General features: G+C 58.7%; 102 protein-coding genes, 9 tRNA genes and 1 riboswitch. Of the genes, 37 read left to right on the top strand and 74 right to left on the bottom strand.

All coding sequences use genetic code 11. The features are described from left to right. The first annotated feature begins 80 nt into the window (after nt 1–80). Nucleotides 81–1,367 (top strand): ISNCY family transposase, encoded by a 1,287-nt coding sequence (locus AEYBE204_RS38325; RefSeq protein ID WP_031231555.1) that lies wholly within the window; start codon nt 81–83, stop codon nt 1,365–1,367. A 27-nt stretch (nt 1,368–1,394) separates the two neighbouring features. Here AEYBE204_RS38325 and AEYBE204_RS40485 read toward each other — a convergent pair whose 3' ends face one another. From AEYBE204_RS40485 to dusB, 11 genes are all read right to left on the bottom strand, one after another. Then, the gene (locus AEYBE204_RS40485; protein ID WP_155908499.1) at nt 1,395–1,739 is read right to left on the bottom strand and encodes a hypothetical protein; all 345 of its coding nucleotides are present in this window, start codon (nt 1,737–1,739) and stop codon (nt 1,395–1,397) included. Between the two features lie 286 nt (nt 1,740–2,025). Further along, nucleotides 2,026–2,382: a VOC family protein gene (locus AEYBE204_RS38315; RefSeq protein WP_023463961.1), complete on the bottom strand. Its 357-nt coding sequence runs from the start codon at nt 2,380–2,382 to the stop codon at nt 2,026–2,028. A gap of 70 nt (nt 2,383–2,452) precedes the next feature. Continuing rightward, on the bottom strand, nt 2,453–3,382 hold the full coding sequence (locus AEYBE204_RS38310) for a TraB/GumN family protein (protein WP_023463960.1): 930 nt from the start codon (nt 3,380–3,382) through the stop codon (nt 2,453–2,455). Between the two features lie 97 nt (nt 3,383–3,479). Further along, entirely contained in the window at nt 3,480–5,024 is a 1,545-nt protein-coding gene (locus AEYBE204_RS38305; RefSeq protein WP_023463959.1) for an MDR family MFS transporter, read from the bottom strand. Between the two features lie 2 nt (nt 5,025–5,026). Beyond that, on the bottom strand, nt 5,027–5,467 hold the full coding sequence (locus AEYBE204_RS38300) for a MarR family winged helix-turn-helix transcriptional regulator (RefSeq protein ID WP_023463958.1): 441 nt from the start codon (nt 5,465–5,467) through the stop codon (nt 5,027–5,029). A 73-nt stretch (nt 5,468–5,540) separates the two neighbouring features. Then, nucleotides 5,541–6,908 carry a GTPase HflX gene (gene hflX / locus AEYBE204_RS38295; protein WP_023463957.1) on the bottom strand — a complete coding sequence of 456 codons (1,368 nt, stop codon included), beginning with the start codon at nt 6,906–6,908 and terminating at the stop codon, nt 5,541–5,543. Between the two features lie 30 nt (nt 6,909–6,938). Then, nucleotides 6,939–7,187, bottom strand: a complete 249-nt coding sequence (hfq, locus tag AEYBE204_RS38290; protein ID WP_023463956.1) for an RNA chaperone Hfq — start codon at nt 7,185–7,187, stop codon at nt 6,939–6,941. Between the two features lie 164 nt (nt 7,188–7,351). Beyond that, entirely contained in the window at nt 7,352–8,218 is an 867-nt protein-coding gene (locus AEYBE204_RS38285; protein ID WP_023463955.1) for a D-amino-acid transaminase, read from the bottom strand. Between the two features lie 71 nt (nt 8,219–8,289). Then, a complete protein-coding gene (locus AEYBE204_RS38280; RefSeq protein ID WP_023463954.1) occupies nt 8,290–9,693 on the bottom strand; it encodes a sigma-54 dependent transcriptional regulator in 1,404 nt (467 codons plus the stop codon). Further along, nucleotides 9,693–11,954: a PAS domain-containing sensor histidine kinase gene (locus AEYBE204_RS38275; RefSeq protein ID WP_023463953.1), complete on the bottom strand. Its 2,262-nt coding sequence runs from the start codon at nt 11,952–11,954 to the stop codon at nt 9,693–9,695. Before AEYBE204_RS38275 ends, AEYBE204_RS38280 begins: the two co-directional genes overlap by 1 nt. 120 nt (nt 11,955–12,074) lie before the next feature. After that, a complete protein-coding gene (gene dusB / locus AEYBE204_RS38270; protein ID WP_023463952.1) occupies nt 12,075–13,061 on the bottom strand; it encodes a tRNA dihydrouridine synthase DusB in 987 nt (328 codons plus the stop codon). A gap of 62 nt (nt 13,062–13,123) precedes the next feature. Here dusB and AEYBE204_RS38265 point away from each other — a divergent pair, with 62 nt between their 5' ends. Beyond that, complete coding sequence (locus AEYBE204_RS38265; protein WP_023463951.1) at nt 13,124–14,263, top strand: bifunctional 2-C-methyl-D-erythritol 4-phosphate cytidylyltransferase/2-C-methyl-D-erythritol 2,4-cyclodiphosphate synthase; 1,140 nt, start codon at nt 13,124–13,126, stop codon at nt 14,261–14,263. Nucleotides 14,264–14,531: 268 nt separating this feature from the next. Here AEYBE204_RS38265 and AEYBE204_RS38260 read toward each other — a convergent pair whose 3' ends face one another. From AEYBE204_RS38260 to AEYBE204_RS38240, 5 genes are read right to left on the bottom strand one after another with little or no spacing between them, the layout of a single operon-like run. Continuing rightward, nucleotides 14,532–15,344 (bottom strand): MBL fold metallo-hydrolase, encoded by an 813-nt coding sequence (locus tag AEYBE204_RS38260; protein WP_023463950.1) that lies wholly within the window; start codon nt 15,342–15,344, stop codon nt 14,532–14,534. Then, nucleotides 15,341–16,120 (bottom strand): TatD family hydrolase, encoded by a 780-nt coding sequence (locus tag AEYBE204_RS38255; RefSeq protein ID WP_031231552.1) that lies wholly within the window; start codon nt 16,118–16,120, stop codon nt 15,341–15,343. Before AEYBE204_RS38255 ends, AEYBE204_RS38260 begins: the two co-directional genes overlap by 4 nt. A 21-nt stretch (nt 16,121–16,141) precedes the next feature. Then, nucleotides 16,142–17,149 (bottom strand): DNA polymerase III subunit delta', encoded by a 1,008-nt coding sequence (locus tag AEYBE204_RS38250; protein WP_023463948.1) that lies wholly within the window; start codon nt 17,147–17,149, stop codon nt 16,142–16,144. A gap of 1 nt (nt 17,150) precedes the next feature. Then, the gene (gene tmk / locus AEYBE204_RS38245; protein WP_023463947.1) at nt 17,151–17,789 is read right to left on the bottom strand and encodes a dTMP kinase; all 639 of its coding nucleotides are present in this window, start codon (nt 17,787–17,789) and stop codon (nt 17,151–17,153) included. A gap of 44 nt (nt 17,790–17,833) precedes the next feature. Then, nucleotides 17,834–18,553: an SPOR domain-containing protein gene (locus tag AEYBE204_RS38240; protein ID WP_235068273.1), complete on the bottom strand. Its 720-nt coding sequence runs from the start codon at nt 18,551–18,553 to the stop codon at nt 17,834–17,836. Between the two features lie 211 nt (nt 18,554–18,764). Here AEYBE204_RS38240 and AEYBE204_RS38235 point away from each other — a divergent pair. The 4 genes from AEYBE204_RS38235 to AEYBE204_RS38225 all read left to right on the top strand — a co-directional run bounded on the left by AEYBE204_RS38235 (nt 18,765) and on the right by AEYBE204_RS38225 (nt 19,539). Continuing rightward, nucleotides 18,765–18,854, top strand: a tRNA-Ser gene (locus AEYBE204_RS38235). A 92-nt stretch (nt 18,855–18,946) separates the two neighbouring features. After that, nucleotides 18,947–19,114, top strand: a complete 168-nt coding sequence (locus AEYBE204_RS40480) for a hypothetical protein (protein ID WP_023463945.1) — start codon at nt 18,947–18,949, stop codon at nt 19,112–19,114. 9 nt (nt 19,115–19,123) lie between these two features. Next, a complete protein-coding gene (locus AEYBE204_RS38230) occupies nt 19,124–19,369 on the top strand; it encodes a hypothetical protein (protein ID WP_023463944.1) in 246 nt (81 codons plus the stop codon). Further along, complete coding sequence (locus AEYBE204_RS38225; protein ID WP_023463943.1) at nt 19,354–19,539, top strand: hypothetical protein; 186 nt, start codon at nt 19,354–19,356, stop codon at nt 19,537–19,539. The genes AEYBE204_RS38230 and AEYBE204_RS38225 overlap by 16 nt, the downstream gene beginning before the upstream one ends. A 7-nt stretch (nt 19,540–19,546) precedes the next feature. Here AEYBE204_RS38225 and AEYBE204_RS38220 read toward each other — a convergent pair whose 3' ends face one another. Then, nucleotides 19,547–20,320: a hypothetical protein gene (locus tag AEYBE204_RS38220; RefSeq protein WP_235068270.1), complete on the bottom strand. Its 774-nt coding sequence runs from the start codon at nt 20,318–20,320 to the stop codon at nt 19,547–19,549. On the opposite strand from AEYBE204_RS38220, the gene AEYBE204_RS40125 reads away from it, so the two are divergent. Together AEYBE204_RS40125 and AEYBE204_RS38215 are read left to right on the top strand one after the other, a co-directional pair. Next, on the top strand, nt 20,292–20,534 hold the full coding sequence (locus AEYBE204_RS40125) for a sulfurtransferase TusA family protein (RefSeq protein WP_155908497.1): 243 nt from the start codon (nt 20,292–20,294) through the stop codon (nt 20,532–20,534). The two genes, AEYBE204_RS38220 and AEYBE204_RS40125, sit on opposite strands and share 29 nt — an antisense overlap. A 134-nt stretch (nt 20,535–20,668) precedes the next feature. Next, a complete protein-coding gene (locus AEYBE204_RS38215; RefSeq protein WP_023463941.1) occupies nt 20,669–21,994 on the top strand; it encodes a diguanylate cyclase domain-containing protein in 1,326 nt (441 codons plus the stop codon). Here the strand turns inward: AEYBE204_RS38215 and mfd are convergent. Next, nucleotides 21,991–25,497, bottom strand: coding sequence for a transcription-repair coupling factor (mfd, locus tag AEYBE204_RS38210; protein ID WP_031231547.1), 3,507 nt, complete (start codon nt 25,495–25,497; stop codon nt 21,991–21,993). The genes AEYBE204_RS38215 and mfd overlap by 4 nt on opposite strands. A gap of 6 nt (nt 25,498–25,503) precedes the next feature. After that, complete coding sequence (locus AEYBE204_RS38205) at nt 25,504–25,800, bottom strand: succinate dehydrogenase assembly factor 2 (protein WP_023463939.1); 297 nt, start codon at nt 25,798–25,800, stop codon at nt 25,504–25,506. 76 nt (nt 25,801–25,876) lie between these two features. Between AEYBE204_RS38205 and recG the strand changes: the two genes are divergently transcribed. Next, nucleotides 25,877–27,943 carry an ATP-dependent DNA helicase RecG gene (gene recG / locus AEYBE204_RS38200; RefSeq protein ID WP_023463938.1) on the top strand — a complete coding sequence of 689 codons (2,067 nt, stop codon included), beginning with the start codon at nt 25,877–25,879 and terminating at the stop codon, nt 27,941–27,943. A gap of 12 nt (nt 27,944–27,955) precedes the next feature. On the opposite strand, the gene AEYBE204_RS38195 is transcribed toward recG, so the two are convergent. From AEYBE204_RS38195 to AEYBE204_RS38185, 3 genes are all read right to left on the bottom strand, one after another. Next, a complete protein-coding gene (locus AEYBE204_RS38195; RefSeq protein ID WP_023463937.1) occupies nt 27,956–29,119 on the bottom strand; it encodes a DUF3089 domain-containing protein in 1,164 nt (387 codons plus the stop codon). Between the two features lie 108 nt (nt 29,120–29,227). Further along, a complete protein-coding gene (locus tag AEYBE204_RS38190) occupies nt 29,228–30,154 on the bottom strand; it encodes a lysophospholipid acyltransferase family protein (RefSeq protein WP_023463936.1) in 927 nt (308 codons plus the stop codon). Between the two features lie 11 nt (nt 30,155–30,165). Next, on the bottom strand, nt 30,166–30,942 hold the full coding sequence (locus AEYBE204_RS38185; RefSeq protein WP_023463935.1) for a glycosyltransferase family 2 protein: 777 nt from the start codon (nt 30,940–30,942) through the stop codon (nt 30,166–30,168). Between the two features lie 129 nt (nt 30,943–31,071). Here AEYBE204_RS38185 and AEYBE204_RS38180 point away from each other — a divergent pair, with 129 nt between their 5' ends. Together AEYBE204_RS38180 and AEYBE204_RS38175 are read left to right on the top strand one after the other, a co-directional pair. Continuing rightward, a complete protein-coding gene (locus tag AEYBE204_RS38180; RefSeq protein WP_023463934.1) occupies nt 31,072–32,526 on the top strand; it encodes a deoxyribodipyrimidine photo-lyase in 1,455 nt (484 codons plus the stop codon). Nucleotide 32,527: 1 nt separating this feature from the next. After that, entirely contained in the window at nt 32,528–33,358 is an 831-nt protein-coding gene (locus AEYBE204_RS38175) for a sulfurtransferase (RefSeq protein ID WP_023463933.1), read from the top strand. Here AEYBE204_RS38175 and AEYBE204_RS38170 read toward each other — a convergent pair. The 12 genes from AEYBE204_RS38170 to AEYBE204_RS38115 all read right to left on the bottom strand — a co-directional run bounded on the left by AEYBE204_RS38170 (nt 33,355) and on the right by AEYBE204_RS38115 (nt 41,082). Then, nucleotides 33,355–34,419 carry an amino acid ABC transporter substrate-binding protein gene (locus AEYBE204_RS38170; RefSeq protein WP_031231540.1) on the bottom strand — a complete coding sequence of 355 codons (1,065 nt, stop codon included), beginning with the start codon at nt 34,417–34,419 and terminating at the stop codon, nt 33,355–33,357. The genes AEYBE204_RS38175 and AEYBE204_RS38170 overlap by 4 nt on opposite strands. A gap of 136 nt (nt 34,420–34,555) precedes the next feature. After that, nucleotides 34,556–34,632: transfer RNA gene (locus AEYBE204_RS38165), tRNA-Arg, on the bottom strand. Between the two features lie 7 nt (nt 34,633–34,639). Then, nucleotides 34,640–34,945 carry an ETC complex I subunit gene (locus AEYBE204_RS38160; RefSeq protein ID WP_023463931.1) on the bottom strand — a complete coding sequence of 102 codons (306 nt, stop codon included), beginning with the start codon at nt 34,943–34,945 and terminating at the stop codon, nt 34,640–34,642. A gap of 180 nt (nt 34,946–35,125) precedes the next feature. Further along, nucleotides 35,126–35,202 (bottom strand) — tRNA-Pro (locus AEYBE204_RS38155). A gap of 82 nt (nt 35,203–35,284) precedes the next feature. After that, complete coding sequence (locus AEYBE204_RS38150; protein WP_023463930.1) at nt 35,285–35,746, bottom strand: DUF192 domain-containing protein; 462 nt, start codon at nt 35,744–35,746, stop codon at nt 35,285–35,287. 10 nt (nt 35,747–35,756) lie between these two features. Continuing rightward, a complete protein-coding gene (locus tag AEYBE204_RS38145) occupies nt 35,757–36,566 on the bottom strand; it encodes a glutaminyl-peptide cyclotransferase (protein WP_023463929.1) in 810 nt (269 codons plus the stop codon). Nucleotides 36,567–36,666: 100 nt separating this feature from the next. After that, nucleotides 36,667–37,227 (bottom strand): cold-shock protein, encoded by a 561-nt coding sequence (locus AEYBE204_RS38140; protein WP_031231534.1) that lies wholly within the window; start codon nt 37,225–37,227, stop codon nt 36,667–36,669. Nucleotides 37,228–37,480: 253 nt separating this feature from the next. After that, nucleotides 37,481–37,555, bottom strand: a tRNA-Glu gene (locus AEYBE204_RS38135). 25 nt (nt 37,556–37,580) lie between these two features. Continuing rightward, nucleotides 37,581–37,655 (bottom strand) — tRNA-Glu (locus tag AEYBE204_RS38130). A 104-nt stretch (nt 37,656–37,759) separates the two neighbouring features. Beyond that, the gene (gene recJ / locus AEYBE204_RS38125) at nt 37,760–39,637 is read right to left on the bottom strand and encodes a single-stranded-DNA-specific exonuclease RecJ (protein ID WP_023463927.1); all 1,878 of its coding nucleotides are present in this window, start codon (nt 39,635–39,637) and stop codon (nt 37,760–37,762) included. A 6-nt stretch (nt 39,638–39,643) separates the two neighbouring features. Then, a complete protein-coding gene (glpX, locus tag AEYBE204_RS38120; protein WP_023463926.1) occupies nt 39,644–40,612 on the bottom strand; it encodes a class II fructose-bisphosphatase in 969 nt (322 codons plus the stop codon). A gap of 62 nt (nt 40,613–40,674) precedes the next feature. Then, nucleotides 40,675–41,082: a hypothetical protein gene (locus tag AEYBE204_RS38115; RefSeq protein WP_023463925.1), complete on the bottom strand. Its 408-nt coding sequence runs from the start codon at nt 41,080–41,082 to the stop codon at nt 40,675–40,677. 228 nt (nt 41,083–41,310) lie between these two features. On the opposite strand from AEYBE204_RS38115, the gene phaC reads away from it, so the two are divergent. Further along, the gene (phaC, locus tag AEYBE204_RS38110; protein ID WP_023463924.1) at nt 41,311–43,299 is read left to right on the top strand and encodes a class I poly(R)-hydroxyalkanoic acid synthase; all 1,989 of its coding nucleotides are present in this window, start codon (nt 41,311–41,313) and stop codon (nt 43,297–43,299) included. 183 nt (nt 43,300–43,482) lie between these two features. Here the strand turns inward: phaC and AEYBE204_RS38105 are convergent, their stop codons facing one another. The 20 genes from AEYBE204_RS38105 to AEYBE204_RS38010 form a co-directional block, all read right to left on the bottom strand. Next, a complete protein-coding gene (locus AEYBE204_RS38105; RefSeq protein WP_023463923.1) occupies nt 43,483–45,150 on the bottom strand; it encodes a ribonuclease J in 1,668 nt (555 codons plus the stop codon). Beyond that, nucleotides 45,143–45,925, bottom strand: coding sequence for a type III pantothenate kinase (locus tag AEYBE204_RS38100; RefSeq protein ID WP_023463922.1), 783 nt, complete (start codon nt 45,923–45,925; stop codon nt 45,143–45,145). Before AEYBE204_RS38100 ends, AEYBE204_RS38105 begins: the two co-directional genes overlap by 8 nt. Continuing rightward, entirely contained in the window at nt 45,916–46,656 is a 741-nt protein-coding gene (locus AEYBE204_RS38095; protein ID WP_031231531.1) for a biotin--[acetyl-CoA-carboxylase] ligase, read from the bottom strand. The genes AEYBE204_RS38100 and AEYBE204_RS38095 overlap by 10 nt, the downstream gene beginning before the upstream one ends. 153 nt (nt 46,657–46,809) lie before the next feature. After that, complete coding sequence (gene nuoN / locus AEYBE204_RS38090) at nt 46,810–48,243, bottom strand: NADH-quinone oxidoreductase subunit NuoN (RefSeq protein ID WP_023463920.1); 1,434 nt, start codon at nt 48,241–48,243, stop codon at nt 46,810–46,812. A gap of 13 nt (nt 48,244–48,256) precedes the next feature. Beyond that, complete coding sequence (locus AEYBE204_RS38085) at nt 48,257–49,759, bottom strand: NADH-quinone oxidoreductase subunit M (protein ID WP_023463919.1); 1,503 nt, start codon at nt 49,757–49,759, stop codon at nt 48,257–48,259. 16 nt (nt 49,760–49,775) lie between these two features. Then, entirely contained in the window at nt 49,776–51,860 is a 2,085-nt protein-coding gene (nuoL, locus tag AEYBE204_RS38080) for an NADH-quinone oxidoreductase subunit L (RefSeq protein ID WP_023463918.1), read from the bottom strand. 7 nt (nt 51,861–51,867) lie between these two features. Then, a complete protein-coding gene (gene nuoK, locus AEYBE204_RS38075) occupies nt 51,868–52,176 on the bottom strand; it encodes an NADH-quinone oxidoreductase subunit NuoK (RefSeq protein WP_023463917.1) in 309 nt (102 codons plus the stop codon). Then, nucleotides 52,173–52,781, bottom strand: a complete 609-nt coding sequence (locus tag AEYBE204_RS38070; protein ID WP_031231529.1) for an NADH-quinone oxidoreductase subunit J — start codon at nt 52,779–52,781, stop codon at nt 52,173–52,175. Before AEYBE204_RS38070 ends, nuoK begins: the two co-directional genes overlap by 4 nt. Nucleotides 52,782–52,882: 101 nt before the next feature. Beyond that, nucleotides 52,883–53,374 (bottom strand): NADH-quinone oxidoreductase subunit NuoI, encoded by a 492-nt coding sequence (gene nuoI, locus AEYBE204_RS38065; protein WP_023463915.1) that lies wholly within the window; start codon nt 53,372–53,374, stop codon nt 52,883–52,885. Beyond that, nucleotides 53,371–54,456, bottom strand: coding sequence for an NADH-quinone oxidoreductase subunit NuoH (gene nuoH / locus AEYBE204_RS38060; protein WP_023463914.1), 1,086 nt, complete (start codon nt 54,454–54,456; stop codon nt 53,371–53,373). The genes nuoI and nuoH overlap by 4 nt, the downstream gene beginning before the upstream one ends. 6 nt (nt 54,457–54,462) lie before the next feature. After that, on the bottom strand, nt 54,463–56,526 hold the full coding sequence (gene nuoG / locus AEYBE204_RS38055) for an NADH-quinone oxidoreductase subunit NuoG (protein WP_023463913.1): 2,064 nt from the start codon (nt 56,524–56,526) through the stop codon (nt 54,463–54,465). 40 nt (nt 56,527–56,566) lie between these two features. Further along, complete coding sequence (locus tag AEYBE204_RS38050; protein WP_023463912.1) at nt 56,567–57,010, bottom strand: TM2 domain-containing protein; 444 nt, start codon at nt 57,008–57,010, stop codon at nt 56,567–56,569. An 11-nt stretch (nt 57,011–57,021) separates the two neighbouring features. Beyond that, nucleotides 57,022–58,335, bottom strand: coding sequence for an NADH-quinone oxidoreductase subunit NuoF (nuoF, locus tag AEYBE204_RS38045; RefSeq protein WP_023463911.1), 1,314 nt, complete (start codon nt 58,333–58,335; stop codon nt 57,022–57,024). Further along, entirely contained in the window at nt 58,335–58,997 is a 663-nt protein-coding gene (gene nuoE, locus AEYBE204_RS38040; protein WP_023463910.1) for an NADH-quinone oxidoreductase subunit NuoE, read from the bottom strand. The genes nuoF and nuoE overlap by 1 nt, the downstream gene beginning before the upstream one ends. 48 nt (nt 58,998–59,045) lie before the next feature. Then, complete coding sequence (locus AEYBE204_RS38035; protein ID WP_023463909.1) at nt 59,046–59,399, bottom strand: hypothetical protein; 354 nt, start codon at nt 59,397–59,399, stop codon at nt 59,046–59,048. Then, nucleotides 59,399–59,800: a hypothetical protein gene (locus tag AEYBE204_RS38030; protein ID WP_023463908.1), complete on the bottom strand. Its 402-nt coding sequence runs from the start codon at nt 59,798–59,800 to the stop codon at nt 59,399–59,401. The genes AEYBE204_RS38035 and AEYBE204_RS38030 overlap by 1 nt, the downstream gene beginning before the upstream one ends. Further along, the gene (locus AEYBE204_RS38025; protein WP_023463907.1) at nt 59,797–61,059 is read right to left on the bottom strand and encodes an NADH-quinone oxidoreductase subunit D; all 1,263 of its coding nucleotides are present in this window, start codon (nt 61,057–61,059) and stop codon (nt 59,797–59,799) included. The genes AEYBE204_RS38030 and AEYBE204_RS38025 overlap by 4 nt, the downstream gene beginning before the upstream one ends. A gap of 4 nt (nt 61,060–61,063) precedes the next feature. Continuing rightward, the gene (locus AEYBE204_RS38020) at nt 61,064–61,666 is read right to left on the bottom strand and encodes an NADH-quinone oxidoreductase subunit C (RefSeq protein ID WP_023463906.1); all 603 of its coding nucleotides are present in this window, start codon (nt 61,664–61,666) and stop codon (nt 61,064–61,066) included. Between the two features lie 12 nt (nt 61,667–61,678). Beyond that, the gene (locus AEYBE204_RS38015) at nt 61,679–62,260 is read right to left on the bottom strand and encodes an NADH-quinone oxidoreductase subunit B family protein (protein ID WP_023463905.1); all 582 of its coding nucleotides are present in this window, start codon (nt 62,258–62,260) and stop codon (nt 61,679–61,681) included. Continuing rightward, entirely contained in the window at nt 62,251–62,628 is a 378-nt protein-coding gene (locus AEYBE204_RS38010) for an NADH-quinone oxidoreductase subunit A (RefSeq protein WP_023463904.1), read from the bottom strand. The genes AEYBE204_RS38015 and AEYBE204_RS38010 overlap by 10 nt, the downstream gene beginning before the upstream one ends. 329 nt (nt 62,629–62,957) lie before the next feature. On the opposite strand from AEYBE204_RS38010, the gene AEYBE204_RS38005 reads away from it, so the two are divergent. From AEYBE204_RS38005 to AEYBE204_RS37990, 4 genes are all read left to right on the top strand, one after another. After that, nucleotides 62,958–63,034, top strand: a tRNA-Asp gene (locus AEYBE204_RS38005). Nucleotides 63,035–63,093: 59 nt separating this feature from the next. Then, a tRNA-Asp gene (locus AEYBE204_RS38000) sits at nt 63,094–63,170 on the top strand. Between the two features lie 341 nt (nt 63,171–63,511). Beyond that, the gene (locus tag AEYBE204_RS37995) at nt 63,512–66,724 is read left to right on the top strand and encodes an autotransporter outer membrane beta-barrel domain-containing protein (protein WP_023463903.1); all 3,213 of its coding nucleotides are present in this window, start codon (nt 63,512–63,514) and stop codon (nt 66,722–66,724) included. Nucleotides 66,725–66,868: 144 nt separating this feature from the next. Continuing rightward, nucleotides 66,869–67,111, top strand: coding sequence for a hypothetical protein (locus AEYBE204_RS37990; RefSeq protein ID WP_023463902.1), 243 nt, complete (start codon nt 66,869–66,871; stop codon nt 67,109–67,111). Nucleotides 67,112–67,228: 117 nt separating this feature from the next. On the opposite strand, the gene AEYBE204_RS37985 is transcribed toward AEYBE204_RS37990, so the two are convergent. The 3 genes from AEYBE204_RS37985 to lon all read right to left on the bottom strand — a co-directional run bounded on the left by AEYBE204_RS37985 (nt 67,229) and on the right by lon (nt 70,354). Beyond that, a tRNA-Val gene (locus AEYBE204_RS37985) sits at nt 67,229–67,304 on the bottom strand. A gap of 110 nt (nt 67,305–67,414) precedes the next feature. Further along, nucleotides 67,415–67,693 carry an HU family DNA-binding protein gene (locus tag AEYBE204_RS37980; RefSeq protein ID WP_023463901.1) on the bottom strand — a complete coding sequence of 93 codons (279 nt, stop codon included), beginning with the start codon at nt 67,691–67,693 and terminating at the stop codon, nt 67,415–67,417. 267 nt (nt 67,694–67,960) lie between these two features. After that, nucleotides 67,961–70,354, bottom strand: a complete 2,394-nt coding sequence (gene lon / locus AEYBE204_RS37975) for an endopeptidase La (protein ID WP_031231524.1) — start codon at nt 70,352–70,354, stop codon at nt 67,961–67,963. A gap of 295 nt (nt 70,355–70,649) precedes the next feature. Next, nucleotides 70,650–70,752, top strand: a riboswitch (SAM-I-IV-variant riboswitch). Between the two features lie 35 nt (nt 70,753–70,787). Between lon and AEYBE204_RS37970 the strand changes: the two genes are divergently transcribed. Beyond that, nucleotides 70,788–71,837 carry a low specificity L-threonine aldolase gene (locus AEYBE204_RS37970; RefSeq protein ID WP_023463899.1) on the top strand — a complete coding sequence of 350 codons (1,050 nt, stop codon included), beginning with the start codon at nt 70,788–70,790 and terminating at the stop codon, nt 71,835–71,837. Nucleotides 71,838–72,039: 202 nt separating this feature from the next. Here the strand turns inward: AEYBE204_RS37970 and clpX are convergent, their stop codons facing one another. Then, complete coding sequence (gene clpX / locus AEYBE204_RS37965; RefSeq protein ID WP_023463898.1) at nt 72,040–73,299, bottom strand: ATP-dependent Clp protease ATP-binding subunit ClpX; 1,260 nt, start codon at nt 73,297–73,299, stop codon at nt 72,040–72,042. A 273-nt stretch (nt 73,300–73,572) separates the two neighbouring features. Here clpX and AEYBE204_RS37960 point away from each other — a divergent pair, with 273 nt between their 5' ends. Then, entirely contained in the window at nt 73,573–74,178 is a 606-nt protein-coding gene (locus tag AEYBE204_RS37960) for an HAD-IB family hydrolase (protein WP_023463897.1), read from the top strand. Between the two features lie 54 nt (nt 74,179–74,232). On the opposite strand, the gene AEYBE204_RS37955 is transcribed toward AEYBE204_RS37960, so the two are convergent. Both AEYBE204_RS37955 and tig read right to left on the bottom strand, forming a co-directional pair. Next, a complete protein-coding gene (locus AEYBE204_RS37955; RefSeq protein ID WP_023463896.1) occupies nt 74,233–74,862 on the bottom strand; it encodes an ATP-dependent Clp protease proteolytic subunit in 630 nt (209 codons plus the stop codon). A gap of 235 nt (nt 74,863–75,097) precedes the next feature. Further along, nucleotides 75,098–76,438, bottom strand: coding sequence for a trigger factor (tig, locus tag AEYBE204_RS37950; protein ID WP_023463895.1), 1,341 nt, complete (start codon nt 76,436–76,438; stop codon nt 75,098–75,100). A gap of 232 nt (nt 76,439–76,670) precedes the next feature. Between tig and AEYBE204_RS39730 the strand changes: the two genes are divergently transcribed. Both AEYBE204_RS39730 and AEYBE204_RS37940 read left to right on the top strand, forming a co-directional pair. Next, entirely contained in the window at nt 76,671–77,705 is a 1,035-nt protein-coding gene (locus AEYBE204_RS39730) for a sterol desaturase family protein (RefSeq protein ID WP_023463894.1), read from the top strand. Between the two features lie 24 nt (nt 77,706–77,729). Continuing rightward, nucleotides 77,730–78,293, top strand: coding sequence for a hypothetical protein (locus AEYBE204_RS37940; RefSeq protein WP_023463893.1), 564 nt, complete (start codon nt 77,730–77,732; stop codon nt 78,291–78,293). Here AEYBE204_RS37940 and AEYBE204_RS37935 read toward each other — a convergent pair. Next, nucleotides 78,275–79,519, bottom strand: coding sequence for a dicarboxylate/amino acid:cation symporter (locus AEYBE204_RS37935; RefSeq protein WP_023463892.1), 1,245 nt, complete (start codon nt 79,517–79,519; stop codon nt 78,275–78,277). The two genes, AEYBE204_RS37940 and AEYBE204_RS37935, sit on opposite strands and share 19 nt — an antisense overlap. Before the next feature lie 103 nt (nt 79,520–79,622). Here AEYBE204_RS37935 and AEYBE204_RS39725 point away from each other — a divergent pair, with 103 nt between their 5' ends. Together AEYBE204_RS39725 and AEYBE204_RS37925 are read left to right on the top strand one after the other, a co-directional pair. Then, nucleotides 79,623–80,315, top strand: coding sequence for a bifunctional 2-polyprenyl-6-hydroxyphenol methylase/3-demethylubiquinol 3-O-methyltransferase UbiG (locus AEYBE204_RS39725; protein ID WP_023463891.1), 693 nt, complete (start codon nt 79,623–79,625; stop codon nt 80,313–80,315). Further along, nucleotides 80,312–81,604 carry an MBL fold metallo-hydrolase gene (locus AEYBE204_RS37925; protein WP_023463890.1) on the top strand — a complete coding sequence of 431 codons (1,293 nt, stop codon included), beginning with the start codon at nt 80,312–80,314 and terminating at the stop codon, nt 81,602–81,604. The genes AEYBE204_RS39725 and AEYBE204_RS37925 overlap by 4 nt, the downstream gene beginning before the upstream one ends. Nucleotides 81,605–81,658: 54 nt before the next feature. Here AEYBE204_RS37925 and AEYBE204_RS37920 read toward each other — a convergent pair whose 3' ends face one another. Further along, a complete protein-coding gene (locus AEYBE204_RS37920; RefSeq protein WP_023463889.1) occupies nt 81,659–82,195 on the bottom strand; it encodes a DUF1697 domain-containing protein in 537 nt (178 codons plus the stop codon). A gap of 95 nt (nt 82,196–82,290) precedes the next feature. After that, nucleotides 82,291–82,375 (bottom strand) — tRNA-Leu (locus AEYBE204_RS37915). 430 nt (nt 82,376–82,805) lie between these two features. Here AEYBE204_RS37915 and AEYBE204_RS37910 point away from each other — a divergent pair. The 10 genes from AEYBE204_RS37910 (at nt 82,806) to AEYBE204_RS37865 (ending at nt 94,760) form a co-directional block, all read left to right on the top strand. Next, nucleotides 82,806–83,144, top strand: a complete 339-nt coding sequence (locus tag AEYBE204_RS37910) for a P-II family nitrogen regulator (protein ID WP_023463888.1) — start codon at nt 82,806–82,808, stop codon at nt 83,142–83,144. 40 nt (nt 83,145–83,184) lie between these two features. Beyond that, the gene (gene glnA, locus AEYBE204_RS37905) at nt 83,185–84,591 is read left to right on the top strand and encodes a type I glutamate--ammonia ligase (protein WP_023463887.1); all 1,407 of its coding nucleotides are present in this window, start codon (nt 83,185–83,187) and stop codon (nt 84,589–84,591) included. Nucleotides 84,592–84,925: 334 nt separating this feature from the next. Further along, on the top strand, nt 84,926–86,359 hold the full coding sequence (locus AEYBE204_RS37900; RefSeq protein WP_023463886.1) for an ammonium transporter: 1,434 nt from the start codon (nt 84,926–84,928) through the stop codon (nt 86,357–86,359). Nucleotides 86,360–86,627: 268 nt separating this feature from the next. After that, nucleotides 86,628–87,281 (top strand): TorF family putative porin, encoded by a 654-nt coding sequence (locus tag AEYBE204_RS37895; protein ID WP_023463885.1) that lies wholly within the window; start codon nt 86,628–86,630, stop codon nt 87,279–87,281. A 384-nt stretch (nt 87,282–87,665) separates the two neighbouring features. Further along, nucleotides 87,666–88,331 carry a TorF family putative porin gene (locus AEYBE204_RS37890; RefSeq protein WP_023463884.1) on the top strand — a complete coding sequence of 222 codons (666 nt, stop codon included), beginning with the start codon at nt 87,666–87,668 and terminating at the stop codon, nt 88,329–88,331. Nucleotides 88,332–88,465: 134 nt separating this feature from the next. After that, complete coding sequence (gene parE, locus AEYBE204_RS37885; protein WP_023463883.1) at nt 88,466–90,535, top strand: DNA topoisomerase IV subunit B; 2,070 nt, start codon at nt 88,466–88,468, stop codon at nt 90,533–90,535. Nucleotides 90,536–90,702: 167 nt separating this feature from the next. After that, nucleotides 90,703–92,232, top strand: coding sequence for a DEAD/DEAH box helicase (locus AEYBE204_RS37880; protein ID WP_023463882.1), 1,530 nt, complete (start codon nt 90,703–90,705; stop codon nt 92,230–92,232). 97 nt (nt 92,233–92,329) lie between these two features. Continuing rightward, nucleotides 92,330–93,385 carry a GGDEF domain-containing protein gene (locus AEYBE204_RS37875; protein WP_023463881.1) on the top strand — a complete coding sequence of 352 codons (1,056 nt, stop codon included), beginning with the start codon at nt 92,330–92,332 and terminating at the stop codon, nt 93,383–93,385. Between the two features lie 95 nt (nt 93,386–93,480). Then, nucleotides 93,481–94,284: a 1-acyl-sn-glycerol-3-phosphate acyltransferase gene (locus AEYBE204_RS37870; protein WP_023463880.1), complete on the top strand. Its 804-nt coding sequence runs from the start codon at nt 93,481–93,483 to the stop codon at nt 94,282–94,284. An 80-nt stretch (nt 94,285–94,364) separates the two neighbouring features. Continuing rightward, nucleotides 94,365–94,760, top strand: coding sequence for a hypothetical protein (locus tag AEYBE204_RS37865; protein WP_023463879.1), 396 nt, complete (start codon nt 94,365–94,367; stop codon nt 94,758–94,760). On the opposite strand, the gene AEYBE204_RS37860 is transcribed toward AEYBE204_RS37865, so the two are convergent. The 9 genes from AEYBE204_RS37860 to AEYBE204_RS37820 all read right to left on the bottom strand — a co-directional run bounded on the left by AEYBE204_RS37860 (nt 94,757) and on the right by AEYBE204_RS37820 (nt 102,079). After that, the gene (locus AEYBE204_RS37860; RefSeq protein ID WP_023463878.1) at nt 94,757–95,149 is read right to left on the bottom strand and encodes an iron-sulfur cluster assembly accessory protein; all 393 of its coding nucleotides are present in this window, start codon (nt 95,147–95,149) and stop codon (nt 94,757–94,759) included. The two genes, AEYBE204_RS37865 and AEYBE204_RS37860, sit on opposite strands and share 4 nt — an antisense overlap. A 62-nt stretch (nt 95,150–95,211) precedes the next feature. Further along, nucleotides 95,212–95,619 (bottom strand): SUF system Fe-S cluster assembly protein, encoded by a 408-nt coding sequence (locus AEYBE204_RS37855; protein WP_023463877.1) that lies wholly within the window; start codon nt 95,617–95,619, stop codon nt 95,212–95,214. A 4-nt stretch (nt 95,620–95,623) separates the two neighbouring features. After that, a complete protein-coding gene (locus tag AEYBE204_RS37850; protein WP_023463876.1) occupies nt 95,624–96,841 on the bottom strand; it encodes an aminotransferase class V-fold PLP-dependent enzyme in 1,218 nt (405 codons plus the stop codon). Continuing rightward, on the bottom strand, nt 96,831–97,889 hold the full coding sequence (gene sufD / locus AEYBE204_RS37845; RefSeq protein WP_023463875.1) for a Fe-S cluster assembly protein SufD: 1,059 nt from the start codon (nt 97,887–97,889) through the stop codon (nt 96,831–96,833). Before sufD ends, AEYBE204_RS37850 begins: the two co-directional genes overlap by 11 nt. Next, nucleotides 97,889–98,638, bottom strand: a complete 750-nt coding sequence (gene sufC / locus AEYBE204_RS37840; protein WP_023463874.1) for a Fe-S cluster assembly ATPase SufC — start codon at nt 98,636–98,638, stop codon at nt 97,889–97,891. Before sufC ends, sufD begins: the two co-directional genes overlap by 1 nt. Before the next feature lie 18 nt (nt 98,639–98,656). After that, nucleotides 98,657–98,980, bottom strand: coding sequence for a hypothetical protein (locus tag AEYBE204_RS37835; protein WP_023463873.1), 324 nt, complete (start codon nt 98,978–98,980; stop codon nt 98,657–98,659). Beyond that, the gene (gene sufB / locus AEYBE204_RS37830) at nt 98,977–100,443 is read right to left on the bottom strand and encodes a Fe-S cluster assembly protein SufB (RefSeq protein ID WP_023463872.1); all 1,467 of its coding nucleotides are present in this window, start codon (nt 100,441–100,443) and stop codon (nt 98,977–98,979) included. The genes AEYBE204_RS37835 and sufB overlap by 4 nt, the downstream gene beginning before the upstream one ends. After that, the gene (locus tag AEYBE204_RS37825; RefSeq protein ID WP_023463871.1) at nt 100,443–101,561 is read right to left on the bottom strand and encodes a cysteine desulfurase family protein; all 1,119 of its coding nucleotides are present in this window, start codon (nt 101,559–101,561) and stop codon (nt 100,443–100,445) included. Before AEYBE204_RS37825 ends, sufB begins: the two co-directional genes overlap by 1 nt. Continuing rightward, nucleotides 101,558–102,079 (bottom strand): Rrf2 family transcriptional regulator, encoded by a 522-nt coding sequence (locus AEYBE204_RS37820; protein WP_031231521.1) that lies wholly within the window; start codon nt 102,077–102,079, stop codon nt 101,558–101,560. The genes AEYBE204_RS37825 and AEYBE204_RS37820 overlap by 4 nt, the downstream gene beginning before the upstream one ends. 164 nt (nt 102,080–102,243) lie before the next feature. Between AEYBE204_RS37820 and AEYBE204_RS37815 the strand changes: the two genes are divergently transcribed. Further along, nucleotides 102,244–102,894 carry an alpha/beta hydrolase gene (locus AEYBE204_RS37815; RefSeq protein WP_023463869.1) on the top strand — a complete coding sequence of 217 codons (651 nt, stop codon included), beginning with the start codon at nt 102,244–102,246 and terminating at the stop codon, nt 102,892–102,894. 13 nt (nt 102,895–102,907) lie between these two features. Then, nucleotides 102,908–103,441 (top strand): hypothetical protein, encoded by a 534-nt coding sequence (locus tag AEYBE204_RS37810; RefSeq protein WP_023463868.1) that lies wholly within the window; start codon nt 102,908–102,910, stop codon nt 103,439–103,441. Here AEYBE204_RS37810 and AEYBE204_RS37805 read toward each other — a convergent pair. Next, nucleotides 103,418–104,548: an anhydro-N-acetylmuramic acid kinase gene (locus tag AEYBE204_RS37805; protein ID WP_023463867.1), complete on the bottom strand. Its 1,131-nt coding sequence runs from the start codon at nt 104,546–104,548 to the stop codon at nt 103,418–103,420. The two genes, AEYBE204_RS37810 and AEYBE204_RS37805, sit on opposite strands and share 24 nt — an antisense overlap. Nucleotides 104,549–104,635: 87 nt before the next feature. Between AEYBE204_RS37805 and tyrS the strand changes: the two genes are divergently transcribed. Then, nucleotides 104,636–105,889: a tyrosine--tRNA ligase gene (gene tyrS, locus AEYBE204_RS37800; protein ID WP_023463866.1), complete on the top strand. Its 1,254-nt coding sequence runs from the start codon at nt 104,636–104,638 to the stop codon at nt 105,887–105,889. Nucleotides 105,890–106,006: 117 nt separating this feature from the next. Here tyrS and AEYBE204_RS37795 read toward each other — a convergent pair whose 3' ends face one another. Then, nucleotides 106,007–110,125 carry an AsmA-like C-terminal region-containing protein gene (locus AEYBE204_RS37795; RefSeq protein ID WP_023463865.1) on the bottom strand — a complete coding sequence of 1,373 codons (4,119 nt, stop codon included), beginning with the start codon at nt 110,123–110,125 and terminating at the stop codon, nt 106,007–106,009. A gap of 149 nt (nt 110,126–110,274) precedes the next feature. Between AEYBE204_RS37795 and AEYBE204_RS37790 the strand changes: the two genes are divergently transcribed. Together AEYBE204_RS37790 and AEYBE204_RS37785 are read left to right on the top strand one after the other, a co-directional pair. Next, complete coding sequence (locus AEYBE204_RS37790) at nt 110,275–110,772, top strand: peroxiredoxin (RefSeq protein ID WP_023463864.1); 498 nt, start codon at nt 110,275–110,277, stop codon at nt 110,770–110,772. A gap of 227 nt (nt 110,773–110,999) precedes the next feature. Beyond that, entirely contained in the window at nt 111,000–112,145 is a 1,146-nt protein-coding gene (locus AEYBE204_RS37785) for a peptidoglycan DD-metalloendopeptidase family protein (RefSeq protein ID WP_023463863.1), read from the top strand. The last annotated feature ends 136 nt before the right edge of the window (nt 112,146–112,281 follow it).

Raw genomic sequence — 112,281 nt, 5'->3', positions numbered from 1 at the left:
CAAAATGCAAATGTCAGTGCCACGCAAATTAGACGTGTCAGTCTCCTCCGGTCGGATTTGGCCATGTGGAGGCAGAAGCCATGCGGGTACTGACTATGAGCGATACAGAGCTGAACAAGCTGGAAGTCATACGTGACGTCGATCTTGAACGGATGCCGGCGCGTGCCGCGGCTGTCGTGCTTGGGATAAGCGAGCGACAGGTTTGGCGATTGTTGAAGCGCTACAGGCTACAAGGTGCCGGCGGTTTGATTTCACTGAAGCGCGGTCAGTCCAGCAATCGTAAGACGCCATACGACGTCCGGTTGGCTGTCATGGCTGTCGTCAGGGCCAACTATGCGGATTTTGGGCCGACGTTCGCAGCTGAGAAGTTACATGAACTGCATGATCTGAGCGTGTCGCGTGAGACGCTGCGGGCCTGGATGATCGAGGATGGTCTTTGGCAACCGCGTAAAAAGCGTCGCGGACGCGTGTATCAGCCGCGGTATCGGCGTGACTGCGTAGGCGAACTGATCCAGATCGACGGCTCGGATCACCGCTGGTTCGAGGGCCGCGGCCCTAAGTGCACCCTGCTCGTCTTTATCGACGATGCCACCAGCCGCTTGATGCATCTACAGTTCGTTCAGACGGAATCGACTTTCGCATATTACAAGGCGACCCGAATCTACCTTGAGACTCATGGCAAGCCGATCGCGTTTTACAGCGACAAGCACGCGGTATTCCGCGTCAACAAGCCTGGTGGTGCCAATACCGACGGCCTGACGCAATTCGGTCGAGCTTTGAGCGATCTGAACATCGAGATCATCTGCGCCAACTCCAGCCAGGCCAAGGGCCGTGTCGAGCGCGCCAACAAAACGCTGCAAGACCGTCTGGTCAAGGAACTGAGGCTCGCTGGCGTCAGTTCAATGGCCGATGGCAATGCGTTTCTTCCTGGTTTTATCGCTGACTATAACGCCCGCTTCGCCAAGCTTCCCGCCAACCCAAAGGACCTGCACCGAGCCATGACCGACCGTGACAATCTCGATGACACCTTCACCTGGCGTGTGGAGCGCACGCTATCTCAGGCGCTGACCCTGCAATATGAGAAAGTGCTCTTCATCCTGGAGCCTACCGAAGCGGCTCAGTCGGCCATCGGTAAACGCGTTACCGTCTACGACTATCCCGACGGTCGGCTGTTAATCCGCTACGAAGGTCAGGATCTCTTCGATAAAATACGTCAGGTCAAGCAGACATCGGTCGTTGAGAACAAGCGTCTGGGCAGTCTTCTCGACCTGATCAAACAGAGTCAGGAAGCGAACCCAACGACCTACCGAACCCACAAAGGCCCCAAGCGTCGAGACCAATCCGGGCATATGTTCGATGTTGGTTAGCCAGGCATCCGGTCACAACCAGTCGCGTTAAGATGACCAGCAGCCCAATGGCGAACCAAAAATACCGGGCGCGGAGAGATTGTCTATGCAGGTCCCCCAAAAGCATACAAACCTGTCATTCTTCGGCTGATAAATGAGCCAGTAGCCATTAGAATGAGCAACACATTCTCCAGAGACTACCTCTCCTACCTGGGCGTCGGGAAGTCCTGGCTCAGCGATTTTGGCGGTCACAGCGAACGGCTGACAAACTGCTTCGAGCAAGCTGCTTTCCAAGCCTGCTATATAGCTTTCGGCGTCCCAACCAGTGCCGATGTAGACATCACTAACATCATGGATTTGCGCTTTAAGGCGCTCTATCGGATCAACGGACATGTCATCGACTCCTGCCTGAACGTAATATTCATGGTGTTGGACCGTTCTGCAACGCGATCAAAGAGTTGACAGACAAGTTTGCTACCAAACATTTGAGGTGTTGAAATTATTGCCAGCGTCGCACCGCAAAAAAACAGAAGGGCGACGGGCGGAACGGCGCTGCGCTGGCTTGAAAGCTGCGCGCCTCCCCCGCCCGACTGACATTTCTATTTGGCACAAACCGCGACATTTCTAATCGGCCTAGACATTATCGAGCGATATTTACACGCCGGCTTTGTCGCCACTCTTACAAAGGTTGATAAAGCTCGACCTTGATCCCGGCTGGATCGACGAGCCACGCGAAACGTCCATAGGATTCATCCATCCGCCCTGTCGGTTCGACGCCCTGCGCCTTGGCCGCTTGCAGAACGCCGTCGATGTCGTCCACGATAAGATTGACCATGAAGCTGGCTGTCGACGGTTCGAAATAGGTCGTGTCGGCGGCGAATGGCGCCCAGGTCGTATGACCTATGCCCGGGTGCGCGAACATGGCGCCGCCCCATTCGGTGATCTCGAAACCCAGGACTTTGGCGTACCAGTCCTTTACCGCCGTCGGATCGGCTGCCTTGAAAAACACACCACCCAGTCCTACTACCTTCGCCATATGAGCACCTTCCATGAAAGTGTCAGGCTACGCTGAAACATAGGCGGCGGCAATGGTGCGCGCCGTGCCCTCAATCCAGTGGTGCAGACACACGATAACCCTTGGCGCGCAGGCGTTCCAGCACGCCGCTCTTGCGCAGCAGCAAGGCCAGCGGAAACACAGCTACGGTCTTGCCAGGTCTGGTCAGAGCGTCGCTGACGGCAGTGACGGAATCGGTGACGCTGCGATTCAGTGTCGCCGTTGCCGCCGGAGATCCCGACAGGCATTTCATCAGGGCCGAACCCTGATAGTGGGCGCGGACCGTAGCAATATCGCCGATCGCCCAGGCCTTGGCGGCCACCGGCGCGCGATCGATATCGAAATCGATGTCGTCCAGCGTATGGCTCAGACACGCCTCACCCGCCTCTTCGCTCATGGCATTGACCGCCTTGAACAGCGGACCCGCGTCGTAGCGCCCGGCGGCCTTGACGGGCACACCGGCGGATCGTGCCAGACCTTTGATGGTGGAAACGGGCTCGTTCTCGCTCAGACCGTACTTTTGCAGGACTTCACGGCGCAGACGCGCTCCGGCCCAAACCGGTTTGTCACGGGCAAAATCCCTGATCGGAATACCGGCCCGTTTTGCCGTCTTTTCGTAACGGTTATAAAGGTTTGCCGGCAGGCCATCCTTCAAGGTACTACGGTTCGGCAGCCCCTTTTGGGACATAAGAGACCACAGGTCGCCCGGACCGGTGCTGCTGTCGGCGGGCGTGATTAGGCGATTGGCACCGCGCAAGGCATTTTCCACCCGCTTCGTGGCCCATTTCTGCTTTTTCGGAAATACCGGCAGGACGCCAATAATGATCACCTGACTGTCACCATCCGTGACGCGCCACAAGGCAGGACCGACACCCGGCTTGCCGCGCACCACAACCTCGGTTTCCGTGGACGACCAATCCTCCTGAGCTTGCGCAGCAGGCGGTAAGGCGAAAAGGCACAGCAAGATCAGAACACGAATCATAAAAGCGACTTTGCCGCAGATTCACGACAGTTTTTTAGAGCGATACGCCGAAAAGTGTGACGCGGTGTCTGGCTTTAATATCGCGACACTCTGACGCTTAATGGTCCGCCGCTACCGTCGACGTTTCCGCCGCCCCGCTTTTGTTGATCCGAATAAGCAGCAGCAAGGGAATAGCCGCCAGAGTGAGGATAAACATCAACCAGAACCCGTCGACATAGGCGATCATTCCCGCCTGACGCGTCACCTCGGAATTAAGCGAGGCCAGAGCGCCTCCCCCGCCGCCATTGAGATAGGCGCTCAGGGCCGAATTATCCTGCGTCAGATGATCGGCGATATTGGCATGCGCTTCCTGACTGTTGCGCGCCCACAAGGCCTGAATGACCGCGATCCCGATGGAGGAACCGATATTGCGAACAAGGCTATAGATGGCCGTGCCGTCGGCGCGCAGATGTGGCGCCAAGGTCTGAAACGTCGCCGCCGACAGCGGCACGAAGACCAGCCCCAGACCGACGCCCTGAATGACACCTGGCCAGACGATGTCCTTTTCCGACAGGACCAGCGTATAGGAACACATCAGCCACAGCGAGAACGCCGTCAGACCAAAACCGACCGCTAGAATCAGCCGCAGATCGACCTTACCGACCAGTCGCCCGACGATGAACATGGCCAGCATGGTGCCAAGACCCGACGGTGCCGTAACCATTCCGGCCAACTCCGCCGGATAGTGCAGAAGGCCTTGCAAGAGTTGCGGTACCTGCGCCCGCGTCGCGAACAGGATCATACCGACCAGGAAGATGAACAGCAGCCCGGTCAGGAAATTCCGATTGGTGAGTAGACGGTAGTCAAGGAAGGTTTCGCCCGCCGGACGCGTCGCCGTATGGATAACGAAATAGGCCACCGCGATGGCGGCGATGATGGCTTCCAGCCAGATTTCAGCCGAGGAAAACCACTCCAACTGCTCGCCACGATCGAGCATCATCTGCAAGGCGCCGATGGCAATGCTCAGCGCCGCGAATCCGTACATGTCGAACTTTACCCGCCGCGCGCCGGGCTTGGACGGAATAAAGCGCCAGATGCCCCACAGGGCCAGCGCCCCCACCGGGAGATTGATGAAGAATACCCAGCGCCAGTCGTAATTGTCAGTCAGCCAACCGCCCACCGTCGGCCCCAGAATCGGCCCGATCATGACACCCATGCCCCACACGGCCATCGCCGACCCGTGCTTTTCGCGAGGATTGATGTCGAGCAGAGTCGCCTGTGACAGCGGCACAAGTGCAGCACCGAACGCACCCTGAAGCACGCGCGCCAGAACGATTTCGATCAAATTACCGGAAATGCCGCACAGCATCGACGCGACCGTAAAACCGCCGATCGACCACAGAAACACGGTCTTGATGCCGAAACGGTCGGACAGCCAACCGGTCAGCGGCGTCGCGATGGCGGTGGCCACGATGAACGAGGTCAGCACCCAGGTAATCTGATCGATTGAGGCGTTCAGACTGCCCTGCATGTGCGGCAGGGCGACGTTGGCAATGGTGCCATCGAGCGCCACGATGATGGTCGCCAGCATGATCGAGAAGGTGATCATCGTCCGTTCGCGCGGGGTTATAATCCCCTCGCCTGTTTCCGTCGACACACTCATCGTCAGGACTCGTTTATAAAATTTTGTAATTGTTCCATTATATCCGCCGCCACGGCCAATTTTTCCGGATCGAGACGCGAAACGGTCTCGGCACGGAAGGCGTCCGCCTCCTGCTTGACGCGGGCGAACACCTTGTGGCCGTCATCGGTCAGGACGATATGTTTGACGCGCCGGTCGGCCTCAGAACCCACCCGTTCGACAAGGCCCAGCTTCACCAGCCGGTCGATCATCGACACCATACTGGCACCTTCGACGGACAGGGCCTGCGCCAGGTCGCTTTGCGATGGCGGGGTTTCAGATTTGGCGATCAGCGCGATGGTCATCCAGCCGGATTCGGACACGCCCAGATCGCGCAGGCGTTTATCGAGCGCCCCGCGCCACAGTCGCGCGGTCGCATGGAGGGCTTTGGAAAAGCGTTCTTCGGGCGATATGGGGGAAGACATAGAAAGACACCTAATAATTAGATATCTAACTATTAGGTGTGCAATCGTTTTACAAGGGGTGGATCAAGTTATTTTACCACTGCTCCTGCGGCTTGATCGAACCGGTCATCTGCTCGTAGCGGCCAAGCGCCTGATCGGACAGCTTGACCTTCAGGTGGATATAGCCCTGCTCATCATCGAAACGGCCCAGTACGCGGCCCTGATTATAGAGGAAGGCCAGTAACTGCCCGTCCTGCGGCGCCAGTTCGACATCGATCTCGGTGCCGGCCTCGTCGACCTTTTGGGCGATATCGGTCAGCAGCCTCTCGATGCCCTCTCCCGTGATGGCCGAGACCATGTGCGGCTTGTTCACTGCCCGGTCGGTCACCGCGCGGGCATAGAGGATGTCCTTGGCCTCATCATCGAGCAGATCGACCTTGTTCCACACCTCCAGCATCCGCGACGTATCGAGTTCCGGATGGATGTGGTTGAGCACCTGCATGACGTCGTGGCCCTGCGCCTCGGCTTCGGGGTTCGACATGTCGCGCACATGCAGGATCAGGTCGGCCTCCAGCACTTCTTCCAGCGTGGCGCGGAAGGCCGCCACCAGTTCGTGCGGCAGGTCCGAGATGAAGCCCACCGTGTCCGAAATGATCGCCGCCCGCCCGTTCGGCAGTTTCAGCGTCCGCAGCGTCGTGTCGAGCGTCGCGAACAGCATGTCCTTGGCCAGCACCTCGGCGCGGGTCAGGTGGTTGAACAGGGTCGATTTGCCGGCATTGGTGTAGCCGACCAGCGCGACGATGGGATACGGCACCTTCTTGCGCGCGTTGCGATGCAGGTTGCGCGTGCGGCGGACCTCTTCGAGATCGCCTTTCAACACCTTGATCTTGTCGGCGATCATCCGGCGGTCGAGTTCGATCTGGGTTTCACCGGGGCCACCGGTCGTGCCGGTGGCGCGCTGACGCTCAAGGTGGGTCCAGGTGCGCACCAGACGCGACTTTTCGTATTCCAGTCGCGCCAGTTCGACCTGAAGCTTGCCTTCCTTGGTCCGCGCGCGGCGGCCAAAGATTTCAAGGATCAGACCGGTGCGGTCGACGACCTTCTTTTCCCAGGCCTTTTCGAGGTTACGCTGTTGAATAGGCGTCAAGGTGGTGTTGATGATCACCACATCGGCCTCGACCTCGTCGCACAGGTCGGCGATTTCCTCGACCTTGCCGGAGCCGAATAGGGTGGCGGGATTGGGTTTACGCACGCGGGCGGTATGGGTGGCGGCGATTTCAAGGTCGAGCGCGATAGCCAGACCCGCCGCTTCGTCGATGCGTGACTCTTCGTAACGACGCGCAACAGAAATGCCCTGCGGTTGCTTCACCGAAGGCTGCGCTCCCCCATGCGTGTTCATGTCAGGGTCGATAATGACCGCACGCTGGATGCCCGGTGTGCGGTCTATAAATTTCGTGGTCAATCTTAAGCCTTAAAAGCTGAACCGACGATATCAGTCGTCGGAATCTTCTTCCTGCTCGTACAACTGAACGGGTGCGGCCGGCATGATGGTCGAAATCGCGTGCTTGTAAACCAGTTGCGACTGACCGTCGCGACGCAGGAGCACACAGAAATTATCGAACCAGCTAACGATGCCCTGAAGCTTGACGCCGTTGATCAGGAAGATGGTGAGAGGGGTTTTGGTTTTGCGGACGCTGTTAAGGAACGTGTCCTGCAGGTTTTGTTTCTTTTCGTGGGACATTAGTCAGCCCTCTTGTTTGGATTTTCCGGAGGCAAAAGCACCTCCACACAGAAAAAGGTAAAAGTCGGAAATTTACAATACCGCATGAGTACATAAATCCGTGAAGTATCATAGGCGACAAACACCCTTAGTTACAACCGCCCTAGCGTAAAATATTATTACGTTCAGACACCTGCCGTGCGACGCGCCCGCTCTATATAGGTCTGCCGGAGTGTAAGTGCCACCTCTCCCGGTTTTCCGTCGCCGATAATATCGGTGTCGATCATGATCACCGGCATGACAAAGGTCGAGGCCGCCGACAGGAAAACCTCTTTTGCGGCCTTGGCCTCAGTGAGGGTGAACGCGCCTTCGGAAACGTCGAAGCCCGTCTCGCGCAGGATCTCCAGCAGGCCGATCCGCGTCACGCCGGGCAGGATATTGGCCTTGAGGCTGCGCGTGCGGACCTCGTTTTCGTGAGTCACGATATAGACATTGGCCGAGCCGCCTTCGGTCACCAAACCTTCGCCATCGACGAAGATTACATCGGACGCGCCCGAATCGCGCGCTGCCTGCTTGGCCAGCACGTTGGGCAACAGGCCGACGGTCTTGATATCGCAACGGCCCCAGCGGTTATCGGGTGCCGAAATCACCTTGATGCCCTTTTCGACCTTGGCCAGAGCGGCCTGACGATCGACGGATTTGGCCGTGATGACCAACGCAGGCTTTACGGGTGTCGTCGGGAAGAAATGATCGCGCGGGGCGACGCCGCGGCTGACCTGAAGATAGACAAGCCCCTCAACGATGCGGTTGCGGCGGATAACCTCGTTCAGCACCACGACCAGCGACGCCCGCGACATCGGCATGTCGATGCGCAGTTCGCGCAAGGAGCGCTCCAGTCGATTCAGATGTCCGCCCAGATCGGCCAGTTGCCCGCCGAAGACCGACCAGACTTCGTAAACCGCATCCGCGAACTGATAGCCGCGGTCTTCGATATGGACGGCAGCATCGGCGTGGCGCGTATAGGCGCCGTTGACATAGGCAATTCGGGACATGATTTATCTCAGATAAAGACTCAAGGGGCCTCAGGCCCCTTGAACCCCATAACCTATCCCAGCCGAAGTCTCTACAGGTCTTCGTCTTCCGGGCTGCGGATATGGGCCAGGCCGAGGCTTTTCAGCTTGCGGTGCAAAGCCGAGCGCTCCATGCCGATGAAGTTGGCCGTGCGCGAAATATTGCCGCCGAACCGCACGATCTGCGACGACAGATATTCGCGTTCGAACACTTCGCGGGCATCGCGCAGCGGCAAGGCGATGATGCGTTCCGGACGTATGGCACCGGCCACCGCCGATTCCACCACCTCCGCCGGCAGCATCTGCGCCGTGATCGGTTCGGACGGGTCGCCCGACGCCAGAATCAATAGACGTTCCATATTGTTGCGCAATTGCCGGACATTGCCCGGCCATTCGTGTACCTGAAGCGTCGCCATCGCATCTTCCGACAACCGTCGCTTCGGCAAACCCTGAGCGCTGGCGATACGCTCGATGAAATAGGTAACCAGTTCGGCGATGTCGCTGCGGCGCTCGCTTAATCCCGGCACGCGCACCGGCACCACGTTCAGACGATGGAACAGGTCTTCGCGGAAGCGACCGGCGGCGATTTCCTGCGACAGATCCTTCGAGGTCGAGGAAATGACCCGTACATCGACCTGCACGTCGTTGACGCCGCCGACGCGGACAAAGCGCTGTTCGACCAGCACCCGCAAGATACGCCCCTGGGACTCGAGCGGCATGTCGGCCACTTCGTCGAGGAACAATGTCCCGCCGTGCGCGCGCTCGAACACGCCGATCTTGCGCGGACGCCCGCCCTCGCCTTCTTCGCCGAAAAGCTCGACATCCAGACGCTCAGGTGTCACACCGGCTGAGGAAATCGGCACAAATTCGCACTTGGCGCGCGGGCTGGCGTCGTGGATCATTCGCGCCACCAGTTCCTTGCCGGACCCCGCGGGGCCGGAAATCATGATGCGCGAATTGGCCCCGGCGACCTTGGAAATGGTGGTACGCAGCAGTTGCGCCGCCGCCGAATTGCCCACCAGACCGTCCGGCACCACCGCCTGATTACGCAGGCGCTTGTTCTCGCGGCGCAGCGCCGCCACTTCGAGTGCCCTCTGAATAACCATGATCAAGCGTTCGGTTTTAAACGGCTTTTCGATAAAATCATATGCGCCGCGCTTGATGGCCGAGACGGCCGTTTCGATCGTACCATGACCGGAGATCATGACCGCCGGGATATCCGGATCGAGCTCGCGAATGACGTCGAGCAGTTCCAGCCCATCAAGCCCGCCACCCTGCATCCAGATATCGAGCACGACCAGCGACGGCTTGCGCGCCTTCACTGCCCGCAAGGCCGCGTTGGAATCGGCAGCCGTCCGCACGGCATAGCCTTCGTCCTCAAGAATACCCGCGATCAGCTCGCGGATATCGGCCTCATCGTCGACCACCAGAATATCAACGCCCGAAGAGACTTTCATCACACCCTCATCATTCTGGTCCCGTTATCCGGGGCCTCACTCGTTACCGGCTGGCTTTGGGTCTTGGGCAACCGCAGGATCGCCCTCGCCCCACTGAGATGGACGGCGTCCGCCAGATAGAATTCGCCGCCGTGGTCTTCCAAAATGCGCTTGACGATCGCCAGCCCCAGGCCCGTGCCTTTTTCGCGCGTGGTCACATAGGGTTCAGTCAGGCGATCGCGGTCCTTATCCGGCAACCCGATGCCGTCGTCCTCTATTTCGATGGTAAGGAAGCCTTCTTCCTGACGCATCTCGACGCGCATTTGCCCACCCTCGCCGCCCTCGCCCGTAGCCATATGACGCGAAGTGATCGCCTCGCCGCCGTTTTTCAGCACATTACCCAATGCCTGCGCCAACATCCGACCGTCGCAGACGACGCTGACTTCGGGCAGCGGCTCGGCGATCTCGATCTGCACGTCAGGCTTGGCGACGCGCTGGGCGAACACCGCATGACGGATAAGCTCGGCGGCGTCCTCTTCGGCAAAATTCGGCACCGGCATCCGGGCAAAGGCCGAAAACTCATCGACCATGCGCCCGATATCGCCGACCTGACGCACAATAGTGTCGGTCAGGCGGTCGAAGGTTTCCCCGTCGGTTTCAATCTGCACCCGGTATTTGCGTTTGAGGCGCTCCGCTGACAACTGGATCGGCGTCAGCGGGTTCTTGATTTCGTGCGCGATACGTCGCGCCACGTCTTTCCACGCGGCGTTACGCTGAGCGGCCACCAAACGCGTGATATCGTCGAACGTCAGAACCGCACCACCGGTTTCCAGCGACGAGGCGCGCACGCGGACGCGACGCGTTTCGCCCTTGCGCACCAGATCGACCTCGGCTTCCTCGACCTTGTAGGGCGTCACCTTATCGAGCAGTTCGGAAATTTCGGGTGCGAGATCGCGGATATGCCGCCCCAGCGCTGCATCGACGGCTTCAGACAGGAAATTGGCGGCGTGGCGGTTGATCGCCGAAATATTCTCGAATTCATCGAGGCCGACGATCCCGGCCGAGATTTCCGACAGCACGGTTTCGATAAAGCGCCGCCGCTCCTCGGCTTCCTGATTGGCGGATTTCAGCGCCGCCTGCTGGGTTTGCAGGTCGCTGGTCATGCGGTTGAAGGCGCGCGACAGGACGGCGATGTCTTGCGATTGCTTATCGGTCATCACGCGTGCGTTGAGATCCCCTGAGGCCACCTTGTCTGCGGCCTGCACGAGTCGGGCCACGGGGACCGCGATCGAATCCGCCGCCGAGGTCCCGACCCAGATCGCTCCGATGAGGACCAGCAGGACGGTTTCCATATAGGCCAGCGCGAAGACGCCTTGAACGCGGGCGGAATTCTCGGACGTTTCGCGCAGGTCGGCGATGGCGCTTTGGGCGCTGGCACCTTTGTCCATAATCCCGTCGGGCAAAACCTTTACGCCATAAAGCTTTGCGCCATTGTAGCCTTGCAGGGGGTAGATAAGCCGCACGGCGTCGGGTGCCGAAAAGACGCCCGCATTGATGTCGCCTTCCGAGGCCGTGTCGATGGCGTTCTGGGACGGCGTCAGATAGGGCGGCGCGCCGGGATTTTCCGCTCGCGCCAGCACCTGCCCGCTGTCGTCGATCAGATAGACCGCCGTCAGTTCCCCGCGTATCGAAATGAGATCACGCATGGCCAGCCCGAAGCTGAGCCGATTAGGGAAAAGTTGCTTCATATAGGGACGTTGCAGATCGCGCGCGACGTCGGTCAGGGTGTCAGTGGCTGTGTTGACCTGTGAATCGAAATAGGTCTTGGCGATGAAGGCGCCGTTTTCGACCGACGACTGCACGCGGTCGGAAAACCACGTCTCGACCCCGCGATTGACCAGGACGCCGAAAAAAAGGGCTACGACAAATGCTGGCGTCACGGCGGCCAAAGCGAACATGGTGACGAAGCGTACGTGCAGACGCGCCCCGGCGTCCGCGCCGCGCGTCCGCGCCAGATGGAAGACGCGCCGCAGGACGAAAAAGCTGAGGGTCAGCAATAGCGCCAGATTGAGGCAAACCAGAACAAACAGCACCGGGCTGGAGGGGCCCAAAGGTCCTGATCCCGGCGCGGCGATGATCATCCAGATAATGAAAGCGGTAATCAGGGCCGATAGCGCATAACCTAAGGCCAGCCCCATACGTCCGCGTTCGGTGCTTTTCAGCCCCCGCGACAGCCGCATGCGCCAGAACTCAAGGCGACGATTTACGCTTGTGCCCTTCAAGACCCACTTCCTTCAACGGCCTCAAGCCGCGTGACATTTGCGCACTACTGTGTCCAAATATCAACGCTAATGTTGCATGAAAGCGGCAAAATTTTAAGATTTTAGCAATATTTTATGCTTTTAGATCATCAGGATGCGCAGTTCGCGTTCCACGATGTGTACATCATCGAACCGGCACAACCGGGCCTTGTCCTGACGCCGAACGATGGGATCGGGATGATAATCGCTGGCCTCGATATACCAGCCCAAGTGCTTCTTGAACATTTTCAGCCCCAGCACACTGCCATAGAAGCTCAGGCTGTCGTGCAACTGCTCTACAACAATATCCAGTCGTTGGGCAGTTGTAGGAGCATCTGCACTCTCGCCATTAAGGCTGGCGTCGAGTTGCGCCGCCAGCCACGGACGCCCGTAGACACCGCGCCCTATCATCAGCCCGTCGGCCCCCGATTGCGCCAAAGCGTCCTTGGCGCGATCGCCATCGGTAATGTCGCCGTTGACGATGACGGGTATGCATACGGCGGCTTTGACCGTTTTCACAAAAGCCCAGTCCGCTTCGCCTTTGTAGAATTGCTGCCGCGTGCGACCGTGGACGGTCACCGCCTGAATACCAATAGCTTCGGCCCGCCGCGCCAGATCGGCGGCGTTGCGGCTATTATCGTCCCAGCCCATACGCATCTTGACCGTCACCGGGCGTTTCGTCGCCGTGACCGCAGCCTCCATCAGACGCGCCGCCGTATCAGGTTCGCGCATCAGGGCCGATCCGCACAGCACGCCGGTGACTTCCTTGGCCGGACAGCCGAAGTTGAGGTCGATGATATCCGCTCCCGCCGCCTCCGCCAAGGCCGCTCCGCGCGCTATAAAGGCTTCATCTCGGCCGATCAGTTGCACGATCTTGAGCCCGGCATGGTCGCCCAGTTGTGCCTTGCGCACGACATCGGGTCTTCCGCGCTCCAGTTCGGCACAAGCGACCATTTCAGTTGCCGCGTAGACGGCCCCCAGCTTCGAGGCCATCTTACGGAACGGCAGGTCCGACACGCCGGTCATCGGCGCAATAAGCGCCCGCCCGCCGATCTCGACATCTCCGATTTTCAAACCTTTATAGCTCATAGGGGCGAAATAGCCGTGAAAAGGGCTTTGCGCAATGGGCGCGGTGTCGCTATGGGTGACGCATGACATTCCACGCGATCATCGTCGCCGGCGGTTCGGGTCAGAGATCCGGCGGCAAGAAACAATGGATGCCGCTCGGCGGCAAGCCCGTCCTGCGCTGGTCCATCGATGCCTTTGCGGCGGCGGACGCTGGTGAAATCGTCGTTGTTGTCCCTGCCGAAGACCTCGACCAGGCGAGACTTGTCCTCACAGATATGCCCGTACGTCTCGCCACAGGCGGTACGTCGCGCGCGCAATCGGTGCAGAACGGGCTGGACGCCCTGAGGGACATTGCTGCGATGGCGGACATCGTGATGGTGCATGACGCGGCGCGGCCATTGCTCACCTTTGAATTAATTGAGGCCTTAAGACAGCGCCTGCAAACGGCGCCCGCTGCTATTCTGGCCCTACCCGTAACTGACTCGCTGAAAAAAGCCGACGGTGCGCTCATCGTTGATGCCCCGGCGCGCACAGATCTGTGGCGCGCCCAGACGCCTCAGGCGTTCCGGTTCGGCGATATTACCGACGCCTATGCCGCCTGGCCTGCGGACGAAGAGGCCACCGATGAGGCCATGGTCGCCGATCGCGCCGGTATCCGGGTCGAGATCGTCGAAGGCGCCGCCCGTTTGCAAAAACTGACCTACCCCGAAGATTTCAAAGTGCTGGAGGCCTTCATGTCCCCTACCCGGATGCGTATCGGTCAGGGTTTCGACGCGCACCGCTGGGGGCCGGGCGAAAGCGTCTGGCTTTGCGGGGTTGAAATCGTCCACGATCAAACCCTTATCGGCCATTCCGATGCGGATGCAGGCTTGCATGCGCTTACCGATGCGCTGCTCGGCGCCGCCGGTCTGGGCGACATCGGCGATCATTTCCCGCCCACCGATCCGCAATGGAAAGGCGCATCGTCCGATCTGTTCCTGAAACACGCCTGCGACCTGATCCGCAACAAGGGAGGTGAGATCGTCAATCTCGACGTCACCCTGATCTGCGAACGGCCCAAGATCAAACCCCACCGCGAAGCCATGTGTGAGCGTCTGGCCCAAATAACCGGCACGCGCCTCGATCAGGTGAGCGTCAAGGCAACAACGACCGAAAAGATGGGTTTTACCGGACGGGAAGAAGGTCTGGCGGCCCAGGCCGTGTGTCTGATCACATTGCCGTAACAATTGCGCCGCATTGCAGCATTTTTTAAAATGCTTAAAAAGCATTATTTTTCAACAAAGAAAAATTTTATACCGCCGTTGTGTGTGTCTTTTTTGCCAATCTTCACACCTTTACCCCGCGTAGCAGCAAATTGTCACGTGACAGGGGTTTTGTCCTGTGATTTTGTAGACGGGTTCGGGGTGGCCTGTTCATTAAAGTGTGTTTTAAATTTACTTTAAATTTTTTCTCTAAGCTTTTGCCTGTTTAACCACCCCGAACAGGCTTCTCTCACATTTCGATGTCGATGATCATCTGATCATAGGCGACTTCGACGCCATCGGGCAGTTGCGCCTTCAATTCCTCGTAATCCATATCCTGATGCAGATTGGTCAGAATCGTCCGTTCAGGGCGCACGCGTGCCGCCCACTCCAGCGCCAGTTCCAGATGCGCATGGGTCGGATGTGGCTGATATCTCAGAGCATCTACGATCCACACGCGAATGCCGTCCAAAATGCCAAAGCTGTCTTCCGGCAATCCGCTGATGTCGCTGGAATAGGCGACATCACCGATACGGTACCCTACCGACCGGATCGGCCCATGTGCCTGATCGAAAGTCTTTACCCCTACTTCGCCGCCCACCCCGCTCAGAAACCACGTTGCACCGAAATCCGGCACGCGGCGGGGGTCGCAAATCGGCGGATATCCCATCTTGCCCGTAAAGACGTAACTGAACCGCGACGTCAGCCCCTCATAGGTCGCCGCATCCATATAGCCGGGTACCTGCATTTTGTTGAGTAAGGCAAAAGCCCGCATGTCGTCGATGCCGTGCGTCTGGTCGGCGTGATCGTGCGTCCACAAGACCGCGTCGAGGTGCTTGATACCCGTCTGCATGATTTGAGTGCGAAAGTCGGGGGATGTATCGACGACGATATTGGTGGTCTGGGTCGGATTTGACGTATCGAATGCCTGAAACAGGGCCGAACAGCGGCTACGGCGGTTTTTGGGATTTTCCGGATCACACCGACCCCAATAGCCATCGGCACGCGGCACGCCGGTCGAGCATCCAGACCCCAGGATCGTCGTTTTCAGTATCCGGGTCATGGGCGCGGTATCCGATCAAATAGGTCGTAAAAGGCATTCGTCGTGCGGGTAATCGTCTCCTCGCGCGTCCAGCCCCGAATTTCCGCCAATTTATCGTAGACGTGGGTCACATAGGCCGGCTCATTGCGTCGCCCGCGCATCGGAATCGGCGCCAGATAAGGGCAGTCTGTCTCGACGATGATGCGATCGGCGGGCATTTCGGCGATGATATCGCGTACATCCTGCGCCGCCTTGAAGGTCGCTATTCCTGAAACCGAGAAATAAGCACCGATATGCGCCGCCTTACGCGCTAGGTCTGCACCCGACGTATAGCAGTGGAGCAGGAAGGTGAATGGTCCACGTTCATGTTCTTCGCTGAGAATGTCCCACATCACATCGTCGGCTTCACGCGTATGGACGACCAGCGGCAGACCGCTGTCGCGCGCGGCATTGACATGGGTGCGGAACACCGCCGCCTGAACATCGCGTGGGCTGAAGTCGTAATGGAAATCCAGCCCGCATTCGCCAATGCCCACGATCTTCGGGTGCTCGGCTAGCGCCAACAGATCCGCCACGGTCAAGTCCGGATTTTCGCGCGACTCGTGCGGATGCGTTCCCACCGTCGCCCAGATGTCGGCATTGTCCGCCGCCAGCGCATAGACCGCCTCGAAATTCGACACCCGATCGCTAATATTGACCATCAAGCCAACCCCGGCTACACGCGCGCGGTCGATTACCGCTTGACGATCCTCATCGTATTGCGGCGCGTGGAGGTTGACGTGACTATCGATAAGCAAAACAGAACCTCATAAAACAGTTTAATTAATCGCCCGTATCTCTTTGATGATAGACCAGAAATATTCACCGCGGTCGAGGTTGACGCCTTCCGTTTCAGGCAGAACGACGTTCAGTCGCGTCCATAGCTCAGACCACATCTTGCCCCGTGAGGGTACATCGGCGCTCAGAGCTTGATCGCGCACCCGTTCGCTCAGGGCATTGATAAACTGACTGAACTTCTTCGGCCCATCGATCTTGCTGTTATTGGTCTTGAAAAGGGTCATCAGCGGCAAAAGCTCGAACCGCGAAGGGGGCGTTTTCGACAGCAATTTCGCCGCAAGCTCATCCATCTCAAGCGCTCCGTCTTCCCATAGTCGCAGAGCGCGTCCCGGCGAGCCCTTGGCCATCACCACCAGCCGCTCAAGTGTTTCTTCGGGTAACTCCGTGCGGCTTTCGACAAAGCGATGCACCAAGGCATCGTCCCACGGCGAAAAACCCAGACGTCGGCAGCGCGACCGGATGGTCGGCAGCAATTTACCGGGCGAATGCGATATCAAAAACAGGATGCCGCGTTCAGGGGGCTCCTCAAGAATTTTCAACAAGGCATTGGCTGAGTTGATATTCAGGTCATCGACAGCATCGACGATGCAGACGCGATAGGCCGAGCGCGACGGCGCCTTGGAAAAGAACTCGCCGACTTCGCGCACGGCATCGACGGTGATATTCTTGCGAGTCTTGCCATCTTTTTCTTCGCGCTCCAGCACCAGCAGGTCGGGGTGAGACTGCGCCGTGATAAGGCGCGCATCGGCATCTTCCGGCGACATCCCCAGCATACCGTAACCCCGGTCGCGTTCATGTCCCATGAGGTAACGCGCCGCCCGATAGGCAAAGGTCGCCTTGCCGACCCCCTCAGCCCCGCACAGCAGCCAAGCATGATGCAATCGCCCCCGCGACAAGGCTTCGAGAAACGCGTGCTCCTGGGGCTCGGCATTTATCAGGTCGAATACGGCCCGCGGATGCGCTACGCGGTTGTCTTCCTCTTCCGCCATTTCAAGCCCCCTTCAAAGCCGGAAAGGCCCCCGCAACCACTGCCCATATATCTGCCGTCAGGGTCTCGATGGGGCGGTCGGCGTCGATGACCCGATAACGCTGTCTATCGGTCGCCGCGCGGGCAATAAAACCCTGCCTGAGCCGCTCGTGAAAGGCCAGCCCCTTTGACTCGAAGCGATTTTCTTCGCCGCCGCGTGACAGAGCGCGGGCCAGTCCGGCTTCGACCGGCATGTCCATGACGATCGTCAGGTCGGGCTGCGTGTCGCCGACGACGGTTTGATCCAGTTGTTCGATAAATTCGGCCGTCACCCCGCCGCCTGCGCCTTGATAGGCGCGAGTCGAGTCGGCGAAGCGATCGCAGACCACCCACGCGCCACGCGCCAGCGCCGGTCGTATGACCTGCTCCAGATGGTTGGCGCGCGCCGCATACATCATCAGGGTTTCCGATACCGGCGACCAGCGTCCCGCATCACCGTTGACCAGCAGATCGCGCAGGGCTTCGGCACCACCGGAACCGCCCGGTTCGCGCGTCTGGACGACCTCAAGCCCTTGCTCGCGCAACCGGGTCACCAGCGCTTTTACCTGCGTTGATTTGCCGGCGCCCTCGCCGCCTTCAAATGTGATGAATCGTCCGCTCATGACAGGGATAAATCGGCAATTCCCGCCCCTAACACAAGCTCAATCTAATCGATCCGCGTCAAAATCGCGTCGAAGTAACCGGCGGCCAAAACTTCCTGCCGGCGTAGTTCGGCTTTTTGTGCGCCTTTGAACGGCCCCAGATAGACCACGTACAGGCCGCGCGCCTTATCAATGCGGCCATTGAGCGCATTCTTGACGCGTTCGGCGTTGTCTCGTTCCGAAAACGCCCCGATCTGGACGCGATACTGACGGTCCTCGTCATCAGAACGCCTGGGGGCTTCGGCATAGGTGGCCTTGGCCGCAGACTCCGCCGGGCCGACGAATTTGAGCCTGACGCGCGCCGTACCGGTTTCATAAACCCCCAGGGCTTTGGCCGCGCCTTTGGACAAATCTATCAGCCGATCATCGACAAACGGCCCCCGATCGTTCAGTCGCAACCGGATTGTACGCCCGTTATCGAGGTTCGTTACCTCGACGACCGACGGCAACGGCCATGTTTTGTGGGCGGCAGAGATGGCGTTCGGGTCGAACCGCTCGCCATTGGCGGTCATATTCCCCGATTCTGCGCCGTACCAACTCGCCACACCCGTCAGCGTATCGCCCTTGTCGGGGATGTAGGGCTTATAGGTTTCACCGCGGATCTTATAGGGCCTTAGATTGGCACTTTTATACTGAGTATCGGCGGCCACCTTAGGGTCGGAGACACCGCCGTTGAACTTCGTCCGCGGCCCCGCACAGGCCGTCAGCAACACAAGAGCAGACACGGCCAGCAGAAGGCCGTTTGGTTTTCGGATTGGGAATGGTGTGCGGCACATGGCGGCTTTTCCGAAAAGCGACTCACCTTTTGGAGCCGACAAGTTCAGCCTAAACAGAATTTGAAAAATCTTGGTTAAGGCGAATATCTGAACGCAAATTCTTTTTGCGCCCCTTGGCAAAGCCAATGTCGCAAGCTAAGAACGCCATCCCACTCCTGATGGACAGATGGCCGAGTGGTTTAAGGCAGCGGTCTTGAAAACCGCCGTAGGTGGAAGCCTACCGTGAGTTCGAATCTCACTCTGTCCGCCACCCCTTACCGTCTTTTTATCCCTATACCGCTCCGCGACGGCTTATTTTTACACGAGGCCTGATACCTTTGCTGGGTTGCAAGGGAGACCCCTATGGTTGACGCGCAAAGCACTCTTTCCGACCGCATGCACGAAGCCGAGCGATTGAGCCATCGATACGTCAATCCGGGCCTTACACCCGCCGGATGGGCCGTGGCGGCATTGACCGGCCTGACCGTCGCCGTGGCCATGACGGCGATCTACCGTCGGCTACCGGTTTAGGGAAACGACATGGCTCTTACTCTGAATGACGATGATATCAAGGCCTTGAACCGGTATATCGATACGCTGCTAGAAGCTTTTCGCAGCGGTCATATCGACCAATACAAGGCGCGCGCCGATCTTGAGCACGTTATTACGGCTGCGGCAGCCGACGACGCCAGCGTTCTGACATTCGTGCGCACAGAGCCATCTGAACTGGCTCAGACTAATGGCGACAGTAGCAGAACGGATGAAAGCCTATGGCCATCGGGTTGAGCGATATAGAGCAGCAATCGCTTCGGCATTATCTTGACCTTAGCCTGTCGGATATGAAGGCCGGCCTTGAGGAGAAAGACCGCGTCCGAGGCGAAGTCTTGCGCCTTACACTGGCTGCCGCACAAGACGATTCAAGTTTTCTGGAATTTATACGTCTCGGTGTAGATTGAAATCTGGCTATTTCTTATCCCGAAACGGTGATTTTACCGGTGGCTTTTCAGAAGGTTTTTCGGAATTCAAGCCTTGCATTTCACCCCGCGCCGCCGCACCACCGATGGCAGGCAAGGCGACGGTTTGATAGTCGGACGGAATGACGAACCATTTAGCATCCTGCGGTCCCGAAGCCAGAGCGGCGACTTCAAATAAGGGTGTGCCACGTCCTTTCTGCGTCATTTGCAGAATCACGCCGCTCGTATCCACGCAGACCACCCCCGCCTGATTCAGGTAACCCTTGAATTCGATCAGTCGGCAAGCTTGTCCTGCCTGAAGCGACGAGCCGATAGGCTTCAATGTTGCACCCCGGTCTTGCAATGTCATCAGATCGATCGGCAACGGCAGCAGAGCCGGGGCCCGGTCGAGAGGAAATACCAATGCCGTGCGTTTGCCGCCAGCCGCCACAAGGCTGATCAATAGCCCGCGGTCCTGATCGGCGATATAGGTTTGCAAGATGCCCCCAGAAACGATGTCGATGCGCGTCTTGTTGCCCGATCGGCGCAGTTCGACGGGGTTTTCAAATCCAGCGAGGCGAATTTTGGCATAGAGATCAGGCACGATCTGGGCCTGAGCGGGCAAAACCAGACTGATCAGAAAGCCAATTGTCATTAGCAGGCGCATGCGAAATCCTCTCAGAACTTGATTTTGCCGGGATTCGACGGCAGTAACCAAGCCGTAAAACTCAATCCAAGCCTTTTCGAGGCCACGCGTGAAAGTTGATTCTGCTTCATTTGTCATCGACGCGCGAGGGCATAGATGTCCGGTACCGACCTTACGACTTAAAAAGGCGATGAACGAACGGCCCGAAGTAGCGTTTGTTCTGCTCGCCGACGATCCAATGGCGCAAATTGACGTGCCGCATTTTTGCAATCAAAACAATTATATGCTGCAATCAATAGAACTATTAAATAAATTTTGGCGGTTCAAAATCCAGCGCAACCTTACGGATTGATGCCTGTCTTAGTGTCGCGTTTACCAATCAAAAACAAGAATCATCTATAGCTTTTTTCTCTGTCGGCTTTCGGGCCACTTTTCGCTATATTGCTGCCATCCGAATAGTATCGTGCATCCCGAGGAGCGTATCATTTGACGATTCAGGCGCGTCTGCTTCTGCTGGCCAAGGATCAGCAATGGCCTGAACGTCTGGGGGCGGAACTGGATCGTCTGGGTTGGCGCACGATCACGGCCTATCGTGATGACGCGGCTCTGGCCTGTATTGGTGATCTTCAGATCGAAGCCGTGCTAATCGATGGCGCGCACCCGGCTTGTTCACTGGACCTTGTCGAGAAACTTCGCGCGGCGTGCGCCCCTCGCCGCCTGCCGATCATTCAGATGACCGATCCTGGAACCTATAATGTGCCGACAGGCTGGGACATGGTTTATAGCCGCGACGCACATGCTCAGCAAATATTACTCGGTCTGGAGCATATGGTTCGCGCCAATGTCGCTGAGGAAGAGTATGAACTGCGTCGTGAAACGCTTGCATCGCTGAATATTCCTGCCCCTGACATCGATGATAGGGCGCCGCTGGCCATACTTTCCGTCGGTCAGGCCGATCCGGACTTTTTAGGCCTTAGCCATACCCTGCGGACTCACGGGACCGACGTCTATGCAGCCTTTACCAGCTATTCCGCTTTCGACTATCTGCACGACAAGACTTTTGACGCCGTCATACTCTGGGGTCGCGACTCGATTTCGGAACCTCTGTCGATTGCATCGGGCATGCGACGCAATACACGTCTGTATCACACCCCGGTATTTCTGCGTCTGCAAAAGCCGGTAGACCTCGATCTGGGCGACGCCTTTCTACGTGGGGTGAACGATGTCTCGGCCGTTGGCGCTTCCGAAGCTGAAATTGCTGATCGGGTTATGCGACTGGCACGTGCTCACCGCCGCCAGACCAATATCCGCAAGGCGCTCGAAGCCTTGAACCATAGCGAGCATATGGATAAGGGCACAGGCCTGTTCACGCGCGACCTGTTTGCCGCTCATCTGGCGCGTCTGTCGAACGCCGCATCTGAACGCAACCGCCCTCTGAGTGTTTGTGTGTTAAAGATTTCCGAGAGTCCGGAAATTACTCAGGCGCGCGCCCGCAAAGCGCTCGACCGCGCCATGCCGCAGATCGGTTCTATGATCTCGCGCCTGGTACGGGCCGAAGACACCGCCGGTCGGTTGTCGACCGAAGTCTTCGCCCTTGCCCTGCCCGCGACCGCCGAAGGTGCCGCTCGTATCGTCGGCGAACGCATCAGCGCCGTAATCGGCTGCACTGCCTTCGAAGCCGGCAGCGGGAAATCGCCCTTCGTGGTTGAATTTGACGTCGGCGTCGCGGAAATGCTGGAAAACGAACCGGTATCGGCCGCCCTGACACGGGCGGCTGAACAGATTCGTCCCAGCTATGGTCAAGCGGTTTAACCTGTCGCGACTCCGGCCAACTGCGTCATGATCTTTTCTGCCGCCACCAGACGCGCGGCGGCTTCCGGCCACTCGCCACGTACCAGCAGCTTCTGATCCGGACGCAATTTCCAGTCGTTCGGACGTGCCTGAATAAGCCCGATTAATCCCATCGGATTGGCGAAGGTATCGTTCCGGAATGTAATGACCGCGCCTTTCGGCCCGACATCGATCTTGGCGACATTGGCTTCACGGCACAGGCCTTTGATCCCAACCACCTTCAACAATTGCTCGGCTGCCTCCGGGATCGGCCCGAAACGGTCGATCAGTTCGGCCGCCAGCGCTTCTCGGTCTTCACGCTTTTCGGCTTCGGAGACACGACGATAGAGCGACAGGCGCGTATTGAGATCCGGGATATAGTCTTCCGGGATCATAATGGCCGCCCCGGCATTGATCTGAGGCGACCAGCTGCGGTCGTCGACGACCTGATCGTTGCGGCTGCGCAATTCAGCCACCGCGTCTTCCAGCATCTGTTGATAGAGTTCGACGCCGATTTCGCGGATGTGGCCCGACTGTTCATTGCCGAGCAGATTGCCGCCCCCGCGAATGTCGAGATCGTGACTGGCCAGTTGAAACCCGGCCCCCAGATTATCAAGTGATTGCAAGACCTTGAGACGCTTTTCTGAGGCATCGCTTAAGATATGGTGTGGCTGCGTCGTCAGATAGGCGAAGGCGCGTGTCTTGGACCGTCCGACCCGACCACGGATCTGATAGAGTTGCGACAGGCCGAACATGTCGGCGCGATGAACGATCAGGGTATTTGCCGTTGGTACATCCAGGCCCGACTCGACGATCGTCGTAGCGAGCAGCACATCGTATTGGCCGTCATAGAAGGCCGTCATGACCTCTTCAAGCTGGGTCGGCGTCATTTGACCGTGACCTACGATGAACCTGACCTCCGGCACCTGTTCACGCAGGAAACGCTCGACATCCGGCAGATCTTTCAGACGCGGCACGACATAATAGGCTTGTCCGCCACGGTATTTTTCCCGCAGCAGGGCTTCGCGAATACTGACGCCGTCGAACGGCAAAACATAGGTCCGCACAGCCAGACGATCGACCGGCGGCGTGGCGATGATCGACATTTCGCGGATGCCCGACAATGCCATTTGCAGGGTACGCGGGATCGGCGTTGCCGACAGGGTCAACATATGTACATCGGCCCGGAAGCTCTTGAGCTTCTCCTTGTGCTTGACGCCGAAATGCTGCTCTTCATCAACGATTACAAGGCCCAAATCCTTGAAGCTGACCTGTTCTGCAAGGAGCGCGTGGGTGCCGATGACGACTTCGACTTCACCGTTTTTTAAACCATCGCGGGTTTCATCGGCTTCCTTCTTGGTGACCATGCGCGACAGATGACGGACGCGGATCGGCCAGCCCTGAAATCTTTGGGAAATCGTCTTGAAATGCTGACGCGCCAGAAGCGTGGTCGGGCAGATGATCGCCACTTGCTGACCCGACATGGCCACGACGAAGGCGGCACGCAGAGCCACCTCGGTCTTGCCGAAACCGACATCGCCGCAGATGAGGCGGTCCATCGGCTGCCCCTTGGCGAGGTCTTCCAGCACGTCGTGGATGGCGTTGAGTTGGTCCTCGGTCTCTTCATAGGGAAACTGAGCGCAAAACTCGTCATAGAGCCCCGACGGCGGATCGATCTGTTGCCCCACCTTGAGCGCCCGCGCTGCCGCCAGCTGAATCAGGCCGTCGGCCATCTCGCGCAGCTTTTCCTTGGCTTTGGATTTGCGCGCCTGCCAACTGGCCGAACCCAGCTTGTCGAGTTGCGCGCTGTCGCTATCGGCGCCGTAGCGCGTCAGCAGGTCGATATTTTCTACCGGCAGGTACAGCTTGGCATCGGCGGCGTATTGCAGTTCCAGACAATCGTGCGGCGCATCGTTGACACTAAGGGTTTTCAGGCCTTCATAGCGCCCGATGCCATGCTCGATATGCACGACCAGATCGCCCATCGACAAGGATGAGGCTTCGGCCAGAAAATTATTAGCTCTCCGTCGCTTACGCGGGCGGGCCAACCTATCACCTAAGATATCCGTTTCGGAAATGACGACCAGACCTTCGGTCTCATACCCCTGATCAAGTGGCAGGACGGCGCGCTGGATCGGCTTGGCCTTGGTACCGGCTACGCCGAAGGCTACGGCGTCGGCATAGTCCTTCGCCAGTCGGGTCTTGTCGAGCCCATGGTCGGCCAGCATGGCCCCCAGACGGTCTGAAGACCCTTCGGTCCACGAGGCGAACAGCACGCGTTTGCCCATCTTTGACTTAGCCCTGGCATGCTCGGCGACGGCGCTGAACAGATTAACGCTGTCCTGAAGACGTTCCGGTGCAAAGCTGCGGCCTGTACGTGCCCCCAGATCGACATGTCCGGCGTCATCGCGCTGAAACGACTCGAATTGACGCACACGCCCGCGCGTCAATCCCTCACGCCATTGGTTATCCTTGAGATAAAGCCGTTCGGGTGGCAAGGCCCTGTAACCACTGTCGAGCTTTACCGCACCCTTGGCCATGACGCGGGCATCGATCGAGCCTTTGCGCGACTCGTAGGCATCGATAATCGTTGCCTGCCGCTCGTCGAAAGCCGCGTCTGCCAAAGCGTCGAGCAGGATAAGCGTCCCTTCCGGCAGATAGTCGAACACGCTGTCGAGGTGGTTATAAAACAGCGGCAGCAGGGTTTCGACACCCTGACGCCGGATACCTGAAGACACGGCCGCATAGAGGGGATCGTCGCCCGGCGCACCGAAGTTTTCCAGATAGCCTTGCCGAAAACGGCTTATACTTTTCTCGTCGAGCAGGATTTCGCTGACGGCCATGAAGTCGATCTGCGTCACCTGTTTTAGAGAGCGCTGGGTTTCCGGATCGAAACTGCGGATCGTTTCCAGCGTATCTCCGAAGAAATCCAGACGCACCGGTTCGGATTGGCTAGGCGAAAACACATCAACAATACCGCCCCGCACGGCAAATTCACCGCGTTCCGATACGGTCGATACCCGGTTATAGCCGTTACGCGTGAAATAGGCTTCGAGTTCGTTCGTATCGACGCTCTGTCCCGGCCTGAGAGACAGGAAGCTGTCCTTCATGGCTTCGCGTGGCGGCACCTTCTGGCTGAGTGCCGAGGCTGTCGTCAGGATAAGGACGGGTTTGGCAGGTTTGGCACCAGACAGAGCCTGTAGTCGTGTCAGCCCGTGCATACGCTGCGCGATCAGCCCCGCCGTCGGGCTGACCCGATCATAGGGCAGACAGTCCCAGGCCGGAAAGCGAATGATACCCAGATCGGGGGCGTAAAAGCCCAACTCCTCGGCGACGCCATTCATGCGTGCGTAGTCGCGCGCGACAAACATCGCGAGCCCCTGGGAGCGAGTGAGATCAGCCGCGATCAGGCTGTCGTAACCGGGGGGACATCCGGTCAGCGAAAGGTGTCCGGCGGGCTTTATGATAGAAGTTAAATCGACCATCTATTCTTAAATTTTTGTATAAGCTTTTTTATAATAGGCATTGAGTAAGCTCATGATTTCGGAACGATGCTCATCCGGAACAGGGTCGCGCTCGATAATCCAGCCGTACAGATCGTGATCCGGCGCTTCCAGCAGAACCTCGAATGTATCGAGTTGTGACGGCGTCATGACGGACAGATAATCGTCGGCAAAATTACCGAGGATGATATCGGCCTCCTTGAACCCACGCCGCCAGGCGCGGAAACTCAGCTTGCGCAGGCGGGCCTGAGGATCGGTTTCGGGATGATCTGAGGTATCGGTCATGTTTTCCCGTCTTTGGACGACTCTGTGGACGCAATCACACTTCTCTTTCAGGCCGTTTAATGCTTGAAAGAGCGCTATGCGTCCTGAAATTTTGTTCCCCTATTACACGTCTTTGACCAGCCTGAAAGGGGTCGGACCCAAAATTGCGCCGCATCTTATCAAACACACGGGTCCTTATGTGCGGGACCTTATTTTTACCCTGCCTTCGCAACTGATTTTCAGGCCGGTAACACGCATTGCCGACGCGCGACCAGGGCAGGTCCAGACGATTCTGGTGACGATCGGTAGCTATCAGAAGGCGGCTGGCAAAGGCCCTCAGCGCGTCGTCGTCTATGACGACACCGGCCAGATGCAACTGACCTATTTCCACGCTATTCGCGGCTTTGAGCTTCAGCACCCGGTCGGCGAACAACGGTGGGTTAGCGGACGTGTCGAGAGTTTCGGTTCGAATCTGCAAATTAATCATCCGGATTATGTCGTGCCGCTTAACCGGCAAGAAGATATCCCTTTATTCGAAACCGTCTATCCGGCTACCGCTGCCGTGTCATCGCGGCTAATGAGGCGCTTTGTTGAGGCCGGGCTCAACCTCGTGCCGTCCTTGCCCGAATGGCTGGACGCCACCACCCTCCAGCGCCTTAACATTTCTAGTTTCAGTGAATCTTTGCGCGCGGCGCATTATCCAACGGCAGAAAACGAGCTCTCGCCTGAATTCTCCGCGAGGATGAGGTTGGCCTATGACGAGGCGTTGGCCCATCAACTGGCCATGAAATCGCGCAAGCAGCACCGTCAGGCGTCGGAAGCCCTGGTGATCGACCGGCAGGTGTGGGCGCAACATGCGATCGACGCCCTGCCCTTTCGTTTCACAAATGCTCAGGTTCGGGCTCTCACCGACATTCGTGCCGATCTGCGTTCCGGGTTTCGCATGAACCGCTTGATCCAGGGCGATGTCGGGTCAGGCAAGACGCTGGTCGCCCTGATGGCCATGATCGACGTTGCTGAGGCCGGACATCAAAGCGTGATGATGGCGCCGACAGAAATACTGGCGCGGCAACATTATGAAAAATCGCTTCCGATCCTTGAAAAACTGGGCATTTCCACAGTCTTGATGACGGGGCGCGACAAGGGCAAGGAGCGCGAATCCAAACGATCGGCGGTTGCCAATGGCGACGCCGTGATGGTCTTCGGGACTCATGCCGTCTTTCAGGAAGGCGTCGATTTCAAAAGCCTGCATTTTTGCGTCATCGACGAACAGCATCGCTTCGGCGTGGGGCAGCGTCAAAAACTGTTCCTGAAAGGCGAGAGCGTCCACTACCTGTCCATGTCGGCGACGCCCATTCCCCGCACGCTGGCTCTCACTCAATATGGGGAAGCCGATCTCAGTGTGCTTGATGAAAAGCCAGCGGGTCGCCAGCCCATCCACACGGCGGTCATTCCGCGCGCCCGTTTGGCGGACGTCTTTCAGCGGCTGAGATCGGCTATTGCCGCCGGGTCTCAGGCCTACTGGATATGCCCTTTGGTCGAAGAAAATGAGGAATCCGATCTGATTGCGGTCGAAGCTCGCCATGCCTCGCTTCAGGAAGCGTTGGGACGTGAAATCGGTCTGGTGCATGGCCGCATGGCGTCGCAGGACAAGGAAGAGGTGGTGGCGCGATTTGCGTCGGATGAACTGCCCTTGCTTTGTGCGACAACGGTCGTCGAAGTCGGTATCGATGTACCTAACGCTTCGATCATCATCATCGAACAGGCAGAGCGGTTCGGGTTGGCACAACTTCATCAATTGCGCGGTCGTGTGGGGCGTGGCGCGGCCCAAAGCGCGTGCATCCTGCTTTATGATTTACCGCTCGGTAATACCGCCAAGGCCCGACTGGAACTACTTCGTACTACCGAGGATGGCTTTATCATTGCCGAGATGGATTGGAAGCTGCGCGGCGAAGGCGACATTCTCGGCGCTAGGCAGTCCGGCTTTCCCGCCTATCGCTTTGTCGATCCTGACAAACATGCCGATCTGATCGTAATGGCGGCGAAAGAGGCGCAATATATTATCGAGCATGAAGACCGCTTGCCGGTCGAACGGCGCAAGGCACTCGACGTCCTGCGGCATCTGTTCGATTGGCGCCCGGATATCTCAGATAAGGCCGACTAGGTTAATAAAAACTTAACGTGTTTTCTGGAATTGATAATTGAACCAGCGTTCCGCAATGTCAGCCTGAAGATCGCCATAAAACAGGTTGTAATTGCGGATCTTTTTCTTATCGGACCATGAGCCGGAAGTTACAAAAGAATCTCCGGAAGGCTTTGAAACATATAGAATCTCGCCTCGGCAACGCGCGCTCGTTTTGCGGGAAATCAAACCGGGACTCGCCCCCCATTCCAGTCCGGTAGCGTTTGCTGCCCCAAGACTGTGGCGCGCCTCTATCATATCTTGTGTTGCGCCTCCGGTCAGCGGATTGACGCAGAGGGCCTTTATCTTGTCCATCGGCTCTATGATATCGCCCCGGCCCCAGATCATGGCGCGCCGTTGCGCCTGTAAGGCCTTATCCGGGCGGCCTGAATCAACGCTCAGATAGGCGACGACGCAGCTTGATTGGGCGCGGTTGGCGCAGGCAGGAAATGCCGTATCGGGCGCATAATCCTCCGCAGTTACAAGCGTCTCAATGAAATAGGCTGCCACCAGACGCGATTTGAGTGCAGCATCGGAACCAATTCTCTCCTGAACCAGACGCTGCACCAGAAACCCGCCCTGCTCTATTCCAACCACCACGAAACCGCGGTCATTCCGGCGCTGCATCAAAAAGGCGTCGAAGGCCGCTGCGATATCTTCATAGGCGAATTGACGCGCCTCGCGTGCGTCCTCGCGTTGCGTCAATTGGCTATACAGGCTCGCCTGACGGTATTTAGGCGCATAGACATAACCGATTGTGGCAAAGGGCGCGGCATAGTTCGGTAACTGCGTGCGTATGACCTCGGCGGCTGCCGCCGGATCGGTGATCGGCCCCAGCCAGTCCTTGCCGCCATCGAAGCTGGTGGCATGAACGAAAAAGACATCGACCTTTTGATGATTTCGATTGCGCCGGACTTCATAGCCGTCGAGTGCCGGATTAAGGAACCACGCCGCTTTTGTTCGGTAATCCGGCGCCGGAGGGCGCTTATAGGTCTGGAACGGTACCTTCGGATCGAGATTGTGACGCAGAATGTCGTCACCCCACAGCCAGGACACGCCGAGCGCTGAAATCAACACACCTATACCGATACCGGCCGTCACCAGCCGATTCTTTTTCAGCCATTTGCGTTTAAATTCAGGGAGGACCGAAAATAACATGAAAGGCCGCATCATCCTGGGGTTTAAAAGTCAAAGGCCGGAACAACGATCATGCCGTTTTGCAAGGCCCGCGGCAATATTGGTGGCTTCAAATATTGTGAAGCTCCGTTAAGGGGCCTTTGGCGTGCCAGGTTTATAGGCGTCATTGGGCCAGCGCTTATGGACCCAGAACCATTCTTCTGGCCGGTCGCGAACCACCTGCTCGATGAAAGCCGACACCTTGGCGACGGTTGTTTCGATATCCTGAGCCTTTTGACCGGTATTATCGACCTCGATGGGATCGTGAACGATGACGCGAAAGCGCGCCTTCTCAAGACGTACGACGGTCATAGGTTGCAAGACGGTGCCAAAACGCATGGCCAGTCGCGTCGGCCCCGGTGCCGTATCGACCAAACGTCCGAAAAACGGCGTCTCGACGCCGCGATTGAACTTTTGGTCGTTCATTAGAGCCACAGAATCGCCCTTACCCATGGCGATGAGCAGTTCCTTGGCTCCATCCCCGCCCTTAGGCGCGAACAGGCGCACACCATAGCGCATACGCCCTGCCTTGATCCGTTCATCGATATAGGGATTATTGGCGGCGCGGTAAGTCATTTGGCACTCGACGCCGCTATCGACGATCGTCGACGGCATAATTTCCCAATTGGCAAAATGGCCGGAGATAAAGACGACCGGCTGGTTTCCGGCCGCAATGTCCTTGAGCCGCTCCATATTTTCGACGATCACCCGGCCATTGCCGATACGGATACGGTCCATGATCGCAAATTCGGCGAAGGTGCGCCCCAGATTATCCCACTGGGCCTTGATGACACGGGCTTTCCATCCGTCATCCTTATCCGGAAAGGCCAGATCAAGGTTTTGCCGAACCAGTTTCCGGGTGGGCGTTATCGGACCTATATGGCGGAGCAGCCATCCACCGACATCAGACGCCGTGTCCACCGGCAAGGCTCGCACCAGAGCTACAAAGGCGTCGTAAACCAGGGCTTCGAAGCGCCAGGCCATATCCTGCCAGAAAGAGGGTTTTTCATCACTCATTCTTAAACCGCTCACTCAGACTGTGCTTTTAAGCTCTTCTGAGCTTTCAAAATTTTTAACAACCGCTTTACCCGCGCTTCCGCCGCCAGATGGCTGGAGATCACCCCATCCCATCCGCCGGTGAAGTGGCAGCGGAACACAAAATAGCGTAAAAAAACGAACGGATATTCGAAAGGCAACCGCAGCCAGATCGTCCAGGCCGGCTTTTTCAACGCCTTGGCCTGAAGGTTAGTATATGAATCGAGTTTTTGCCGGATATGCGCATAGGAGCGCGCCGAAAAATGCGTCGCCGAGCCTGTGAGCTGTCCCACAGGCTCGTCTTTTGTATCCACCGTATCGTGCACCAGAGACTCGCGAAACCGCACCTTACGCCGGTCGTACAGACGGACATAGTTGTGAAAATCGGCCCATAGTCGCGGTTTCGATTTTCCGGGATAGACATTGCGCAGTTTGAAACGATAGGCCGGTAAATCCGGTCCTTGGGCCATCAGCGCTTTAATTTCCGCATAGAGTTCCGGCGTTACCACCTCGTCCGCGTCGAGATTCAATATCCAGTCGTGGCTGGCGCAGTCTTCCGAAAAGCGCTTTTGCGGTCCGTAACCGACCCAGTCATTGTGAAACACCTGTGCGCCCATATTGCGGGCAATATCGGTCGTACCGTCGGTCGATCCAGAATCGACGACCACGATCTCATCGACCAGTCCATTTATCGCACGCAGGCACGCCGCAATGCGGTCCGCCTCGTTCTTGGTGATAATGCACGCACTGAGTTTGGCCGGCGGAGACATGAACGCACTCGGATGATAGAGGCCAAAGGCTTAGTCTCGCCGCTTGGTTGCCGTCAATAGCGAATTACCTGATCCAGACCTTGCGGATAGAGCGTATGAGCCACAAGCTCATTTTGATAAGGTGAATACATGCCCGATGCTGTTTTATTGTGGTTTCGCTGTGACCTGCGCCTTAACGATCACGCGGGTGTCGCCGAAGCCGTTCGCAGCGGGCAGCCGATTATCCCACTCTATATTCAGGACGATCATTTTGCCGCAAGGCCTATGGGTGCTGCATCCCGATGGTGGCTTAATCGGTCGCTCACATCGCTCGAGGCCGCGTTACGCGACCACGGATCGCGCCTTATTATCCGGCAAGGCGACACGAAAGATATTTTAAATCAACTGATCTTAAAAAATAAAATTAAAACCGTTATTTGCTCCCGTACTTTTGAACCAAAATGCGAACTTTTCGATGCGAAATTCGCGCAATCCGAGACAATAGAATTCAAGGGTTTCAATACGCATCTGCTGGCCGATCCGGCGGATATTCGCACTGGCAGCGATGGCCCATACAAGGTCTTCACCCCTTTTTTTCGTGCCTTGCAAGCCAAGGGACACCTCGAGGGGCGTAGCTTTTCCTTGCCGAATAAAAAATGGATCGCGCCGGACAAATGGCCGCACTCCCAAACCATCGACAGCCTCGGCCTGTACCCGAAAATACCGCCGTCCGGGAAGGACTGGTCGCAGGGGTTCGAACAATGGACGCCCGGCGAGCAAGGCGCACATGACCGCCTTCAGCACTTCATCGAGCATGGATTGAAAGACTACGCCGAAGGTCGTGACCGCCCGGACCTCGACCTGACCTCGCATCTGTCACCGCATCTGCGATTCGGTGAGATCAGCCCTCACCGCATTCTGTACGATCTCGAACGCGCCGTCAGCGGTCATGCAGGCCTCCGTCAGGGGTGTGAGAAATTCAAGGCCGAACTGGCGTGGCGTGATTTCTGTTTCGGCATCCTGAATCAGCAACCCGATCTGCATCAGGTGAACTTCAAACCGCAATTCGACGATATGCCGTGGGAATACAATGACCGCGCCTTCAAAGCCTGGTGTCGGGGCGAAACGGGCTATAGCCTGGTCGATGCCGGTATGCGCGAACTGTGGCGCACGGGCATTATGCATAATCGCGTCCGCATGGTCTGCGCTTCTTTTCTGGTCAAACATTTGATGATCGACTGGCGAAAAGGCGAACAATGGTTCTGGGATACGCTTCTGGATGCCGATCCCGCCAATAATCCAGCCAACTGGCAGTGGGTCGCCGGATCGGGTGCCGACGCCTCGCCATTCTTCCGTATCTTCAATCCGATAACCCAAGCCGAAAAATTCGATCCTGACGGTCATTATCGACGCGAAAATATTGCCGGTTTTCCGGAATTGAAAAAGCCACGCACCTCCAAGGCCAAACGTAAATTTGAAGACGATCTGTTTGATTTTCTGGGCCATAAACCCGATGATGAAGCCGCCGGCAATATGATCGTCGATCACGGTCAGGCGCGTCAGCGGGCATTGGATGCCTATGCAGGGCTACGAAAAGGAGACTGATATGAGCGCTCAGATCGATACCACAGCCCTTAAAGCCCTGCTGGATGAAGGCTCCGTCAAGATCATCGATGGAAGTTGGGCACTGGACGGCACCGACATGCAGGCGCTCTATGTGCAGGATCACGTCCCCACCGCGCATTTTTTCGATATAGAGGCCATCGGCGACAAATCGACTGAACTGCCGCACATGGCACCGTCATCGGATCAATTCGCCAAGGCGGTCGGCGATATGGGGATAAGCGAAACCGATCACGTGGTTATCTACGATCGTCAGGGGCTGTTTTCGGCGGCGCGGGTGTGGTGGACCTTCAGGCTCATGGGACACGAAAAGGTTCAGATTTTGCGCGGGGGATTACCGGCGTGGCTGGCGGCTGGCTATCCTGTCCAAGCCGGTACGGAATGGGTCAAGGGCGTGGAATACACACCTCGCCTTCAACCTAACCTTTCCATAGATATCAATGATCTTAAGTCGTATTTTGATCTATCGGATAAGCTGATTCTGGATGCCCGGTCGGCGGCCCGGTTTACGGGGGCGACGCCTGAACCGCGGGCCGGTCTGCGGTCAGGCCACATGCCGGGCAGCCGCAATCTACCGGCCTCGGATCTGATCGAAAATGGTATCCTGAAACCGGTATCCGACCTGAAGAACATCTTCGCCGCCCTGCATGTGTCCCCCTCGACCGAAGTCGTCACGACCTGCGGTTCCGGTGTCACGGCGGCAATCATAGCCCTGGCCTTGTTCGAAACGGGCCATGAGGCGACCCGTCTGTTCGACGGTTCGTGGGCGCAATGGGGACGCGAAGATCAGGATACCGTCGTCGTCAGGTCCTAACGCACCGGCGGCGCATAGATCAGGCCTCTTTCCGACGCGTTCCACTGGGCATTGAGCCCACGCGACAACCTAAGGGGAGAGCTTTCTCCGATATTATGCTCGAAAATTTCTCCGTAGTTGCCGACCTGATCAAGGATATTATAGGCCCATTCAGGGCCTAACCCCAACCCGCCCCCCAGGTTACCGTCAACACCCAACAGTCGCTTGATTTCCGGATTTTTCGAATCGGCATGAATATCGTCTATTTTGCCGCGCGTAATCCCCAGTTCCTCCCCCATGATCGTCGCATAGAGGGTCCAACGCACGATATCGGCCCACTGATCGTCACCTTGCCGCACAACCGGCCCCAGGGGCTCTTTGGAAATGATCTCAGGCAGGATCATATGACCTTGCGGATCGTTGAGTGTTGACCGGGCCGCCGCCAGCGCCGACACATCGGCGGTCAGGGCGTCGCAACTGCCCTTGGCGTAGTTGTCTCGCCCCTCGTCCTCGCTCTTAACCACCACGGGTACGAAATTCAGGCCCTTGGTCCGGAAATAGTCGGTCAGGTTCAGTTCGCTGGTCGATCCGGTCTGAACGCATATCCGCGCGCCCTGCAATTCTGTGGCGCTGTTCAAACGCAGCGATTTGCGTACCAAAAAGCCCTGCCCGTCATAATAGTTGACCCCGGCAAAATCGATCCCTTCCCCGGCGTCGCGCGACAGGGTCCACGAGGTCGAGCGCCACAACACATCGACCTTACCGGTTTGCAGAGCCTTGAACCGTTCGGTCGTTGACACCGGGACAAAGGTCACGCGCTCGGAGTCCGAAAAAATCGCAGCGGCCATGGCCCGGCAGAAGTCCACATCGAATCCGCGCCAGTGACCGCTATTATCCTGATAGGAAAACCCGACCAGTCCCGGATGTACACCGCAATTCAACTGGCCCCGCGTCAGTACGGCTTTCAGCGTGGCGCTTCCGGTCGCAGAGACGGTCAGAACGGGCGTTTCACGCGATACCTGAGGCACGTCCTTGCGGTCGTCGCGCGGTCCACAGGCGCTCAGCATCAGACCGGCAACCATCAGCGGGCTAAAAAATTTAATAGAAAAGGCAGGCGACATGACCGAACCAATGCGGTTAAGGCGTGCAACCATTCAATACGAAACGGACGGCAAGGTCAAAGCCTAAGCCGGAATCGGCTTGAAAGATTTGAACAAGTGGCGACCCCGGCAGGATTCGAACCTGCGACCGTCCGCTTAGAAGGCGGATGCTCTATCCAACTGAGCTACGGAGTCTCTTGGGTTAGTGCGTCCAGCTTTGACGGCGATTTGTCGCGAAATTGTCGGCATAGGCCTTGATAATCTTCGGCGGCGTTTCCGGTTCGACCAGACGGAAGGGAATGCCATGCATTTCTGCATAGGTCATGGCCTGTTCCTTGGAGTCGAAAGTCAGGCGTACTTGCGCATTGGTGTCTGCCGACGACGTCCAGCCCATCAACGGATCCGGATGCCGCGCCGATGCCGTTTCAAACTCAAGCACCCAGTCCTGAGTCTTGGCCTTGCCCGATTGCATGGCGGTCTTAGCAGGCTTGAAAATGCGCGCGAACATATCGGTCTCCGGACTCACGGCTTAGGGCAGTTCGAGTCTGTTACTACAAAGACGACCTGTGGCAAAGGGGAATGGCGGATTTTAAACAATGAAAGCCATCATCAATTGCCGTCGAACCTTACACGGCTAAAACCATTCAATAAAAAAGGCCTTCCCAACCGGAAGGCCTTTTTTATTGAATGGTCGGGGCGAGAGGATTCGAACCTCCGACCTGCTGCACCCAAAACAGCTGCGCTACCAGGCTGCGCTACACCCCGAACATCAAGTCCTACCGAAGTAAGGCGCGCTTCATGCCACTTCGACGGACCTTCCGCAAGCCGTTTATCCATTGAACCACAGTTATTGCGCCGTTTCGAAGACGCGGTGTTCTATACGGTCGCCGGGCCGGATACCCAATTTGTCGCTCAGGCCGCCCTGTATTTCGAGGACCACGCTGGCAGGCCCGTAGGAGGGCAAGGGCGTGTCATTCATCGGCACGGTGTTTTTTTGGATCGACAAGACCTCACCGCCGGGCGTGATATAGATAATATCCAGAGGAATGAGCGTGTTGTGCATCCAGAAGGTACGCTCGGCCGCAGTCGGAAAAATGAACAGCATCCCGCGATCGGCTTTTAGCTCAGGTCGGTTCATAAGCCCTTTTTCGCGCTCGACATCATCATCGGCGATCTCGACCTTGAACCTATGGGTCCCCCCTGTGCTGACGACCGATACCTCTTCCAGCTTTCCGTTTTCGGATTGCTGCGCACAGGCCGAGAGAATCAGGCAAAGCGCCAGCACACCGGCTTGAAGGATATTGGACATGGAGTCGCTCCTATTGCGCCGTCGGGGCAACGAGTTCGATCTCGAACAGGGCCGGCCAGTATTTACCCGTCACGAACAGGCGCTTACGCCTGGGATCATAGGCGATTCCATTCAGCACATCCACATTGCCGACCGGACGAGGCGCATAGGACAGCAGGCCCGACAGATCGATCACGCCGGTGACGACACCGCTCTGCGGATCGATCCGCACGATATAGTCGGTCTGCCAGATATTGGCGTAGATCGCGCCATCGATCCATTCGAGTTCATTGATATAGTCGAGAGACTTGCCCCTGATGGTGACCGGGACTTCGCGCACGACATTGAAATTGTCCGGATCGAGGATACGCAAACGATCCGTTCCATCGCTCATAATCAGGTTCTGGTTGTCATGAGTTAGCCCCCACCCTTCGCCGGTATAGCTCAGATTGCCTTCGCTTCGGAAGCTGTGGCGGTCGAGTACGAAGGCCTTGCCGTGTTTCCAGGTCAGTCCGATGATGCGATCTTTCCACGGTGCTATGCCCTCACCAAAATATTCGGGCGCCATGTCGAACTGACGTTCGACCTTTCCGGTATCCAGATCGACCTTTCGGATGACCGATTCGCCGTTCATGCCGGTGCTCTCGTAGAGCGCATCATCCAGAAAGAACAAGCCTTCGGTGAAGGCCTTGGGGTCATGGGGGTAAATCTTGACGACACGGTAGCCGTAGCGCGTCACATCCGCGACCTCGACGGGCGGCGCAACAGCCTGCGCCTGGGCCGTCGAGAGGGGCGACAACCCGACGACGGCCGCCAGAGCGAGTGTTTTCAGGTCAAGCACTCGGCCCATCTCCTAAAACGTCAAAATAAAACGGAGACGCGCGTTGCGCATCTCCGTCAAAATCTTGCCGAAATCGATGGCCCTTTCAAGGCCAAACCGATCAGACCAGCGCCTTAGGCTGTACTTCGGTCACCACCAGACCCTTGGGGCCTTCGCCGAAACGGACCATCAGGGTATCACCCTGCTGGACGTCTTCCAGACCGAAACGACGCAGGGTCTCGATGTGGATGAAAATATCCGTCGGGTCGTTGCCGCGAACCACGAAGCCATAGCCCTTGGTACGATTGAACCATTTAATCGTTGCCGCTTCCAGATCGCCGATCTGGGTGCTGACCTGCTGGCTCGAACGAACCGAGCCCGGCTCACGCACTTCACGCGATGGCGCGGCACCTGTTGCTTCCAGAGCGGTGATTTCGATCACCTGCCAGCCCTTGGCCCGCTTGGCAATCGTACATTCAATGGCCGCACCTTCATGCGCAACATCACGACCGAGGTCGCGGAGCGCAGAGACGTGCAACAGGACATCGCGCATATTGGTCTGGTCCGCGTCTTGCGGCACGATAAAACCATAGCCCTTACCGGCGTCGAACCATTTTACGCGCCCGGAAATGGTTTTGAGCTCTTCAGCTTCGCTGCTCTTATTGTAATCGTACACACTCATATTCCTCACCAAGCCCACAAACATACATCTGTGATGCAGTAACTATAACATGGATATATCAAACGGGCAGGTAAAATCGAGGCCCATTTCGCATTTTTTGCGAAATTACGCCGAAAAATCGCTCATAGCGAGTGAAAAATAGCATTTTACCCCCAAAATGCTCAACCGTGCTGACGCCTATGGCATCAAAGGCACAGTTTACCGTACTCCAGCGACGATGGCGACTGTTTTCACTTGTCCGGAGAATACGCCGTGGCAGTCCCTAGGGGAGTCGAACCCCTCTTTTCAGGTTGAAAACCTGACGTCCTAACCGATAGACGAAGGGACCGCATCTTTGGCGTCATGTTTCTTGATGGCAGTCCCTAGGGGAGTCGAACCCCTCTTTTCAGGTTGAAAACCTGACGTCCTAACCGATAGACGAAGGGACCGCGTCAAGAGGTGCGCTTGATAGCGTCACGAATTGTCCGTTGCAAGCGCTATTTTGAAGAATATTCAACGCGCTTGTGAATATGTCATCTGAACGGACATCCAATCAACCGAAGATATGCGCAACGTCTTCAATTTCGAACTGAACCCCGTTACGACCCATATAGTCATCGGGTTTCAGCCGTCCGGCCACATGAATGGCTCCTGCCGGATTGAGCAAGGCCGTGCCAATCGCCGTATCTTGCGCCCGCCAGGCAATGGCCTTCAACCGTTTACCACTTTCGTCGATCAGGTCGCAGCGGATATGGCCGTTTTTCATAGCACTGGCATAGCCGACGCGCATATTCGGCAGGGCGAACAAAGGCTCAGGGTTGCCCTGTCCGAACGGCGCCATGATCTCGAAGCGGTCAAGAAGCGCCCGCGTGGCGCTGCCGGCGCTCAAGGCCGCATCGATTTCCAGCCGGTCCTTGCGATCGGCCTCGACCGTCGCCTTACCAATAAAGTCGTTGAGGAAAGTTTGCAGTTCCGCAATCCGCTCGGATTCGACGCTGAGGCCCGCAGCCATAGCGTGTCCGCCGCCCGACATAAGAATGCCTGCCTCATAGGCCGCCGACACCGCCTGCCCCAGATTGATCCCGGCCTGAGAACGCCCTGACCCCTTCCCTATGCCGCTGACCGGGTCGATACCGATGACGATGACCGGTTTGTGCCAGCGCTCGCGCAGCCGTCCAGCAACGATGCCAATGACGCCCGGGTGCCAGTCTTCGCGTGCCACAATGACGACGTGATCATCCACCGACGGCAAGCCTTTGGCCGCCGCCAGAGCGAGTGCCTCTTCCTGCACGGCGGCCTCGACATCGCGGCGGGTCTTATTCAGATCATCGAGTTCCTGGGCCACGTGAAGCGCCTCGTCGTCCGATTCCGTCGACAGCAGGCGCACCCCCAGATCGGCGCGACCGATGCGTCCACCCGCATTGATACGTGGCCCCAGTACGAATCCGGAATGGAACACACTCATCAGGCCCGGAGCCTTGTTCGTCTCGCTCGCGTTCAGCCCGGCGACCTTCATCAGGGCTTTGATCCCCTTGTTTTCCAAACGCGACATGACTTTGAGACCCTGAGTCGCCAACGCCCGGTTAAAGCCCGTCAGGGCCGTCACGTCGCAGATCGCCCCCAGGGCGCTCAGATCGAGCCATTTCGTCAGGTCCGGCTTTGGCCGGTCGGTAAACAAGCCGCGTTTTTCGGCTTCCCGGTTCAACGCCGCCATGACGACGAATACCACACCGGCGGCGGCCAGATTGCCCTGTTCGGAGGTACAGCCGGGACGGTTAGGATTGACCACAGCCCTACATTTCGGCGGGTCTTCGCGCATGATATGGTGGTCGATCACCACGACATCGAGGCCGATCGAGGCGGCATAGTCGAGCGCATGATGCGCCGAAGCCCCGCAATCGACCGTAATGACGAGATCCGCGCCCTCGGACTTTAGGCGATCAAACGCCTTCTCCGACGGACCATAACCCTCCAAAATGCGGTCAGGCACATAGACGCTGAGATCATGTCCCATATGGCGAAACCAGCGCACGAGTTGCGCCGCGGAGGTCGCACCGTCGACGTCGTAATCAGCAAAGACGAAGACTTTCTGCTGCGCCTCAAGCGCGTCGAGGATGGCCGCCACAGCCAGCCCCATATCCATGAAACAGTCGGGTTCCGGAAACAACGCCTTAAGTGTCGGTTTCAGATAATGGTCGAGGTCCGCAGCCACGATTCCACGCCCTGCAATCGACCGGGCGATAGGCTCTATAAACGCGTCTTCGATCAGGCCTTTGAGCGCCAGTCTATCGGAAATTTGGCGTAGTTCGGTGTCGCTGACGGCCCGCGCCTGACGACGATCGACCCATAACCGTCCGGTCGCCGAGGTTTCGACCCCTAAAAACGGATCGGGCGCGTTGGCGAATCGGGTCGGGGCAATATTGTCGAGCATAAGATATTAAAGCGTGACGGGACGCCGCATGTAAAGTTTGCGGATCGTCTGAGTTTCGGAAATCATCACCAGACTTTCGGTGGTCACGAACGTTTCTCCCCGCACGGTAACCTCTTTCTGCACGCCGCGTAAAAGCGCGCCGGATGTCACACCCGTGGCGATGAACACCGCGTCGGAACTGACCAGATCGTTCAGCGTGTACTTCTTGTCAAAATCTGTCAGGCCCAGCCGCATGGCGCGCGCGCGCTCATCGTCATTGCGGAAAATGAGGCGTCCCTGAAACTGCCCCCCGACGCATTTCAGCGCCGCGCAGGCCAGCACGCCTTCTGGCGCACCGCCGAGGCCGATATAGATGTCGATGCCCGTTTCCGGCTGGGCCGTGTGGATGACGCCTGCCACGTCACCATCGCTGATCAGATGGACGCGCGCCCCGGCCTTGCGCAGGGAGGCAATGATGTTTTCATGGCGCGGCCGGTCCAACACGCAGGCCACAATCTCGGACACATCGACGCCCTTGGCGGCGGCAAGCGCCTTTACATTGTCTTCGGGCGAGACATCGAGATCGACGATCCCTTCCGGATAACCAGGTCCGATGGCAATCTTGTCCATATAGGTGTCGGGCGCGTGCAGCATGCCGCCTCGCGGCGCGAAAGCGATGACCGCCAGCGCATTGGCCATGCCCTTGGCAGCCAAAGTCGTGCCTTCGAGCGGATCGAGGGCGATATCGATCTGTGGACCTTTGCCCGTGCCGACCGTCTCGCCGATATAAAGCATGGGCGCTTCGTCGCGTTCCCCTTCACCGATGACGATGCGACCGTCTATATCGAGGGCATTGAGCGCCGCACGCATGGCATCGACCGCAGCCTTGTCCGCCGCTTTTTCATCGCCCGCGCCTATTTCCGAATAAGCGCCGATGGCGGCCTCTTCGGCCACGCGAACGATATCGAGACTCAGATCGAAGTCCGAACTTGGCATTCCGGGTATTCCTGTTTTGATTTTTTTGATCGCCGCTTGGTTGCGACGTGTTGGTTGTTATATCAGTTGGCGACCGACGGCGGCGTGGCCCGAACGCGCAATTTGTTCACGAACGCGTTCAATTCTCCCATATCCATCGGCTTGGCCGGTGCGCCGAGAATCGGATCTATACGGGCATTGGCTTTGGTTATAAAGGCCTGCGGTTGCTGATCCAGATCCCACACGATGGCGTCGATGGTCTTTTGCACCGAAATACCGACACCCTGCATCTCAAGGACGCGGGTCTTGATTTCGGCGGCCGTCGGCACGTCTTTCGGTGGCGGCGGAAATTCCGACCACTTCGGAAAATCATGCGCTTGCGGTGCCGGTGCCGGGGGCGTCGCCTCCTGAGCCGCAACCAGCACCGGCGTCAGGGCCAGAATAACGGCCAGCGCCGCAGCCGGAAGAGTCGAAGTGAAGCGGTCAGTCATGACGGGCTCTTTCTTGCCATTCTCTTGGTTCCCAATCGCTGGGCTTGAAGACGATCAAAAGCAAAATTTGCAGGTGCTGAACAGCTTTAAATTATAAGTCGGTCGATTATAGGGCCAAACCGCGCTTTTGATAACGCCAGATTGCGAATGATAAAGTCAGATTTGATCGGCGCATCACCAAAAACCGGTTTAGACATGACGGACAAGAATCACTGCCCGGAGGATAAGATGGCGGAGGACACCCAACCCAAACGCAAAAAAACCGTTTCGGATGCTCCGCCCAAAGCCGTTTCAGTTGAAGCAAAGGCGGCCAAGACGTCGCGCAAAAAAGCCCCCCCCAAAGCTGAACCCAAGGCCGCCCCCAAGCCTGCCGACCTTCCGCCTCCGCAGCCGGAAACGCGTCAGGAAGAACCGGCAACCGACACCAGCTTCAATGCCGAGCAGTTCAAGGCGATGGAGGACCTGTCGGTCAATCTGGCCAAGGCGGCGATCACCGCGCAAACCGCTTTGGCCAGCGCGGTGTTCAGGCAGCCCGAATTCAACGGCTCTGCGCCGTCCGATCCGTTTCAGGTCGGCCCGGCCATGAGCAGCGTCATGAATTCGCTGGCGAAAAGCCCGGAAAAGATGGTTGAGGCGCAAACGGACCTGCTGACCGGCTACATGTCGTTGTGGGCCGATATGACGCGCCGGTCGCTGGGCGGCGAAGCGGGCCCCGACACCAGCCCCAGGGACAAGCGATTCGCCGATCCGCGCTGGCAGGAAAACCTCGTCTTCGACATGATGCGCCGGTCGTATCTGCTGTCGTCGAACTGGCTCAACAACCTCGTCTCCTCGGTCGATGGCGTCGATCCGCTCGACAAGCGCCGCGCCGAATTTTTCACCAAGCTGATCACCGACGCCTTCTCGCCGTCCAACTTCCTGATGTCGAACCCCGCCGCGCTCGACACCCTGATCACAACCAAGGGCGAAAGCCTGGTCAAGGGGATGCAGAAATTCGCCGACGATCTGGCGCGCGGCGACGGCAAGCTGAAGATTTCTCAGGCAGACTACGATCATTTCAAGGTCGGCGAAAACGTCGCCACCACGCCGGGCAAGGTCGTCTGGCGCGGGCCGTTGTTCGAGCTTCTGCAATATAGCCCGACGACCGAGCAGGTCCGCGAAATCCCGCTGCTGATCTTCCCTCCATGGATCAACAAGTTCTACATCCTCGACCTTCAGGCCAAAAATTCGCTGATCAAGTGGCTGACGGATCAGGGCTTTACCGTCTTCGTCACCTCTTGGGTCAATCCCGATCAGTCGATGGCCAGCCTGACCTTCGAGGACTATATGTTCGGCGGCATCTATCAGGCCGTCGCCAAGGTCCGCGAGCAAACCGGAGCCGAAACCGTCAACACGGTCGGTTACTGCATCGGCGGCACGCTTTTGGGCGTCACTCTGGCGCACATGGCCGCCAAGGGTGACACCAGCATCGGCTCGGCGACCTTCTTCACCGCCCAGCACGACTTTTCCGAGGCCGGCGACCTGCTGCTGTTCACCAACGAAGCTTGGTTGACCGAATTGGAGCGCCAGATGGATGCCGCCGGCGGCGTCCTGCCCGGCACGGCCATGGCTGACACGTTCAATTCCTTGCGCGCCAATGATCTGGTATGGTCGTTCTTCGTCAACAACTACTTGATGGGCAAGGAACTGACCGCCTTCGACCTCCTGTGCTGGAACGCCGATCAGACGCGGATGCCCAAGACCCTGCACATGTATTACCTGCGCAAATTCTATAACGAGAACGCGTTGTCAAAAGGCGAACTGAACGTCGGCGGGGTCGATATCGACCTGAAGAACGTGAAAATCCCCATCTACGAACAGGCCGGTCGCGAAGACCACATCGCCCCGCCGGGCTCGGTCTTCAAAGGCGCCAAGCTGTTCGGCGGGCCGGTGACCTACGTCATGGCGGGTTCCGGTCACATCGCGGGCGTCGTCAACGCCCCCGCCGCTCAGAAATATATGCACTGGATCAACGAAGTCAGCAATGCCAAGGGCTTGCCGGAGACTCTTGAGTCTTGGCAACAGGATGCGGTCGAGTACAAGGGCTCGTGGTGGCCGCATTGGGCCGAGTGGTTGCATGCCAAGTCGGGTGATTTGATCTCCGCGCGCGATCCGGCCAAGGGCAAGTTCAAACCGCTGATGGACGCGCCGGGTAGTTACGTTCTGGTGAAGAGTTGAAGACCGTGGGGCCGCAGGCCCCACACCCCATAACTGGGCGCTTAAACGGCATCGTCAGAACAATTTGGGCAAAAAAAGGGGGGCTTCGCCCCCAATAAAATACAGATATCACGCATAACAATTGCCGTCTAAGTGTGAAAATATAGGGGGTGCAGGGGCCTGTGGCCCCTGCGTCTTTCCCACTTACAACCGCAAAATAATCGTCTCGACGATCGGACGACGGCCCCAGACATTCTGCGCGGCCTTTTTGAGCACGCGCGCCACGGTCGTTTCCACCGTCAGATCGTCGTCGCGCTCTTCGCGAGACAACTTTTGCACGGCCTTTTCGACGATATCGCACAGCTTTTCAAGCTGATCGGAAATGCTATCCTCGTCCTCAAACGCCAGCCCCAGACCGCGCACATCGACATAGGACGCCAACTGGTTCTTGGGGTTCAGGGCGAACGAGACAAACAACATACCGTTATGGGCGGCGTGACGGCGTTCGCGCAGAGCGTCGGAAGCTTCCGGCACGATGACGCCGCCATCGACATAGAGACGGCCGGCGGGGACTTCATCGATCATTTCGGCCTTACCCGGTGCCAGACGTACCATGTCGCCATTGCGCGGGGTGACCTGTTCCGGAACGCCGATTTCAGCGGCCAGAGCGGCGTGCTTTTGAAGGTGGCGGCGCTCGCCGTGGGTCGGAACGGCGATCTTCGGCCGCGCCCAGGCGTACATTTCCTTCAGTTCGTCGCGGCACGGGTGACCGGAGACGTGGATGCCGGGGTGATCCTTTTCGGTGTGGATTTCGACGCCCGATTCCGACAGACGGTTTTGCAGCGACCGGATACCGATCTCGTTGCCCGGAATGACGCGCGACGAGAAGACGCAACTGTCCCCCTTCCCCAGCTTGACCAGCGGGTGGTTGCCGTCGGCAATGCGCGACAAGGCGGCTCGCGGCTCGCCTTGTGAGCCGGTACACAGATAGAGGACGTCCTTGTCCTTCATCTTGGCGGCTTCACCTTCGGTGACGAACTCCTGAATGCCTGCCATCAGACCGACGGATTTCGCCGCCGCCGACATGCGGTGCATCGAGCGCCCGACGAGGCAGACCGAGCGGCCATTGGCTTCGGCGGCGCGGATCACGCTGTCCATGCGCGCGACGTTCGAGGCGAAACAGGCGACGGCGACGCGGCCCTTGAGGCCCGCGATGACCTGCGTCAGGGCGACCTTCACATCGGCTTCCGAACCGGCGTGGCCATCGACGAAGACATTGGTCGAGTCGCAGACCATGGCCAGTACGCCTTGGTCACCCAAAGCTGTAATGGCGCTGATGTCGGTGGCCGCCCCCGTGATCGGATCGGGATCGATCTTCCAGTCTCCGGTGTGCAGGACCGTGCCCAACGGTGTTTTGATCGCCAGACCGTTGGGTTCGGGGATCGAGTGGGTGATGGTGATATAGTCGACCTCGAACGGCCCCAGATTGACCCTGCCGCCCAACGGCACTTCGGTCAGATCGAAGTCTTCGATGCCCTTTTCGCGCAGCTTTTCGCGGATCAGGAAGGCGGTGAACGGCGTCGCATAAAGGGGAGCCTTGATCTTGTCCCACAGCCAGCCCAGCGCCCCGATGTGGTCTTCGTGCGCGTGGGTCAGGATGATGCCGAGGATATTTTCGCCTTCGAGGAACTTCGGATCCGGTACGATGACCTCGATCCCCGGCGTCGTCAGGTCGCCGAAGGTCACCCCGACATCGACCAGAATCCACTGACGGTCGTGCTCCGGCCCGAAGCCGTAGCAGTTGAGGTTCATGCCGATTTCGTTAGAGCCGCCCAGCGGCAAAAACACGAGTTCGTTGTTATTCTTAGTCATTCTCTCTTTTTCTTATGGTGCGCTGATATATTTCGAGCAACCCCCTCAGCGTCAGATCGGGGTCGAAAGCATGGATCTTGGTGGTCGCACCCTCGAACAGCGACGCAACGCCGCCGGTCGCCACAACCGTCATGGGCTGGCCGTACTCGGCCTGAATCTTGTCGATCAGATACTCGATGAGACCCACATAGCCCCAGAATATCCCGGACTGCATCGCAGATACGGTGTCCTTGCCGATATAGTGTGCCGGCTTCTCGATCGCAATGCGCGGCAGCTTGGCAGCCGCCTGATGGAGCGCCTGGACCGACAGGTTGATGCCGGGCGCAATCGCCGTGCCTTCCAGCGCACCATCGGCTGAGACGACGTCGAAGGTCGTCGCCGTGCCGGAATCGATGACGATCAGCGGCCCGCCGTAGCGAATCCACGCGCCGATGGTGTTGACGAGGCGGTCGGCCCCGGCTTCGGACGGCTTGTCGATGCGGACGTCGATGCCGAGATGCGTATTGTCACCGATGACATAGGGCGTCTTGTGGAAATAGCGCTGGGCCAGTTTGCGCAGATTGAACAGCGACTGCGGCACGACCGAAGATATGATGCAGTCGTCGATCATACGAAAATCGAGGCCGTTCATTTGCAGCAACTGGTACAGATAGACCGCATATTCGTCCGCCGTGCGCGTCGATTCCGTTGCCGTCCGCCACTGGGCCAGCCATTTTTCACCGTCGTGAACGGCAAACAGCGTATTGGTATTGCCCTGTTCGATGGCTAGGAGCATGGGGTGTCCGTATAGGTGACCGATCCGCTGGAGACGGTGTGGATATGTCCGTGGCGGTCTTCGATGCGCAGCGCGCCGAAGCCGTCGAGGCCGAGAATCGTGCCTTCAACAGGCGTGTTTTCGTGGTTTATCAGACAGATACGGTCGCGGCCATAGGCCTGAGACAACCATTCCTGCGCTGTGGCTTCAAAGCCATCCTTCTGCCAGCTACCGAGGCGAGCAGTAAAGAGAGGATCGAAGTGTTGCAAAAGGTCGATCGCATCGTGCGGCTCACGCGTAATCACGTTCAGCGCCGTCGTACCATAGGCCTCAAGGTCGGGTGCATCGGTGACATTGATACCGATGCCGATCACGATACCAAGCCCTTCATCGAGCGCCTCGGTCTGTACCAGTATGCCGCACAACTTGCGTCCGTCGTACAGCACATCGTTCGGCCATTTGATCTTCAGGCTGTCCGGCGAGGCAACCAAGGGCCGCAGCAGATCGGTCACCGCCAGCGCCGTTACGAACGACAGTTGCGTCACATGGCGCAGTTCGACGGGCAACACGCCGTACCACGACGCCATCAGATTGCCGGATATCCCTGCCCACGACCGGCCCATCCGCCCTACCCCGGCAGTCTGTTGACGCGCCTGAACCCAGCCGGGGTCACGAAGCCCCGCCCGCAAGCGTGATAACGCCTCAAGCTGGGTAGAAGGCAAGGAGTCGAAAATGTCTATCACTGACGCCATGACGACCTCAGCAAACAATCCTTCCCCGTTTACGGGGAAGGTGGCTTTTGGCTAAAAGCCAAAAGACGGAAGGGGGACAACCGTAGTTTCCCCCACCCACCGCTTCGCGGTCCCCCCTCCCCGTAAACAGGGAGGGATTATTAAGATAATGCATCAGTTCAGGCCGAAGCTTTTGACGGCATTGGCGGCCAGTGGATAGAGCCAGGCCAGAGCCACCATCGCCACCGGGAACGAGAAGGCCGCCGCCGCATATGCGATCCACTTGGCTTCGAACGGCGATTTGTCGATCTCGCCCTTGTCGCCATCGAACCACATCAGCTTGATGATACGCAGGTAGTAGAAAGCACCGATGACCGAGGCCACCAGACCGGCGACGGCAAAACCCCAGTAGCCCGCATCGAGAGCCGCACCGAAGACGAAGAACTTGCCCCAGAAGCCCGAGAACGGCGGCATACCCAGCACCGACAGACACAGCACGGTGATGACGATGGTCAGCTTCACATTGATCTTCGACAGACCGGCCAGATCGTCGATCTTGGTAACTGCCACGCCCTTACGGCTAAGCGCCATCTGAACCGAGAAGAAGCCCAGCGTATCGATCATGTACAGCACCATGAACAGCAGCAGCGCCTGAACGCCCTGCGCCGTGCCCGTCGCCATGGCCAGAAGAGCATAGCCCATATTGGCGATCGACGAATAGGCCAGCAGGCGCTTGATATCTTTCTGCATCAGGCCGCCGAGACCGCCGACGATGAACGAAAGCGTCGCCAGAGCCAGCATGACCTGTGACCATTGATCGTGCAGACCGGCAAAGCCGTCGTTCAGGGTGCGCGCCAGAAGGACCAGCGCGGCGAACTTCGGCGCGCCGGCGAAGAAGGCCACGACCGGGGTCGGCGCGCCTTCGTAGACGTCCGGGGTCCACATGTGGAACGGTGCGGCCGAAACTTTAAACGCCAGACCCGAAATCACGAAGACCAGACCGAAGATCAGGCCGACCTGCGGATTGGCCTGCGCCGCCGCGGCAATGGCGTCGAAGTTCATCGAGCCCGTGAAGCCGTAGACCAGCGACGCGCCATAAAGCAGCAGACCCGACGACAGCGCGCCGAGCACGAAATATTTCAGACCGGCTTCCGAACCCTTGGCATCGTCGCGACGGAAGGCCGCGAGGATGTAAAGCGACAGGGATTGCAGTTCCAGACCGACATAAAGCGCGATCAGGTCGCCGGCTGACACCATCATGCTCATGCCGAGCGTGGCGAGGACGACGAGGATCGGGAATTCGAAGCGGTTATTATTCAACCGCTCGAAATAGCCGCGCCCCAGAACGATGATCACGGCCGAGGCGATATAGATGAACACCTTGGCGTAGAGCGCCACGCCGTCGGCGATGAAGGAACCGTTGAACACCTTGCCGTGGCCACCGAAGGCCGCCGCAAAGGCCGCGGCGATCAGGGCCACGCCGCACAGCGCCGCCACCGTGCCGGCCGACTTATCGCCGCGCAGCGCCCCGTAGACCAGGATGCCGAGCGTCGATACGGCAAGGATCAGTTCGGGAATGGCCAGATGAAGAGCCGATGACAAATCCATAGCGAGGGCGCTCCTATCCGCCGGTCACAGCACGGTACGTCGTAACAACGGCGTCCACGCTGGCGGTGGTAAAGTCGAAAACAAAAGCCGGATAGATACCCAGCAGCAGCGTCCCTGCGATCAGGGGCGCGAAGATGATCTTCTCGCGAAGGCTTAGATCGGGATGGCCTTTCAGGGCCTCATTGGTCACTTCGCCGTACATGACCTTCTTGAACAGGGTCAGGGCATACATGGCCGACAGGATGACGCCGAGTGCTGCCACCAGCGCCGCCCAGGTCGAGGCCTGATACAGACCCGTCATGGTCAGGATTTCCCCGACGAAGCCCGACGTGCCCGGCAAACCGACATTGGCCATGGTGAACAGCAGGAAGACGAAGGCGAAGTGCGGCATCAGCTTGGTCAGACCGCCGTAGAAGGCGATTTCACGCGTATGCCAGCGATCATAGACCACGCCGACGCAGAGGAAGAGCGCGCCGGAGATAAAGCCATGCGAGATCATCTGATAGACCGCGCCCTGCACGCCCGCCTGATTGCCGGCGAAGATACCCATAGTCACGAAGCCCATGTGGGCAACCGACGAATAGGCGATCAGCTTCTTGATGTCGGTTTGACGGAAGGCGATCAGCGAGGTCACGACGATGGCGATGACCGACAGGGTCAGGACGAACGGCGTGAACATTTCCGACGCCAGCGGGAACATCGGCAGATTGAAGCGGATGAAACCGTAACCGCCGAGCTTCAGCAGGATACCGGCCAGCATGACCGAACCCGCCGTCGGCGCCTGAACGTGGGCATCCGGCAGCCAGGTGTGGACCGGCCACATCGGCATCTTCACCGCAAACGAGGCGAAGAAGGCGAACCATAGCCAAGGCTGGGCTTCGGCAGCGAACTTGAAGGTCGAGAGCGTCGGAATATCCGAGGTGCCCGCGACGCCGACCATGTACAGCATGGCCGCCAGCATCAGGACGGACCCCAGCAGGGTATAGAGGAAGAACTTATAGGCCGCGTAGATACGGTCCTTGCCGCCCCAGATACCGATGATGAGGAACATCGGGACCAGACCGCCTTCGAAGAAGACGTAGAACAGGAACAGGTCGAGCGAGGTGAACACGCCGATGACCAGGGTTTCCAGCACGAGGAAGGCGATCATATATTCGACGACGCGCGTCTTGACCGACTCCCACGACGCCAGAATACACAGCGGCATCAGCAGCGCCGTCAGAGCGACGAACAGGACCGAAATGCCGTCAACGCCCATATGGTAGTTGAGGAAGCTGAACCATTCGACCTTTTCGACGAACTGATAGTCGGTCGAGGCGCGGTCGAACCCGGCCAGCAGCACGACATTGAGCGCCAGCGTGGCCAGAGTCGTCCACAGAGCGATCCATTTGGCGTTACGCTCGATGACCGCCGTGTCGTCCTTGCGCGACGCCCACTTGACACCGAGGATCGCCAGCGCGCCGACCAGCGGCAGGAAGGTGATGATACTCAGAAGATTGGGGATTACCGGTGACATTTAAACTTTCTCTCCCCTATTTCGCCATGAAGAAGACGACCCAGGTCAGCAGACCCGCGATGCCTAGGAACATGACGAAAGCGTAGTGATAGACGTAGCCCGTTTGGGTGCGGACCAGCTTTTGCGCCGACTTGAGCGCCGTCCAAGCCGCCCCGTTCGGGCCGAGGTTGTCGATGATCTTTACATCGAGCACCTTCCAGAACAGGTCGCCCAGAGCCTTCGAACCCTTGACGAAGGTGGCCTGATAGATCTCGTCGAAGAACCACTTGTTATACAGGAAGGTATAGAGCGGGCCCTTCTGCGCGGCCATGGCCTTCGGCAGTTGCGGCTTGAGCAGGTAGAAATAGACCGCGCCGAGCGTGCCGAGCAGGGTCACGACCAGCGGTGCCCACTTGACCCATTCTTCCTTGATGTGGTGCGCCTCGTGCAGAACGTGGTTGTGCGGTCCGTGCTGGATGGCGTGGCCCCAGAAGGCGTGGGCGTGATCGCCGACGAAGTATGGTGCGAAGACGAAACCGGCAGCGACGGCACCGACCGACAGAACGATCAGCGGCACCAGCATGACCCACGGGCTTTCGTGCGGTGTGTGGGCATGGTGATGGTCGTCATGGCCGTGACCATGATCGTCGTGCGCATGGTGATCGTCATGATGAGCGATCGGCGTGGTTTCTTCGGTCGTGTGACCGTCGACGACGTGATGGTGGTCGTCGTGGGCGTGTTCCCAGATCTTCTTGCCGTGGAAGGTCATGAAGGCCAGACGCCACGAATAGAAGGCGGTCAGCAGCGCAGCCAGAATACCGATACAGAAGGCGAACATGCCCTGCGGCGTGTTGGACGCGGCCCATGCGGTCTCGATGATGGTGTCCTTCGAGAAGAACCCGGCGAAACCGATTTGCGTGTGCGGAATACCAAGGCCGGTGATGGCGATGGTGCCGATGGTCATACAGGCATAGGTGATCGGCAGATACTTGGCCAGACCGCCCATTTTACGCATGTCCTGTTCGTGGTGCATCCCGTGGATGACCGAACCGGCCCCCAGAAACAGTAGAGCCTTGAAGAAGGCGTGGGTGAACAGGTGGAACATGGCGGCTTCGTAGGCGCCGACACCGGCGGCGAAGAACATGTAGCCGAGTTGCGAACAGGTCGAGAAGGCGATGACGCGCTTGATGTCGTTTTGCGTGAAGCCGATCGAGGCCGCGAAGATGGCGGTGATCGCACCGATATAGGTGACGATGGTCTTGGCGACCGGTGCATACTCGAACAGCGGCGACAGCAGGCAGACCATATAGACGCCAGCGGTGACCATGGTCGCTGCGTGGATCAGGGCCGACACGGGCGTTGGGCCTTCCATGGCGTCCGGCAGCCAGGTGTGCAGGAAGAACTGCGCCGACTTGCCCATCGCGCCGATGAACAGCAGGAAGGCGGCCAGATCGAGCGCCGACCATTCATAGCCGATGAACGTCCACGTCGTCCCGGCCTTGGCGGCGATCAGCGGGAACAGTTCGTGGAAATTGATCGTCCCGAACATCCAGTAGATCGTCATGATGCCCAGCGCGAAACCGAAGTCGCCGACGCGGTTGACGACGAAGGCCTTGATGGCCGCCGACGACGCCGAGTCTTTCTGGAACCAGAAGCCGATCAGCAGATAGGACGCCAGCCCAACCCCTTCCCAGCCGAAGAACAGCTGCATGAAGTCGGCGGCGGTCACCAGCATCAGCATGGCGAAGGTGAACAGCGACAGATAGGCGAAGAAGCGCGGACGCGACGGGTCCTCTGCCATATAGCCCCAGCTATACAGGTGGACCAGCGACGACACGCTCGTCACCACGATCAGCATGGTCGCCGACAGAGCGTCGATACGGATCGACCACGCCGAATGGAAGGTGCCGATATTGATGAAGTCGAGCAGCTTGACCGTGAAAGGCTCAAGGCCGCCCCACGTATGCTGCGAGAAGACGTACCACGACAGGGCGCAGGACAGGAACAAAAGGCCCGTCGTCACCGCCTGAGAGGCGATATTGCCGATCCTGCGGCCGAACAGGCCCGCGATCAGCGCGCCGACGATGGGCGCAAGTACAAGGATCGTAACCAGAGTTTGCATGATTTCCTTAGCCCTTCATCATGCTCGCGTCATCGACTTCGATGTCGCCGCGGTTACGGAAGAAGGTAACGAGAATGGCCAGACCGACGGCGGCTTCAGCCGCAGCGACGGTGAGGACGAACATCGCCATGATCTGCCCCTGCACATTATGCAGGTGCGTCGAGAAAGCGACGAAGTTGATATTGACCGCCAGAAGGATCAGTTCGATCGACATCAGGATGATGATGATGTTGCGGCGGTTCACAAAGATGCCGAAGACACCGATGGTGAACAGGATGGCCGACACGACCAGATAGTGAGCAAGACCGATAGTCATTCCTGAATTCCTTCGCCGGTTTTAACCTGCACGATTTCGACCGCATTTTTACGACGGCGGGTCACCTGCGTGTGGATGTCCTGACGCTTGACGTGGACGCGGTGCTGAAGCGTCAGCACGATGGCGCCGATCATGGCGACCAGAAGCACAAGGCCCGAGGCCTGGAAGAGATAGACGTAGTCCGTATAGAGGACGCGGCCAATGGCTTCGATGTTCGACATTTCCGGGCCGTAGACCTGAGGCGATTGCCCTGCTGCGGCGCCGCGGTCGGCGATGGCGATGGCGATCATGATCAGTTCGGTCAAAAGCAGCACGCCGACTACCGCGCCGATCGGCAGGTAGTTGGCGAAGCCCTGACGCAGCTTGACGAAGTCGACATCGAGCATCATCACCACGAAGAGGAACAACACCGCGACGGCGCCGACATAGACGACAACCAGCAGCATGGCGAGGAACTCGGCCCCCATCAGCACGAACAGGCCCGCCGCCGAGAAAAAGGCGAGGATCAGGAACAGCACCGAGTGTACCGGGTTGCGCGAGGTAATCACCATCGCACCGGACAAAACGGTCACTGCCGCCATTATGTAAAAGGCAATTGCCAACATGATCGGGACCTCCGCCCCTTTAGTTACTCTGGGTTCGGGATCGCTCCCTACCCCTTCAAACCGTGATCCCGCAAGCTTTAACCTTACGGAATCGGTGGATATTATCGGTACGGCGCGTCCAGCTCCAGCGAGCGGGCGATTTCGCGTTCCCAGCGGTCGCCGTTGGCCAGAAGCCGTTGCTTGTCGTAGTACAGTTCTTCGCGCGTATCGGTGGCGAATTCGAAGTTCGGCCCTTCGACGATGGCGTCGACCGGACAGGCTTCCTGACACAGCCCGCAATAGATGCACTTCACCATGTCGATGTCGTAGCGCGTCGTGCGGCGGCTGCCGTCGTCACGCGGTTCGGCTTCGATGGTGATGGCCTGAGCCGGGCAGATGGCTTCGCACAGCTTGCAGGCGATGCAGCGTTCTTCGCCGTTCGCATAGCGGCGCAGGGCGTGTTCCCCGCGGAAACGCGGCGAGATCGGGCCTTTTTCGAACGGATAGTTGATGGTCGCCTTGGGCTTCATCATGTACTTCAACGCAAGGCCGGTGGCCCCGATGAAGTCGAGCAGCAATGCGCCCTTGGCGGCCTGAACGAGACGGGCGATCATACGAGGTTACCTCCGAAAACGCGGTAGGCCGCAATCAGTACCACAGCCACCAGCGACAGCGGCAGGAAGACCTTCCAGCCCAGACGCATCAGCTGGTCGTAGCGGTAGCGGGGGACGATGGCCTTGGCCAGCGCGAACATGATGAACCAGAACACCACCTTCAGGATGAACCATAGCAGGCTGATCAGGATGTAGGCCAGCGAACCCTGCGGGACGATCGAGTCCATCGGTATCGGCGACTGCCAGCCACCGAAGAACAGGATGGTGATCATGGCGCACATCAGGACGATGTTGGCGTATTCGCCGATCATGAACAGCAGGTACGGCGTCGAGGAATATTCGACCTGATACCCGGCGACCAGTTCCGATTCAGCTTCCGGCAGATCGAACGGCGGGCGGTTGGTTTCGGCCAGTGCCGAGATATAGAACATGACCATCATGCCGAGCATGATCGGCAGCTTGATGATGCCGAGGCCGAGCAGCCCGCCGCCGCCAAGGAAATTCCAGTTCCAGAAACCGCCCGCCTGCGCGTTGACGATGTCGGACAGGTTCATCGAGCCGGTCAGCAGAACGACGGTGATGATGATGAAGCCGAGCGAGACTTCGTAGGACACCATCTGCGCCGCCGAGCGCAGCGCGCCGAGGAACGGATATTTCGAGTTCGACGCCCAGCCGCCCATGATGATGCCATAGACACCGAGCGACGAAATGGCAAACAGATAGAGAATACCGACATTGATGTCCGATACGACCCAGCCCGGCGCGAACGGAATGACCGCCCACGACATGAAGGCGAGGATAAAGGTCAGCAGCGGCGCGATGAGGAAGACGGTCTTGTCGGCGCCGGCGGGGATGATGACTTCCTTCAGCACGAACTTCAGGAAGTCGGCGAAGGATTGCATCAGGCCGAAAGGACCGACGACGTTGGGGCCTTTGCGCATCTGCACGCCGGCCCACACCTTGCGGTCACCCCACAGGAGGAAGGCCAGCGAAATCATGACGCCCATGATGACGGCGGCGGATTGGCCGATGGTGATGATCGTCCAGCCCCATGGGCCTGACCAGAATGAGGGTTCAGTCATTGTCTCTTACTCCGCCGCCAGACTCAAAGGCGTCGACCGGACCGCCGAAATCTCCGCCATGGCCACCGAGGCCCGCGCGATCGGGTTGGTCAGATAGAAGTCCTTGATATTGGAAGCCAAAAGGCCGTCTTTAATCTCGCCCTTGACGCCAAGGGTGGTCACGTCGAATGCTTTGGCTGTCGGTTTGGCGTCGACGCGGCCAAAGGTCGGGTGATCGGTGATCAGGGCGTGACGCAGGTCCGACAGGCTGTCGTAGGGCAGGGTTTTGCCAAGCTTCGATGACAGGGCGCGGAAAATCGACCAATCCTCTTTGGCCTCGCCCTTAGGGAAGACCGCGCGTTCGGCGATCTGGACCCGGCCTTCAAGGTTGACATACATGCCCGACTTTTCGGTATAGGCTGCCCCCGGCAGGATGACATCGGCGACCGAAGCCCCGGCATCGCCGTGCGAGCCGATATAGACCACGAACGCGTCCTTGAGACCGCTGGTTTCGATTTCGTCGGCGCCGATCAGGACGACCACATCGAGCTTGCCATTCAGGATGCCGCGCGTATCGAGACCGCCCTCGCCCGGCACGAAGCCCATGTCGAGGCCGGCCACGCGGCCTGCGGCCTGATGGACGATGTTGAAACCGTTCCAGGCTTCACGCACCACATTATAGGGAGCGAGCACTTCCGACGAGATCAGGCTGAGGACGGCAGCGCCGTCTTCGCCCGACAGCGGGCCGGTGCCGATCAGGACGGCGGGTTTCTTCGCGTCCTTCAAGAGGTCGCGGAACGCGCCTTTCTTGATGTCTTTCAGCGCCTTGGCGTCGGAACCTAAGTGTTCGTAATCATAGGTCAGGTCGTAGGTTTCGCCGATGACGCCAATCTGCACCTTGCCCTTGAGCCAGGCCTTGCGGATGCGCGCATTGATCAGCGGCGCTTCCAGGCGCAGATTGGTGCCGATGAGCAGAATGACATCTGCCTCTTCCAGCGCCGCGACACCGGTATTGAACAGCCACGATTCGCGCGGCGTATGGGCAGAGACCGGGCCGAACTGCTCGCCATGCTGACGGCAGTCGATGTTTTTCACGCCGAGCGAGGTGAACAGATCCTTGGCGGCCTTGAGGCTTTCGGCGTCTTGAAGGTCACCGGCGATGACGCCGACCTTCTCGGCGGAAGTCACTTGCAATTTGCCAGCCACCACATTCAGGGCGTCGTCCCAAGATGCCGGGGTCAGGCTGCCGCCCTTGCGAACATAGGGTTTGTCGAGGCGCTGGCGTCCCAGACCGTCGACGGCGTAGCGCGACTTGTCCGACAGCCACTCTTCGTTGAGGTCTTCCTTGAGACGTGGCAAGGCGCGCAGCACGGCGGCCCCGCGATTGTCGATACGGATGTGCGCGCCCAGCGCGTCCATCACGTCGATCGTCTCGGTCTTGGTCAGTTCCCACGGACGGTAGTTGTAGGACCACGGCTTGTGCGTCAACGCGCCGACCGGGCACAGATCGTTCAGATTGCCCGACAGTTCCGACGACACCGCCTGCTCCAGATAGGAGGTGATCTCGGCGCCTTCGCCGCGCGAAATCATGCCCATCTCGGTCACACCCGCGACTTCGGTCGAAAAGCGGACGCAGCGCGTACACTGGATGCAGCGCGTCATATAGGTCTTGATCGTCGGGCCGAGGTGCTTTTCTTCGACCGCGCGCTTGTTCTCCTGATAGCGGGAACCGTCGCGGCCATAACCCATGGCCTGATCCTGAAGGTCGCATTCGCCGCCCTGATCGCAGATCGGGCAATCGAGCGGGTGGTTGATGAGCAGGAACTCCATCACGCCTTCGCGGGCCTTCTTGACCATCGGCGTATTGGTGAAGATTTCCTGACCGTCGGCGGCGGGCAGAGCGCACGAGGCCTGCGGCTTCGGCGGTCCGGGCTTTACCTCGACAAGGCACATGCGGCAGTTGCCCGCGATCGACAGGCGCTCATGGTAACAGAAACGGGGAATTTCTTCGCCCGCCAGCTCCGCCACCTGAAGCACGGTCATGCCGGGTTCAAACTCGACCTCGACCCCATTGACTTTAGCTATCGGCATGTGCCTCAAACCTCATAACAAAAACGTACTCTGACCGTAATCAGAACCAAGACTTGTCGCCCACGACGTAGTCCTCATGGAACTGCTGGTCGGATTTTAACAAGTAGATTAGGAATTCTATAAACGCGATAACGGCGACCACGATCGGCGGGATCAGCAGGAATATCCAGCCAACCAACGTACACAAAAGCATGATGATACCGGCCGTATTTTTCCCCAGATAAAACTTGTGGACCCCCAGTCCACCAAGGAAAAATGCCAGCAATGCCGCAACGATCTTGTTTTTCTCGCTGCTGCTGCCCTGCAAGACATACACGCTGCGGGCGATGCCATCCGTGCCTTCAAAATCGACCGTCGTACCGGCGGCGACCGAACGCGCGCCGCCCATCAGATCGGCCTGCGAAAAGCTGTAACGCACGCTGTCGTCACCGCTGATCAGCCCCTGACCGGTATAGTTGTCGAAAGACAGAACCTTGCCCCGCATATGTGTGTCCCCTACTCTGCCGCGATGGTATGCCCGGCGAAGTTGGACTTCGACGAACGGTAAAGCGTGATGCGATCCTCGATCTCGTGACGGAAGTGACGGATCAGGCCCTGAATCGGCCAGGCCGCCGCGTCGCCGAGCGCACAGATGGTGTGGCCTTCAACCTGCTTGGTGACTTCCAGAAGCGTGTCGATTTCCTTCGGGTCGGCGTCGCCGGTGACCATGCGCTCCATGACGCGCCACATCCAGCCCGTGCCTTCGCGGCACGGCGTGCACTGACCGCAGGATTCGTGCTTGTAGAAATAGCTCAGGCGCGCGATCGCCTTAATCAGGTCGGTCGACTTATCCATGACGATGACCGCCGCCGTGCCGAGGCCGGAGCCCAGACCGCGCAGGGTGTCGAAGTCCATGGCCAGGTTTTCGCACTGCTCCGCCGGGATCATCGGCACCGACGAGCCGCCGGGGATGATGGCCTTGAGGTTGCCCCAGCCGCCGCGAATGCCGCCGCAGTGGTCTTCGACCAACTGGCGGAACGGGATCGACATGGCCTCTTCGATATTGCACGGCCGCTCTACGTGACCGGAGATGCAGAACAGCTTGGTCCCGGCATTGTTCGGCGCACCGAAGCCCGCGAACCACTGAGCGCCACGACGCAGGATCGTGCCGACGACGGCAATCGATTCCACGTTATTGACGGTCGTCGGGCAGCCATAGAGACCCGCACCCGCCGGGAACGGCGGCTTCAGGCGCGGCTGGCCCTTCTTGCCTTCGAGCGATTCGAGCAGCGCGGTTTCTTCGCCGCAGATATAGGCCCCGCCACCGTGGTGGACGTAGATGTCGAACGGATAGCCGTGGATATTGTCCTTGCCGACCAGCTTCGCTTCATAGGCCTGCTTGATCGCCGCCTCTAAGCGCTCGCGCTCGAAGACGTATTCGCCGCGCAGATAGACGTAGCAGGCATTGGCCTGCATGGCGAACGAGGCGATCAGGCAGCCTTCGATCAGCAGATGCGGATCGTGGCGCATGATTTCGCGGTCTTTGCAGGTGCCGGGTTCGGATTCGTCGGCATTGACCACGAGGTAATGCGGGCGATCCTTGACTTCCTTCGGCATGAAGGACCACTTCAGGCCGGTCGAGAAGCCCGCGCCACCGCGACCGCGCAGGCCGGAGTTCTTGACATTGGTAATGATCCAGTCGCGCCCGTAGGACAGGATGTCCTTGGTCGCGTTCCACGCGCCGCGCTGCTTCGCGCCTTCCAGGCCCCAGTCGTGGAAACCGTAAAGGTTCGTGAAAATACGGTCTTTGTCTTCGAGGATACCCACCATTACGCGGTCTCCGATTCAGGAGCGTTCGGAATCTTGATCGGCTGGGCCAGCGAACCGTCGAACAGCGACGGATCGGTCAGGCTGGTCGCGCCGCCCAGCGGTTCGGACGTGAAGCGGCCATTATAGGGGCCGGTCTTCGGCGTTTGGCCCGCCGCGAAATCGTCGATGATCTGGGCCAGATTGTCCGGCGTCAGGTCTTCGTAGAAATAGTCGTTGATCTGCGCCATCGGGGCGTTGGTGCAGGCACCAAGGCATTCGACTTCCTGCCAGTAGAACTTGCCGTCCGCCGAGAGCTTGTCCTTCGGGCCGATCTTGTCCTTGCACACCTTCATCAGGGCTTCGGAGCCACGCAGCTGGCACGGCGTCGTGCCGCATACCTGAATGAGCGCCGCCGAACCGACCGGCTCCAGCATGAACATGGTGTAGAAGGTCGCGACCTCATAGACGCGGATCTGCGGCATCGACAGCATCTTGGCGATAGCCGTGATGGCGGGCTCACTGACCCAGCCTTCCTGCTTCTGAACCAGCCACAGGATCGGAATGACCGCCGATTGACGGCGGGAGTCAGGATATTTGGCAATCCACCAGTTGGCCTTTTCAAGCGTTTCAGGCTTGAAAGTAAAGCTTTCCGGCTGAACGGCGGCGAGACGGCGAACGGACATCTCAGGCCTCTCTCATCTGGGGTACGATATTATTTTTAGCAAAAAGGCTCATTGTTTCAGAGCCTCCCAACGGTCGTGACGCGCCTTCATCATGCGCGCCGAGGCCGCCTGGACCAGCGGCAGGCGCTTGGCCAGCAGCATGGACACCACGGCAATGCCGATCGAGGCAAAGACCAGCGGCGAATTCTGAAACTGCGGATTGGCGTCGAGATAGATCTTGACGCCGAAGATGATCACCATCAGCGGCACATAGGTGATCACGGTTTCCAGCAGCAGGTCCTTGAGGTAACCGGTCGCGCCTTCCGGATGGAAGGGGAACGCGGCGCGGCCCAGCATATAACGCAGGCCGATGGCGACCGTCAGGAAGACGATGACGAGGAGGAAGGATTGCCAGGTTTGCATTATACGGCACTCCCCGCTTTACAGGCCGCACGGGCGGCATCGATCCGACGACCGGCATCGCGCACGAACGGGATATAACGCGACAGGCGGCGCATGACGATGATCACGACCAGCGCGCCCAGCAGGATCGGCGAATGCGCCAGTTCCGGGTGCATGATATAGACGTACCAGCGGATGGCCACGCCGATCAGCATGAACGGAATGAACAGAGCCCCCAGACGCAGAAACTCGTCGTGGAGGAAGCCATTGGCTCCGCCCGGATGGAAGTTCCAGGCCGACTTGCTCATCAGCCAGCGCACGAGAATGATGGCAGCGATAATCGTCGATCCGACGATCAGCGGCATCACCACCATCATATAGGGCGCCAGATGCGCCGCGTCGTGCGGGAAGTCGGGGTTCATCGATCGACCTCGCCAAACACGATATCAAGCGAGCCGAGGATCGCCGAGACGTCGGCCAGCATGTGGCCGCGGTTCATCCAGTCCATCGCCTGAAGGTGAGCAAAGCCCGGTGCGCGAATCTTGCAACGGTACGGCTTGTTGGTGCCGTCCGAAACCAGATAGACGCCGAATTCGCCCTTCGGCGCTTCAACGGCGGCATAGACTTCGCCCGGCGGCGTCTTGAAGCCTTCGGTGTAGAGCTTGAAGTGATGGATAAGTGCTTCCATCGAGTTCTTCATTTCGGCGCGACGCGGCGGCGTGACCTTGTGGTCGGCGGCCAGCACTTCTCCCGGCGTCACCTTCAGCTTTTCGAGGCATTGCGCCATCAGGTCGGCGGCGATACGCATTTCCTCGACGCGGCACAGATAACGGTCCCAGCAGTCGCCGTTCTTGCCCAGAACGATCTCGAAATCCAGTTCGTCATAGCACTCGTAAGGCTGCGACTTGCGCAGATCCCACGGCACACCCGACCCGCGAATCATGACGCCGGTAAAGCCCCAGTCATAGGCCTGCTGCTTGGTCACGAGGCCGATATCGACGTTGCGCTGCTTGAAGATACGGTTTTCCGTCACCAGCGATTCGATATCGTTCAGGGCGCGCGGGAATTCCTTGCACCACGTGATCATGTCTTCGATCAGTTCCGGCGTCAGATCCTGATGGACGCCGCCCGGACGGAAATAGTTGGCATGCAGACGCGCCCCGCAGGCGCGCTCATAGAACACCATCAGCTTTTCGCGCTCTTCGAAGCCCCACAGCGGCGGCGTCAGCGCGCCGACGTCCATGGCCTGAGTCGTGACGTTGAGCAGGTGCGACAGGATGCGGCCGACTTCGGAGAACAGAACACGGATAAGCTGGGCGCGCTTGGGCACTTCGAGACCGAGCAGACGCTCGATCGCCATGCAGAAAGCGTGCTCCTGATTCATCGGCGCGACGTAGTCGAGGCGGTCGAAATAGGGCGTATTCTGCAAATAGGTGCGGTATTCCATCAGCTTTTCGGTGCCGCGATGCAGCAGGCCGATATGCGGATCGACGCGCTCGACGATTTCACCGTCGAGATCGAGCACCAGACGCAGAACGCCGTGTGCCGCCGGGTGTTGCGGGCCGAAATTGATGGTGAACTTGCGGTCGTCGAAGCTGGAGCGCGCCTCGACATCGTCGAACACAGCGCCGGTCTTCGCATCGACGAAGGAGGCCATCGGGTTTTTCAGTTCATCAGCCATGATACTATGCCTTCGCCTTTTCGTCGCCCGGAAGCACGTATTGCGCGCCTTCCCACGGCGAGAGGAAATCGAACCGGCGGTATTCCTGCGTCAGCTTGACGGGTTCGTAAACGACGCGCTTTTGCTCTTCGTCGTAACGGACCTCGACGTGGCCGGTCATCGGGAAGTCCTTGCGCAGCGGGTGGCCTTCGAAGCCATAGTCGGTCAGGATGCGGCGCAGATCGGGCTGGCCCGAAAAGAGCATGCCGTACATGTCGAAGGCTTCGCGCTCATACCAGTCGGCGTTCGGATAGACGTCGCGCACGGTCGGCACCGGCACCACCTCGTCGGTCATGACCTTGACGCGCAGACGCACATTCTGGGTCAGGGACAACAGGTGATAAACGACGTCGAAGCGACGGGCGCGCTTGGGATAGTCGGCACCGCACAGGTCGATCAACTGGTGAAACCGGTAAGGCTCTGCGCGGAGTTTTTGCAGCACCTCGACAATGCGCTCGCGCTCGACCACCAGAGTCAGTTCGCCGAACGCAAAAATGGTCTCGACGAGGCCTTCCTTGAAGTCGGCCTTCGCCTGTTCGGCGATCTTGAGGAGTTTTTCTTCGGACATTCTGAAACTCCCTTAGCGACGGATAGTGCCGTTGCGGCGGATCTTCTTCTGAAGCTGAAGCAGACCGTACAACAGGGCTTCGGCCGACGGCGGGCAACCCGGCACATAGACATCGACCGGCACAACGCGGTCGCAACCGCGCACGACACTGTAGCTATAGTGATAATAGCCGCCGCCATTGGCGCACGAGCCCATCGACAGGACGTAGCGCGGGTCCGGCATTTGATCGTAGACCTTACGCAGGGCCGGGGCCATCTTGTTGGTCAGGGTGCCGGCGACGATCATCAGGTCCGACTGACGCGGTGAGGCGCGCGGGGCCATGCCGAAACGCTCCATGTCATAACGCGGCATCGAGGCCTGCATCATTTCGACCGCGCAACAGGCCAGACCGAAGGTCATCCACATCAGAGAGCCGGTGCGTGCCCAGGTAATCACATCGTCAGCCGAAGCGACGAGGAAGCCCTTGTCGTTCAACTCCGTCGATACGGCTTCGAAAAACTTGTCGTGGACCTTGGGATCGTACCCTTCGACGGTGCTGCGACCGGCTTGACCATAAGCCGTCACATCTGTCTGGCCAGGAAGAATTATTCCCATTCCAGGGCTCCTTTGTTCCACTCATATATAAAGCCTACGGTCAGGACACCGAGGAAGACCATCATCGACCAGAAGGCAAACTGCATCGCCGCCTGCGGCAGGTCGAACATCGACACGGCCCACGGGAACAGGAATGCCACTTCGAGATCGAAGATGATGAACAGGATCGAGACGAGGTAGAATCGCACGTCGAACTTCTGACGGGCGCTATCGAAGGCGTTGAAACCGCATTCATAAGCCGACAGCTTTTCGGTATCCGGGGCCTTGGGGGCCAGGACCAGCGCGGCGATGATGAAGCCGAGGCCCAAAACGAGTGCGATGCCGAAGAATATAACGATCGGCAGATATTTTATAAGCAGGGCTTCCACGGGTGCGACCTCACTTTAGTACGCGCCACGCGCCATATTGCGCTGCGAAAGCGCACGACGAATAGCAGACTCAATGAGTGCCTATTAGACCACCTCGCGCCAAGCTTCAAACACTAGAAACAAAGAAAACGTGGGAAATGATAAAATTGTATCAGAAATTATAGCAATTGCGAAGCACTCTCAAATCAACATCGCTCGTCCACAGCCAAATCGGTTTTTGACGTTTTTTGGAAACATCGCGCTTGACACCCGCCCCTGCCCCGCACTATCAAGCCCACCTCTTCACGAGACGCCTTAGACGCCTTGGGGAGACGACATAATCTAGGTTTGCGGGTGTAGCTCAGTTGGTTAGAGTATCGGCCTGTCACGCCGAGGGTCGCGGGTTCGAGTCCCGTCACTCGCGCCACTTATAAAGCGTTTCTTGTAAGTGGGCCGCACACCTGGGTTTTGTCATCGAAATGGAATGCGGGTGTAGCTCAGTTGGTTAGAGTATCGGCCTGTCACGCCGAGGGTCGCGGGTTCGAGTCCCGTCACTCGCGCCACTTGAAAGATACGCTCTTCAGGTGGTCCCGCATTTCCACTCTCTTTTCTCTTTAATTTTCGTCGCCTGCGTTAACTTTGTCATAGGCAAGGTCGTGCGTTTGCGTGTAAGTCTGTCCTGAAATATTGGCAGGGTAAGGACGAGCGTTTTGGGCGGCCGCATGTCGGATGTGACATAGAATCGCCCATATTCATCCGGAAAAGTCGCCACTGACACGTGGTGACCTTTGGGGCGATCCCAAAAGCTTTGCCGCGTTATTTATTATGGGGGCAGGTTTGGCGTCCGATTTTCGACGCCGGACAATCTGTCTGAAAATTTCATACGACGAGCGAAAGCGAACCTATGCGCAAATCTCATCTGTTTAACGCCACCGCCCTCGGCCTCGTTATGGCCGCCGCCTTTGTGGCGCAGGCGCAGGCCGAAACCAGCATCACGACCGCGACCACTACGGCGGTTCGCACCGCGACCATCGGCACCGGCGGTACGGCCGACGACATCAATGTGACCACGGCCGGTACGATTACGCTCAAAACGGCCAATGCGCGCGCCATAACGATCGACTCGAACAACAAGGTGACAATGGCCGGCGCCATCGACATGTCGGCGTCGGGTGATGGTGCCACCGGCATCTATATTGACGGCGGACGCACCGGCAGCCTGACGGTCAGCGGCAAGATCACGGTCACGGACGATTATACGCCCGCCGATACCGATTCCCCGGCGGACGGCATCACGGACGGCGCCTTCGCCACCGGCACGGGTCGTTACGGTATTCGCTCGGTGGGCACCACGCCCTTTATCGGCGATGTCGTGCTCTCGGGCGGGACCACCCCCAGCAGCATTCAGGTCGAAGGCAACAACTCCTACGGCGTACGCTTTGAAAACGCCCTGACGGGCAACTTCACCGCCGAAGGTCAGGTCGTGGTCGTCGGCGACAATGCCCGCGGCTTCGCTTTCGACAATACGATCAACGGCAACCTGTTCATCGGCGGTACGACCACCGCGCAGGGCCTCAACGCCACCGCCCTTAACATCGCGGGTCAGGTCAACGGCGCCGTGGTACTCGACGGCGTCATGACCGGCACGGGTTATCGCCTGCCGACCGTGACCGACTCGACCATTATCGCCAAGCTGACCGCCGAAGACCTGCTTCAGGGCGGACCTCTGGTCAATATCACGGGCAATGTCACCAAGGGCATCCTGATTCAGTCGATTATCGCCGACACCGATTCCACGGCAACGACCAAGAACGACGATGAAGACGGCAATGGCGTCGTCGATACGTCCGACGGCGCCGGCAGCCTGACCCAATACGGCGGCGCGGCGGCTTTGAAGATCGGCTCTTCGTCTCAGGACATCACCCTCAACGCTATTAACATCGCTTCGACCGCTACGGATCTGTACAAGGATCAGAAGTTCGGTCTGGTCGTGCGCGGCGCGGTCGCGTCGGCTGGCGTATTTGAAGGCGTCGCCGCCAAGGCGATCGAAACCGGCGGCTTGGGCCGGACAGTCGTGTTCGAAAACGGCATCCTGATCAGCGGTTCGGTGTCGTCGGCTTCGTACCTGGCGGAGAACCGCGCCATTAGCCTGCTGTCGGGCACCCAGGCGGCCAAGCTGAACGTGTCAGGTCTCGTCAAGTCCGCTATCGCCTCGAAAGCCAATCAGACCGCCTACGGCATCTATATCGGCAGCGGCGCCAACGTCCCTGAAATCAATATCGGCGGCTCGGTTCAGGTCACGGCTTTGGGGTCGAAATCGAACGCCTCCGCGATCTTCGACGGGTCGAATACTCTGGCGCGCCTCACCAATACAGGCAATATCACCGCTGCCCTCACCGCTTCGGATGATGACGGCGACGGTACGATCGATACCATGACCAACCGCGCCGTAGCCATCGATACGCGCAGCAATACGGTCGGTCTGACCCTGACTCAGACCGACCTCAAACCCGACGACGATACGGTCGCCGCGCCGTATATCAATGGCGATATCCTGCTCGGTTCGGGCGCTGACGTGCTCAACATCAACGGCGGCTTCATCCTCGGCAATATCGATTTCGGTGCGGGCGCCAACAGCCTGAAGATCGACACTAAGGCGATCGTCGCGGGCAAGATGACCGGTTCGGGTACCGTAAACATCGATATCGTTAACGGCAGCCTCAATCTGGCACTGGGCTCGAAGCTCAACCTGACGCAGTTGAATGTGCGTAAGGACGGTACGCTGCGCTTTATCCCCGACACGACCGCGCCGTCGACCCCGTTGCTGGTGTCGGCGGGTCCCGCCGTATTCGAATCTGGTGCCAAGGTGCAGATCGGCCTGTCGAAGATCGTCAAGGCGTCGACGCGCTATACCCTGATGACGGCTTCGTCGATCACGTTGGGGACGCTCGATACCGCCAGTCTCGATGCCAATATTCCGTATCTGTATAAGGCCGCCTTGTCGACCGATACGGCCAAGACCGCGCTTTACGCCGATGTTCGTCTGCGCACCCAGAGCGAGACATCGCTTTCGGTCAATGAATTCGCCGCCTTCGACGCGATCATGACGGCGGCTCAAGGCTCGACAGGCGCCACTAACGCCCTGCTTGATCCGCTGACCGCCGAGGGCTTCGAAAAAGCCTACCTCTCCTTCCTGCCGGACTATTCCGGTGAAACCCTGCTCAGCCTCGCCAAGGGCAACGACGCCCTCACCCGCACCCTGGCCAGCCAGTCGATCATCCCGGCTACCGGGCAAAACCAGTACTGGCTCCAGGAATACGGCTATCAAGTCAAGCGTGAACGCGGCGAAGTCACCGGCTTCGAATCGCGCGGCTTTGCCTTCGCAGGCGGAGTCGAGCGCGGCCTGACCTCGACCCAGGCGGCTGGTCTTTATCTCGGCTATACGGCGGCCTCGCCCTCCGACAATTTCGCGTCCCCCGAAGAGGACATGACGGCAACCGATCTCAGCCTCGGTGTCTATTGGCGTCTGGACACGGGCGAAGGTCTGAAGAGCTGGGTGCGCGGCGGCGTCGGCTATACCAAACTCGAATCGACCCGCCAGATTCTCGAAGGCACCTTTATCTCGCAGAATGAAGCGACATGGAATGGTATCAGCTATTCCGGCAGCGTCGGCGCCGCTTACGGTTTCGACGCCGGCTGGCTGAGCCTGACGCCCACCCTGAGCGCAGACTATTACGGCCTGAAAGAAGACGCCCACAAGGAAACCGGCGGCGATACGGCCTTCGACCTCTCGGTCGAGGAACGCACCAGCCATATCCTCAGCGGCTCGGCGATCCTGAATATCGGACGTTCGGATAAGAACGCCCTCTTCCGTCCGGAATTGTGGGTTGGTTATCGTAACAACTTCTCGGTCGAAATCGGCGACACCGTAGCACGCTTCGGTACGCAAACGCCGTTCACCCTGCGCGGTGGTACGGTCGAAGGCGGCGGTCCGGTGGCCGGTCTTCGCATCGCGGCGTCGAACGAATACAGCTACTTCGGGATCGAAGGCGAATACGAGAAACAGGACGCTTACGAGAACGTGTCCCTGTCCCTGCGGGCGCGCTTCCAGTTCTAGGTTGAACGACCTCCCTAATAGAAACGCCGTCTCTCACCGAGGCGGCGTTTTTTTTGTGCCGCTTATCTTCCGTGGACAAATGCGGACTGAGGCTTTGCAGACTGGATTGTAGGGTGGGGCCTTAACCTTGAGAGGATAAGGCACATGGCAAGCACACAACAGAGCCAAGGCGGCTCAAATAATCTGGCAATCATTCTGGGCGTGGCGCTTATCGCCGTCCTGGCGGTTATAGCGGTCTATATGATGCAGGATAACCGTTCGGGTTCCGAGCGCGCGGCTGACGCCATCGAGGCCCTTCCGCAGGGCGTGGACAAGGCCGCCGACAAGCTGGGCGATCAACCACCCGCCGAAAACGTCAAGCGCAATGCCGACAAGGCTACGAACTAGCGGCCCGGCGGTTCGTTTGCACTTTAGGGGAATATTGGGCGACGACGGGATCGAACCCCCCGTTTGCGCCAGCAAACAAAACAAAAATACCGGCGGTTCGGTTATACTTTGGGGAAATGGTGGGCGATGACGGGATCGAACCGCCGACCTACTCGGTGTAAACGAGCCGCTCTGCCAGCTGAGCTAATCGCCCTGATCGTAGGATCAAGTCCGGCAACAAAAATCCGGAGGCCGGTCAATGCCAACCTCCGGACTTTAAGTCAAGTCTCACGGATCGTTTTCCGCAAGAAACCTGTGCTGAAATTAGCCGTTCAGGGCCGACTTCAGGCCTTCGCCGACGCGGAAGCGCGCGGTGACCGACGCCGGACGGGCAACGGTTTCACCGGTGCGCGGGTTGCGGGCGGTGCCGGCTTCGCGCTTGACGGCCAGGAAGGTGCCGAAGCCGACGAGGCGGACTTCTTCACCCTTTTTCAGGGCGTCAACCACGCTGTCGGTGAAGGCATCGACGGCCTTCTTGGCTTGTTCCTTGGTCAGACCCGCCTGTTCGGCGATGGCGGCCACGAGTTCAGCTTTCGTCGTCATAATCTCTCTCCCAGCCCGCGGAAACGGGCATCTGCTTGTAAACCGGTCAACCGGACTCACCTGAGTCGTCGGCGGGTGGACCCGATAGAGACTACAATTTTGGGCTTACGTCAAAAGCGAAATCGTACTTTTTGCACTGCAAACCGAAGTTTTTTAAGGGTTTACACAAAAAAGAGCGAAATTTGAGCGCCTTAGACGCCCGAATTCCGCTCCATTTCATTTAGATACGCTGCGGTTGCACTGCAAAACGCAGCGATTCCTTGGGTTTTAATGGGCCGTCAGCCCATCATTGTCCTCGACCACCGGCACTGCGGTGGGCGAAATCACCGGTTCCACCCACTCGACCGACTCAAGCGGACGAGTCAAGGCGTGCTTAAGCACCTCTTCGACGTGACCGACCGGGATGATTTCCAGACCGGCCTTGACGTTAACCGGCAGGTCGGCGAGATCCTTCTCGTTTTCCTTAGGGATCAGGACCGTCTTGATGCCCGACCGCAGGGCCGCCAGAAGTTTTTCCTTTAGACCGCCGATCGGCAGGACACGGCCGCGCAGAGTGATCTCACCCGTCATGGCCAGATCCTTGCGCACCGGAATACCGGTGAGGACCGAGACCATGGCTGTGACCATCGCCACGCCCGCCGACGGACCGTCCTTGGGCGTCGCCCCTTCGGGTACGTGGACGTGGACGTCGGTGCGATCGAAGACCGGTGGCAGGATACCGAACTTCGGCGCCAGCGCCTTGACGTAGGAATTGGCCGCCGAGACCGATTCCTTCATGACGTCCTTGAGGTTGCCGGTCACCTTCATATTGCCCTTGCCGGGCATCTTGATGGCTTCGATGGTCAGGATGTCGCCGCCGAATTCCGTCCAGGCGAGACCCGTCACGATGCCGACCTGATCGACCTCATCGGTTTCGCCATAGTGGAACTTCTTGACGCCGGCATATTTGGCCAGACGCTCGTCGTCGATGGTAATCGACTTGACCTTTTCCTTGGCGAGGTCGCGGATCGTCTTGCGCGCCAGATTGCCCAGTTCGCGCTCCAGCGACCGCACGCCTGCCTCGCGGGTATAGTAGCGGATCAGGTCGCGGATAGCGGCTTCCGGCACGATCCATTCCTTGTCGGACAGACCATGATCCTTGGCCAGAACCGGCAGGATGTGACGCTTGGCAATCTCGACCTTCTCATCCTCGGTATAGCCGGGGATACGGATGATCTCCATCCGGTCGAGCAGCGGTTGCGGCATATTCAGGCTGTTGGCCGTCGTGACGAACATGATCTTCGACAGATCGTAATCGACCTCCAGATAGTGGTCGGCGAAGGTCGAATTCTGCGCCGGATCGAGGACTTCGAGCAAAGCCGAGGCCGGATCGCCGCGCCAGTCGGCCCCCATCTTGTCGATCTCATCGAGCAGGAAGAAGGCGTTGGTAGATTTGACCTTCTTCATGTTCTGGATGATCTTGCCCGGCATGGAGCCGATATAGGTCCGGCGGTGACCGCGGATTTCCGATTCGTCGCGCACGCCGCCCAGCGAAATGCGCACGAACTCACGCCCTGTCGCCTTGGCGATGGACTTGCCCAACGAAGTCTTACCGACGCCCGGCGGCCCGACGAGGCACAGGATCGGACCTTTCAGCGTGCCCATGCGCGCCTGCACGGCCAGATGCTCAAGGATGCGATCCTTGACCTTTTCCAGACCGTAGTGATCGGCGTCGAGCGTGTCTTCGGCCTTGCTCAGGTCGATGGCCTTGGGCTTAGAGACGCCCCATGGAATGGCCAGCAACCAGTCGAGATAGTTGCGCACCACGGTCGATTCCGCCGACATCGGCGACATGTTGCGCAGCTTGTTCAGCTCCGACATCGCCTTGGTGCGGGCTTCCTTGCTGAGTTTCGTCGCCTTGATCTTCTTCTCAAGCTCGACGATCTCGTCCTTGGTGTCGTCCTGTTCGCCCAGTTCGCGCTGAATGGCCTTCATCTGCTCATTCAGATAATATTCACGCTGCGTCTTCTCCATCTGGCGCTTGACGCGCGAGCGGATCTTCTTCTCGACCTGAAGGACGCTGATCTCGCCTTCCATCAGGGCATAGATTTTCTCAAGTCGCTTGCTGGCTGCAAGCTGTTCCAGAAGTTCCTGTTTATCGGCGATTTTGATGACTAGATGCGCCGCGATCGAGTCGGCCAGAATGTCGGCTTCGTTGACCTCGGCCAGTGCCTGCAAGGCTTCCGGCGGGATCTTCTTGTTGAGCTTGATATAGTTCTCGAACTGCTCGGTCACGGCGCGGACCAGCGCTTCGAGGTCAGGCCCCGGCGTGAAGGCGGGCTCCAGCGCCACGGCCTCGGCTTCGTAATAGTCCTGGCGGTCGGTGAAACGCTTGATCTGGGCGCGCGTACGGCCCTCGACCAGTACCTTGACAGTGCCGTCGGGCAATTTCAGCAGTTGCAGGACATTGGCCAGCACGCCGGTCTCATAGATGCCCTCGGCATCCGGATCGTCGTCGCCGGAATTCTTCTGGGTGGCGAGCAGTATCTGCTTGTCGCCCTTCATCACCTCATCGAGCGCCTGAACGGATTTCTCACGTCCGACGAACAACGGCACGACCATGTGCGGGAACACCACGATATCCCTCAAAGGCAATACGGGTATGGTCAAAACATCAAACATTCACTCAACTCCTGAGCCGGACAGCGATCCCGCGCCGGGCATCGAACGATCACCCTGCGCCCATATGGGCCGGCTGTCCTCTTATATACGGTTCACCAGCCACATTAGACGATTCCAATCGACTGTCGCGCCTGTTAGCCAAAAAAGCTTGTGATCCTTTTTAGCGGCCACGGTGTGAACCTGAGCTGAATGTGGGGTATGCGGATATCTATTCAAGGTTTATCCCCGCGCATTGATGAACCGGTTACGGTGGAAACTTTTACTTGATTTCCGCCCGACCGCATCATATTGGGCAGTTCAGCATCAAGAGTCGGGTGATCCCCGACGCCAACCTGCCTTCCCGGCAAGGTGGCGCCCGTTCAGGGGATGCGGCCTCACCGGCAACTAACGGGTATTGGTCGTATCACCGGACTCTTTAATTACAGAGAGCCCTATGCCGGATACCCTGACCACCCTCGCCCCGCAGCAATTCGCCAGCGACAACTATGCCGGCATCTGTCCCGAAGCCTGGAACGCCATGTTTGAGGCCAATGCCGGGTCCGTGCCCGCCTATGGCGAAGACCCGTGGACGCGACGTGCCGCCGACGCCCTGCGCGACCTGTTCGAAACCGACGGCGAAGTGTTTTTTGCCTTCAACGGAACGGCGGCCAATTCGATGGCGCTGGCCGCCCTGTGCCAGTCCTACCATAGCGTCATCTGCTCGGCCTCGGCCCACGTTGAAACCGACGAATGCGGCGCACCGGAGTTCTTTTCCAATGGCTCGAAGCTGCTGGTCGCACAAACACCGGATGGCAAGCTGACGCCGGATGCCATCCGCGCACTGGCCACCAGCCGCTCGGACATCCACTTCCCCAAGCCGCGCGCCGTGACCATCACTCAGCCGACCGAAACCGGTCAGGTCTATTCCATCGACGAGATCAAGGCCATTTCCTCCCTGTGTCGCGAACTGGGCCTGCGCCTGCATATGGATGGCGCGCGTTTCGCCAACGCCTGCGCGGCACTGGGCTGTGCGCCCGCCGACCTGACGTGGAAGGCCGGGGTCGATGTACTCTGTTTCGGCGGCACCAAGAACGGCATGGGCGTCGGTGAAGCGATCCTGTTCTTCGACAAGGCTCTGGCCGAGGACTTCGATTACCGCTGCAAACAGGCCGGGCAACTTGCGTCAAAGATGCGCTTTCTCGCCGCGCCGTGGCTGGGTATGCTTAAGGACGGCGCGTGGCTGCGCAACGGGCAACACGCCAATGCCTGCGCGCAACGGTTGGCGCAAGGCATTGCGGATGTGACGGGAGTCGCGCCGATGTTCCCCGTCGAGGCCAATGCCGTCTTCCTCAAAGGCTCTGAGTCCGTGCTTGAAGGTTTGCGTCTAAGAGGCTGGCGTTTCTACACTTTTATCGGCGGCGGCGCGCGCTTCATGTTCGCCTGGGACGCCGATCCGCTGCGCGTGGATCAATTGATTCAAGACATCAAAAAGGTAAGTCAGTAAGACGCGGGGTCGCGGACCCCGCACCCCGAAACAAAAACGCGGCCCCGTCTCCGGAGCCGCGTTATTTTAATTACTCAGTCGCGCATAGTTCGCTGTGAGGCGGCGAGAAGGATTGGCTTTTGAGCACCCGACGCGACGTGTACTAAAGTACACGAGCTAGGGCGCGCAAAAAGACGGCCCTTCGCAGCCCCTCACAGTAGAACTAGGCAGCGCCGCCACCGCGCTTTTCAGCGTAGATCAAGAGCGGCTGGGCCCGTTCTTCGACGACTTCGCCATTGATGACCACTTCTTCGACGCCCTGCATGTTCGGCAGTTCGTACATGGTGTCGAGCAGGATCGCTTCAAGGATCGAGCGCAGGCCGCGCGCGCCGGTTTTGCGCACAATGGCCTTCTTGGCAACGGCGAACAGCGCTTCTTCCGTGAAGGTCAGGGTCACGTTTTCCATCTCGAACAGACGGGCATACTGCTTGATCAGGGCGTTCTTCGGCTCGGTCAGAATCTTGACGAGGGTCGCCTCATCGAGGTCTTCCAGCGTCGCCAGAACCGGCAGACGGCCGATGAATTCCGGGATCAGGCCGAACTTCATCAGGTCATCGGGTTCGACCTGATGCAGCACTTCGCCGAGACGACGCTCTTCTGGATCCTTCACCGTCGCGCCGAAGCCGATCGAGGTGCCTTTGCCGCGCCCCGAAATGATCTTTTCGAGACCGGCGAACGCGCCGCCGCAGATGAACAGGATGTTGGTCGTATCCACTTGCAGGAATTCCTGCTGCGGATGCTTGCGACCACCCTGCGGCGGCACGGAAGCAACCGTGCCTTCCATGATTTTCAGCAGCGCCTGCTGGACGCCTTCGCCCGACACGTCGCGGGTGATCGAAGGGTTGTCCGACTTGCGCGAAATCTTGTCGACTTCGTCGATATAGACGATGCCGCGCTGGGCGCGTTCGACGTTGTAGTCGGCGGCCTGAAGCAGTTTCAGGATGATGTTTTCGACGTCTTCACCGACATAACCGGCTTCGGTCAGGGTCGTGGCGTCGGCCATGGTGAACGGCACGTCGATGATGCGGGCGAGCGTTTGCGCCAGCAGGGTCTTACCCGAACCGGTCGGCCCGATCAGCATGATGTTCGACTTGGCCAGTTCCACGTCATTGCCCTTGGCGGCGTGGTTCAGGCGCTTGTAGTGGTTATGCACCGCCACCGACAGGACCTTCTTGGCCTGCGATTGACCGATGACGTAATCGTCGAGGACTTCGCGGATTTCCTTAGGAGTCGGCACGCCGTCCTTGGACTTCACAAAGGCGATCTTGTGCTCTTCGCGGATGATATCCATGCACAGTTCGACGCATTCATCGCAGATGAAGACGGTCGGACCGGCAATGAGTTTACGTACCTCGTGCTGGCTCTTTCCGCAGAAAGAACAGTACAGGGTACTTTTGCTATCGCCACTGGCGGCTTTCGTCATAAGCGCTTCTCACCTTCGCACGCGTCGTTCTCTCTCCTTACGGAGGAAATTTCCGGACGCTTTCCTACTCATACTATGCACCTTTGAACCTTAAGAAAAGGTCATTTCGGTGCCAATTTGGGGCGCGCCCCGGTCGTTCAGGGCATCTATGCACAGATTAGACCGTGCCTCAACCTCCCCTCGCGGTTGTCTTGTCTTCAAAAGGGCTTTTTTCCTTAGACCCGACTCTATATGGGTTGAGGCTTGCGTTTTTAAAGTCACATTGTGAGCCCTATGCCCGCGCCCGCCATTCACGCCTTCGATTTCGACGGCACCCTGACCTATACGGACAGTTTTACCGCTTTCCTGCTCTGGGAATGCGGTCATGCAAAAGTGGCGTCAACGCTGGCGTTTAGGCCCTATATGCTGGCGGGCTATCTCAAAACCCGTGATCGAGGGGCTTTGAAATCGCACCTGCTGTTCAACCTGCTGGGCCGTATTTCACGCACCGATCTTGAGGCAAAGTTCGTAGCCTTCGCACAGGAAACAGGGCCCAAGCTGTTCCGGCCCGATGCCATGGAAACATGGGAGACGGTCAAGACCGCCGGTACCCTGCGCGTCATCGTCACGGCGTCACCGGAACTGCTGGTGGGACAGTTCGGTCAGATGCTGGGGGCCGACCGCACCATTGGTACGCTTTTGGCCTTCGATGCGGAAGACCGCCTGATGCCGGATCTCGACGGCCCCAACTGCCGGGGCGACGAAAAGATGAACCGCCTGGGTGCCGTTTATGGCGACGACCTCGACCTAGAAGCCGCCTACGGAGACACGTCGGGCGACTTTGACATGATCAAAGCCGCCCGGAACGGTCACTATAGGGTGTTCGTAAAACGCCCTTAATTTTAGCGCGCATCCGATTCCAAAAACTGGTGCCCACTTTTTGGGGTGCGCTTATTAAGCGTTGCTGACCGGATCGGTACGCTTTTCATAAACGTGGTCGATCAGGCCGAAGTCCTTGGCTTCTGCGGCCGTCATGTAACGGTCGCGGTCGAGCGTACGCTCGATGACGTCGTAAGGCTGACCCGTGTGCTTGACGTAAATTTCATTGAGCAGCTTCTTGGTCTTGCGGATGTCTTCGGCCTGGATTTCGATGTCCGACGCCATGCCGCGCGCGCCACCCGACGGCTGGTGAACCATGATCTTCGAGTTCGGCAGCGAGATGCGCTGTCCGGCTTCACCAGCTTGCAGGATAAGCGAACCGGCCGATGCCGCCATACCCATACACACGGTCGTCACCGGCGACTTGATATATTGCATGGTGTCGTAGATCGCCAGCGCCGAGGTCACCTGACCGCCGGGGCTGTTGATATACATCGAGATTTCCTTCTTCGGGTTTTCCGATTCGAGGAACAGAAGCTGGGCGCAGATCGACGTCGCCATGCCGTCTTCAAACGGGCCAGTGAGGAAGATGATGCGTTCTTTCAGCATCCGGGAATAGATGTCGTAGGCGCGCTCGCCGCGGCTCGACTGCTCGATGACCGTCGGGATGAGGTAGCTGGTCAGGTTTTCGACTGGATCGCGCATGGAAGTCCCTAAGCGTTATTGGTTATGGGAAAGCATCTAAGGCTAAGAATCTTAACCGAAGGTGTGCGCTCGCCCCGTCTCTTGCAACTTGGCCCCTTCGCCGGGGATTTTCAAGGCCCAATTCAGGGGACAAAAAAAGATGCAGGGAACGCGGTTCCCTGCACCCTGTATTTCCAGAATAGCACCAGCCCAACCATCCGCTCCAAAGAACGGGTGCAGGGGCCGAGCCCCTGCCTTAGGCTTCGTCTTCGGCCAGCAGCTCTTCCTTCGAGATCGGCGTCTCGCTGACCTTGGCGTTAGCGAAGATGTGGTCGACGACCTTTTCTTCGTAGATCGGTGCGCGGATCTGAGCGGCGGCGGCGGGGTTCTGACGGTAGAAGTCGAACACCTGACGCTCCTGACCCGGGAAGTTGCGGGCTTCCTGAGCGATGGCCTGAGCCACTTCCTGCTCGGAGACCTGCACGTTGTTCTTGGTGCCGATTTCGGCGAGCACCAGACCGAGGCGGACGCGGCGCTCGGCGATCTTCAGGTACTCGTCCTTCAGTTCCTGCTCGGACTTGCCGGCGTCTTCTTCCGACAGTTGACCAGCGGCCTTGTCCTGCTCCACCTGTTGCCAGATGCCCTGGAATTCGGCGTCGAGCATCTTCTTCGGCAAGTCGAACGAATGCTTTTCATCGAGGATGTCGAGCAGGGCGCGCTTCATCTTGAAGCGGGCGGCGGTCGAATACTGCTGCTGAAGCTGGCCCTTGAGCAGACCCTTCAGGGCATCGAGGCCTTCGAGGCCCAGACCCTTGGCCCATTCATCATCAGCCACGGCATCCTTGGGCGCCGAGATTTCGTGAACGGTCGTCTCGAAGGTGGCTTCCTTGCCCGCAAGGTTCGCCGCGCCGTAATCGGCCGGGAAGGTCACGTTCAGAACGCGTTCTTCACCCTTTTTGGCACCGATCAGTTGCTCTTCGAAACCGGGGATGAACTGGTTCGAGCCGATGACCAGCTCAGCGCCTTCCATCGAGCCGCCTTCGAAGACTTCGCCGTCGATCTTGCCGACGAAATCGATCTTCAGCTTGTCGCCGTCAGCGGCCTTGGGGGCCTTGCCGCCCTTGGTGTCGTACTGCTTGGTTTGCTTGAGGATGTTCTGGAGTTGCTCCTCGACTTCCTCTTCGGTCGGCTCATAGACCGGACGCGACAGTTCGAGCGTCGTCGGATCGACCGGCTCGAAGTCGGGCATCTGCTCGACCGAGATTTCGTAGGCCAGATCGGCCTGACCGTTGATGACGGCTTCGATGTCGCCGACGGGGGTCAGTTCCGGCTGGCTGGCCGGGCGCACCTTGTGCTGCTCCAGCGTGGCGGCCGAAGTTTCGTTGAGCTGCTCCTGAAGGATTTCGCTCATCAGGTCCTTGCCGTACAGCTTGCGGACGTGGGCCGTCGGCACCTTGCCGGGACGGAAGCCCTTGATCTGCATCTTGGGGGCGATTTCCTTGATCTTGGCTTCGAGCTTGGAAGCCAGGACGTCCTTGGCGATCGTCACTTCGTAGACGCGCGAGAGACCTTCATTCAGTTTTTCAACGACTTGCATCGATCTATTTTACCTTGTGCGTTGGGTGCGCCCGAACCTCGCGTTCGATCACCTTACCGCCGTTAAAGAAAAGCACCGCGCGCACGGATTGCGGGCGGCAAATTCAAAGATGCGCTCTTATGGCATGAGCGGGGATAAGGTCAACGATAAAAGCGGGCGAAAGGAAGCCGATTTCTTAACCTTGCCGCATTAGGGTGGGGGCAATCCTGAATACAGAACGCCAGAGACCTCCATGCTGACTTCACACGCATCGCAAAATGCGGTCGACACCCTGATCGATATTCTGGTGTTCCCGGTGACGCGGTTGTTCGATGTGCATCAGCAAACGATCTGGATCAGCTATCTCGGCACGCTGATCGTCGCCACAGGCTTTTATTTCGTGACGCGCCGCCGCCGCAAGACGAGTCTGAAAGGCCTGTGGCGCTATCTGTTCCCCAAACGCCTCGTTGCCCATGCCTCGACGCGCCTCGACGTCAAGATGTACATCTATTCCGGCCTCTATCTGGCGGCTCAGGCTGCCATCCTGCTGGGGGGCATGAAGGGCCTGACGCCCGCCTTGCTGGCTCTGGCCGAGCCCGTTTTCGGCCCTGGCGCGCCGCACGGCCCCCTGCCCGGCTGGGCTATCATCGCCGTCCCGGCCTTCCTCTATCTGGCGTTCGAACTGGGCTACTGGCTGTCGCACTACCTGCTACACCGTGTCGACTGGCTGTGGGAGTTTCACAAGGTTCACCACAGCGCCGAAGTCCTGACGCCCCTGACCGAATGGCGTCAGCACCCGGTCGAGTTCTTCCTCGTGCCGGTCATCATGGGCGCCGTCAGCTCGATCGCCCTTGCCATCGTGACCTGGGGACTGGGGCCGGATATCGAGATGTCGGCCTTCTGGAACCCCAGCCTGATCCTGTTCGCCTTCGTCGCGACCTATATGCACCTGCGCCACAGCCATGTGAACCTGACGGTAACAGGCATCTGGGGACGCATCTTTCAGTCGCCGGCGCACCATCATATCCATCACTCGACCGATCCGCGCCACTTCGACAAGAATTTCGGTTTCTGCCTGTCGGTGTGGGACTGGGCCTTCCGGACGCTGTACATCCCGAAGAAGGGCGAAATTCTGACGCTGGGCCTTTATGACGAGCATGGCCGTCAGGACGAACTTACGACTTCGGCCAGTCTTTGGACCCATATGGCCCTGCCGTTTCAGAGAGCGTGGAAACTCATTCGACCTGGCAAACCCAAAGACAATGCCGTTATACATCCGGCGGAGTAGGTCGAGGATTTCGGGCACAGTTGAATGAAAGCGGGCATATCTCCCCTCATCACGATGCTTGTGCATTATCTAGCGGCGTTGGTCTTTCCCCGACATCGCTTCAAATGGGATCTCGATATTTCTGCCTCCGAGGCTGAACGGCGCTTGCGTCGTGCCACAGACCCCCGGCGCCATTATACCCCCTTTGATCAGGACATCGGCCTTTTTCGCGGCGAGATAGAAACCCTCGAATTCAATTTGAAATTGAAGGGGCTGAACGAATCTAATTTTCCGACGCCGCGTATCGTTGGAATGCTGGAGCCTGTCGATGAGCGGTCTATCTTATACGGTCAAATCAAGGCGCTGCATTTCGGGTTGGTTTATTGCGTCATGGCGACAGGCGCCGCGCTTTGGCTGTTTGGCGGCTGGATGGTCGTCAGAGGCAACATGGAAATGGTGGCATCCAGCCTGACCGCCGGAATTATCGCCTTTGCTGTCACAAGCTTTTGGCGGCTGTTTCAGTTCAACGCCGATGTAAAAGACATCAAGGCCGCCCTGAGGACGGCCTTGAGCGGCGACGAAAGCCGTTTCTATCCCTTTTCCGGTTGAGGCTCCGGGTCGGTCAACTGCCCCTCCCACTTGGCCACGACCGCCGAAGCCACCGTATTGCCGACGACATTGGTCGCCGAACGGCCCATGTCGAGCAGGTGATCGACGCCCAGTACGATGGCGATCCATTCATCCGGCAGACCGAAATAGCTCAGCGTCGCCATGATCACCACAAGCGAGGCGCGCGGCACACCGGCTATCCCCTTGGACGTAACCAGCAGCAGGAACAGCATCATCAAAATCTGTTCAGGCTTGAACACGACGCCATGCGCCTGCGCGATGAAAAGAGTCGCGAAGGTGCAGTAGATCATCGATCCGTCGAGATTGAACGAATAGCCGAGCGGCAGGACGAAGGACACAATCTTGCGCGACACGCCGACCTTGGGCAGGCCTTCGAGCAGTTTCGGATAGGCCGCTTCGGACGACGCCGTTGAAAAGGCCAGCAGCGCCGGTTCGCGGGCCGCACCGAGGATGCGGAAGATACGACCGCCGACAAATACGAGACCCGCGGCGATCAGAACGACCCACAACACGCCCAGCGCCGAATAGAATCCGCCGATAAACTTGGCATAGGTGACCAGAATCGGCAGCCCCTGCTTGGCGACGGTGGCCGCCAGCGAGCCGAAGATGGCGAACGGCGCGAACTTCATGACCAGTTCGGTGACCTTGAGCATGATCGACGCGGCCTGTTCCGCCAGTTGCATGACCTGCGGGGCCTTGTCGTCCAGCATGGCGACCGCCGTGCCGACGAAGACCGAGAAGACGACGATCTGGAGGATCTCGTTCTTGGCCATCGCATCGATGATCGACGACGGGATCATGTGAGTGATGAACGATTCGAGCGTAAAGCCTTCGGTCGTCGGGGCCTTGACGGCCTCCCCGGCCAACTGGAGGTTCATCCCCGCGCCCGGTTGCAACCATTCGACCATGACGATGCCGAGCGCCAGAGATACGATCGACGCGGCGATAAACCAGCCGAGCGCCTTGCCGCCAACACGACCGACGGCCGCAGCGTCTTCCATGTGGCCGATCCCCGCGATCAGGGTAAACAGCACCAGAGGCGCGATGATCATCTTGATCAGTAACAGGAAAATCTTAGTCAACAGGCTGAAACCGGCCACGGCCTGCGGCAGTTGTTCGGGCGTCAGATACTGGTTGCAGGCCCATCCGGTCGCTACGCCCAGGATCATGGCGGCGATGATGAACAGGGCGAATTTGTTTTTCACGGGGTGCTCCGTCGGAATTCAGTAACCTGTGACACTACCTGAGACGCGGGGCTTGGCAAGAGCGCGCCTTGTTCGCCCCCCAGAATCGTCGCTAATTCATCCTATGAGCGAAATGCCGGACAGCCTCAAGACACAGTATTTCCACGACCGGAATGCCGGCTTGGGTGGCACGGCTGCGCCACATCGCGTGGCTCAGGGCGAACGCGAACTCCTGACCTTCGACATACTGGCGCGACTGGCGGGTTATCCTCAGATCATGCAGCCCGAAGCCGGTGCGTTGATCGATGCGGGTTGCGGCGACCGGTACATAGAGCCCGCCGTGCGACAACGCGGCTTCGACTATCTGGGGCTCGACATCGGCGATATCGATTTCGAGACGGGCCGCCTGCCCCTGCCCGACCACAGCGTCGATCTGTTCGTGTCGCTGGCCGTCATCGAGCACTTGCGCGATCCGGCCCTGTTTCTGTCCGAAGCGATGCGCGTGGTGCGTCCCGGCGGCGGCGTCATTCTGTCGACGCCCAACTTTCAGATGGATTTCAAAAACTTTTACAACGACCCGACGCATGTGAAGCCCTATACGCCGCACAGCTTGGCCAAGGTCATGACCCTGACGGGCCTCGAAGGCGTTTCGGTGTTCCCGGGGCTGCGCTGCAAACCCGACTGGTATTATCAGGGCAAGAACCGCTTCTGGAAAGCGCGCTACCTGCTGCCGTTTCGCGGGGACAACCGTTTCGCGCCGTCGTGGCTAAAAGGGCGTTCGACCTCGTTGTTCGCGATCGGGCGCAAACCGGGATGAATATCACTCACCTCAACAATTCGTTTTTAAAAATCGAAGGCGGCGGCACGAAACTGCTCTGCGATCCGTGGGCAGGCACGGCCAACGAAGGCGGCTGGCGCAGCTTTCCGGAATTCGATCCGGAGACGCTTTATGCGTTCATGGCCGATTGCGACGCGGTCTATATTTCGCACCTTCACGCCGATCATTTCGACCCGACGCTTCTAAAAGCGGCAAGCCTTACCGGCAAACCGTTCATCATAAAAGACTTCAATAACAAGACCCTGCTCAAACGTATTAAGGCGCTCGGTGTCGAAACGGTTATTGAAGTGCCTGCCCTACAGGCCACCGCATTTAAAAACTTGCAATTCGCCATTGTTCCGCAGATGACCAGCAATAATGCGGCGCTGGACGATGAGATCGACTACGATCTGGATACCTCCATCGTGATCCACGCCGACGGCGAGACCTTTTTCAATCAGGTCGATAATCCGCTGTCGCTCGATAACTATAAGGCATTGAAGACCTTTATCAGCAAGACCTTCGGCGATCTCGATTGCGTCTGTCTGGCCACCGGCGCGGCCAGCCCCTACCCGCAAAGTTTCATCGCCTGCGATCGCGACGCCGAGCAAACTGCCGTCATTGCGCGGTCGCTGGACAAGTTCTCTGCCATTATCGATATCCTCCAACCGCGTGCCTACTTCCCGGCGGGCGGCACCTATATCATTCCGGGCCGCTTCGCGCCGCTGAACCGCTGGATCGCCCAACCCGATTTCGAAACGCTGCAATCGACCCTGAACGGTCGAACCAAGGCCTTTACCATTGAAGGTGGGCAGACTCTTGATCTCACGACGTTGGGCGTCACCTTCGACTTGCCCCCTGCCCAGCCCGACCGCACCGCCGCCGTTCACGACCATATGACGGATGCCTATGCGCACGATAGCTTCGACGACATTGGTATCCGCGATACAGAGCTCGATACCTTGTTCACACGCGCCTACGCCAATTACAGCCGCAAGATGCGTGACGACAGCGTAACCATCGCCCAGAGCGTCGCCTTCACGCTTTATGACAATCTTGAGGTGGATGCGGATGGCAATATCAGCAGCACGCCCTGCGCGCGTTACAGCTTCACCGACCATGTCGTACCCGGCATGGAGATGATTTTCCATCTGGACCGCAAGCTGTTCATCAAGGGTCTGACGCGCGCCGCCAACTGGAACCAGTTACTCAGTCTGGCCCTGTTCGAACGGCGTCCGAACGTCTTCCATCCTACCGTTGAATTCAGTCTTAACTATCTGACAGTTTGATGAAATTAATAAATTGCAAAATAAAATCATAATTTAAATTTCAAATCGCAACTTTTATTCGCGTGCCATTCCGATCAGAGTTTCGACCGTCCGCAGGTTACGCGCCGTCATGTCACCTTTCAGATATTTGCCGAGCTTTTCCGCCACCTTTGAGACACCAAAACCCTGCGGCGTGTAGAGATAGAAGACGCTGTCCGTCATATGGAAGGCTTCATCCTGCGTCGCCAGCACCTGCAAGCCGTCAGGATCGTAGCTTTTAACCGGGCCGTTGAGGAAAAACACATGCACCAGTTTGTGCGCGTTTTCGCCCTCCGACTTGAACGGACACGCCGCCAGAGCCGCCTCGACCTGACCTAAGGTCAAGACGACACAGGACGGCCGGAACCCGAAGACCTCACCGATAGCCTGCGTCATATCAGAGGCGATATCCGACGCCGGGCGGTCGGATTCGAATACCGCATTGCCGCTCTGAATATAGGTGCGGACACGCGTATGACCGAGACCTTCCATGGTCCCGCGCCAATCCTTCATCGGCAGCTTGTTATTGCCACCGACATTGACGCCACGCAACAAGGCTATAAAGACGGTCATATGCCCTCCGATAGGTTCGGGTCAGGCCTAACATAAAATCATGCTAAGGAAAAAGACCGGACGGAACGGCTTGAAGCGACGTCCCGTCCATCTGTTGGTGCGGTCGAGAGGACTCGAACCTCCACGCCTCGCGGCGCTGGAACCTAAACCCAGTGCGTCTACCAGTTCCGCCACGACCGCAACGGGGCAGCCCTAGCCGCAATGCCTGTTCCGGGTCAAGTCGCAAGCGACCGTGGGCCCATTTTTCCACGATTAATCGTCAGCCCGACGGCATGAATTCGCACCTGCAATACCGACCGTCATAACGTCGTCATTTTCACCCTTTCCTTCGGGGCAAGACAATCTAATTTCAACCGAAATCAGTTTTCGCCGATTCCGCGAATTTGCCTTAAGTCCTTGAATGAGATTCTTCTTTTTCTGGCTTAAAATCGGCTTTTGCCCGCATTTTCTTTTTGAAATTGGCGGCGTCTGGGTCTAAAGGCAGGACCACAAGCGTTCACGCAAAGTAATAAATCTTTACAGTCAAGTGAGCCGTCACCCCCGAATCTGGCTTGCATTCTCGCGCAATGCACAAGATTTTCGGCTGACGGTCGTGCGATCAGGATAGCTCATGAAAAAGATCGAAGCTGTTATCAAGCCTTTCAAGCTGGATGAAGTGAAGGAAGCCCTTCAGGAAATCGGCGTGCAGGGCATGACCGTTCTGGAAGCCAAAGGCTACGGCCGCCAGAAAGGACATTCCGAACTGTACCGCGGTGCGGAATATGTCGTTGATTTTCTGCCGAAGATCAAAATCGAACTGGTTGTCGCCGACGACCTCGCCCCGGCCGCACTGGAAGCGATCCAGACCGCGGCCCGCACCGGCAAGATCGGCGACGGCAAAATCTTTGTGAGCGACATCCTCGATGTCGTCCGCATCCGCACCGGGGAGTCGGGGCCGCAAGCCGTCTAAACTTCTCACTACCCTCACCCAGGAACTAAGGCGTCAAAAAATGACAGCAGATGACATCCTCAAGCTTATCAAAGAAAAAGACGTCAAGTACGTAGACGTTCGTTTCACCGACGTGCGCGGCAAGATGCAGCACGTGACCTTCGACATCGATCTGGTCGACGAGGAGTTTCTGACCGACGGCACCATGTTCGACGGTTCGTCGATTGCCGGCTGGAAAGCCATCAACGAATCCGACATGAAGCTGCGTCCTGACCTGAAGACGGCCTATATCGACCCCTTCTATCAGCAGACGACCCTGTTCCTGTTCTGCGACGTCGTGAACCCCGACACCAACGAACCCTATAACCGCGACCCGCGCTCGATCGCCAAGAAGGCTCTCGCCTACACGCAAGCCGCCGGTATCGGCGACACCGTGTACTTCGGCCCGGAAGCCGAATTCTTCCTGTTCGACGACGTGCGCTGGTCGATCAAGCCGGACGACATGGGATTCTCGTTCGATTCGAGCGAATTCCCGCACAATTCGTCCAAGGTCTATCCCGAAGGTAACATGGGCCACCGCCCGGGACCCAAGGGCGGCTACTTCCCCGTCAACCCGGTCGACTCGTGCCAGGACCTGCGCGGCGAAATGCTCGCCGTCATGGGCGAACTCGGCATGGAGCCGGAAAAGCACCACCACGAAGTGGCACCCGCCCAGCACGAACTCGGTCTGAAGTTCTCGGACATGCTGACCATGGCCGACCGTCTTCAGCTCTACAAGTACGTCGTTCAGAACGTCGCCCACGCCTACGGCAAGACGGCCACCTTCATGGCCAAGCCGCTGTTCGGCGACAACGGTTCGGGCATGCACGTCCACATGTCGATCTGGAAGAGCGGCAAGCCGCTGTTCGCCGGCGACAAGTATGCCGGTCTGTCGGACCTCTGCCTGTGGTTCATCGGCGGCATCATCAAGCACGCCAAGGCCATCAACGCCTTCGCCAACTCGACGACCAACTCCTACAAGCGTCTGGTTCCCGGCTACGAAGCCCCGGTGAAGCTGGCCTATTCGGCCCGCAACCGTTCGGCCTCGATCCGTATTCCGTGGGTCTCCTCGCCGAAGGGCAAGCGCATCGAAGCCCGTTTCCCGGACCCGATGGGCAACCCCTACCTGACCTTCACCGCCCTGCTGATGGCCGGTCTCGACGGTATCGAAAACCGTATGGATCCGGGCGGCCCCGCCGACAAGGATCTCTACCACCTGCCGCCCGAAGAGCGTAAGCTCGTTCCGGAAGTCTGCGGTTCGCTCCGTGAAGCTCTGGAAAACCTCGACAAGGACCGTGCCTTCCTGAAGAAGGGCGGCGTGTTCGACGACGACTTCATCGACTCGTACATCGACCTGAAGATGGAAGAAGTCATGATGCTCGAACTGCGTCCGCACCCGGTCGAATTCGAACTGTACTACAAGTGCTAATCTGACCTGAGAGTCGGGTTAAAACTAGCCAAACGATGCGAGCCGTCCTGTTTCAGGGCGGCTCGTTTTGCTTGAGGCGACTCTGAATTTCATCAAAATTGATGATTACGTTAGGTCAACTTTTTTAGTTTCAAAAGAAATTAAATTAGTTACAAAAGATACCAAATGTCTTTATTGGATTTGCGCGCGCGTGAGGCGCAATTAGACACATAAATGACGCAATAGCCCGCCCAGCGCCCGTTGCCCATGTATTAACGCAATAAAACCCTTTGCGAAACAAGCCAATAGCGGCACTCTTCGCGTGTGCAATATCCGCTTATCCAAGGGGGATAACTTGAAAACGTGGATCAAACTTACCCGAGTGGCCGCCGCGGCTGCCGCTCTTTTGATGACCTCACCGGTCATCACCGTCGCTCACGCGGCGGCTGTGACGGCTGAGGCCGCTGCGTCCGAATCGGTCGCTGCCTCCGAAGCCGCCACCCCGGTCGAAGCTGCTGAAGCCGAAGCGCCGAAGCTGCTCGCCCACCAGGCTCCGCTCGAACTCGACGGCGCCGCTTCTTCCTTCGTCTTCCTCTCCACCGCCCTGGTTCTGATGATGACCCTTCCGGGTCTGGCCCTGTTCTACGGCGGCATGGTGCGTAAGAAAAACGTCATCGCTACGGTCACGCAATCGGTCGCCGTTTCGTGCGTTGCCGGTCTGCTGTGGTACGTCGTCGGTTACTCGATCTCCTTCGGCGTCGGCAGCGATCTGTTCGGCGTTCCGGGCGAAACCGTCAACAAGTTCATCGGCGGCTTCGACACCTTCCTGCTGAAGGGCGTCACCAAGGAAACGGCGTTCAGCCTGGCCCCCGGCCTGCCTGAAATGCTGTGGATTTCCTATCAGATGACCTTCGCGATCATCACCCCGGCCCTCATCACCGGCGCCTTCGCCGAACGCATCAAGCTTTCGGGCCTGATCCTGTTCATGGCCCTGTGGTCGGTCTTCGTCTATGCACCGATCTGCCACCAAGTCTGGGGCGGCGGCTACATGGGCGGCATGGGCGTTCTCGACTTCGCCGGTGGCGCCGTCGTTCACGTCAACTCCGGCGTCGCTGGTCTGGTGGCCGCTATCTTCCTCGGCCGTCGTAAGGGTTACGGCACCGAAGAAATGGCGCCGAACAACCTGATCTTCGTCATGATCGGCTGCTCGCTGCTGTTCGTGGGCTGGATCGGCTTCAACGCCGGCTCCGCTTGGGCTCCCGATGGCATCGGTGCCGCCGCCCTGCTCAACACGCTTCTGGCTGCACTCGCTGCCGGTCTGTCGTGGAAGCTGGTCGAATGGACCATCCGTCGCAAGCCTTCGCTGCTCGGCATCCTGTCGGGTATCGTGGCTGGCCTCGTGGCCATCACCCCGGCCGCTGGCTTCGTCAACCCGACCGGCGCCCTGATCATCGGTCTGCTGGCTGGTCCGTTCTGCTACATCTTCGCCTCTTGGGTGAAGAAGCTGCTGGGCTACGATGACTCGCTGGACGCCTTCGGCATCCACGGCGCAGGTGGCTTCCTCGGCGCGATCCTGACCGGCGTCTTCGCCGATCCGGCGATCAACAGCCTGTCGGAAGGCGCCAACGTGATGACGCAGCTCTACGGTCTGCTGTTCACCATCGCTTGGTCGGCCGTCGGTACCTTCATTATCCTCGTGATCTGCAAGTTCACGACGGGGCTGCGGGTGTCGGAAGCCGATGAAGAACTGGGTCTCGACTCGGCGCTTCACGACGAAGTCCATCACTAAGTCACAACAGAACCTGTTGCACAAATAAGATAGGGCGTCCGTTTTTCGGACGCCCTATTTTTATACATTACAAGAGTTTAATTCATATTCTCGCCACATTGATTGCAATTATGGCACACTAATCTTGTTTAATCATCACACCCTTGGCTCAGATCATAATCTCTGTATGTTAACCCTGCGGCATCACAAAAACTTCACACATAGTCGCGCGTACAGGAAACATTCAGGTTTGGCAAAGCCATAACGAATCCAATCTGAGGAAGTAATCATGAAAAAGTTTTTGATCGCCGCTGCCGCGACCTCCGCCCTTCTCGCCGCCGGTGCCGCTTCGGCCGAAGGCACTTTCAGCTACAACATTGCCGCCACCACGGACTACGTGTTCCGCGGCATCTCGCAGACCAATGAAGACCCGGCCATTCAGGGCGGCATCGACTACACCAACGGCATCTTCTACGCCGGCACCTGGGCGTCGAACGTCGATTTCGGTTCCAAGGCCGATTACGAACTCGACCTGTACGCTGGCGTCAAGCCAACCGTCGGCAAGTTCAGCTTCGATCTGGGCGTGCTCTACTACGCCTATCCGCAGGAAGATGACCTGAACGCCACCGAGCTCAAGGCCGCCGTTACCTATCCGCTGGGTGCAGGCACCATCGGCGCCGCCTACTACACCAACACCGACGATATGTTCGACACGTCCTATGGTGAAGTCAACGTCGCCTATCCGATCACCGAAAAAGCCGTCGTTTCGCTCGCCTACGGCACCCAGAAGTTCGCCGCCGGTGGCGAATACGACACCTGGAATCTGGGCGGCACCTTTGGCATGACCGACAAGATTTCGCTGGATCTGCGTTATTACAACTCCAGCGAAGACGTCAAGGGCATGGACGAGCGCGTCGTCGCTACGATCAAGGCCGCTTTCTAAGACGAATCGTCTTTGCCTAAGCAATGGAAAGGTCGCCCGTTATTACGGGCGGCCTTTTTATTTTCGGGCGTGACCTGAGGCACGCAGTGGATCGATATCCTCGTTGCGTATCTTCCAACCCATAACGGACCAAGCCATTTAGACAGTTTAAAAACCCATTATAATTCAAACCTATAAATCCGAACCACCTTGGCGAGGCGCGAATTAAGAAAAAGTGACAATTTTACATCAAACAGGTTGAAACGACATGCGGGTACTGGCACTCGACGAAAAAATTGCTAAATTCAACATAGATTTGCAAGTCGTGCCACGACCCGGATGTCATTGTGATCCTGGTTTCATTGCGGCCCAAGAATAATCCGAATCATAAACAGGATACAGATCATGAAGAAATTCCTCCTCGCCGCCGCTGTCGCCGCCAGCGCCCTCGTCGCCGGTGCCGCTTCGGCCGAAGGCGCCCTGAGCTACAACATTGCCGCCACCAACAACTACGTCTGGCGCGGCGTGTCGCAAACCAACAAAGAAGCCGCCGTTCAGGCCGGCATCGACTACACCAACGGCAGCTTCTACGCCGGTGCGTGGGGTTCGAACGTTGATTTCGGCACCGACGCGTCGCTGGAACTCGACCTGTATGCCGGTGTCAAGCCGACCGTGGGTGACTGGTCGTTCGATTTCGGCGCCATCTATTACTCCTATCCGGACGAAGACGGCCTGAACTTCGGTGAACTGAAGGCTGGTTTCTCGCACCCGATGGGCAAGGGCACGATCGGCGCCGCCATCTACGCCAACTGGGAAACGCTGGAAACTCCGTACTACGAACTGAACGCCGCCTATCCGATCGCCGACAAGTGGTCGGTTTCGGGCGCCATTGGCAAGTACGAAGCCGGTTCGGAATACACGACCTGGAACGCCGGCGTTGCCTACGCCCTGACCGAGAACCTGTCGATCGATGCCCGCTACTGGGACACCGGCGATCATGACCTGGGCGCTGTCGCAGGCCGTAACCTCTACAAGCCGCAAATCGCGTTGACCCTTAAGGCGGCTTTCTAAGCACCTTACGGCGTAAGCCACAGAAATCGGTCGCAAGCCCCTTGGGGTTTGCGGCCTTTTTGTTTATGGATTGTTCCAGACCTGCGACAGTTGCGTCACGCACCTGCCCGGCGAATCAGTTCACAGTGAATGTCATGTCCGATCCTATTCCCCAACCCTCCCTGTTCGGCGGTGACACGCCCAAGCCAGCTGCCGAAGAGAGCAAGGCGACCAAGCCCGTCGTGGTGCAGGCCAAGCCCGAAGCCACCATAAATGCGCCGTCCGCCATGACCGCCGAAGGCTATGGCGCATCGTCGATCGAAGTGCTGGAGGGGCTGGAACCGGTCCGCAAGCGCCCGGGCATGTATATCGGTGGCACAGACGAAAAGGCGTTGCACCACCTATTCGCGGAAGTACTCGATAACGCCATGGACGAAGCCGTGGCCGGACATGCCAAGGCCATCTGGGTCGAACTGGATACGGAAGGCTATCTCTCGGTACGCGACGATGGTCGCGGCATACCCGTCGATCCGCACCCGAAATATCCCGGCAAGTCGGCCCTCGAAGTCGTCATGACCGTTCTGCACTCCGGCGGCAAGTTCTCCGGCAAGGCCTATGAAACCTCCGGCGGCCTGCACGGCGTCGGCGTCTCCGTCGTCAACGCCCTGTCCGAGCATCTCGAAGTCACGGTCTGGCGCGATGGGTTTGAATGGCAGCAGAACTTCTCCAAAGGCCTGAGCCTCGGTCCCATCCAGCAGATCGGCCCGTCGAAGAAGCGCGGCACCCGCGAACGCTTTCTGCCCGATCCTGAAATCTTCGGCGTTGGCGCGCATTTCAAACCGGCACGTCTGTATCGTATGGCCAAGGCCAAGGCCTATTTGTTCCGCGGCGTGCAAATCCACTGGAAGTGCGCGGCCAACCACATCACCGACCACACGCCGACCGAAGACAAGTTCTATTTTCCCAACGGTCTGGCCGACTATCTGGCCGAACGCGTGCTGGAAACCGAAACCGTCACCGATATCTTCTCGGGTCGCGTGGAGCGCAAGGGTGAGGCGGGTGCAGTCGAATGGGCGGTAACCTGGTCAGGCGCAGGGTTCGGTGAATTCGATGGCTTTACGCAGTCCTACTGTAACACAATTCCCACCCCGGACGGCGGCACCCACGAAGCCGGGCTTCGCGCCGCCCTGACCCGCTCGTTGAAATCCTATGCCGAAATGACCGGCGACAAGCGCGGCGGCATCGTCACCGCCGAAGATGTGGTGGCTCAGGCCGGTGTGGTCATTTCGGTGTTCATCAAGAACCCGGAATTTCAGGGCCAGACCAAGGATCGCCTGTCGTCGTCCGACGCGCAGAAACTGGTTGAAAAGGCGCTCGCCGACCCATTCGATCACTGGCTGATCTCCTCGCCGAAACAGGCCGACAAATTGCTCCAATTCGTCGTCGAACGCGCCGAAGAGCGTTTGAAGAAGCGCAAGGACAAGGAAGTCCAGCGCGCTTCGGCGACGCGCAAGCTGCGTCTGCCGGGCAAGCTGGCCGACTGCGCCCGTCAGGACGCCCACGGCACCGAACTGTTCATCGTCGAAGGTGACTCGGCTGGTGGTTCGGCCAAGCAGGCGCGCAACCGCAACACACAGGCTATCCTGCCCCTACGCGGCAAGATTCTCAACATCGCCTCGGCGACCGCCGACAAGGCGAAGTCCAATCAGGAACTGTCCGATCTCGGTCTGGCGCTGGGGGTGCAACCCGGGGCGCGCTTCAAGGAAGACGACCTGCGCTATGAACGCATCGTCATCATGACCGATGCCGACGTCGACGGCGCGCACATCGCCTCGCTGTTGATCACCTACTTCTACCGCAGTATGCCTGGGATGGTGCGCAACGGTAACCTGTACCTGGCTATGCCGCCGCTCTACCGTATCAGCCACGGCGCCAAGACCATGTATGCCAAGGACGACGCACACCGTCTGGAACTGCTGGAAACCGAATTCAAGGGCAAGAAGCCCGAAATCGGCCGCTTCAAGGGCCTCGGGGAGATGATGCCGGCGCAGTTGAAGGAAACCACCATGGACCCGAAGACACGGACCCTGGCGCGGGTGACTCTGCCGGAAAACGAGACTGAGATTGAGGATCTGGTCGAGACCCTGATGGGTCGCAAACCCGAACTGCGCTTCAAATATATCCAGCAAAACGCCGAATTCGTCACCGAAGACCTCGACGTTTAGACGGGTTCAGGCCCACTTAATAAACTTCTGTCATTTTGCGCAAAATCTGGTACTAGAGGCGCAAAGCCTTTCACGGTGCGGATTTGCGCCGGTTTCGCGCCAGATTCGCGCGGGCTCGAAGGCGATTTTCCCGTTTACTTTCCCTCTGCCCCCAAACGCAAAGCTTAATGACCAAGTTTACCGATCTAGGCCTCAGCCCTGAAATCCTCAAAGCCGTTGCCGATACCGGCTACGACACGCCGACCGCGATTCAGGAACAGGCTATCCCCATCGCCCTTGTCGGGCTCGATGTTCTGGGGATCGCGCAGACGGGTACGGGTAAGACCGCGGCCTTCACCCTGCCGATGATTGAGAAACTGGCCTCGGGGCGTTCGCGCGCCCGTATGCCGCGCGCCATCGTGCTGGCGCCCACGCGCGAACTGGCCGATCAGGTCGCCGAAGCCTTCGAGAAATACGCCAAATATTGCAAACTGAACTGGGCGCTGCTTATCGGTGGCGTGTCGATGTCGGATCAGGTCGCCAAACTGGACAAGGGCGTCGATGTTCTGATCGCCACGCCGGGCCGCTTGCTCGACCTGTTCGAACGCTCGAAGGTCATGCTCAACGGCGTGCAGTTGATGGTCGTCGACGAAGCCGACCGGATGCTCGACATGGGTTTCATCCCGGACATCGAACGCATCTTCAAGCTGACGCCGCCGTCGCGCCAGACCTTGTTCTTCTCAGCCACCATGCCGCCTGAAATCACGCGCCTGACCGAGCAATTCCTGAAAAATCCGGTCCGGATTGAAGTTTCGCGCCCCGCCTCGACCAACGAAAGCATTACGCAATACGTCTATCGCGTGCCGCAAAAAGACTCCAAGACGATGGCCAAGGCCAAGCGTATGGCGCTGCGGACCCTGATCGGACAGCTCGATATCACCAACGGCATCGTCTTCTGCAACCGTAAGAGCGACGTCGATATCGTCGCCAAGTCTCTGTCGGTGCATGGTTTCAACGCCGCGCCGATCCACGGCGACCTCGATCAAAGCCTGCGCATGAAGACACTCGATGCCTTCCGCAAGGGCGAATTGAAGCTTTTGGTTGCATCAGATGTGGCCGCCCGCGGCCTCGATATTCCCAATGTCGGCCACGTTTTCAACTTCGATGTGCCGATCCACGCCGACGACTATGTCCACCGTATCGGTCGTACCGGTCGCGCAGGTCGTACCGGCGAAGCCTACCTCATCCTCTCGCCACAGGATGAGAAGAACTACGACAAGGTTTTGAAACTCATCAAGAAAGAGCCCGCACCTCTCGAACTGGAAGTCGACTGGACCGGTCTTGAAGATGTCCGTCCGGAACGCCCCGAGCGCAAGGGTCGCGAGCGCTCGCCGCGCGGACGTTCGCGTCCCGTCAAGGCGTCCGAAGGCGTCTCGATGGAGCCGGTCGAAGCCGCCCCCTTGCCCGTCACCGACGTCGGTGCCACACCGGAAGTTGATTCGATTGCCACCTCTGAGGCGGTAGCAACCGCAATACCCGAAAAAAAATCACGCCGCCGCGCAAGTGTGAAGTCGGTTCCCGCCGAGTCGAAGCCCGCAGCGGAACCCCGCACCAAGTCAGATAAAAAGCCTGAATATTCAAACGATAAGGATAGTGACGGCGCCGGCTTCGGCGCCCACGTTCCGGCCTTCCTTCTACGCAGTGCTTACCGTAACTGAGAAATAAGATAAAAATAAATTCGGCCGTTAACCGGCTGTCAGAGAAATTGGCATAGGCTCGTCGTGTCACCGCGAATCAGTGTGACATGAGGAAGCTATGAATAACGACATAGAAGTCAGCGTACGCAGCCCCAACGCCTATACGCTCGCGCAGGAAGCCATCCGAATGATGGAACTGCACGATGTCTGGCCGACGCCGCTCAATTATGAAATCTGGCTCTATGTCGCGGGTGATCCCGAATCCGCCCTGGCGCAGGAGATCCGCCGCCTGATCGGTTCCGGCGAAAAGATCACCGAGGAAATTTCGGAAAGCCTCGCTTCTAAATTTATCACGCGCATGAAGCTCAATGACGAGGTCCGCGACGCTGGCCTAAAGCTGACCCGCGAACTGGCCTCGGTGACCGACGTCATTACCGAAGCCCAGAAGGCTCAGAAGGTTTACAATCAGACCCTGCTCGGCGCGAAAGATTCGATGGTCGACGTCGATGCTGTGCGCCTGCGCTCGCTGGTCGACAATCTGACCGCCGCTACCAATAAGGTCATCGATCAGCACGGCTCACTGGAAACGCGCCTCAACGAATCCTCGCGCGAAGTTGCCCGTCTGCGCAAGCATCTCGATCAAGTGCGCATGGAAGCCATGACCGACGCCCTGACCAACCTCGCCAACCGCAAATCTTTCGACGAAGCGCTGGACAAGCATTGCGAAGGCGATGACGGTAATGTCGTGACTTTGGCCGTGCTCGATATCGACCATTTCAAGCGCTTCAACGATACCTGGGGCCATCAGACGGGCGATCAGGTTCTGCGTTACGTAGCGTCGGTCCTGTCGCGGATGGGCCGTGCACCGCGTCTGGCCGCCCGTTACGGTGGCGAAGAATTCGGCATGATTTTCCCGAATGAATCCATGGCCTCGGTCGAACGTCTGCTCAACGAAGCCCGTCAGGAAATCGCTTCGCGCGTCCTCAAGCGCCGCTCGACCAACGAAGACCTCGGCACCGTCACGATTTCGGCGGGCCTGGCTCAGCGTGAATTCGGCGAAGACGCCTTCGATCTGCTCGATCGGGCCGACAAGGCGCTTTACCAGTCCAAGAACAATGGCCGTAACATGGTCACCTGCGCACCCGGTACGCGCAAGGGCGCCAACGCCGCGTAGAAAGCGACCTGAAATAATAATTTGAACGTTGTTCAAATTTATGCAAATATGCAGACAGGGCAGCATTGCCCTGTCTTTTTTGTTGCAGGTTCCTCATGCGCTCGTTCGCGTTTGCCGTCGTCTACTGGCTGTTTTCGATTGTCTACAGCCTTGCCGCCCTCATCCTGTCGTTGCTCCCCGGACGCAAGCCGGTTCTGTGGATCATCCAACGCTATACGCGGCGCATGGTGTGGGCGATGGACGCTGTCGCGGGTATCAAGCTGGACATCCGCGGCCGTGAAAACGTGCCTGCCGAACCGGTCATCTTTGCGGCCAAGCACCAATCGTGGGGCGACGGTTTCAGCATCTACTCTCAGTTCTCGGATCTGGCCTTCGTCACCGGCGACCATCTGGAGAAATATCCGATGATGGGCACGCTCCTGCGCAAGTTGGGCGCCATCGTCGTCAATAACTGCGGTGGTCACGAAGCGCGCAAGAACCTAAGCCAGCGTTCTGCCGAAGCCGCCCGCGACGGCCGCCACATCCTGATCTACCCCGAAGGCCACCTGAATGCGCCGGGTACCTATCGCCGTTACCGTTCCGGCGTCTGGCACATGTACAAGAATTTCCAGCGTCCCGTCGTGCCGGTAGCTACCAATCTCGGCCTGTTCTGGCAGGAAATGCAGTACAAGAAAACGCCCGGCACGGCGGTCCTGCAATTTCTCGAACCCATCCCCGTCGGGCTCGACAAGAACACCTTCATGGCCACACTGCAATCACGGATAGAGGACCATACCCAGGCCCTGATCGCCGAGGCCACCGGTCTGTCGATTCAGCCATCGGTTCTTATCGATGAAACGCCTGAGAGGGCGGCGAAGCGCGACAAAACCTCCAACACCCTCGCGCAAACCGTTGAATAATTATCAAAATTGAGCTGTCATCAGGCCTTTCTTAAGGCCTGTAGGCTACGGTGATGGCACCAAAGCTACGAGTGCCGTCCATGCCTGCGACCTTCCGCATCAGCCATCTTATAGACGCTGAGAAACAACGTCTGATCATCACCGTGCGGGGACGGTATGAAAGCACCGCCCTGATCGATGCGTTGATCAAGCTGTACGGCACGCTTGGCCATCCCTGGCTCTATGATCGTATTATGGATATGCGCTCTGCCGACGGTTATGTCGAAGTGCTGGACCTGTTGCGCGCCGGAAAATATCTGGCGGAAATGGCAGGTTCACCGCCCCCGCCGCGCAAACGTCTAGCGCTGATTTCCACCGACCCGTTCGACAGACCGCGCCTGGGGAGTATGGAAGACATGTTCCCCAAGGCTTTTATCCAGACGTTTGAGAGCCTCGACGAAGCGCTCGACTGGCTGGATACCGTGCCTGCCGTTTAATCCTTGGCGACCGGCACGATGGTGACGCTCTCGCCGCACCCACAGGCGTCGGTTTCGTTCGGATTATTGAAGACGAACTTCGAGGCCAGCTTGGTCGTCTCAAAATCGATGACTGTGCCGACCAGATAGAGCACCGCCTTGGGCTCGATCAGGATGGTGACGTCCTTGTCCTTGACCACCTCATCAAGCGGGTCGATGCTTTCGGCATAGGACAGGACGTATTCCTGACCGGCACAGCCGCCAGCCTTCACGCCGACGCGCAGGCCGACATAGGGCTGTTCAGCACGTGCCATGATCGACTTGACCTGATGGGCCGCAGCCTCGGTCAGAGATACCACGGCTGGACGCGGGCGGCGTATACGCGGGGTAATGCTCGGCTGAATGTCCATGATCGTCTCTGTGCTTTACCTAGGAAGGGGGCGCATGGGGGAAACCCGTTTCCCCCATGATACTAAAACATATTCAGTTGTAACTTGGCCTCGTCGCTCATCTTCGACGACTCCCAAGGCGGTTCAAAGACCAGATTGACCGTGCAGTCTGCGACGCCGCGCACGCCCATGACGGCGTTTTGCACCCACCCCGGCATCTCACCCGCCACCGGGCAGCCCGGCGCGGTCAGGGTCATATCGACCACGACTTCGCGGTTATCATTGACATCGACGCGGTAGATCAGCCCCAGTTCGTAGATATCGACCGGGATTTCGGGGTCGAACACCGTCTTGAACGCGGCGATCAGTTCGTCGGTCAGACGATCGAGTTCTTCCTGCGGCAGCGGTTCGACCGCCGTCGTTTCCTCGGCTGAAAACAGCTCGGCTTGCGGCTCTTCGCCGGACAGGGAAATGATCTCGTGCTGGGACATGGGTTTACTCAAAGAAGGATTGGGCCTTGGCGACGGCGGTAATCAGCGCGTCGATTTCGGCTTCGGTATTGTAGATGGCGATCGAGGCGCGCACGGTCGAGGTCACGCCCAGACGCGTCATCAGCGGTTCGGCGCAGTGCGTCCCCGCCCTCACCGCTATATTGTAGCGATCGAGGATTTGCGCAACGTCGTGGGCGTGGGCCGAACCCAAAGAAAAGGTCAGGATAGACCCTTTTTCTTTAGCTTCGCCGTGGATACGCACAGAATTGATGGTTTTAAGCCCCGCATGGGCGCGTTCATAGAGCGCCATTTCGTGCGCCACAGCGGCCTCGCGGTCCCATTGCGACAGCCAGTCGATGGCGGCCTTCAGGCCAATGACCTCAAGGATCGCTGGCGTACCCGCTTCGAAACGATGCGGTGGCTCGGCATAGGTAATCCGTTCCTTGCTAACGTGAGCGATCATCTCGCCGCCGCCCTGCCACGGGGGCATGGCCTCCAGCAGGTCGTAGCGCCCCCACAGGACGCCCAGACCGGTAGGTCCATACAGCTTATGCGCCGAAAAGGCATAGAAGTCGCAGCCGAGCGCCTGTACGTCCACCGGTAAGTGAACCACACCCTGACAGCCGTCGATCAGCACCTTAGCGCCGACCGCATGGGCCTTCTGAACGATCTCCTGAACCGGGTTGATCGTGCCCAGAACGTTCGACATATGCGCGATGGCAACCAGCTTGACGCGCTCGGTCAATAATTGATCAAACGCCGCCATATCGAGGCTGCCGTCATCGAGGATCGGCACCCATTTCAGCACCGCGCCGGTACGCTGCGCCAGCATGTGCCACGGCACGATATTGGCGTGATGCTCTAGTTCCGAGATTAGGATTTCATCGCCGGCTTTGAGCGCCAGCCCCCAGGTCTGGGCGACCAGATTGATCGACTCGGTGGCCGACTTTGTGAAGATCACCTCTTCCGGCCGTGCGGCGTTGATGAATTTAGCGACGGTTTCGCGCGCCGCTTCGAAGGCGTCGGTGACCTCGTTGGCTAACCGATGCAGGCCCCGGTGCACATTGGCGTAGGACTGCGCCATGTGGTGGCTCATGGCGTCGATCACGGCCTTCGGCTTCTGTGCCGAAGCCCCGGAATCGAGATAGATCAGCGGCTTGCCGTTAATTTCGCGGCTGAGGATCGGAAAATCGCGGCGGACGGCGTCGACGTCAAAGGGCATAGAACCCTCCGGCCTTGTCCTCGATCCAGTTCAGGACCATCTCGCGCAGGGCCTCGTCCTCGATCTGCTCGGCGACCGGCACGACGAAGGCCTGCATCAGCAGGGCGCGCGCTGTGTCTTCGGGCATACCGCGCGACTGGCAGAAGAACAGCGCCGCCTCGTCCAAAGCGCCAATCGTATTGCCGTGGGCGCATTGCACGTCGTCGGCGTAAATTTCAAGCTCCGGCTTGGCGCGCACATGCGCCCCGTCATTGAGCATCAGGGCCTGATGGCGCATCCGCGCGTCGGTGCCGTCGGCGCCCTTTTCGACATAAATCCTGCCCTGAAATACCGCTGTGGCGCGGTCCTTGACGAGGCCCTTGATCAGTTGCTCGGTCGTGCCGTCGATTTCGGCGTGATTGACGCGGGTGGTGTAGTCGAAATGCGCCGTGTCCTTGAGCAGATAGGCGCCGTGCATCTCGACATGCGCGCCATGACCGGCATGTTCGACATGCGTTTCGAAACGCTGGAACTTCGCGCCGGTCGCAAAGACGTATTGTTTGAACACGCTGCCCGGCGCGGTTTTGACGGTCGAACGGCGCACCGACACGGCGGTTTCGGGCTCATCGAGGATGACCACGCGGGTCAGCGATGCGCCTTCGGCCAGGTCGAAATGCAAGGTGGTGTTTGCGGCGTAATCGAGCGCGCCGCTATAGTCTTCGAGCAGGATCAGGTGTTCGTCCGCGCCCAGCGCGATACGGCCTTCGCCTTGGTAGCCAGCGACCGCGCCCTCTTCCCCGACATCGCTCAGGTCGAGGTAAAGACGGCCGCCAGAGACCTGAATGGCCTTGGTGACAGCCGCTTGCAGATCACCCAGTTGCCCGTCACCGGCGCAATGCCAGTAGAAGCCGCCGAAATCGCCGGTCGCGGCTTGCAGATGCGTCAGAGCGGTGCGCGACGGCACATCCCGCAACACGCGCGCGAGGTCGCTATATTTCCACTCCTCGTTCCGTCGCGTCGGGTAGGACGACGGATCGAACAGGTCGAGCGGGGTCAGGTCGAAGGCCATTACGCGGCCTCACCGAGATAACGGTCGTAGCCGTGCGCTTCCAGTTCCAGCGCCAGTTCAGGACCGCCGGAATGGACGATCTTGCCGTCCACAAGGATATGTATGCGATCCGGCTTGATATGATCGAGCAGGCGCTGATAGTGGGTGATGACCAGCATAGCGCGGTCCGGCGCGCGCAGGGCATTGACGCCGTCCGACACGACCTTGAGCGCGTCGATATCGAGGCCGGAATCCGTCTCGTCGAGGATCAGGAACTTCGGCTTGAGCAGCGCCATTTGCAGCACTTCCATGCGCTTCTTTTCGCCGCCGGAGAAACCGACATTGAGCGGACGCTTCAGCATGTCCATGTCGATTTTCAGCGTCTTGGCCAGTTCGCGCGTCGTTTTGAGGAACTCCGGCGCGCTCATTTCGTCTTCCCCACGCAGCTTGCGCTGGGCGTTGAGCGCCGTGCGGATGAAGGTCAGGGCCGGAACGCCGGGGATTTCCAGCGGATACTGGAACGACAGGTACAGACCGGCGGCGGCGCGTTCATGCACCTCCATCTCCAGCAGGTCTTCGCCGTTGAAATCGACCGCGCCCTGCGCGACCTCGTAGTTCGGGCGACCGGCCAGCGTGTAGCCGAGCGTCGATTTGCCCGCGCCATTGGGGCCCATGATGGCGTGGACTTCGCCCGCCGGAACGTTCAGGTTCAGGCCCTTGAGGATGGTCTTGGTGTCGACGGAGACGGTGAGGTTTTCGATACTAAGCATTGTTATAATAGCCTTCTTTTACGCTGAGCCTTCACCGGCTTCATGAACATTCCGAAGTTTTGACGCTGCAATGCAAATGTCTGCCATTGCAAAAGAGTGGGCCTTCTCATCTATTTCTAACCAGAGAAAACTTTTGTTCCCATCGGCGGCACCGAGAACAAGCAGTCGCTCTCCGGGGTGAACCACTAGAGGCGGTTCACTTACTGAATAGTACTGATTGATTACCTCTATCGGCGTAACCACAGAATACATTTTGACCGGACGACCAAGACTGTCCGACGCTTCATCATCAAACCACATACTCTTGGATTTTCGCATTTCGATATCCGGGTAAAGCGTCATCCCACGCTCCCCTCAAGCGAGATCGCGACCAGTTTCTGGGCCTCGACGGCGAATTCCATCGGCAGTTCCTGCAACACGTCGCGCACGAAGCCGTTGACCAGCAAGGCCACGGCCTCTTCCTGCGACAGGCCGCGCTGCATGGCGTAGAACAGCTGATCCTCGGACAAGCGCGTCGTCGTCGCCTCGTGCTCGAACTGCGCGGTAGCGGTGTCGGATTCCACATAGGGCACGGTGTGCGCGGCACAGGTCTTGCCGATCAGCAGGCTGTCGCACTGGGTGAAGTTGCGCGACCCGACGGCCTTGGCGTGGGCCGAGACCAGACCGCGATAGGTGTTGGACGACTTACCCGCCGACACGCCCTTGGAGATGATGCGCGAGCGGGTGTTCTTGCCCAGATGGATCATCTTGGTGCCGGTGTCGGCCTGCTGCATCCCGTTGGTGACGGCGATGGAATAGAACTCGCCGACGCTTTCGTCCCCGCGCAGGATGCACGACGGATATTTCCACGTCACGGCCGAGCCGGTCTCGACCTGGGTCCACGACACCTTCGAGCGCGCGCCCCGGCAATCGGCGCGCTTGGTCACGAAATTATAGATGCCACCCTTGCCCTCAGCGTCGCCAGGATACCAGTTCTGCACCGTCGAATATTTGATCTCGGCGTCGTCCAGCGCCACCAGTTCGACCACGGCGGCGTGAAGCTGGTTCTCATCGCGCATCGGCGCGGTGCAGCCTTCCAGATACGAGACATAGGCCCCCTTGTCGGCGATGATCAGGGTGCGCTCGAACTGGCCCGTATTTTCGGCATTGATGCGGAAATAGGTCGACAACTCCATCGGGCAGCGCACGCCCGGCGGCACATAGACAAACGAACCGTCCGAAAAGACGGCAGCGTTCAGGGCGGCGAAATAGTTGTCCGACACTGGCACGACCGAGCCCAGATATTGACGCACCAGATCAGGATATTCGCGTAAGGCCTCGGAAATGGCGCAGAAAATCACGCCGGACTTTTTCAGCTCGTCCTTGAAGGTCGTCACGACCGAGACCGAATCGAACACGGCATCGACCGCGTATTTCGGCGCGCTGGCGACGCCCGCCAGCACTTCCTGCTCTTTCAGCGGGATACCCAGCTTGGCATAGACGGCCAGCAGTTCCGGATCGACCTCATCGAGGCTGTTCAGCTTGGCCTTCGGCTTCGGCGCGGCGTAGTAATAGAGATCCTGATAATCGACCTTCTGGTACTCGACCTTGGCCCAGTCGGGTTCATCCATCGACTGCCAGCGCTCGAAGGCGGCCAGACGGTATTCAAGCATCCATTCCGGCTCGTTCTTCTTGGCCGAAATGAAGCGCACGATATCGGCATTGAGCCCCTTGGGCGCGTATTCCATCTCGATATCCGAGACAAAGCCGTGCTCATAGGTCTCAAGCTTTTGAACAGTTTCGATCGTTTCCTTGACCGCGGCCATCAGGCGCTTTCCTTTACTCTGCTGGTGCTCCGGGCGAGAAATCTCTCATAACCCTTTGACCAGATATCCAAAAATTCCTGCCAGTCGGCGGGGGTCGTATTCCACCCGGACGAGACGCGCAAGGCCTTATCGGCCACATCGTTCAGGCCCATGGCCTCCAGCACCCGGCTAGACTTGACCTTGCCCGACGAACAGGCCGAGCCCGACGAAACGCAGACGCCCGCCATGTCCATGTGGATAAGCTGAAGTTGCGCCGTCCAGTCGGGGACGGTGAAACAGGTGATGCCCGGCGCGCGCGGGGCGTCTTCGCCGACAATGGTCGCACCCAGGGCTTTCAACGCCGCTTCAATAGCGGTTTGCGCCCCGGTATCGGTCGCGGATACCGCGCGCACGGCGGCGGCAAAACCGGCGATTCCGGCGATATTTTCGGTGCCCGCGCGATAGCCGAACTCCTGCCCGCCCCCCGGCACAGTCGCGCGGATGTCACGGTCGGCGCTGTAGATCAGCGCGCCGACGCCCTGCGGTCCGCCTATCTTGTGCGCCGCCAGCGACAGACTGTCAGCGCCTAAAGCTTCGATGTCGATCTCGATCTTGCCCGCCGCCTGAACGGCATCGACGTGCAGCCAACCGCCAGCTGCATGAACCTTGTCGGCGATGTAGCGGATCGGATTGATGACGCCGGTCTCGTTATTGACCAGCATGACGGCGACGAACGGGCGATCAATCAACAATTGATCAAGCGCTGCCAGATCGATGAGGCCCGATCTCAACAGCGGCGCATAAGCCACGGGCAGACCGTAGGATTCCGCCGCCTTGTGGAGGCTGTCGTGTTCACCGGCGCTGACAATGATCCGGTCGAACCCGCGCGCCTGTGTCAGGGCCAATTGATTGGCCTCGGTGCCGCCCGAGGTAAAGACCAGGCGCGCCGAACCGATGCCGTTTAGCAGCGCGAGCACCGTATCGCGCGCTTCTTCGAGCAACAGCTTGGCCTTGCGCCCCAGCGCATGAACCGAAGACGCATTGGCCCCGATATCCCATGCCGCGATCATGGCCTCGCGCACCTCGGGCCGGATCGGCGAGGTGGCGGCGTGATCGAGATAGATGGGGGTACGACTCATATGGCCAGTTCCCGCAACGGATCGTGCGCCACGCGGTTTTCGATGGTTACGCGCTTGCGCGTCCGTTTGTTGATCACGTCGCTCAGCGACACGGTCGACAGGTAGTCGTGAATGGCGAAACCCAGATCTTCCCACAGATTATGCGTCAGGCAGCGCTGCCCGCCCGGCATACAGCCGATTTCGCGCGCCGCGCTTTCCTTGGATTGCCGCTTATTGGCCCCCAGCTTGTTCGAGGTCAGGGCGCAGCGCGTCGCCTTGATCGGCTCGTCAACCGCCAGCACGATTTCGGACACGAACAGATCGTCGGCCTTGCGCGCCAGCGAATAGCCGCCGCCGGGCCCCCGCGCGCTCTTGACGAGGCCCGCCTTACGCAAACGCGCGAACAGTTGTTCCAGATAAGACAGCGAAATCTGCTGACGATCCGAGATTTCAGACAGGGAGATAGGCTTACCCTGCGCATTCAATGCGAGGTCGGTCATGGCCATTACGGCATAGCGTCCCTTGGTCGATAATCTCATGCTGATCTCTGTGACGAAAAACCTGCGCAAAGCGAAAAGAGTGTGCTAAACGGCTTGCCTTACAGCGGAAAGCCCGTTTGCAGCGGACTTAGTAATTCCGACTAATATAGTCAAGAATTATGCCCCGCACCATGACACTTTTTGTTACTGAGCAAGGGTTCTATATGCCTGAAGTTATCCTCGCCGGCGCCGCCGGACGAATTGAGGCCCGATATACCGCCGGCAAAACGGAAAACGCTCCCATCGCCCTGATCCTGCATCCGCACCCCAAGGCGGGCGGTCACATGAATAATCCGGTGACGGTGCAACTGTTCCACCTGTTCATGACGCGCGGCTTCTCGGTCCTGCGCTTCAACTTCCGCGGCGTGGGTAAATCACAGGGCGAATTCGATTCGGGCATCGGTGAGCTGGCGGACGCCGCCACCGCGCTCGACTGGCTTCAGGCCAAGAACCCGACGGCATCGCAATTCTGGGTCGCAGGCTACAATTTCGGGGCCTATATCGGCATGCAGCTTCTGATGCGCCGTCCGGAAACCGACGGTTTCGTCTCGGTGTCGCCGCCCGCCAACGCCTATGATTTCAGCTTCCTGGCGCCTTGCCCGGCGTCCGGCATGTTCCTCAACGGCTCGGCCGACGCGGTAGTGCCGCCGTCGGAAGTCGAGCGCGTCGTCGCCAAGCTGCGCACGCAGAAGGGCATCACCATCGCCCACGAAGTCGTCGAAGGCGCGGGCCACTTCTGGACCGACCAACTGAGCGAAGTCGAACAGCGCATCGGTGGTTATCTCGACCGTCGTCTGGCCGGCGAACTGGAATAGTTCCGCGCTTTCCATGCCCGGCAAACTCCCGGACCTTGTTTTCGAGACGCCCGTCTGGGCCTTGTGGCAGCGGCTGACGCCGCTGTTTCCCGGCTGGAGCCTCATCCCCTCGGCGTTTGTGACGCCGGGGGCGTGGACCATGATGGGCGTCGATTTCGTCAGCGGTCTGCGGCGCAATGGATCGACGCGTAAGGCGTTTGAATTGCTGGCGGGCGTGGATGCCGCGATCTTTGCCGCCATCGTCGATCTGGCCACGCTGAACGAAAAGCGTCAGGAACATATCCTAAAGGCCGTCATCATCGGCTATCTGACCATCCCGCTATCCGTCATCGCCTTGCTGGCGGAAATAGCCGGGGATAGCGTGTCGTGCTATGCCCGCGAACACACGACGGCGATCATCCAGTGGGGTTGCGTCCTGACGGCGGCCCCGGCGGGTTATTTCCTCAGCCACTGGCGGTCGAAGCAGATCGTCAGCGTGCTGGAACTGATCCGCATCGAGCGCGGCGATGTGGTCGCCAAACCGTCAGGCGCGACGACGGAGGACTGACGGCTGGAATAGCCGCCCCCCGATCAACGGTGCCTTAACGCCCGTTGTGCCGGGGAACGAAATCGGCAAGCCTCTCAGCGACCGCGCTGCCATGTAGGCAAAGGCTTCGGCCTCTATCGCGCCGCCGCGCCAACCCACGTCTTCGGCAATCTCCACGGGTGCAATGTCCGATAAGGTCCGCGTAAGGACTTCAACCAGATGCGTATTATTCCGCCCGCCACCACAAAGTATAATGGCGCTGGCCTTCTTTACATGGCTGGTAATTTCAAATCGCAGGCTTGTCGCTGTAAACATCAAAAGGGTTGCCATTCCGTCTTCAAAGCCGAGATGCGAAATGGCATCCAAGGTGAAATCGTATCGATCCAAAGACTTTGGCGCTCCCTGAAGAAAGTAGGGATGCCGCATATATTCCCCGACAACATAGCCGTCCGGCGTGCCCTTCGCCGCGACCGCGCCGTTTTCATCGAACAGCAAACCCGTATGCTGGCGCATCCATTGATCCATCAGACCGCTGGCCGGGCCGGTATCAAGCGCCGTCAGACCATCCTCACGCACCACGGTGATATTGGCCACGCCGCCCAGATTGACGACCACGACCGGCAACTTCAAACCCGCCGCCTGCGCCAGAGCCCGATGATAGACCGGCGCCAGAGGGGCGGCCTCGCCGCCCGCTTCGATATCGGCCTGACGGAAGTCGCAAACGACCGGCACACCCGTGCGATCGGCGAAATACTGACCGTCGAACAGTTGCACCGTGCGGCCCTTGATGCCTGCTTTCGGACGTTCGTGCAGAACGGTTTGACCGTGCACGCCCAGCGCGTCGAAATTCTTTAAATTCAATCTATTTTCACGCACAAATTCATCCAGAGCTGTAAGATGAAAATCAGCGATCACGCGGCGCGCTTCGGTGAAAATCTCAGGCTCCGCCTCGCCGCGCGGCCATTGCAAAGCCGCCTTCGTCGCCGCTTCCAAAACCGCGCGCACCTCAACCGGCATCGGCTTTTCGGCATAGGCGCCAAAGCTCAGTTGCGCCTCGCCGTCCGTTTCCAGCACCGCCATATCGATACCATCCAGAGACGTTCCGGTCATGAAGCCGATGATTTTCATGCAATATACCTATGGCAAAGCAAGTCGTGCGTGGTAAAGGCACTGTCGCACCAAACGGTGCTGAAAACCAACAGATAGTTAGAGATCATGACCACCTTCAAATCCGATTTCCTCAACGTCCTTCAACAGCGCGGGTTCATCCACCAGTGCACGGACGCGGAAGCCCTCGATACGCTGGCTTCCGCCGGACCGATCACGGGCTATATCGGCTTTGACGCCACGGCGTCATCGCTGCACGCGGGCTCGCTGGTGCAGATCATGTTGCTCTATTGGTTGCAAAAGACGGGCAACAAGCCGATCGTCCTGATGGGCGGCGGCACGACCAAGGTCGGCGACCCGACCTTCAAGGACACTCAGCGCCCGCTTTTGACCGACGCCCAGATTCAGTCGAACATGGACGGAATCAAACGCGTATTCACCAACTTCCTGACCTTTGGTGAGGGTGCTAACGACGCCATCATGGTCAATAATGACGACTGGCTGTCGGGCTTCGGTTATATCGAATTTCTGCGCACCTTCGGTACGCATTTCACCATCAATCGCATGCTGACCTTCGATTCGGTCAAGCTGCGCCTTGAGCGTGAGCAGCCGATGACCTTCCTTGAGTTCAACTACATGCTCATGCAGGCCGTCGATTTCCGCGAACTGAACAATACCTATAATTGCGTCCTGCAAATGGGCGGTTCTGATCAGTGGGGCAATATCGTCAACGGCGTCGAACTGACCCGCCGCCTGAACCAGAAAGCCGCCTTCGGCCTGACGACGCCACTGTTGACGACGGCTTCGGGCGCAAAGATGGGCAAGACGGTCGGCGGCGCGGTGTGGCTCAATGCCGACGCACTATCGCCCTACGACTACTGGCAATACTGGCGCAACGCCGAAGACGCCGATGTGGGTAAATTCATGCGCCTGTTTACCGACCTGCCGCTGGATGAGATCGCGCGCCTCGAAGCCCTGCAAGGGGCGGAGATCAACGAGGCCAAGAAGATCCTTGCCGACGCCGCCACGCGCATGGTCCATGGCGAAGCCGCCGCCGCTACCGCCCGCGACACGGCGCAGAAGGCCTTTGAACAGGGCGTTCTGTCCGCCGATCTGCCGACCGTCGAGGTGGCGCGTTCTGAGCTTGAGGCCGGGATCATGCTGGCGGCGCTGGCAACTAAGATCGGCCTGACCGGCTCGAACGGCGAAGCCCGTCGTCTGGCGCAGGGCGGTGGCCTGCGCGTCAACGACGCGGCGATCACCGACGGCAATCAAAACTTGACACTGGGCGATCTGAACGCTGACGGCGTGATCAAGCTGTCGCAAGGCAAGAAGAAGATTGTTCTGGTGAAGCCGGTTTAAAGGTTATGGGGCCTCAGGCCCCAAACCCCATAACTTAGAGCAAAATGAAAGGCCGGTGCATAAAGCGCTGGCCTTTTTCTCTGCTCCAAGTAACGGGTGAAGGGGGCTTGCCCCCTTCTAATCTTTACGCTTTTCACTGACCTGAATAGGCGGCAGCGGATCGACGCGGTCCTCGTCCAGCAGCCGTCGCAGGAAGCCCGGCAGGACCAGGGACAGCGGATCGATCTGGGCCTGAGGCGTCTCGAAGCGGCCCTTCAGCTTGTATTTCAGCCCCAGCACGCCCTCGCCCGACTTCGAGGTGATCACGTCGCCGACCAACGGCACCCCGGCAAAGGCGGCATTGACGCCGTAGGCCGGGATTATCGTGCCCTGATAGTCGAGCGATTGCCGCTCGAAATCGGATGAGCCCCAGACATTGATGCGCAGGGCTTCGCCCTTGGCCCAGCCATTGCGGATAAAGAGATACTTGTTGCGATAGCGGATGGGGAACTCGTAATCCTTGAACGTAATACCCGCCCCCGACAGGGTGTCCGACAGGCCTTGCAGCGAGGCCAAGGTCAGCACCTGACCCAGGGCGGGAATCTGGCTGACGCGGATATTTTCGCCTTTGAGCGTCGCATCGACCTGACCGTCGCGGTACTTGCCTTCGACAACCGCCGTGCCGCCGGTCAGGCGTTTGTCGCCGATGGCCGTGCGCACCAGATCGCCCATATTGTCGGCTTCAAAGGTGAATTCGGTATGGTCGTCTTCGGGGTCGAAATCGAGCGTCACCAGCGAGCCTTCTCCGGTCAGGGCCGAGCCCTCGCCCTTGATGCGGTTGCGACCGTCCCATTCGACGTTCAGTTCGACGTCGCTGAACACGCCGGTATCCGACGCGCGCAGGGCCGCAACGTCGATCAGCACGCGTAAGGGTCTTTGCGGCAGGGCTTGCGGCTCGCGATAGGCGACCGGTGGTTCGGACGCGACCACTGGCGACGGCGCACCATTGACGACCACGGTCTTGGGCTTGGGCGGATTGAACCACGGCCTAATATCCAGTCGTGCGCCCTTGATGGAGACGATACGCGTCGACGGGTGATCCAGTTCGTAAAATTTCAGCGATAAATTCGCGAAATCCTTGAGGTAGATGCGCGAGAAATCGGCATAGTCGAACGTCCCGTCTTTCAGCATCGAGGCGCGACCTTCGATGGCGATCCGCGCGCCTTCGGCATGGATGCGCGAAATATTCATCCCGCCGCCTTCGCCACGATCGTCGAAACTAAGCGCCAAGCTTGCGGCCTCGCCCACAGGCTTGACCCAGTCGCTACGCGCCAGTTGAAGCTGAGTTTGCGTCGCATCGATATTCAGCACAGCCGCTGAAATCTCACCCGGTGAAATGGCGTCCGGCGTGCGGTTTTCCGTCTGGAACAGGCTCAGCGCGAAACCGACCTGCCCTTTCAGGTCGAGACTGTGGTTGAGATAACCCAGCCGGTTCAGGAAAGGCCCGTCCAGATCACCATAAATTTTCATCCACGGCTTGGGCGGCCCTGAGGTGAAATCGACGCTTTCGGTATCCGGCAAATCGAAGCGCACCGGTTGCGTCCCCAGCAAGACCTCGCCGCCGATACCCTGCGCGCCCTGCTCCCACTTCGCGAAAACCGGAATGGTCTGCGTTGGCGTAAACCAGGCGCGCGGCAGGCCCATCGCATACAGCTGTTCCGGCGTCAGACTGGTGGTCAGGGTCCGAAGAGGCGGCTTGTCGCCTTCGTCGGTCCAGTCGAGCACGGAATCGATGTCATCCAGCCGGATACGGGCCTCGCGCGACTCCGCGTCCAGCCCGATATCAACGCTCAGTTTTCTAGCCTGATTGAAATAGGGCAAGGCGCCCATGCCTAGCAGTTGCGCCCGCTCCGGTGTGATCGTCGCCTTATAGACCAGACGCGGATGGTCGCTGTCGAGATAGCCGAGGTCACCGGAAAAACCTTCGGCCTCCAGATCACCGGTCCAGATATCCCCGGCGCGAATAAGCCGGATGACCGTCGGAATTTCCGGCTTGAAGCGCGCGAAGATCGGCAGCCCCTGCCCCTTCATCCCGGCGCTCAGCGTATTGCCGGTCAGGGTCACGTGGGTCGGGCGCTCCTCGGTGCCGTCCCAGTTGACCGTGCCATTGAAGATATCGGACTCGATCTCGCCCTTGCCAACATTATTGAAGATTTCCATCTTCCCTTTGAGGGCCACGCGCTTCGTCGGCGAGCCGCCGAATTGCCGCGCGTTGAAGCTGCCGGTGAAATCGACATATTGCATCTTCGGCTCGAATTGCGTCGTATAGCCTATGTCACCGGCATAGGGCCCAAGCTTCGCCGGACCGCGCACCTCCAGATGATCGGCCAGATAATCACCGCTCACCGTCAGATCGCCTTCGGTCAGGTCCCAGCCCAGCGCCGCCTGCTTCAAACCGGCATTGCGGATTTTACCACTGAATTTCAGATCGAGATTTTTCAGGGTCAGGGGCGTAAAGGTCGCGAATTTGATATCCAGCCGCGTCTCGGCTTCGCCCGACAAACGTTCCCGTGTCAAACCTTCCTTGCCGAGATTGCCCCCCGTGAGCGGATCGATAGCCTCGATCAGTTGCGCCGCACCGGACAGGGCCGTCAGCCAGATATGGGTATCGGCATTATCCTTCTTCTTGAAACTTGGCACCGACACGCCGCCACCGGTGATGGGTACCTCGACCAGCCGCCCGCCTTTCAGAAACAGGTCGAAGCGGCTGCCCAGCAGGAGGCCGTTGCCGTGCAGACCCGTCGCGTCCTGAAGCTTGTCATGAAAATTCAGCGCCATATCGCGGAAATCGAAGGTTAGCCGCAAATCCTCGTTTTCCAGCGCATCGGGCTTGAGATGCCCCGGCGGGGCTTTCAACGTGAAATCGGCGTTGGAATAGACCCCGCCCTTGATGCGCCGGATCAGGTCGCCGCGCGTCACCGGCGTCATCTTTTCCGGCCAGAAGGCAAAGACCTGTTCCTTGGTGAAGACGCCCCTGACCTGCGCCGTCAAATCGGCGCCCAGTTGCCCTTTTTCATCGGTATAGATGCGGCCCTTCGTCGTCAGCGGCGACGCCCCACCCAACAAGCCCTTGCCTGATTGGATCGTCAACTCGCGATCGTCCGGTATATAGGCCCCGATGAAATGCACGTCGGTCAGGGTCTGGGCCGGGAAATCGTCGGCCAGCTGACCGGTCACACGCGGTCCGGTGAAGTCGAACTCCACTGCCATCTTGCGGTTGGTTTTTTCGTCTTCCGGCGAGATATGGACCTTGCCGAACAGGTCGGTGTCGAGGAAGCGCGACTTGAGACGGAAGCTCTTGAACTCGACCGTCTTGGTCTTGGGCGCGTAATCGGCCTTGAGGCTCAGCGCGTCGAAGTCCTGCGCCGACTTGCCGAAAGCGTAGCTGCCCTGGCCCGCGGAAATATCGGCAAAGGCGTTTTCCAGACCATTTTTGGCCGAATATTTCAGGCTTCCGCGCCCGTTGACCGCCGCGCGGAAATGCGACAGAGGCCGCGCCACGCCGACCGAGGGGAAGACCTTCGACGGGATCAGGTCGCGGATCTGCGCATTGAGCGACGCCGTCTTGAGATCGGTTTCGGCGTCGGCATGCGCCGTCAGGTAAGAAGTCTGGCCTTCGCTGAGGATCGCCACACCGATATCGGTCTTGATCCGTGTTTTGCGCTTGGTAAAATCGATATGCGCGACCTGCGCCCGCCATTTGAGATCGCTGCCGACCTGACGGAAGGCGATCGTGCCGTCCTTGAGCGAAAATTGCCGTGTAAAGCTAATCGGGCGACCCAGCTTCTCAGGTCCGGTCAGGTCGAGAAACGCCTTGTCGATGGCAAAGGCCGTCGGATCGCCCTTGGCGTCGTAACCCAGTTCATAGCGGCCATTGGTCGACACTGACATGGCGACGAAAAAATCTTCCGCCGTCAGCCGCGCCGGGGCCAGATGCAGCCCCAGCAAACTGTCGATGGCCAGGGCCGCTTCCATTTCGCCGGCCGAGGCGATAACGCGACCCTGCGCATCCTGCAACCTCATTTCGTCGAAGCGCAGGCCCAGAGCATTGGTATCATGGAACCAGACGAGGTCGAGGTGTTTCAGGCTGGCCTTCGCACCCGGTACCGTGCGTTCAAGGCGATTGATGATCAGGAATTTGAGACCATCGATGCGGATCGGGGTCTGCGCCAGATTGATGACGAAACAGGCAATCATCAACAGGATCAGTCCCGTCAGACTGAGCCGCCAGTGTTGTCTTATTTTGGCAATTAACCTATTCACGAAACCCGGAATGAAACGACACTATTGTTTAGATGAATGGATATTTATCCTCTAATCCCATAAGCTTAACCGAAGGCATTGTCATGGCAAAAAAAGCAGCATCCGCAACCGAATTCAAACCCTATGCGGCGCCGAACTTCGACCTGCCCTCGGACGACGGGAAATCGTTCACGCTCAAGGCCTTGCGCGGCAAATGGGTCGTGCTGTTCGTGTACCCTACCGACAATACACCGACCTGCACGCAGGAAGCCCTGGAATTCACGGCCGCCATGCCCGATTTCAACGCATTGGGTGCCACCGTCATCGGCTTGTCAAAAGACGACCTTAAAAGCCATGCGAAGTTCCGCACCAAACACGGCCTGACCATGCCGCTGCTGTCGGACGAAAGCACCACCACCATCGATACCTTCGGGTCGTGGGGCGAAAAAAGCCTGTACGGACGGGTCTATATGGGTACGGATCGTTCGACCTTCCTGATCGATCCAGAGGGTCAGGTTCAGGCCGAATGGCGCAAGGTCCGCATCAAGGGCCACGTTCAAGCCGTGCTCGATACCTTGAAACAAATGAAAGTTAAGACTTGACTTAGTCGACATAAGCATAACCGCGTTATGCGGCATCATTCTTGAAATGAACCTTCCGTATCACTCAAAATGGGACGTTCAGGCGATGGAAATGGTGCTCAACCTGTTGTTTTTCATGACAGCCCTTATTTTCGCTGCACTGCACGCCCCTGCGAATCGATTAGCGCTTGCCAAACCCGTTTTGGTTAAGTCATAATTAAGAAACTCCTTGGGGTAAGGTGTGTGTGATGCGTAAGAAAAGCTTTCAACGCCTGCGGAATACTCTGGAACAAACGTTTCCGGAGCGGCACCTGTTCATCCGTTCCGGCGATGAGACGCAAGGCTACATCCTCAGCACGGGCAAGCAATTCGGACTGGCGGTTCTGGCGACGATCGGCCTGACCTGGCTGGCCATGAGCACCGGCGCGGTCATCTTCATGGCCATTTCCAGCGGTAACGGCCCAGATCGCCAGATCATGATGATGAAGGCGCAGTCCGAGCGCTGGGTCGCCGATCGTCAGGCCCGCCTCGACGTCCTCATGCAGCAAAACGAAGCCTCGTCCGGTTCGCTGGAGCAGTTGGCACAGACGGTCGAAAAGCGTCATGGCGCTCTGGTGCAGATCCTGAAAGATTTCAAAGGCGTGCCGGGTGCCGCAACCGCCCTCGCACCCGGCCGCATCGACGAAACCCTGCCGCCGGTCGAACGCGTCTATGCCGTGCGCGCCGAGCAGGAACGCATGGTCTCCAAGGCTGAAACCTTTGCCAAGTCGCGCGCCGAACGCCTGCGCCTGGCCTTCCGTCTCGCCGGCCTCAACCCAAGCTCTTATTCCGGCGGCGGCGCGTCAGGTGGTCCGCTGCTGGAATCCAAGGATTCCAAGGAACTGGCGGCCTTTCTTAACGTCGATCAGGGCTTTGCCGAACGCATCCGCAATGCGGCCCTGAACCTGTCGGACATGCGCGGCCTCGAAAAATCGGTCAAGGGGATGCCGTTCGCGCGCCCGACCTTCGACACGCGCACGACCTCAGGTTTCGGCGTTCGCTTCGATCCGTTTACGCGTAAACCCAAGAACCACTTTGGCCTTGATTTTGCAGGTCCGTTCCTGACCCCTATCCATGCCACGGCCCCCGGTATCGTTTCGTTCTCCGGTGTCCGAAATGGGTACGGGAACTGTGTCGAAATAGATCACGGTAACGGTTTCAAGACCCGTTACGCCCATATGCAATCCTTCTCGGTAAAGGCCGGTCAACGCGTCGGCGTCGGTCAACGGGTAGGCGCAATGGGCTCGACGGGCCGCTCTACGGGGGTTCACCTTCATTACGAGGTGTGGATCAACGGTCGTCCTCAAAATCCCGCGCGCTTCGTAAAGGCTGGAGACTATGTTCAACAAAACTAGCAAACCCGTCCGTCATACCCCTGAGCCGCCGAAGGCCAATGTGCCGCCGCCGCTCGACATGTCGACGGTCAATATGAAAAAGCCGAGCGCTCCGGTGGCGCCGGCGACGCCTGCCCCCGCGCCGGTCGCCGCGCGC

The organism is Asticcacaulis sp. YBE204 (assembly GCF_000495855.1).
Lineage (GTDB): Bacteria > Pseudomonadota > Alphaproteobacteria > Caulobacterales > Caulobacteraceae > Asticcacaulis.
The sequence above is the reverse complement of the archived record's forward strand: the minus strand, read 5'-3'. Positions and strand labels throughout refer to the sequence as shown.

Coding starts and splice junctions, on each gene's coding strand:
- AEYBE204_RS37925 (WP_023463890.1), top strand. CDS start 80,312: ATGAATATCACTCACCTCAACAATTCGTTTTTAAAAATCGAAGGCGGC.
- AEYBE204_RS37895 (WP_023463885.1), top strand. CDS start 86,628: ATGAAAAAGTTTTTGATCGCCGCTGCCGCGACCTCCGCCCTTCTCGCC.
- AEYBE204_RS38030 (WP_023463908.1), bottom strand. CDS start 59,800: ATGAACCCCGACTTCCCGCACGACGCGGCGCATCTGGCGCCCTATATG.
- tmk (WP_023463947.1), bottom strand. CDS start 17,789: ATGAGCGGACGATTCATCACATTTGAAGGCGGCGAGGGCGCCGGCAAA.
- AEYBE204_RS38025 (WP_023463907.1), bottom strand. CDS start 61,059: ATGGCTGATGAACTGAAAAACCCGATGGCCTCCTTCGTCGATGCGAAG.
- AEYBE204_RS37960 (WP_023463897.1), top strand. CDS start 73,573: ATGCCCGCGCCCGCCATTCACGCCTTCGATTTCGACGGCACCCTGACC.
- AEYBE204_RS39730 (WP_023463894.1), top strand. CDS start 76,671: ATGCTGACTTCACACGCATCGCAAAATGCGGTCGACACCCTGATCGAT.
- nuoG (WP_023463913.1), bottom strand. CDS start 56,526: ATGCCGATAGCTAAAGTCAATGGGGTCGAGGTCGAGTTTGAACCCGGC.
- AEYBE204_RS37955 (WP_023463896.1), bottom strand. CDS start 74,862: ATGCGCGATCCAGTCGAAAACCTGACCAGCTACCTCATCCCGACGGTC.
- AEYBE204_RS37880 (WP_023463882.1), top strand. CDS start 90,703: ATGACCAAGTTTACCGATCTAGGCCTCAGCCCTGAAATCCTCAAAGCC.
- tyrS (WP_023463866.1), top strand. CDS start 104,636: ATGACCACCTTCAAATCCGATTTCCTCAACGTCCTTCAACAGCGCGGG.
- AEYBE204_RS38250 (WP_023463948.1), bottom strand. CDS start 17,149: ATGGCGGAAGAGGAAGACAACCGCGTAGCGCATCCGCGGGCCGTATTC.
- AEYBE204_RS40480 (WP_023463945.1), top strand. CDS start 18,947: ATGGTTGACGCGCAAAGCACTCTTTCCGACCGCATGCACGAAGCCGAG.
- AEYBE204_RS37820 (WP_031231521.1), bottom strand. CDS start 102,079: ATGAGATTATCGACCAAGGGACGCTATGCCGTAATGGCCATGACCGAC.
- glnA (WP_023463887.1), top strand. CDS start 83,185: ATGACAGCAGATGACATCCTCAAGCTTATCAAAGAAAAAGACGTCAAG.
- AEYBE204_RS38220 (WP_235068270.1), bottom strand. CDS start 20,320: ATGACAAATGAAGCAGAATCAACTTTCACGCGTGGCCTCGAAAAGGCT.
- AEYBE204_RS38305 (WP_023463959.1), bottom strand. CDS start 5,024: ATGAGTGTGTCGACGGAAACAGGCGAGGGGATTATAACCCCGCGCGAA.
- AEYBE204_RS38085 (WP_023463919.1), bottom strand. CDS start 49,759: ATGTCACCGGTAATCCCCAATCTTCTGAGTATCATCACCTTCCTGCCG.
- AEYBE204_RS37910 (WP_023463888.1), top strand. CDS start 82,806: ATGAAAAAGATCGAAGCTGTTATCAAGCCTTTCAAGCTGGATGAAGTG.
- AEYBE204_RS38185 (WP_023463935.1), bottom strand. CDS start 30,942: ATGTCTCCGCCGGCCAAACTCAGTGCGTGCATTATCACCAAGAACGAG.
- nuoI (WP_023463915.1), bottom strand. CDS start 53,374: ATGATCGCCCGTCTCGTTCAGGCCGCCAAGGGCGCATTGCTGCTCGAC.
- nuoN (WP_023463920.1), bottom strand. CDS start 48,243: ATGGATTTGTCATCGGCTCTTCATCTGGCCATTCCCGAACTGATCCTT.
- AEYBE204_RS37870 (WP_023463880.1), top strand. CDS start 93,481: ATGCGCTCGTTCGCGTTTGCCGTCGTCTACTGGCTGTTTTCGATTGTC.
- AEYBE204_RS38050 (WP_023463912.1), bottom strand. CDS start 57,010: ATGCGGGGCAAGGTTCTGTCTTTCGACAACTATACCGGTCAGGGGCTG.
- hfq (WP_023463956.1), bottom strand. CDS start 7,187: ATGTCCCACGAAAAGAAACAAAACCTGCAGGACACGTTCCTTAACAGC.
- nuoK (WP_023463917.1), bottom strand. CDS start 52,176: ATGACTATCGGTCTTGCTCACTATCTGGTCGTGTCGGCCATCCTGTTC.
- AEYBE204_RS37835 (WP_023463873.1), bottom strand. CDS start 98,980: ATGACGCTTTACCCGGATATCGAAATGCGAAAATCCAAGAGTATGTGG.
- AEYBE204_RS37980 (WP_023463901.1), bottom strand. CDS start 67,693: ATGACGACGAAAGCTGAACTCGTGGCCGCCATCGCCGAACAGGCGGGT.
- AEYBE204_RS38285 (WP_023463955.1), bottom strand. CDS start 8,218: ATGTCCCGAATTGCCTATGTCAACGGCGCCTATACGCGCCACGCCGAT.
- AEYBE204_RS38115 (WP_023463925.1), bottom strand. CDS start 41,082: ATGACTGACCGCTTCACTTCGACTCTTCCGGCTGCGGCGCTGGCCGTT.
- AEYBE204_RS37920 (WP_023463889.1), bottom strand. CDS start 82,195: ATGACCGTCTTTATAGCCTTGTTGCGTGGCGTCAATGTCGGTGGCAAT.
- AEYBE204_RS39725 (WP_023463891.1), top strand. CDS start 79,623: ATGAGCGAAATGCCGGACAGCCTCAAGACACAGTATTTCCACGACCGG.
- AEYBE204_RS37810 (WP_023463868.1), top strand. CDS start 102,908: ATGCCCGGCAAACTCCCGGACCTTGTTTTCGAGACGCCCGTCTGGGCC.
- AEYBE204_RS38020 (WP_023463906.1), bottom strand. CDS start 61,666: ATGTCCGAAGAAAAACTCCTCAAGATCGCCGAACAGGCGAAGGCCGAC.
- AEYBE204_RS37865 (WP_023463879.1), top strand. CDS start 94,365: ATGCCTGCGACCTTCCGCATCAGCCATCTTATAGACGCTGAGAAACAA.
- parE (WP_023463883.1), top strand. CDS start 88,466: ATGTCCGATCCTATTCCCCAACCCTCCCTGTTCGGCGGTGACACGCCC.
- nuoE (WP_023463910.1), bottom strand. CDS start 58,997: ATGTCCGTTCGCCGTCTCGCCGCCGTTCAGCCGGAAAGCTTTACTTTC.
- AEYBE204_RS38140 (WP_031231534.1), bottom strand. CDS start 37,227: ATGAGTGTGTACGATTACAATAAGAGCAGCGAAGCTGAAGAGCTCAAA.
- AEYBE204_RS38325 (WP_031231555.1), top strand. CDS start 81: ATGCGGGTACTGACTATGAGCGATACAGAGCTGAACAAGCTGGAAGTC.
- AEYBE204_RS38160 (WP_023463931.1), bottom strand. CDS start 34,945: ATGTTCGCGCGCATTTTCAAGCCTGCTAAGACCGCCATGCAATCGGGC.
- recG (WP_023463938.1), top strand. CDS start 25,877: ATGCGTCCTGAAATTTTGTTCCCCTATTACACGTCTTTGACCAGCCTG.
- dusB (WP_023463952.1), bottom strand. CDS start 13,061: ATGAGCTATAAAGGTTTGAAAATCGGAGATGTCGAGATCGGCGGGCGG.
- clpX (WP_023463898.1), bottom strand. CDS start 73,299: ATGACGAAAGCCGCCAGTGGCGATAGCAAAAGTACCCTGTACTGTTCT.
- recJ (WP_023463927.1), bottom strand. CDS start 39,637: ATGCTCGACAATATTGCCCCGACCCGATTCGCCAACGCGCCCGATCCG.
- AEYBE204_RS37860 (WP_023463878.1), bottom strand. CDS start 95,149: ATGGACATTCAGCCGAGCATTACCCCGCGTATACGCCGCCCGCGTCCA.
- AEYBE204_RS37990 (WP_023463902.1), top strand. CDS start 66,869: ATGGCAAGCACACAACAGAGCCAAGGCGGCTCAAATAATCTGGCAATC.
- AEYBE204_RS38260 (WP_023463950.1), bottom strand. CDS start 15,344: ATGACCCGGATACTGAAAACGACGATCCTGGGGTCTGGATGCTCGACC.
- AEYBE204_RS38315 (WP_023463961.1), bottom strand. CDS start 2,382: ATGGCGAAGGTAGTAGGACTGGGTGGTGTGTTTTTCAAGGCAGCCGAT.
- AEYBE204_RS37790 (WP_023463864.1), top strand. CDS start 110,275: ATGGCAAAAAAAGCAGCATCCGCAACCGAATTCAAACCCTATGCGGCG.
- sufD (WP_023463875.1), bottom strand. CDS start 97,889: ATGGCCTTCGACCTGACCCCGCTCGACCTGTTCGATCCGTCGTCCTAC.
- AEYBE204_RS38310 (WP_023463960.1), bottom strand. CDS start 3,382: ATGATTCGTGTTCTGATCTTGCTGTGCCTTTTCGCCTTACCGCCTGCT.
- AEYBE204_RS38230 (WP_023463944.1), top strand. CDS start 19,124: ATGGCTCTTACTCTGAATGACGATGATATCAAGGCCTTGAACCGGTAT.
- sufB (WP_023463872.1), bottom strand. CDS start 100,443: ATGGCCGCGGTCAAGGAAACGATCGAAACTGTTCAAAAGCTTGAGACC.
- nuoF (WP_023463911.1), bottom strand. CDS start 58,335: ATGGTGGGTATCCTCGAAGACAAAGACCGTATTTTCACGAACCTTTAC.
- AEYBE204_RS38300 (WP_023463958.1), bottom strand. CDS start 5,467: ATGTCTTCCCCCATATCGCCCGAAGAACGCTTTTCCAAAGCCCTCCAT.
- AEYBE204_RS37875 (WP_023463881.1), top strand. CDS start 92,330: ATGAATAACGACATAGAAGTCAGCGTACGCAGCCCCAACGCCTATACG.
- AEYBE204_RS38035 (WP_023463909.1), bottom strand. CDS start 59,399: ATGCAAACCTGGCAATCCTTCCTCCTCGTCATCGTCTTCCTGACGGTC.
- phaC (WP_023463924.1), top strand. CDS start 41,311: ATGGCGGAGGACACCCAACCCAAACGCAAAAAAACCGTTTCGGATGCT.
- AEYBE204_RS37795 (WP_023463865.1), bottom strand. CDS start 110,125: ATGATTGCCTGTTTCGTCATCAATCTGGCGCAGACCCCGATCCGCATC.
- AEYBE204_RS37815 (WP_023463869.1), top strand. CDS start 102,244: ATGCCTGAAGTTATCCTCGCCGGCGCCGCCGGACGAATTGAGGCCCGA.
- AEYBE204_RS38095 (WP_031231531.1), bottom strand. CDS start 46,656: ATGGCGTCAGTGATAGACATTTTCGACTCCTTGCCTTCTACCCAGCTT.
- AEYBE204_RS38175 (WP_023463933.1), top strand. CDS start 32,528: ATGAGCGCTCAGATCGATACCACAGCCCTTAAAGCCCTGCTGGATGAA.
- AEYBE204_RS37805 (WP_023463867.1), bottom strand. CDS start 104,548: ATGAAAATCATCGGCTTCATGACCGGAACGTCTCTGGATGGTATCGAT.
- AEYBE204_RS38190 (WP_023463936.1), bottom strand. CDS start 30,154: ATGAGTGATGAAAAACCCTCTTTCTGGCAGGATATGGCCTGGCGCTTC.
- AEYBE204_RS38070 (WP_031231529.1), bottom strand. CDS start 52,781: ATGTTGGCAATTGCCTTTTACATAATGGCGGCAGTGACCGTTTTGTCC.
- AEYBE204_RS38170 (WP_031231540.1), bottom strand. CDS start 34,419: ATGGTTGCCGGTCTGATGCTGAGCGCCTGTGGACCGCGCGACGACCGC.
- AEYBE204_RS37970 (WP_023463899.1), top strand. CDS start 70,788: ATGCCGGATACCCTGACCACCCTCGCCCCGCAGCAATTCGCCAGCGAC.
- lon (WP_031231524.1), bottom strand. CDS start 70,354: ATGTTTGATGTTTTGACCATACCCGTATTGCCTTTGAGGGATATCGTG.
- AEYBE204_RS37850 (WP_023463876.1), bottom strand. CDS start 96,841: ATGCCCTTTGACGTCGACGCCGTCCGCCGCGATTTTCCGATCCTCAGC.
- AEYBE204_RS38105 (WP_023463923.1), bottom strand. CDS start 45,150: ATGACTAAGAATAACAACGAACTCGTGTTTTTGCCGCTGGGCGGCTCT.
- AEYBE204_RS37825 (WP_023463871.1), bottom strand. CDS start 101,561: ATGAGTCGTACCCCCATCTATCTCGATCACGCCGCCACCTCGCCGATC.
- AEYBE204_RS38100 (WP_023463922.1), bottom strand. CDS start 45,925: ATGCTCCTAGCCATCGAACAGGGCAATACCAATACGCTGTTTGCCGTT.
- AEYBE204_RS38265 (WP_023463951.1), top strand. CDS start 13,124: ATGACATTCCACGCGATCATCGTCGCCGGCGGTTCGGGTCAGAGATCC.
- AEYBE204_RS38280 (WP_023463954.1), bottom strand. CDS start 9,693: ATGAAAGTCTCTTCGGGCGTTGATATTCTGGTGGTCGACGATGAGGCC.
- mfd (WP_031231547.1), bottom strand. CDS start 25,497: ATGGTCGATTTAACTTCTATCATAAAGCCCGCCGGACACCTTTCGCTG.
- tig (WP_023463895.1), bottom strand. CDS start 76,438: ATGCAAGTCGTTGAAAAACTGAATGAAGGTCTCTCGCGCGTCTACGAA.
- AEYBE204_RS38205 (WP_023463939.1), bottom strand. CDS start 25,800: ATGACCGATACCTCAGATCATCCCGAAACCGATCCTCAGGCCCGCCTG.
- AEYBE204_RS37785 (WP_023463863.1), top strand. CDS start 111,000: ATGCGTAAGAAAAGCTTTCAACGCCTGCGGAATACTCTGGAACAAACG.
- AEYBE204_RS38015 (WP_023463905.1), bottom strand. CDS start 62,260: ATGGGAATAATTCTTCCTGGCCAGACAGATGTGACGGCTTATGGTCAA.
- nuoL (WP_023463918.1), bottom strand. CDS start 51,860: ATGCAAACTCTGGTTACGATCCTTGTACTTGCGCCCATCGTCGGCGCG.
- AEYBE204_RS40485 (WP_155908499.1), bottom strand. CDS start 1,739: ATGTCCGTTGATCCGATAGAGCGCCTTAAAGCGCAAATCCATGATGTT.
- glpX (WP_023463926.1), bottom strand. CDS start 40,612: ATGCCAAGTTCGGACTTCGATCTGAGTCTCGATATCGTTCGCGTGGCC.
- nuoH (WP_023463914.1), bottom strand. CDS start 54,456: ATGACTGAACCCTCATTCTGGTCAGGCCCATGGGGCTGGACGATCATC.
- AEYBE204_RS37890 (WP_023463884.1), top strand. CDS start 87,666: ATGAAGAAATTCCTCCTCGCCGCCGCTGTCGCCGCCAGCGCCCTCGTC.
- sufC (WP_023463874.1), bottom strand. CDS start 98,638: ATGCTTAGTATCGAAAACCTCACCGTCTCCGTCGACACCAAGACCATC.
- AEYBE204_RS37995 (WP_023463903.1), top strand. CDS start 63,512: ATGCGCAAATCTCATCTGTTTAACGCCACCGCCCTCGGCCTCGTTATG.
- AEYBE204_RS37855 (WP_023463877.1), bottom strand. CDS start 95,619: ATGTCCCAGCACGAGATCATTTCCCTGTCCGGCGAAGAGCCGCAAGCC.
- AEYBE204_RS38150 (WP_023463930.1), bottom strand. CDS start 35,746: ATGTCCAATATCCTTCAAGCCGGTGTGCTGGCGCTTTGCCTGATTCTC.
- AEYBE204_RS38225 (WP_023463943.1), top strand. CDS start 19,354: ATGGCCATCGGGTTGAGCGATATAGAGCAGCAATCGCTTCGGCATTAT.
- AEYBE204_RS37940 (WP_023463893.1), top strand. CDS start 77,730: ATGAAAGCGGGCATATCTCCCCTCATCACGATGCTTGTGCATTATCTA.
- AEYBE204_RS38180 (WP_023463934.1), top strand. CDS start 31,072: ATGCCCGATGCTGTTTTATTGTGGTTTCGCTGTGACCTGCGCCTTAAC.
- AEYBE204_RS38195 (WP_023463937.1), bottom strand. CDS start 29,119: ATGTTATTTTCGGTCCTCCCTGAATTTAAACGCAAATGGCTGAAAAAG.